107 protein-coding genes (2 of these 107 cut by a window edge) are annotated in these 115,343 nt (G+C 60.6%); 51 read left to right on the top strand and 56 right to left on the bottom strand.

What is annotated here, in order from left to right; all coding sequences use genetic code 11:
- Both MD273_RS14095 and MD273_RS14090 read left to right on the top strand, forming a co-directional pair.
- A protein-coding gene (locus MD273_RS14095; RefSeq protein WP_239038412.1) for a molybdopterin-dependent oxidoreductase crosses the window boundary here: on the top strand, positions 1-1,761 show its 3' portion. Its footprint begins 534 nt before the window's first position; 1,761 of the gene's 2,295 nt are visible here — the last part of the coding sequence; the start codon falls outside the window, past its left edge; it ends in the stop codon at positions 1,759-1,761.
- A gap of 17 nt (positions 1,762-1,778) precedes the next feature.
- Positions 1,779-2,237, top strand: coding sequence for a DUF2489 domain-containing protein (locus MD273_RS14090; RefSeq protein ID WP_239038411.1), 459 nt, complete (start codon positions 1,779-1,781; stop codon positions 2,235-2,237).
- Positions 2,238-2,541: 304 nt separating this feature from the next.
- Here MD273_RS14090 and MD273_RS14085 read toward each other — a convergent pair whose 3' ends face one another.
- The 3 genes from MD273_RS14085 to MD273_RS14075 are packed head-to-tail and all read right to left on the bottom strand — an operon-like array spanning position 2,542 to position 6,979.
- Positions 2,542-3,921, bottom strand: coding sequence for an aminoacyl-tRNA deacylase and HDOD domain-containing protein (locus tag MD273_RS14085; RefSeq protein ID WP_239038410.1), 1,380 nt, complete (start codon positions 3,919-3,921; stop codon positions 2,542-2,544).
- 15 nt (positions 3,922-3,936) lie between these two features.
- The gene (gene recG / locus MD273_RS14080) at positions 3,937-6,012 is read right to left on the bottom strand and encodes an ATP-dependent DNA helicase RecG (protein WP_239038409.1); all 2,076 of its coding nucleotides are present in this window, start codon (positions 6,010-6,012) and stop codon (positions 3,937-3,939) included.
- Between the two features lie 7 nt (positions 6,013-6,019).
- Positions 6,020-6,979 carry a hydrogen peroxide-inducible genes activator gene (locus tag MD273_RS14075; RefSeq protein WP_239038408.1) on the bottom strand — a complete coding sequence of 320 codons (960 nt, stop codon included), beginning with the start codon at positions 6,977-6,979 and terminating at the stop codon, positions 6,020-6,022.
- 76 nt (positions 6,980-7,055) lie between these two features.
- Here MD273_RS14075 and MD273_RS14070 point away from each other — a divergent pair, with 76 nt between their 5' ends.
- Positions 7,056-7,925 carry an NAD-dependent epimerase/dehydratase family protein gene (locus MD273_RS14070; RefSeq protein WP_239038407.1) on the top strand — a complete coding sequence of 290 codons (870 nt, stop codon included), beginning with the start codon at positions 7,056-7,058 and terminating at the stop codon, positions 7,923-7,925.
- Here the strand turns inward: MD273_RS14070 and ridA are convergent.
- The 6 genes from ridA to MD273_RS14040 all read right to left on the bottom strand — a co-directional run bounded on the left by ridA (position 7,918) and on the right by MD273_RS14040 (position 15,452).
- Positions 7,918-8,304 (bottom strand): deaminase RidA, encoded by a 387-nt coding sequence (gene ridA, locus MD273_RS14065; protein ID WP_239038406.1) that lies wholly within the window; start codon positions 8,302-8,304, stop codon positions 7,918-7,920. The two genes, MD273_RS14070 and ridA, sit on opposite strands and share 8 nt — an antisense overlap.
- 78 nt (positions 8,305-8,382) lie before the next feature.
- The gene (locus MD273_RS14060) at positions 8,383-10,521 is read right to left on the bottom strand and encodes a RelA/SpoT family protein (RefSeq protein ID WP_239038405.1); all 2,139 of its coding nucleotides are present in this window, start codon (positions 10,519-10,521) and stop codon (positions 8,383-8,385) included.
- Positions 10,522-10,685: 164 nt separating this feature from the next.
- Positions 10,686-10,898: a DNA-directed RNA polymerase subunit omega gene (gene rpoZ, locus MD273_RS14055; RefSeq protein WP_239038404.1), complete on the bottom strand. Its 213-nt coding sequence runs from the start codon at positions 10,896-10,898 to the stop codon at positions 10,686-10,688.
- Between the two features lie 87 nt (positions 10,899-10,985).
- Entirely contained in the window at positions 10,986-11,618 is a 633-nt protein-coding gene (gene gmk, locus MD273_RS14050) for a guanylate kinase (RefSeq protein WP_239038403.1), read from the bottom strand.
- A gap of 193 nt (positions 11,619-11,811) precedes the next feature.
- The gene (locus MD273_RS14045) at positions 11,812-14,556 is read right to left on the bottom strand and encodes a cation-translocating P-type ATPase (RefSeq protein ID WP_239038402.1); all 2,745 of its coding nucleotides are present in this window, start codon (positions 14,554-14,556) and stop codon (positions 11,812-11,814) included.
- 29 nt (positions 14,557-14,585) lie between these two features.
- Positions 14,586-15,452: a YicC/YloC family endoribonuclease gene (locus tag MD273_RS14040; RefSeq protein ID WP_239038401.1), complete on the bottom strand. Its 867-nt coding sequence runs from the start codon at positions 15,450-15,452 to the stop codon at positions 14,586-14,588.
- A gap of 189 nt (positions 15,453-15,641) precedes the next feature.
- Between MD273_RS14040 and rph the strand changes: the two genes are divergently transcribed.
- The gene (gene rph, locus MD273_RS14035) at positions 15,642-16,358 is read left to right on the top strand and encodes a ribonuclease PH (protein ID WP_239038400.1); all 717 of its coding nucleotides are present in this window, start codon (positions 15,642-15,644) and stop codon (positions 16,356-16,358) included.
- 47 nt (positions 16,359-16,405) lie between these two features.
- Here rph and MD273_RS14030 read toward each other — a convergent pair whose 3' ends face one another.
- Positions 16,406-17,212: an exodeoxyribonuclease III gene (locus tag MD273_RS14030; protein WP_239038399.1), complete on the bottom strand. Its 807-nt coding sequence runs from the start codon at positions 17,210-17,212 to the stop codon at positions 16,406-16,408.
- Between the two features lie 81 nt (positions 17,213-17,293).
- Here MD273_RS14030 and pyrE point away from each other — a divergent pair, with 81 nt between their 5' ends.
- Both pyrE and MD273_RS14020 read left to right on the top strand, forming a co-directional pair.
- Positions 17,294-17,932 (top strand): orotate phosphoribosyltransferase, encoded by a 639-nt coding sequence (gene pyrE, locus MD273_RS14025; protein WP_239038398.1) that lies wholly within the window; start codon positions 17,294-17,296, stop codon positions 17,930-17,932.
- A 3-nt stretch (positions 17,933-17,935) separates the two neighbouring features.
- Positions 17,936-18,583: a DUF4124 domain-containing protein gene (locus tag MD273_RS14020; protein ID WP_239038397.1), complete on the top strand. Its 648-nt coding sequence runs from the start codon at positions 17,936-17,938 to the stop codon at positions 18,581-18,583.
- Between the two features lie 68 nt (positions 18,584-18,651).
- On the opposite strand, the gene MD273_RS14015 is transcribed toward MD273_RS14020, so the two are convergent.
- Together MD273_RS14015 and MD273_RS14010 are read right to left on the bottom strand one after the other, a co-directional pair.
- A complete protein-coding gene (locus tag MD273_RS14015; RefSeq protein ID WP_239038396.1) occupies positions 18,652-19,077 on the bottom strand; it encodes a hypothetical protein in 426 nt (141 codons plus the stop codon).
- Positions 19,078-19,200: 123 nt separating this feature from the next.
- Positions 19,201-19,539 (bottom strand): DUF2782 domain-containing protein, encoded by a 339-nt coding sequence (locus tag MD273_RS14010; protein WP_239038395.1) that lies wholly within the window; start codon positions 19,537-19,539, stop codon positions 19,201-19,203.
- Between the two features lie 87 nt (positions 19,540-19,626).
- Between MD273_RS14010 and polA the strand changes: the two genes are divergently transcribed.
- Both polA and MD273_RS14000 read left to right on the top strand, forming a co-directional pair.
- Entirely contained in the window at positions 19,627-22,347 is a 2,721-nt protein-coding gene (gene polA, locus MD273_RS14005) for a DNA polymerase I (RefSeq protein WP_239038394.1), read from the top strand.
- A 276-nt stretch (positions 22,348-22,623) separates the two neighbouring features.
- Complete coding sequence (locus tag MD273_RS14000) at positions 22,624-23,007, top strand: hypothetical protein (protein ID WP_239038393.1); 384 nt, start codon at positions 22,624-22,626, stop codon at positions 23,005-23,007.
- A 46-nt stretch (positions 23,008-23,053) separates the two neighbouring features.
- Here MD273_RS14000 and MD273_RS13995 read toward each other — a convergent pair whose 3' ends face one another.
- The 3 genes from MD273_RS13995 to MD273_RS13985 form a co-directional block, all read right to left on the bottom strand.
- Positions 23,054-24,451, bottom strand: a complete 1,398-nt coding sequence (locus MD273_RS13995) for an OmpP1/FadL family transporter (RefSeq protein WP_239038392.1) — start codon at positions 24,449-24,451, stop codon at positions 23,054-23,056.
- 123 nt (positions 24,452-24,574) lie between these two features.
- Complete coding sequence (locus tag MD273_RS13990) at positions 24,575-25,696, bottom strand: PilT/PilU family type 4a pilus ATPase (protein ID WP_239038391.1); 1,122 nt, start codon at positions 25,694-25,696, stop codon at positions 24,575-24,577.
- Positions 25,697-25,713: 17 nt separating this feature from the next.
- Positions 25,714-26,748: a type IV pilus twitching motility protein PilT gene (locus tag MD273_RS13985; RefSeq protein WP_239038390.1), complete on the bottom strand. Its 1,035-nt coding sequence runs from the start codon at positions 26,746-26,748 to the stop codon at positions 25,714-25,716.
- A 52-nt stretch (positions 26,749-26,800) separates the two neighbouring features.
- Here MD273_RS13985 and MD273_RS13980 point away from each other — a divergent pair, with 52 nt between their 5' ends.
- The 10 genes from MD273_RS13980 to MD273_RS13935 all read left to right on the top strand — a co-directional run bounded on the left by MD273_RS13980 (position 26,801) and on the right by MD273_RS13935 (position 35,853).
- Positions 26,801-27,514 (top strand): YggS family pyridoxal phosphate-dependent enzyme, encoded by a 714-nt coding sequence (locus MD273_RS13980; protein ID WP_239038389.1) that lies wholly within the window; start codon positions 26,801-26,803, stop codon positions 27,512-27,514.
- A 62-nt stretch (positions 27,515-27,576) separates the two neighbouring features.
- Positions 27,577-28,410 carry a pyrroline-5-carboxylate reductase gene (gene proC, locus MD273_RS13975; RefSeq protein WP_239038388.1) on the top strand — a complete coding sequence of 278 codons (834 nt, stop codon included), beginning with the start codon at positions 27,577-27,579 and terminating at the stop codon, positions 28,408-28,410.
- Between the two features lie 22 nt (positions 28,411-28,432).
- The gene (locus MD273_RS13970) at positions 28,433-29,017 is read left to right on the top strand and encodes a YggT family protein (protein ID WP_239038387.1); all 585 of its coding nucleotides are present in this window, start codon (positions 28,433-28,435) and stop codon (positions 29,015-29,017) included.
- 252 nt (positions 29,018-29,269) lie between these two features.
- Positions 29,270-31,234, top strand: a complete 1,965-nt coding sequence (locus MD273_RS13965) for a dynamin family protein (RefSeq protein WP_239038386.1) — start codon at positions 29,270-29,272, stop codon at positions 31,232-31,234.
- A 127-nt stretch (positions 31,235-31,361) separates the two neighbouring features.
- Positions 31,362-32,510 carry a homoserine O-succinyltransferase MetX gene (gene metX, locus MD273_RS13960; RefSeq protein WP_239038385.1) on the top strand — a complete coding sequence of 383 codons (1,149 nt, stop codon included), beginning with the start codon at positions 31,362-31,364 and terminating at the stop codon, positions 32,508-32,510.
- A complete protein-coding gene (gene metW / locus MD273_RS13955; protein WP_239038384.1) occupies positions 32,507-33,112 on the top strand; it encodes a methionine biosynthesis protein MetW in 606 nt (201 codons plus the stop codon). Before metX ends, metW begins: the two co-directional genes overlap by 4 nt.
- Positions 33,112-33,564: a DUF4426 domain-containing protein gene (locus tag MD273_RS13950; protein ID WP_239038501.1), complete on the top strand. Its 453-nt coding sequence runs from the start codon at positions 33,112-33,114 to the stop codon at positions 33,562-33,564. Before metW ends, MD273_RS13950 begins: the two co-directional genes overlap by 1 nt.
- A gap of 3 nt (positions 33,565-33,567) precedes the next feature.
- Positions 33,568-34,167: an RdgB/HAM1 family non-canonical purine NTP pyrophosphatase gene (gene rdgB / locus MD273_RS13945; RefSeq protein WP_239038383.1), complete on the top strand. Its 600-nt coding sequence runs from the start codon at positions 33,568-33,570 to the stop codon at positions 34,165-34,167.
- Positions 34,168-34,171: 4 nt separating this feature from the next.
- Complete coding sequence (hemW, locus tag MD273_RS13940; protein WP_239038382.1) at positions 34,172-35,320, top strand: radical SAM family heme chaperone HemW; 1,149 nt, start codon at positions 34,172-34,174, stop codon at positions 35,318-35,320.
- Positions 35,320-35,853 carry a hypothetical protein gene (locus tag MD273_RS13935; protein ID WP_239038381.1) on the top strand — a complete coding sequence of 178 codons (534 nt, stop codon included), beginning with the start codon at positions 35,320-35,322 and terminating at the stop codon, positions 35,851-35,853. Before hemW ends, MD273_RS13935 begins: the two co-directional genes overlap by 1 nt.
- A gap of 15 nt (positions 35,854-35,868) precedes the next feature.
- Here the strand turns inward: MD273_RS13935 and trmB are convergent, their stop codons facing one another.
- The 3 genes from trmB to MD273_RS13920 all read right to left on the bottom strand — a co-directional run bounded on the left by trmB (position 35,869) and on the right by MD273_RS13920 (position 38,510).
- Positions 35,869-36,600, bottom strand: coding sequence for a tRNA (guanosine(46)-N7)-methyltransferase TrmB (gene trmB, locus MD273_RS13930; protein WP_239038380.1), 732 nt, complete (start codon positions 36,598-36,600; stop codon positions 35,869-35,871).
- Between the two features lie 71 nt (positions 36,601-36,671).
- Positions 36,672-38,204, bottom strand: coding sequence for a YifB family Mg chelatase-like AAA ATPase (locus MD273_RS13925; protein ID WP_239038379.1), 1,533 nt, complete (start codon positions 38,202-38,204; stop codon positions 36,672-36,674).
- A 51-nt stretch (positions 38,205-38,255) separates the two neighbouring features.
- A complete protein-coding gene (locus MD273_RS13920; protein ID WP_091997387.1) occupies positions 38,256-38,510 on the bottom strand; it encodes an accessory factor UbiK family protein in 255 nt (84 codons plus the stop codon).
- Between the two features lie 381 nt (positions 38,511-38,891).
- Between MD273_RS13920 and glnK the strand changes: the two genes are divergently transcribed.
- Together glnK and MD273_RS13910 are read left to right on the top strand one after the other, a co-directional pair.
- Entirely contained in the window at positions 38,892-39,230 is a 339-nt protein-coding gene (gene glnK, locus MD273_RS13915) for a P-II family nitrogen regulator (protein WP_091997389.1), read from the top strand.
- A gap of 67 nt (positions 39,231-39,297) precedes the next feature.
- Positions 39,298-40,569 (top strand): ammonium transporter AmtB, encoded by a 1,272-nt coding sequence (locus MD273_RS13910; protein ID WP_239038378.1) that lies wholly within the window; start codon positions 39,298-39,300, stop codon positions 40,567-40,569.
- 111 nt (positions 40,570-40,680) lie between these two features.
- Here MD273_RS13910 and MD273_RS13905 read toward each other — a convergent pair whose 3' ends face one another.
- Together MD273_RS13905 and speE are read right to left on the bottom strand one after the other, a co-directional pair.
- The gene (locus MD273_RS13905; protein ID WP_239038377.1) at positions 40,681-40,872 is read right to left on the bottom strand and encodes a DUF6316 family protein; all 192 of its coding nucleotides are present in this window, start codon (positions 40,870-40,872) and stop codon (positions 40,681-40,683) included.
- A gap of 104 nt (positions 40,873-40,976) precedes the next feature.
- A complete protein-coding gene (speE, locus tag MD273_RS13900; RefSeq protein WP_239038376.1) occupies positions 40,977-41,858 on the bottom strand; it encodes a polyamine aminopropyltransferase in 882 nt (293 codons plus the stop codon).
- Positions 41,859-42,059: 201 nt separating this feature from the next.
- Here speE and speA point away from each other — a divergent pair, with 201 nt between their 5' ends.
- The 3 genes from speA to MD273_RS13885 all read left to right on the top strand — a co-directional run bounded on the left by speA (position 42,060) and on the right by MD273_RS13885 (position 45,378).
- The gene (speA, locus tag MD273_RS13895) at positions 42,060-43,970 is read left to right on the top strand and encodes a biosynthetic arginine decarboxylase (protein ID WP_239038375.1); all 1,911 of its coding nucleotides are present in this window, start codon (positions 42,060-42,062) and stop codon (positions 43,968-43,970) included.
- A 173-nt stretch (positions 43,971-44,143) separates the two neighbouring features.
- Positions 44,144-44,743, top strand: coding sequence for a sigma-70 family RNA polymerase sigma factor (locus tag MD273_RS13890; protein ID WP_239038374.1), 600 nt, complete (start codon positions 44,144-44,146; stop codon positions 44,741-44,743).
- On the top strand, positions 44,740-45,378 hold the full coding sequence (locus tag MD273_RS13885) for a ChrR family anti-sigma-E factor (protein ID WP_239038373.1): 639 nt from the start codon (positions 44,740-44,742) through the stop codon (positions 45,376-45,378). The genes MD273_RS13890 and MD273_RS13885 overlap by 4 nt, the downstream gene beginning before the upstream one ends.
- Positions 45,379-45,434: 56 nt before the next feature.
- On the opposite strand, the gene MD273_RS13880 is transcribed toward MD273_RS13885, so the two are convergent.
- Positions 45,435-46,172, bottom strand: a complete 738-nt coding sequence (locus tag MD273_RS13880; protein WP_239038372.1) for an SDR family oxidoreductase — start codon at positions 46,170-46,172, stop codon at positions 45,435-45,437.
- A 234-nt stretch (positions 46,173-46,406) separates the two neighbouring features.
- Between MD273_RS13880 and MD273_RS13875 the strand changes: the two genes are divergently transcribed.
- The 3 genes from MD273_RS13875 to MD273_RS13865 all read left to right on the top strand — a co-directional run bounded on the left by MD273_RS13875 (position 46,407) and on the right by MD273_RS13865 (position 51,001).
- Positions 46,407-48,182 carry an acyl-CoA dehydrogenase C-terminal domain-containing protein gene (locus tag MD273_RS13875; RefSeq protein ID WP_239038371.1) on the top strand — a complete coding sequence of 592 codons (1,776 nt, stop codon included), beginning with the start codon at positions 46,407-46,409 and terminating at the stop codon, positions 48,180-48,182.
- Between the two features lie 132 nt (positions 48,183-48,314).
- Positions 48,315-49,106, top strand: coding sequence for a tRNA cyclic N6-threonylcarbamoyladenosine(37) synthase TcdA (gene tcdA, locus MD273_RS13870; RefSeq protein WP_239038370.1), 792 nt, complete (start codon positions 48,315-48,317; stop codon positions 49,104-49,106).
- A 20-nt stretch (positions 49,107-49,126) separates the two neighbouring features.
- Positions 49,127-51,001 carry a cation:proton antiporter gene (locus tag MD273_RS13865; RefSeq protein WP_239038369.1) on the top strand — a complete coding sequence of 625 codons (1,875 nt, stop codon included), beginning with the start codon at positions 49,127-49,129 and terminating at the stop codon, positions 50,999-51,001.
- Between the two features lie 11 nt (positions 51,002-51,012).
- On the opposite strand, the gene MD273_RS13860 is transcribed toward MD273_RS13865, so the two are convergent.
- The 4 genes from MD273_RS13860 to MD273_RS13845 form a co-directional block, all read right to left on the bottom strand.
- A complete protein-coding gene (locus MD273_RS13860) occupies positions 51,013-51,996 on the bottom strand; it encodes an NADP-dependent oxidoreductase (RefSeq protein ID WP_239038368.1) in 984 nt (327 codons plus the stop codon).
- A gap of 98 nt (positions 51,997-52,094) precedes the next feature.
- A complete protein-coding gene (locus MD273_RS13855) occupies positions 52,095-52,568 on the bottom strand; it encodes an acyl-CoA thioesterase (RefSeq protein WP_239038367.1) in 474 nt (157 codons plus the stop codon).
- Positions 52,565-53,653, bottom strand: a complete 1,089-nt coding sequence (locus MD273_RS13850; protein ID WP_239038366.1) for an SMP-30/gluconolactonase/LRE family protein — start codon at positions 53,651-53,653, stop codon at positions 52,565-52,567. Before MD273_RS13850 ends, MD273_RS13855 begins: the two co-directional genes overlap by 4 nt.
- A 110-nt stretch (positions 53,654-53,763) precedes the next feature.
- Complete coding sequence (locus MD273_RS13845; RefSeq protein ID WP_239038365.1) at positions 53,764-54,561, bottom strand: alpha/beta fold hydrolase; 798 nt, start codon at positions 54,559-54,561, stop codon at positions 53,764-53,766.
- A 390-nt stretch (positions 54,562-54,951) separates the two neighbouring features.
- On the opposite strand from MD273_RS13845, the gene MD273_RS13840 reads away from it, so the two are divergent.
- The 3 genes from MD273_RS13840 to MD273_RS13830 all read left to right on the top strand — a co-directional run bounded on the left by MD273_RS13840 (position 54,952) and on the right by MD273_RS13830 (position 58,210).
- The gene (locus MD273_RS13840) at positions 54,952-56,028 is read left to right on the top strand and encodes an AraC family transcriptional regulator (protein WP_239038364.1); all 1,077 of its coding nucleotides are present in this window, start codon (positions 54,952-54,954) and stop codon (positions 56,026-56,028) included.
- A complete protein-coding gene (gene cls / locus MD273_RS13835) occupies positions 56,028-57,458 on the top strand; it encodes a cardiolipin synthase (RefSeq protein WP_239038500.1) in 1,431 nt (476 codons plus the stop codon). Before MD273_RS13840 ends, cls begins: the two co-directional genes overlap by 1 nt.
- A gap of 83 nt (positions 57,459-57,541) precedes the next feature.
- Positions 57,542-58,210 carry a GntR family transcriptional regulator gene (locus MD273_RS13830; RefSeq protein WP_239038363.1) on the top strand — a complete coding sequence of 223 codons (669 nt, stop codon included), beginning with the start codon at positions 57,542-57,544 and terminating at the stop codon, positions 58,208-58,210.
- Positions 58,211-58,225: 15 nt separating this feature from the next.
- Here MD273_RS13830 and MD273_RS13825 read toward each other — a convergent pair whose 3' ends face one another.
- Entirely contained in the window at positions 58,226-60,307 is a 2,082-nt protein-coding gene (locus tag MD273_RS13825; protein ID WP_502846063.1) for a patatin-like phospholipase family protein, read from the bottom strand.
- A 147-nt stretch (positions 60,308-60,454) separates the two neighbouring features.
- Positions 60,455-61,051, bottom strand: a complete 597-nt coding sequence (locus MD273_RS13820) for a hypothetical protein (RefSeq protein WP_239038361.1) — start codon at positions 61,049-61,051, stop codon at positions 60,455-60,457.
- Positions 61,052-61,254: 203 nt separating this feature from the next.
- Between MD273_RS13820 and MD273_RS13815 the strand changes: the two genes are divergently transcribed.
- Complete coding sequence (locus MD273_RS13815) at positions 61,255-61,620, top strand: hypothetical protein (protein ID WP_239038360.1); 366 nt, start codon at positions 61,255-61,257, stop codon at positions 61,618-61,620.
- Between the two features lie 12 nt (positions 61,621-61,632).
- Here the strand turns inward: MD273_RS13815 and MD273_RS13810 are convergent, their stop codons facing one another.
- Positions 61,633-64,422 (bottom strand): ATP-binding protein, encoded by a 2,790-nt coding sequence (locus MD273_RS13810; protein WP_239038359.1) that lies wholly within the window; start codon positions 64,420-64,422, stop codon positions 61,633-61,635.
- Between the two features lie 95 nt (positions 64,423-64,517).
- On the opposite strand from MD273_RS13810, the gene MD273_RS13805 reads away from it, so the two are divergent.
- Entirely contained in the window at positions 64,518-64,751 is a 234-nt protein-coding gene (locus MD273_RS13805) for a DUF2789 domain-containing protein (protein WP_239038358.1), read from the top strand.
- Here the strand turns inward: MD273_RS13805 and xerC are convergent.
- Genes xerC through lptM form a run of 5 tightly spaced genes read right to left on the bottom strand, consistent with a single transcriptional unit; the run spans position 64,745 to position 68,849 of the window.
- Positions 64,745-65,659 (bottom strand): tyrosine recombinase XerC, encoded by a 915-nt coding sequence (gene xerC, locus MD273_RS13800; protein ID WP_502846062.1) that lies wholly within the window; start codon positions 65,657-65,659, stop codon positions 64,745-64,747. The two genes, MD273_RS13805 and xerC, sit on opposite strands and share 7 nt — an antisense overlap.
- A gap of 40 nt (positions 65,660-65,699) precedes the next feature.
- Entirely contained in the window at positions 65,700-66,446 is a 747-nt protein-coding gene (locus tag MD273_RS13795; RefSeq protein WP_239038357.1) for a DUF484 family protein, read from the bottom strand.
- Positions 66,447-66,463: 17 nt separating this feature from the next.
- On the bottom strand, positions 66,464-67,378 hold the full coding sequence (gene dapF, locus MD273_RS13790; RefSeq protein WP_239038356.1) for a diaminopimelate epimerase: 915 nt from the start codon (positions 67,376-67,378) through the stop codon (positions 66,464-66,466).
- Positions 67,379-67,392: 14 nt separating this feature from the next.
- The gene (gene lysA / locus MD273_RS13785) at positions 67,393-68,643 is read right to left on the bottom strand and encodes a diaminopimelate decarboxylase (protein WP_239038355.1); all 1,251 of its coding nucleotides are present in this window, start codon (positions 68,641-68,643) and stop codon (positions 67,393-67,395) included.
- A gap of 35 nt (positions 68,644-68,678) precedes the next feature.
- A complete protein-coding gene (gene lptM, locus MD273_RS13780) occupies positions 68,679-68,849 on the bottom strand; it encodes an LPS translocon maturation chaperone LptM (protein WP_239038354.1) in 171 nt (56 codons plus the stop codon).
- Between lptM and MD273_RS13775 the strand changes: the two genes are divergently transcribed.
- A complete protein-coding gene (locus tag MD273_RS13775; protein ID WP_353050314.1) occupies positions 68,848-71,433 on the top strand; it encodes an EAL domain-containing protein in 2,586 nt (861 codons plus the stop codon). The two genes, lptM and MD273_RS13775, sit on opposite strands and share 2 nt — an antisense overlap.
- A gap of 26 nt (positions 71,434-71,459) precedes the next feature.
- Here MD273_RS13775 and argH read toward each other — a convergent pair whose 3' ends face one another.
- Positions 71,460-72,869 (bottom strand): argininosuccinate lyase, encoded by a 1,410-nt coding sequence (gene argH / locus MD273_RS13770; protein WP_239038353.1) that lies wholly within the window; start codon positions 72,867-72,869, stop codon positions 71,460-71,462.
- A gap of 55 nt (positions 72,870-72,924) precedes the next feature.
- Between argH and MD273_RS13765 the strand changes: the two genes are divergently transcribed.
- From MD273_RS13765 to MD273_RS13740, 6 genes are all read left to right on the top strand, one after another.
- Entirely contained in the window at positions 72,925-74,013 is a 1,089-nt protein-coding gene (locus tag MD273_RS13765; RefSeq protein ID WP_251068244.1) for a sensor histidine kinase, read from the top strand.
- Positions 74,014-74,068: 55 nt separating this feature from the next.
- Positions 74,069-74,806 carry a LytR/AlgR family response regulator transcription factor gene (locus MD273_RS13760; protein ID WP_239038497.1) on the top strand — a complete coding sequence of 246 codons (738 nt, stop codon included), beginning with the start codon at positions 74,069-74,071 and terminating at the stop codon, positions 74,804-74,806.
- 78 nt (positions 74,807-74,884) lie between these two features.
- Positions 74,885-75,826, top strand: coding sequence for a hydroxymethylbilane synthase (hemC, locus tag MD273_RS13755; protein ID WP_239038351.1), 942 nt, complete (start codon positions 74,885-74,887; stop codon positions 75,824-75,826).
- Entirely contained in the window at positions 75,807-76,619 is an 813-nt protein-coding gene (locus MD273_RS13750) for a uroporphyrinogen-III synthase (RefSeq protein WP_239038350.1), read from the top strand. Before hemC ends, MD273_RS13750 begins: the two co-directional genes overlap by 20 nt.
- 8 nt (positions 76,620-76,627) lie before the next feature.
- Positions 76,628-77,755: a uroporphyrinogen-III C-methyltransferase gene (locus MD273_RS13745; RefSeq protein ID WP_239038349.1), complete on the top strand. Its 1,128-nt coding sequence runs from the start codon at positions 76,628-76,630 to the stop codon at positions 77,753-77,755.
- On the top strand, positions 77,752-78,993 hold the full coding sequence (locus MD273_RS13740; protein ID WP_239038348.1) for a heme biosynthesis HemY N-terminal domain-containing protein: 1,242 nt from the start codon (positions 77,752-77,754) through the stop codon (positions 78,991-78,993). Before MD273_RS13745 ends, MD273_RS13740 begins: the two co-directional genes overlap by 4 nt.
- A gap of 211 nt (positions 78,994-79,204) precedes the next feature.
- On the opposite strand, the gene MD273_RS13735 is transcribed toward MD273_RS13740, so the two are convergent.
- The 3 genes from MD273_RS13735 to rho all read right to left on the bottom strand — a co-directional run bounded on the left by MD273_RS13735 (position 79,205) and on the right by rho (position 83,211).
- Complete coding sequence (locus MD273_RS13735; protein WP_239038347.1) at positions 79,205-80,194, bottom strand: 2Fe-2S iron-sulfur cluster-binding protein; 990 nt, start codon at positions 80,192-80,194, stop codon at positions 79,205-79,207.
- A gap of 13 nt (positions 80,195-80,207) precedes the next feature.
- Positions 80,208-81,695, bottom strand: coding sequence for a 4-hydroxy-3-polyprenylbenzoate decarboxylase (gene ubiD, locus MD273_RS13730; protein WP_239038346.1), 1,488 nt, complete (start codon positions 81,693-81,695; stop codon positions 80,208-80,210).
- Between the two features lie 253 nt (positions 81,696-81,948).
- Entirely contained in the window at positions 81,949-83,211 is a 1,263-nt protein-coding gene (gene rho / locus MD273_RS13725; protein ID WP_239038345.1) for a transcription termination factor Rho, read from the bottom strand.
- 371 nt (positions 83,212-83,582) lie between these two features.
- Between rho and moaB the strand changes: the two genes are divergently transcribed.
- The 4 genes from moaB to MD273_RS13705 are packed head-to-tail and all read left to right on the top strand — an operon-like array spanning position 83,583 to position 86,097.
- On the top strand, positions 83,583-84,158 hold the full coding sequence (gene moaB / locus MD273_RS13720) for a molybdenum cofactor biosynthesis protein B (protein ID WP_239038344.1): 576 nt from the start codon (positions 83,583-83,585) through the stop codon (positions 84,156-84,158).
- A 13-nt stretch (positions 84,159-84,171) separates the two neighbouring features.
- Positions 84,172-85,386 carry a molybdopterin molybdotransferase MoeA gene (locus MD273_RS13715; protein ID WP_239038343.1) on the top strand — a complete coding sequence of 405 codons (1,215 nt, stop codon included), beginning with the start codon at positions 84,172-84,174 and terminating at the stop codon, positions 85,384-85,386.
- A gap of 2 nt (positions 85,387-85,388) precedes the next feature.
- A complete protein-coding gene (gene moaD, locus MD273_RS13710) occupies positions 85,389-85,649 on the top strand; it encodes a molybdopterin converting factor subunit 1 (protein WP_239038342.1) in 261 nt (86 codons plus the stop codon).
- A gap of 1 nt (position 85,650) precedes the next feature.
- Complete coding sequence (locus tag MD273_RS13705) at positions 85,651-86,097, top strand: molybdenum cofactor biosynthesis protein MoaE (RefSeq protein WP_239038341.1); 447 nt, start codon at positions 85,651-85,653, stop codon at positions 86,095-86,097.
- On the opposite strand, the gene MD273_RS13700 is transcribed toward MD273_RS13705, so the two are convergent.
- Complete coding sequence (locus MD273_RS13700) at positions 86,094-86,759, bottom strand: hypothetical protein (RefSeq protein WP_239038340.1); 666 nt, start codon at positions 86,757-86,759, stop codon at positions 86,094-86,096. The two genes, MD273_RS13705 and MD273_RS13700, sit on opposite strands and share 4 nt — an antisense overlap.
- Before the next feature lie 229 nt (positions 86,760-86,988).
- On the bottom strand, positions 86,989-87,315 hold the full coding sequence (gene trxA, locus MD273_RS13695; protein WP_014420340.1) for a thioredoxin TrxA: 327 nt from the start codon (positions 87,313-87,315) through the stop codon (positions 86,989-86,991).
- Between the two features lie 327 nt (positions 87,316-87,642).
- On the opposite strand from trxA, the gene ppx reads away from it, so the two are divergent.
- Complete coding sequence (gene ppx, locus MD273_RS13690; RefSeq protein WP_239038496.1) at positions 87,643-89,124, top strand: exopolyphosphatase; 1,482 nt, start codon at positions 87,643-87,645, stop codon at positions 89,122-89,124.
- Here ppx and MD273_RS13685 read toward each other — a convergent pair.
- Positions 89,121-91,067, bottom strand: coding sequence for an ATP-binding cassette domain-containing protein (locus MD273_RS13685; RefSeq protein ID WP_239038339.1), 1,947 nt, complete (start codon positions 91,065-91,067; stop codon positions 89,121-89,123). The two genes, ppx and MD273_RS13685, sit on opposite strands and share 4 nt — an antisense overlap.
- A gap of 42 nt (positions 91,068-91,109) precedes the next feature.
- Here MD273_RS13685 and MD273_RS13680 point away from each other — a divergent pair, with 42 nt between their 5' ends.
- From MD273_RS13680 to bamJ, 3 genes are all read left to right on the top strand, one after another.
- The gene (locus MD273_RS13680; protein ID WP_239038338.1) at positions 91,110-91,622 is read left to right on the top strand and encodes a TIGR02444 family protein; all 513 of its coding nucleotides are present in this window, start codon (positions 91,110-91,112) and stop codon (positions 91,620-91,622) included.
- Entirely contained in the window at positions 91,619-92,008 is a 390-nt protein-coding gene (locus tag MD273_RS13675) for a DUF4124 domain-containing protein (protein WP_239038337.1), read from the top strand. Before MD273_RS13680 ends, MD273_RS13675 begins: the two co-directional genes overlap by 4 nt.
- A gap of 132 nt (positions 92,009-92,140) precedes the next feature.
- Positions 92,141-92,878 (top strand): BamJ family beta-barrel-assembly machinery protein, encoded by a 738-nt coding sequence (gene bamJ / locus MD273_RS13670; protein ID WP_239038336.1) that lies wholly within the window; start codon positions 92,141-92,143, stop codon positions 92,876-92,878.
- Positions 92,879-92,954: 76 nt separating this feature from the next.
- On the opposite strand, the gene rsd is transcribed toward bamJ, so the two are convergent.
- From rsd to MD273_RS13640, 6 genes are all read right to left on the bottom strand, one after another.
- Complete coding sequence (gene rsd / locus MD273_RS13665) at positions 92,955-93,434, bottom strand: sigma D regulator (RefSeq protein ID WP_239038335.1); 480 nt, start codon at positions 93,432-93,434, stop codon at positions 92,955-92,957.
- Between the two features lie 103 nt (positions 93,435-93,537).
- Positions 93,538-94,044 carry a disulfide bond formation protein B gene (locus tag MD273_RS13660; protein WP_239038334.1) on the bottom strand — a complete coding sequence of 169 codons (507 nt, stop codon included), beginning with the start codon at positions 94,042-94,044 and terminating at the stop codon, positions 93,538-93,540.
- A gap of 193 nt (positions 94,045-94,237) precedes the next feature.
- On the bottom strand, positions 94,238-94,453 hold the full coding sequence (rmf, locus tag MD273_RS13655; RefSeq protein ID WP_239038333.1) for a ribosome modulation factor: 216 nt from the start codon (positions 94,451-94,453) through the stop codon (positions 94,238-94,240).
- 122 nt (positions 94,454-94,575) lie between these two features.
- Positions 94,576-96,123: a glutamate--cysteine ligase gene (gshA, locus tag MD273_RS13650; RefSeq protein WP_239038332.1), complete on the bottom strand. Its 1,548-nt coding sequence runs from the start codon at positions 96,121-96,123 to the stop codon at positions 94,576-94,578.
- 65 nt (positions 96,124-96,188) lie between these two features.
- Positions 96,189-98,525 carry a Tex family protein gene (locus MD273_RS13645; protein WP_239038331.1) on the bottom strand — a complete coding sequence of 779 codons (2,337 nt, stop codon included), beginning with the start codon at positions 98,523-98,525 and terminating at the stop codon, positions 96,189-96,191.
- Positions 98,526-98,578: 53 nt separating this feature from the next.
- Positions 98,579-100,315, bottom strand: coding sequence for a putative bifunctional diguanylate cyclase/phosphodiesterase (locus MD273_RS13640; protein WP_239038330.1), 1,737 nt, complete (start codon positions 100,313-100,315; stop codon positions 98,579-98,581).
- Positions 100,316-100,455: 140 nt separating this feature from the next.
- Between MD273_RS13640 and rep the strand changes: the two genes are divergently transcribed.
- From rep to MD273_RS13625, 3 genes are all read left to right on the top strand, one after another.
- Positions 100,456-102,474: a DNA helicase Rep gene (gene rep, locus MD273_RS13635; protein ID WP_239038329.1), complete on the top strand. Its 2,019-nt coding sequence runs from the start codon at positions 100,456-100,458 to the stop codon at positions 102,472-102,474.
- 100 nt (positions 102,475-102,574) lie between these two features.
- Positions 102,575-104,866, top strand: a complete 2,292-nt coding sequence (locus MD273_RS13630; protein WP_239038328.1) for a galactose oxidase early set domain-containing protein — start codon at positions 102,575-102,577, stop codon at positions 104,864-104,866.
- A 23-nt stretch (positions 104,867-104,889) separates the two neighbouring features.
- Positions 104,890-105,444, top strand: a complete 555-nt coding sequence (locus tag MD273_RS13625) for a hypothetical protein (RefSeq protein ID WP_239038327.1) — start codon at positions 104,890-104,892, stop codon at positions 105,442-105,444.
- Positions 105,445-105,526: 82 nt separating this feature from the next.
- Here the strand turns inward: MD273_RS13625 and MD273_RS13620 are convergent, their stop codons facing one another.
- Positions 105,527-105,940: a c-type cytochrome gene (locus tag MD273_RS13620; protein ID WP_239038326.1), complete on the bottom strand. Its 414-nt coding sequence runs from the start codon at positions 105,938-105,940 to the stop codon at positions 105,527-105,529.
- A 204-nt stretch (positions 105,941-106,144) separates the two neighbouring features.
- On the opposite strand from MD273_RS13620, the gene MD273_RS13615 reads away from it, so the two are divergent.
- Together MD273_RS13615 and MD273_RS13610 are read left to right on the top strand one after the other, a co-directional pair.
- Positions 106,145-106,483 (top strand): hypothetical protein, encoded by a 339-nt coding sequence (locus tag MD273_RS13615; protein ID WP_239038325.1) that lies wholly within the window; start codon positions 106,145-106,147, stop codon positions 106,481-106,483.
- 10 nt (positions 106,484-106,493) lie between these two features.
- Positions 106,494-107,612: a phospholipase A gene (locus MD273_RS13610; protein ID WP_502846059.1), complete on the top strand. Its 1,119-nt coding sequence runs from the start codon at positions 106,494-106,496 to the stop codon at positions 107,610-107,612.
- Positions 107,613-107,795: 183 nt separating this feature from the next.
- Here the strand turns inward: MD273_RS13610 and MD273_RS13605 are convergent, their stop codons facing one another.
- The 9 genes from MD273_RS13605 to MD273_RS13565 all read right to left on the bottom strand — a co-directional run.
- Positions 107,796-109,154: a phosphohexomutase domain-containing protein gene (locus MD273_RS13605; RefSeq protein WP_239038324.1), complete on the bottom strand. Its 1,359-nt coding sequence runs from the start codon at positions 109,152-109,154 to the stop codon at positions 107,796-107,798.
- 9 nt (positions 109,155-109,163) lie between these two features.
- Positions 109,164-109,640, bottom strand: a complete 477-nt coding sequence (gene bfr, locus MD273_RS13600) for a bacterioferritin (RefSeq protein ID WP_091997532.1) — start codon at positions 109,638-109,640, stop codon at positions 109,164-109,166.
- Between the two features lie 90 nt (positions 109,641-109,730).
- Positions 109,731-109,937, bottom strand: a complete 207-nt coding sequence (locus MD273_RS13595; RefSeq protein WP_239038323.1) for a bacterioferritin-associated ferredoxin — start codon at positions 109,935-109,937, stop codon at positions 109,731-109,733.
- A 105-nt stretch (positions 109,938-110,042) separates the two neighbouring features.
- On the bottom strand, positions 110,043-111,329 hold the full coding sequence (gene pepQ, locus MD273_RS13590; protein WP_239038322.1) for a Xaa-Pro dipeptidase: 1,287 nt from the start codon (positions 111,327-111,329) through the stop codon (positions 110,043-110,045).
- A gap of 1 nt (position 111,330) precedes the next feature.
- Positions 111,331-112,236, bottom strand: coding sequence for a LysR family transcriptional regulator (locus MD273_RS13585; RefSeq protein WP_239038321.1), 906 nt, complete (start codon positions 112,234-112,236; stop codon positions 111,331-111,333).
- Positions 112,237-112,311: 75 nt separating this feature from the next.
- Positions 112,312-113,322: an ABC transporter ATP-binding protein gene (locus MD273_RS13580; protein ID WP_239038320.1), complete on the bottom strand. Its 1,011-nt coding sequence runs from the start codon at positions 113,320-113,322 to the stop codon at positions 112,312-112,314.
- A complete protein-coding gene (locus tag MD273_RS13575) occupies positions 113,319-114,317 on the bottom strand; it encodes an ABC transporter ATP-binding protein (RefSeq protein ID WP_239038319.1) in 999 nt (332 codons plus the stop codon). The genes MD273_RS13580 and MD273_RS13575 overlap by 4 nt, the downstream gene beginning before the upstream one ends.
- 4 nt (positions 114,318-114,321) lie before the next feature.
- On the bottom strand, positions 114,322-115,254 hold the full coding sequence (locus MD273_RS13570) for an ABC transporter permease (RefSeq protein ID WP_239038318.1): 933 nt from the start codon (positions 115,252-115,254) through the stop codon (positions 114,322-114,324).
- Positions 115,251-115,343: the final stretch of an ABC transporter permease gene (locus MD273_RS13565; RefSeq protein ID WP_239038317.1), read on the bottom strand. Its footprint extends 957 nt past the window's final position; 93 of the gene's 1,050 nt are visible here — the last part of the coding sequence; the start codon falls outside the window, past its right edge — the gene reads right to left on this strand; its stop codon occupies positions 115,251-115,253. The genes MD273_RS13570 and MD273_RS13565 overlap by 4 nt, the downstream gene beginning before the upstream one ends.

The following is a 115,343-nucleotide window of genomic DNA, read 5'->3' as shown; positions in this document are numbered from 1 at the left end:
AGTCTGATGACCGTACCGGATGTACGGGGCCGTCTGAAGAGCCTCAAACAAAAGGGCGGCAAACTGGTGGTGATCGACCCCCGGCGCACCGAAACCGCCAAACTGGCCGATGAGTTTCACTTTATCCGACCGGGTAACGACGCGCTGTTGCTGATGGCCATGGTGAACACCCTGTTCGAGGAAAACCTGGTCGATCCCGGGCCGGCAGAGCGCCTGGTCAAGGACCTTGAACTGCTGCAACTGGCAGCAGTTCCTTACACACCGGAAGCGGTAAGCGCCCACACCGGTATGGAGCCCGAGGTAATCCGGGACCTGGCCCGGCAGCTGGCCGGCACCCGCAAGGCTGCGCTGTATTCCAGGATGGGCACCAGCACCCAGGCGTTTGGCGGCATTGCCACCTGGCTGACCTATTGTCTGAACATCCTGACCGGCAAACTCGACTCGGTGGGCGGGGTACTGTTTACGCAGCCGGCCATTGACCTGGTGGCACTGGGCGCCATGAGCGGTCAGAACGGCCATTTCGACAAGCGTCGAAGTCGGGTCCGGAACCTACCCGAGTTTGCCGGTGAATATCCCGCCAGCACCATGGCTGACGAAATTCTTACTCCGGGCGACGGCCAGATCCGCGCCTTTGTGACCGTTGCCGGTAACCCGGCCCTGTCCAGCCCCAACGGCCGCCGCCTGGAGGAGGCGTTCGAGAGTCTTGATTTCATGGTGTCGGTGGACTACTACCTGAACGAGACCACCCGCCATGCGGATGTCATCCTGCCACCCACTGCTGCCCTGGAGCGAAGCCATTACGACCTGATTTTCAGCATGTTCGCGGTACGCAACTACGCCAAATACAGTGAAGCCCTTTTTGAGCCGCAGGATGATACCCGCCACGACTGGCAGATCCTTCTCGAGCTCGCCCACCGTCTGGAACAGCAACGCAAGGGGGGCCGGCTACCGCTGCGATCCGAGCTGGGCTGGCGCGCTTTCAAGCAGATCGGCCCCGATCCAATCCTGGATCTGTTACTGCGCTCAGGCCCCTATGGCGCTGACACCGGGCCGGCCAGGAAGTTTCTCCAGCCCGCGGTCGATCTGGTTCTGGATATCCTGCCCGAGCGCCATCCGCTTCGGGGTCTGGCGCAGCTGAGCCCGGTAAACCGGCAGTGGAACGCCCTGCCCAAGGGATTATCCCTGTCGGCACTCAGGGACAATCCCCATGGGGTGGACCTGGGCCCACTGCAACCATCGCTGCCGGACCGGCTGTTTACCCGGGACGGGCTGATTCACCTTGCGCCCCGGCGCTATCTGCAGGATCTCGGCCGCCTTCACAAACATCTGGCCTCAACGCCGGACAGCCAGTTGTCGCTGATCGGCCGCCGACACGTACGCAGCAATAACTCCTGGATGCACAACAGTCGCCGGCTGGTCAAAGGCAAGGAGCGCTGCACATTGATGCTCCACCCCGACGATGCCAAACGTCTCGGCCTTCAAGCCGGAGAATCTGCCGAAGTCCGGGGAGCCGGACAGACCATTGTACTGCCGGTGGAGGTGACCCCGGACATCATGCCGGGTGTCGTCTCGATCCCCCACGGCTGGGGGCACAACCGTCAAGGCACCGGCCTCTCGGTCGCAAGTGCGCATGCCGGCGCGTCGATCAATGACGTGCTGGAGGATCATCAGATAGACCAGTTGTCGGGAACTTCCGTATTGAATGGTCAGACAGTTACTGTCAAAGTCTGGCGATCCGGAAAGCAACGCCGATCCGCCTGATCACCTAAGGAGACATCATGCCCCTGTGGCTACAGTGGACGCTGATCATTACCGGCCTGATTGCCATAGCCTGCCTGCTCTGGTTCATACGGAAGCAGACGAAAACTCTCTCCGAGGGCCGCCGGCGCCAGCAAAAAGCCCGGGAGTTTCAGGCGAAACGACGTAAAGACATGATTAGCAGTATCCGTGTTATCGCCATGGCCGTTGAAGAGGACCAGATCGAATACTCCGAGGCCTGTCTTCGGATCAAGGGATTGCTGGATCATGTGGCTCCGGACCTGCTGGAAGAGGCTCCTTTCCGGGTCTTCCTGACGGTCCATGAGAAGCTCGAGCACATGCCGACACATCGTGCAAGACAGGCGACTGACACCCGGTTCGTCGAGAAAATGGACAGGGAACGCTTCGAAGTCGAAAAGGCCTACGCCGACGAAATCCGTCGGGCGGCGACCGCCATCCGCCATCACCAGTTCGAATGACTGGAGAATAGTCGAACTGGTCCGACCTCCTTTTTGTAACAGTTTGTAATTGTCATCTTGGGATATCCCCAGTTTTACCAAGCGAAATCAATGGGTTCGACAACCCGGTAAAACTGACGCACGACTCATACCTTTCATTTCCCGACCTATTGACTTTTCTTTTTGTCTTCCTGATCTAAATTGAAAACAGGGTGGTGCCAAAATCTGCGGCGGTAACACCCTACGTTGTTTTCTCCTGATAAGTTAGGACGACTCTGCAAAAGCGGGTGAGCTTGCCGGCCCTTGGGCCGGCTTTTTTCGATGGTCAGAGGCTGGTCGGCGGTGTATCGGCATTTCCGGTCATCGCGAGAATGCTGTCTTTGCCTTTCGCCAACTCTTCGAACTGTCTCCTGACCCGCTCCGGGTCCAGGCCCAGCGCCTCGTAGAATGCCTCGGGTACATCCTCTGCGGCTCTTCCTGTTATTCCGCAGGCTGCAAGATGCTGCTGCCCAAGCCAGAGCAACTTTGGATACACCTCGTGCGGCCCCTGGCAGAGAGGGTCATTCTGATGTCGGATTGCCTGGATGACCTCCTCCGGCATCCCCCAGCTCTCCATCAACCGGGCGGCGATATCGTCCCGGCTGATGCCCAGCAGGTAATACTCGATGACCGACGGTTCAAAGTGCGGGTTCACTTCCTGCGCCCGGGTTACCAGCCTGTGGTGGGGCGGGAAGATCTGGGCAAGGGCCAGCTCGCCAAAGTTGTGCAGCAGGCCGGCCAGATAGGCCAGGCCGAAGGTTGGTCGTGTTCCCCGCGGCATCATACTCGCCAGGATACCGGCTGACTGCGCCAGCCAGAGCGCCCGTTGCCAATATCCTGTATAGCTCTCGGGGCCCTCGTTGGATTGCTTCAGCCCCCGCCCCATGGACAGGCCCATGGCCAGGTTCATGACCAGATCAAAGCCCAGAACCCGGGAAACGGCATCGTGTACCGACCGTACATGGCCAGCCGCGCCATAAAAGGAAGAAGAAGCCCAACTTACCACCTGGGCTGCGAGACTGGGATCACTCTCGACAACATCCACCAGGTCCCCCATAACAGCGTTGGGATCCACTCTCAGATGAACAATTCGCTGCGCCGTTTCCGGCATCGGGGGTAACTCGAGAGTATCCTCCAGACGTTGCCGGATTCTCAGGGCGGTGAATTTCTTGATGCTGGAATGAAATTGCTCGGTGCCGCCGGACGTCCTTTTGCCGAACGCCGGAATCGTAGCGGGATCCACTGCGAAGGAACAGTGCCAGGCCGCCTCGGTCAGAGACCGGAAATCACTGGCTGTCATCAACACCGCGAGTTTGTCATCGCCCAGTTCCAGCACAACCGTATCCAGATCCCGGACCCGGAAATCCACTACCGTGGGCAGATCCGTCAGCGAAGGTAGCGGCGGCAGATCGGACAGCCCGGTCCGTGCGACAATGCGCCGCTGCTCAGATAGTTCCATCAGCCGGAAATCACGACCCAGCTGCTGATTGAGCTGCTCGAGGTCGATCAGGTCATGTTTGCGACAGATGACCTGCAGGCTTCCCTGTTCATCACTGAGCAACGACATCCGCAATGCCGACAGCGAATCGGCCTGACTGAGCGTCGTCAGTGACACGCGTTGGGCAGAATCTCCAAGAGCCTGCCGCACCGCGAGGGGTAGTTCCATAAAGATCTCCCTGGTTCAGACGTCGCCATAGCGTATGCGCTCGCCCAGCCAGCGGCGAATCAGTCCATTGACAACGTCAGGCTGCTTCATCAGCGAAGGCGCCATTTCCCTGACCGGTTCAATCCAGCCCTTGTCCCTTTCAAAATCCGCAAGCCGGAATTGCATCATGCCCGTTTGGCGGGTGCCCAGGACTTCACCGGGGCCACGGATTTCCAGATCTTTTTCGGCAATCACAAAACCATCCTGGCTGTCCCGGAGTGCCTGGAGCCGCGCCTTGCCGTTGGATGAGAGCGGCGGATGGTAAAGCAACACACAAAAACTGGCCTGCTCACCCCGCCCGACCCGGCCCCGCAATTGATGGAGCTGTGCCAGACCCAACCGTTCCGGGTTCTCGATGATAATGAGTGAAGCATTGGGCACATCCACCCCCACTTCAATGACCGTCGTCGCTACCAGCAAGTCCAATTCACCGGCCTTGAAACGCTCCATGACATCCGCTTTCTCCTGAGCTTTCAGTCGACCGTGAACAAGCCCGATCTGCAACCCCGGGAGCCGCTCGGCGAGCTCCCGGGCGGTCACTTCCGCAGCCTGACATTGCAGCGCTTCGGATTCCTCGATCAGCGTGCAGACCCAGTACGCCTGGCGACCATCCCGGCACGCACTACGCACCCGCTCAATCACATCATCGCGCCGACTGTCGGAAATCACAATAGTTTCAATAGGTTTGCGTCCGGGCGGCAGCTCGTCGATCACCGACGTATCAAGGTCAGCATAGGCACTCATTGCCAGGGTGCGGGGAATCGGGGTTGCAGTCATGATCAGTTGATGCGGGGCAAGCGAACCTCCTACCCCCTTCTCGCGCAGGGCCAGCCTTTGATGAACGCCAAACCGGTGCTGCTCATCGACGATCACCAGCGCCAACCGGTCAAACCGGACATCCTCCTGAAACAATGCATGGGTACCAATCACTACGGCAGCATCACCGGAGCTCACCGCGTCGAGAGCTTCCTGTCTCGCCTTGCCCTTGACCTTGCCGGACAACCACGCCAGCCGGATACCCAGGGGCTCCAGCCAGTTCCGGAAATTCTGGTAATGCTGTTCTGCCAGGATCTCCGTCGGTGCCATCATCGCAACCTGGGCGCCAGCGGCGATCGCTTGCAGCGCCGCCAGGGCCGCCACGATCGTTTTGCCGGAGCCTACATCCCCCTGAACCAGTCGCAACATCGGTATCGGCTGACTCAGGTCCTGACGGATATCGCTCATGACATGTTTCTGGGCGCCGGTCAGAACAAACGGAAGGCTGTCGAGAAAACGGTTGGCGAGCTCGCCGGTCGGCAGTAGCGGCAGTGCTTCCCGGGTCTGGATCTGTTCGCGTACCTGCAGAAGACTGAGCTGATGCGCCAGTAACTCTTCCATTACCAGGCGCTGCTGTGCCGGATGTTTGCCCTCCATCAGCAGATGGACAGGGGCGTTTGCCGGTGGTGCATGGACCAGCCTCACAGCCTCGGTAATACCCGGCAACTGGTAGTCCGCCAGCAAGGCGGGCGGCAGCCAGTCCCGGATCGGAAACCGGTCAAGGTACATCAACGCCTGCTGGCAAAGGTTCCGGACCCTGGGCTGCTGGATGCCCTCCGTAAGCGGATAAACCGGCGTCAGGGTTGCCTGCCCCTCCGGCGGCATCGGCGGTGGATTCACCTGATATTCCGGATGATAGAACTCATAACCGGCCCGACCGGGCCTGACCTCCCCGAAGCAGCGCACCCGCGCTCCCTCCGAAAGCTGGTTCTTCTGGGCCGCGTTGAAGTGGAAAAAACGCATGACCAGGAAACCACTGCTGTCCCTGAGCGTTACCTGCAGGCTTCGGCGCCGCCCCATGACCAGGTCCGCTTTCACCACTTCACCTTCCACCACCGCCACATCGCCGATGCGCAAATTTCCCATGGGGATGACCCGGGTCCGATCCTCATACCGGTGGGGCAGGTGAAACAGCAGGTCCTGCAGGGACTCGATACCAAGCTTGGCGAGCTTCCCCGCCAAGGCGCTTCCAACGCCCTTGAGCTGAGTAACAGGAATGTCGTCCAGTGACGTCATATAGGGCTCAGGCAGATTCGGCGACGGCCGGGTTATCCGTTCTTGCTTTCTCCACGACTCGGCACTGGCTGGCCGCAAGGGACAGCACATCAATTGCCTTGGGCCGCGGGAAGGTGACCCTCCAGGCCAGCGCCACCGTCCTGAAGGGGACCGGAGGCGCAAACGGGCGGACCGCGAGAATGTCCTCGTGATACTGCATGGCCGTGGCGGCGGAGAGCGGCAAAACGGTAACGCCGAGTCCAGAGGCGACCATGTGGCGGATGGTTTCCAGGGAACTGCCTTCCGTCACCAACGAGGGCGATCCGTTATCCACCCGCTTGGTAATTGCCTCGACCATGGGCGGACAGGACTCCAGCACCTGATCGCGAAAACAGTGTCCCGGCCCGAGCAGCAAGAGCTGTTCCTTTGCCAACTCCTCCGCGGTGAGCTGCTCCTTTCTGGCCAGCGGATGACCCGCCGGGAGCAGCACCACAAAGGGCTCGTCATAGAGCGGCAGCGTCAAAACCTCCGGCTCTTCGAAAGGCAGAGCGATGATGATCGCGTCAAGTTCGGACTGGCGCAGCTTCTGACGCAGATTGGAGGTGTAGTTCTCCTCGATGTACAACGGCATGTCCGGCGCCGCACGGCGCAACTCCGGCAACAGGTGCGGAAACAGGTAGGGGCCAATGGTATAGATGGCACCGACTTTCAGGGGTGAGTTAAGTTGATTCTTGCCGTCCTGGGCCATGTCCTTGATCACATTTACCTGATCCAGAACCCGCTGGGCCTGCTCGATGATACGCTGACCGGTCTCTGTCACCCGGATACTGCTTTTGCTCCGCTCGAACAGAGGAATCCCCAGTTCATCCTCCAGCTTTTTTACTGCGACACTCAGTGTCGGCTGGCTGACATGACATCGCTCGGCTGCCCGGCCAAAATGCCTTTCGCGGGCAAGGGTAACGACGTATCGTAACTCGGTTAGAGTCATGGTGAGCTCCGGTCAGATAGGTACGGGTCGAAGTTTCACTTATTTATTAGGTAAAGCATAAGGATTGAAATTGTCTATGGCAATCACTGAAAACGGGCATCGGCCACGGATCCTCGTCGCCGGCTGTGGGAAACTCGGGGGCAGTATTGCCAGTGGCCTACTGGAACATGCCGAGGTGTTCGGCCTGCGCCGGAACGCAAGCAGAGTGCCGGAGGGGGTAACAGGCATCAGCGCGGACCTGACCCGCCCGGAAACGCTGCGGGGCGCACTTCCGACCCACCTGGACTTTGTCATCTACTGCCTCACGCCCTCCCGTTATGACAATGACGGCTACCGCGATGCCTATGTGACCGGACTGACGAACCTGCTCGATACCATCGGAGATCGCCCTCTGAAACGTCTGATCTTCATCAGTAGCACCAGTGTCTACGCCCAGGACGATGACGGCTGGGTGGACGAAAGCAGCGAGACGGCTCCGGCGCGCTTCAGCGGGCAGCAGATCATCGCCGGCGAACAGGCTGCGCTCGGCAGTATCCATCCGGCCACCATTGTTCGCTTCAGCGGGATCTACGGGCCTTCCCGTCAACGCTTCCTCGAGGAGGTTCTGGAGGGACGGATGAACCCCCAAGCACCCGCTCCGTACAGCAATCGGATCCATGAAGTAGACGCCGCCCGGGTGGTCATACATCTGATCGAACGGGCCGTGGCGGGAGAGACGCTTGAGCCTGTGTATATTGCCAGTGATTGCGAGCCGGTGAGGCTGGATGAGGTCGTCGAATGGGTTCGGGAGCAGATTCCGTGCGAAGCGCCGCAGGCGGATGCGCGAAAGGGGGGCCGGGCCGGAAGCAAGCGATGCAGTAACAGAAGATTGCTGGAGAGCGGATTTACCTTCCGGTACCCCGACTTCCGGGCGGGATACCGGGAGATGATCGACAGCCTTAGCTGAGCACCATTACCGCTTCCATCTCGATGGGCACACCCTTCGGCAGTGCCGCGACACCAACGGCGGCACGGGCCGGGTACGGCTCCTGGAAGTAGGTTGCCATGATCTCGTTGACGGTCGCAAAGTTGGCCAGATCGGTCATGTAGATGTTGAGTTTGACGATATCCTTCAATTCACCACCGGCGGCTTCACAGACGGCCTTCAGGTTCTCGAACACCCGGCGGGTCTTGGCGGAGAAATCCCCCGGAACCACTTCCATGGTTTCCGGATCCAGCGGAATCTGACCGGAAAGGTAGACGGTATCCCCGGCCTTGACCGCCTGGGAATAGGTGCCGATCGCCTGGGGGGCATTTTCGGTCTGGATTACGGATTTGTTGGTCATGATCTCAGAATTCCTCTCTTCCAAAACGCCAATGCTCGCCGCTCACAGCGGCAACTGTCAACCGGCCTTTGGTCGACGTCAGTGGCGAACCCGGTTGATGTGGGTAACAGCCCGGATGTTGCGGATCCGGCGCATCACACGAGCGAGGTGTTTCCGGCCATTAACGTGCACGACCAGACTGACAATACCGAACTTGGCATTCTGGTCCTCGACACTGATGCGCTCGATGTTGCCATCGGCCATCGCCACCGCATTGGCCAGCTCCGCGATAACACCCCGCTGACGTTCCAGCTCCACCCGGAGTTCAACCGAGAATTCGTCGTTGATGTCCTTGGCCCACTTGAGATGGGTCAGGCGGGCCCTGCCCTCGTCGTCCTCGGGAAGGCGGGAGCAGGTGTCAGAGTGGATCACCATGCCATTGCCGGAGTCCATCACGCCGACCACCGGGTCACCCGGAATCGGCTTGCAGCAACTGGCGAACTTCACCAGCAGCCCCTCGGTACCCCGTATGGTAACCGGGCTACGCTCGGTCGGTCGCTCGGCCTGAACGACCGGGGGCTCCTCACCCGGGGCACCGGTGACCAGCTGCCGCGCCACCAGGTAGGCCATACGGTTACCCAGGCCGATATCACTGATCAGGTCGTCAAAGCTGTTCACCTGATTGTGGTTGACGACGATCTGCTTCTGGCCATCGCTGATCTCGGAGAGCCGGGTGCCGAAGCCCTTGAGCGATTTCTTCAACAGGGTACGGCCAAGCTCCAGGGACTCCGCCCGTTTCTGGGTCTTCAGGACATGGCGAATGCTGCTCCGCGCCTTGCCGGTAACGACAAAGCTGAGCCAGGCCGGGTTTGGTCGTGCCCCGGGGGCGGTGATGATCTCTACCGTCTGCCCGCTTTGCAGGGGCTGGCTCAGGGAGGCGAGATTGCGGTTGATCCGGCACGCCACCGCCGCGTTGCCGATGTCGGTGTGGATGGCGTAGGCAAAATCCACCGGCGTGGCGCCACTGGGCAATTCCATGATCCGGCCTTTGGGCGTGAACACATAGATTTCGTCGGGGAACAGGTCCACCTTCACGTGCTCGATGAATTCGAGGGAATCATCCGCGCGCTCACGCATTTCCATCAGCCCCTTCACCCAGCGGTCCACCCGGGCCTGATTCACGCTGGTGACGTTGGAGGGCTCGTTCTTGTACATCCAGTGGGCGGCAATGCCGTTGTTCGCAATGTGTTCCATCTCCTCGGTGCGGATCTGGATCTCGATGTTCACATGCATGCCGAACAGGGTGGTATGCAAAGACTGGTAGCCATTGGCCTTGGGCATGGCGATGTAGTCCTTGAACCGGCCGGGGAGCGGCTTGTAGAGACTGTGCACGGCGCCGAGAATGCGGTAACAGTCGTCCTCGGTGTCGGTGATGATGCGGAAGGCGTACACATCCATGATTTCATGGAAGGATTTCTGTTTGAACTTCATCTTGTTGTAGATGCTGTTCAAGTGCTTCTCGCGCCCGAGGATGCGGCCCGGCAGCCCGCGCTCCTCCAGCTTTTCCTGGAGTTTGCCTCGAATTTCCTCAATGATTTCCCGGTGACTGCCGCGCAGCTTGTTGACCGCCTTGGAGATATATTTGGCCCGCATGGGATACAGGGACGAGAAGCCCAGATCCTCAAGCTCGGTACAGAGGGAATGCATCCCCAGGCGATTGGCAATCGGGGCATAGATGTCGAGGGTTTCGGTGGCAATGCGCTGGCGTTTCTCGTAGGGCATGGGCCCGAGGGTGCGCATGTTGTGAAGCCGGTCCGCCAGCTTAACCAGAATCACACGAATGTCTCTGGCCATGGCCAGGGTCATTTTCTGGAAGTTCTCTGCCTGGGCTTCCGCCCTGGAACGGAATTCGATCTGGGTCAGTTTGGAGACGCCATCCACCAGCTCCGCAACATCCTCGCCGAACTGCTCGGCCAGGGCATCCTTGGGGATACCGGTGTCCTCGATAACGTCGTGGAGCATTGCTGCCATCAGACTCTGATGGTCGAGCTTCAACTCGGCAAGAATGCGCGCCACCGCCAGGGGGTGGGTGATGTAGCGGTCCCCGCTTTTGCGCATTTGCCCTTCGTGAGCCTGTTCGGCGTAATAGTAGGCCCGTCGCACCTGATTGATGCGATTGGTATCCAGATAGGTACTGAGCTCCTGGGCCAGACCTTCAACCGTAGGCTCTGCCGACACCGCGCCTCCACACTCTTTCCAAACTTCAGGGACAAAAAAACCCGAATGCACGCATCCGGGTCCTTCCTGATCCTTCCAGCAACGTTCTATAGCTACACTATAAAACCGCGGGGACAGATTTCAATGGTTCTCACTTGCGTATAGGTAAATATCCTGCGCAGTGATCAATCCTCGTCTTCTTCTTTCAGAAGATCCCGGGTCACCTTGCCCTCGGCAATTTCCCGCAGTGCAAGTACCGTCGGCTTATCGTTTTCTTCAGGAACCATCGGCTCAAAGCCCTTGGTCGCAATCTGGCGGGCACGCTTGGTAGCCAGCATCACCAGCTGGAAGCGGTTATCAACGTTTTCCAGACAATCTTCAACGGTAACTCGTGCCATAACTTCCCCGAAAAATAAAAATGACTGTTTCAGCAGACCGCGTAGTTTACTGCGACCGGCTCAATTTGTATACAGGAAAACCCCGTATCAGCCCCGGCCGGACAGCCCCGCCAGCAGCCCACCATGCCTGACCTGCTGGACCTGCATACGCAGGCGCTGGGCCCGGACGATTGCAAGCAGGTCCGCCAGCGCCACCTGGAAGTCGTCATTCACCACCAGGTAATCAAACTCCAGGGCGTGGGAGCATTCTTCGGTGGCTTCCTTGAGCCGGCGTTCGACGACTTCCGGGGCGTCGGTACCGCGCCCGGTCAGGCGGTCCCGCAACGCCTCCGCTGAGGGAGGGACAATGAAAATACTGACGCATTCCGGAATCAGCCGACGCACCTGCTCTGCGCCCTGCCAGTCGATTTCAAGAATAACGTCCTCGCCCCGGGCCAGAGTCTCCCGGACCCAGACCTGGGAGGTGCCATAATAATTGCCGAAAACATCGGCATGCTCGAGAAAATCCCCCCGGGCAATCATGGCCTCGAACTCGTCACGACTGACGAAATGGTAGTTCACCCCGTCCCGCTCACCCTCTCGCATGGGCCGGGTGGTGTGGGAAATAGACACACCGAGATTCTCATCATTCCTGAGCATTTCCGCCACAAGGCTGGTCTTGCCCGCACCCGAGGGGGCGGAAATCACAAACAGGGTACCCTGCTCCCCGGCCTGACTCATGATTGAAAACTCCCGAACGTCGATGTGTTGCTCGCCCCTGGGGCTGGAAGGCGGGTGATTATACGTGAAAGCCGCAGGGTCGGCGAATGCAGGAGAATATTCAAGACGGGGTCAGATGAAAGCGTTCATCAGACCCCGATTCAGCCCTCCGCCGCGGAGCCAGACCCAAGCCCCGGGGGTCAGATGAACACCTTCATCTGACCCCATTTTCAACCTGCTCCCCGCTGTCATTCTGACGCCAAAGCCATTTCTCCAGCAGGATAACCACAAATCCCGCAAATGCCACACCCGCTGACATCAACCAGTCAGCGGCCTCCAGCGGCCGGGTATGAAAAAGGTGATTGAGGGGCTCAAAATAGACAAAAGCCAGCTGCAACATCAGGGTCACTCCAATACCGAGATACACCCAGAGGTTACTGAACAGGCCAACCCGCCAGAACGTCTGGGTGAGTGAGCGGCAGTTCAGCAAGTACAGCATCTGGAACAGGATAATGGTCGTGACCGCCATGGTCTGCGCCTTGCCCCGGGCCACTTCGACTGCAGCCCCTTCGGATAGATCGGCGGTGTACTCCAGCAGGAAAAGTCCGGCCGCCCCACCGGTCATCAGGGCACCGACCAGGAAGGTGCGAACCACCAGGAACCGGCTCAGCAGCGGTTCCTTTGGCGGCCTCGGCGGTCGCTTCATCAAACCCGGTTCCCGGGCCTCCAGGGCCAGCGGCAGCGCCAGTGCAATAGCGACGACCAGGTTCACCCAAAGAATCTGTACCGGTTCGATCGGCATCAGAAGATGGCCATCAGTAACGGGGAAGAGAAGTACCGCAATCAGGATAATCATTGCCTGCCCGAGACTGGTGGGCAGCACGAAAGCGAGGGACTTGGAGAGGTTGTCGTAGACCCGTCGCCCTTCCTCTACGGCGGCGCTGATGGAGGCAAAATTATCGTCCGCCAGCACAATGTCGCTGGCCTCCCTGGCAACGGCCGTGCCGTTGATTCCCATCGCCACCCCGATCTCCGCCCGCTTCAGTGCCGGCGCATCGTTGACACCATCACCGGTCATGGCAACAACCTGCCCCCCGGCCTGAAGCGCCTTGACCAGTCGCAGTTTGTGCTCGGGTGCCACTCGGGCAAAAACGTTGGTGGCGCGCATCAGGTCCAGCAGCTCGGCATCGGTTGCCGCCTCAATCTGGGCTCCCGTCACCACCTGCGCGCCCCCGCCGCCTGCCTCCAGCAAACCGATACTCTGGCCGATTGCCCGGGCGGTTTCCGCGTGATCGCCAGTGACCATCTTGACCACAACACCGGCCTGCTGACAGACCCTGACGGCATGAATGGCTTCATCGCGAGGCGGATCCGACATGCCCACCAGCCCCAGGAAACAAAGCTCCTGCTGCCAGCCGGAGGACGCCAGATCCACAGTGCCGGCCGACGGTTTGGCCATGGCAACCGCCAGCACACGCATGCCCCGCTCAGCCAGCGCTTCCACGGCTTCATGCACAAGCTCCACGGCCATGGGCCGGCCTCCGGCGAATACCGCACACATCCCGGCGATCACCTCCGGTGCGCCCTTCACACACACCATCCCGCCCCCGTCACCGGATTCGTGCAGGGTCGCCATGAACTGACTCTCCGAACTGAACGGGATCTCGTCCTTGCGGGGGAACGCTGCCCGCATCGAGTCTTCATCCAGCGCCGCCTTACCGGCGGCGACGACCAGAGCCCCCTCGGTGGGGTCGCCGACGATTCGCCAGCGACCATGTTTGCACTCGAGCTCCGCGTCGTTGCAAAGCAAACCCGCCAGCAGCAAGTCGTGAACCCGCTCCGGCAGCGGGGACAATGACTGGCCTCCGGTCAGCAGCTCGCCCTCGGGCGCGTACCCGATACCGGTCACCTCGACCTCCAGATCCGGCGTCCACAACGCCTCGACGGTCATCTCATTGCGCGTGAGGGTCCCGGTCTTGTCAGTGCAGATGACGGTGGTACTGCCGAGGGTCTCTACAGCGGGGAGGTGGCGGACAATGGCGCGGCGACGCGCCATGCGCTGCACACCGATAGCCGACGCGATGGTGATAACGGCGGGCAACCCCTCGGGAATCGAGGCAACGGCGAGCGTGATTGCGGCCAGCGCACTGTCGAGCAGCGAATTATCCCGCCACATCCCGACAAGAAAGATAAGCACAGCGACCACGAGGATCGTCAGGGAAATGGCTCTGACCAGGCTTGCGAGCCGACGGGTCAGCGGGGTTTGCAGCTCCGCGGTTTCACTCAGTAACCTGGAAATCCGGCCAAGCTCGCTGTTGGCGCCGGTGGCAACCACCACGCCGTCCGCAGTACCGGCTGTGACCAGGGTCCCACCGAAAGCCATGGAATGGCGATCGCCAATGACTGCCTCACTTGGCACCGGCTCTTCCTGCTTGAGCACCGGAAGCGACTCGCCGGTCAGTGCTGCCTCATCGACCTGCAGCCCATTGACCTCAAGCAGGCGGACATCCGCTGCCACCTGGTCTCCAGCCTGCAACAACAGCACATCCCCCGGCACCACCGTGTGGGCGGGAACCGACCTGGCGTCACCGTCACGCAGCACCGTGGCATTCTGCGGCACCATCCGGCTCAACGCCTCGATGGCCTGGGTGGCGCGCATTTCCTGGACGAAGCCGATGGTGGTGTTGAGCACAACAACGGCGAGAACCACAAAACTGTCTGCCACCTTGCCAATCAGGATGGCAAGCACCGCCGCTGCGAGCAGAACATAGACAATGGGGTCTGCCAGCTGATGCAGAAGGATGCTGTACCAGGCCCGACGACCGTTTCGCTCGATACGATTGGACCCGCTCTGCTTCAGCCGGTGCCTGGCCTCCGATGACGAAAGCCCCTGGAGTCTGGTACCCAGCCGATCGAGGACTTCCTTGAGAGTGCGGGCATGCCAGTGAAAATCGTCCATGGGGCCGGGTTTCCGCCTCAACTCATCTGTTATTCGATGTTCTGCACCTGTTCCCGCATCTGTTCGATCAGCACCTTGAGGTCGACAGCTGCCCGGGTGACATCGGCATCGATGCTCTTGCTGCTCAGGGTGTTCGCCTCCCGATTCAGCTCCTGCATCAGGAAATCCAGGCGCCGGCCAATGGCGTCGTCCCGTTTCAGGGTATCGGAGACCTCCCCGATATGGGCATCGAGGCGATCCAGCTCTTCGGCCACATCGCTCTTCTGGGCCAGCATCACCATTTCCTGGGCTACCCGGTCCGGATCGAGCTCGACACTGGCCTTCTCGAACCGTTCCCGTAAATTACGCTCCTGGGCCTCAAGCAATTCCGGCATCCGGGCGCGAACATCGGCCACCAGCTTGCCCATGGCTTCCAGGCGGTCTTCGAACAAGGGCCGCAGCCGCTCCCCTTCCCGCTCACGAACGGTGACCAGCTCGCCCACTGCGTCCGCAAACAGCTCCGCCGCCGCGTCCTTCGCCGCACTGTAGTCCTGCTCCGGCACCGACAGCACACCGGGCCAGCGGAGAATGTCGAGCGCGCTGATGTGGGCCGGGTTATCCAGCATCCGGTTGATATGGTTGGCAGCGTTGTTCACCGCTTTTGCCATCTCGTCACTGATCTCGAAGCTTTGTGCGGTGTTCTCGGCGGACTGAAGCCGCATGGAGATATCCACCTTCCCCCGCTTCAACCCCTTGCGCAACTCTTCCCGAAACCGGTTCTCCAGCTCCCGAAACGCCTCCGGCAACCGGAACGACGGCTCCAGGTAACGATGGTTCACGGTGCGAATCTCACAGGTCAGGGTACCCCAGTCACCGCGGGTATCCTTCCGGGCAAAAGCAGTCATACTCCGGATCATATCGGCTCCAATCATCATGTTTGGCAGATCACCGGAGTTTAACAGGCTCTTAACAGTTGCGGCGAACCCGACCAAAGAGGCAGGGTCGGTCCACCTGTGTTATCCGGTGAGCGTGTTATACTCGCTGTCCTTTCATGACCCTCGCCCGGATCCACGTCCGGACATTCAGATTCAGATACAGGACACACTATGCGACCAAGCGGCAGAACGCCCGAGCAACCCAGAGACGTCCGAATCACCCGGAACTACACCCGCCACGCCGAGGGCTCGGTATTGGTGGAATTCGGGGACACCAAAGTGATCTGCACCGCCTCCGTCGAAAACAAGGTTCCGCCTTTCCTTCGCGGTGAAGGCAAAGGCTGGATCACCGCCGAATATGGCATGCTGCCCCGCTCCACCGGCAGCCGCATGGGCCGGGAAGCCGCCCGTGGCAAGCAGGGAGGACGCACCGTCGAAATCCAGCGCCTGATTGGCCGCTCCCTGCGCGCCGCCGTGGACCTGGAAGCCCTGGGCGAACACACCATCACCGTCGACTGCGACGTCATCCAGGCCGACGGCGGCACCCGCACCGCAGCGATCACCGGCGGCTGCGTGGCCCTGGTGGACGCCCTGAACCACCTGGTGGCGGAAAAGCGCGTGAAAACCTCCCCACTCAAGCAGATGGTGGCGGCACTTTCCGTGGGTGTTTACAAGGGAATGCCGGTCGTCGACCTGGACTACCCGGAAGACTCCGAAGCCGAAACCGACATGAACGTCATCATGACCGACAAGGGTGGCTTCATCGAGATCCAGGGAACGGCAGAAGGCGCGCCGTTTGAACAGTCAGAACTGGACAGCATGCTGACGCTGGCAAAGCAGGGAATTGAGCAGTTGTTTGAAATCCAGAAAACAGCGCTGGAAGGCTAACTCACAAGTCGGGGGAAGCATCGCCACACAGGCGCCTTCCCCCAGACTCAAAAACCGATCTCGATGTCGTAATCCATGATCACCGGCGCGTGATCGGAGAACCGGGTCGACGTATCAATCCAGCCATCCTGGATGGTCTTGCGAATTCCCGGCGTCAGCAACTGATAGTCCACCCGGATACCCGCATTCCGACGGGCACCCTCGGCCTGCTCAGGCCACCATGTGAACTGACTACTCTGCTTGTTGACTTCGCGGAAGGCATCAATACAGCCCATTTCATCAAACAGGCGATCCAGCCAAGCCCGCTCGTGGGGCAGAAAACCTGAAAAATCGAACTTGTGATAGAGCGGAGACGCATCCGTCACATGGTGGGCGGTTTGCAGGTTCGCACAGAAGATGAACTGGCGACGCTTACGCAGGGTCTTCTGCATATGCAGCCCGAAGGCATCCATGAACTCGTCCTTGTGGTCCAGAACGGTCAGGTCATCCTCACCGATCAGCTCTTCCTCTCGCCCCAGCGCACAGGGCGCCAGAACACAGGCGACAGAAACCTTGTCAAAATCCGCCTGCAGGAAGCGCCCCTCACGGTCCGCCTGCTCATTGGCGAAACCGTACATGATGGCCTTCGGGAAATGACGGGTGTAGATGCCGACACCGCCATGCTCGTTCTTCTCGCCGTCAATGAAGTAGGCTTCATAGCCCTCAGGAATGAGATTGTAGTCTTCAATCTCGTAGGCGCGCATGCGGTGATCCTGAACGCAAACCACGTCAGCGTCCTGGTCGGCCAGCCAGTCAAAAAAGCCCTTATCAACAGCCTGGGCGAGACCATTGACGCTGATTGATACTACCCGCATACGTGTTCCCTGATTCGGTTTGTGTGTATGATACCGTTTTTACGCACTAATTAAAGATCCACTCCCGCCAGAAGCCTTGTCATGCACGACTATCAGCAAGATTTCATCGAGTTCGCCATCCAGCGGAACGTGTTGCGTTTTGGAGAGTTCACACTCAAATCCGGCCGCACCAGCCCGTACTTCTTCAACGCCGGACTGTTCAATACCGGTAATGACCTGCTGCAGCTAAGCAAGGCCTATGCCGCCGCTATCAGCCGCAGCGGGCTGGATTATGACATCATTTTCGGCCCTGCCTATAAGGGCATTCCCTTGGCTACCGTCACCGCCATGGCCCTGGCTACAGAAGGTAACAGCAAACCATTTGCCTTTAACCGCAAAGAAAAGAAAGATCATGGTGAGGGCGGCAACATCGTCGGCGCCCCACTGGAGGGCAAAGTGCTGATCGTGGATGACGTCATCACCGCCGGCACTGCTATTCGCGAGTCTATTGATCTCATCCGGGCGGCAGGCGCCGAGCCGGCTGGCGTACTCATTGCCCTCGATCGACAGGAAAAAGGTAACGGCGAACTCTCTGCCATCCAGGAAGTGGAAAAGAAATTTGCCATTCCTGTGGTCAGCATAATTCGCCTCGAACAGGTACTCGACTACCTCAAGGCCAACCCGGAGTTTGCCGGTCACGCGGACAAGGTAGCCGAATACCGTGATCAATACGGAGTCTGACTGATGGGCAATCGTCTGTCTGTGTATTCCTCGGCATTGCTGCTGGTGGCGACCATGGGCGCTTCACTGCCGGCTAATGCCCAGATGTATCGTTACACCGACGCACAGGGCCAGGTAGTAATCAGTAATACCATCCCCCAGGAAGCCACCAAACGGGGTTACGACATCCTCGGCAACAATGGTCGGGTGGTCGAAACCGTGCCGCCCGCGCCGACCAAAGAAGAGATTGCCGCTCGCGAGGCCGAAAAGAAGCGGCAACAGGAACTCGAGCGCCAGCGCGAACAGGACGAACTGCTGCTCAAACGCTACAGCCACCCCGACCAGGCGGTTGAAGCCATGCACCGCAAGGTTCGGGAAATGAATGGGCTGATCCAGCTCAAGCGCGGCAATATCCAGGTGATTTCATCCCAGCTTAACAACGAGCAGAGCCGCGCCGCCGACATGGAGCGCGCCGGGCGGGAAATCCCGCAACCCACCCTGGACAAGATCCGTCGACTTGAATCCCAGATTGAGGAAATCGAGCAGGATATCGCCAGTCAGCGCCAGGACATTGTGGAGCTGAAAAAGACGTATCGGGAAGATATCGAACGCCTGGAAGTAATCACTGACAAGGAGCGGACGCTGCCTTTGGAAGCACCCGCGGAGAATTAAAGCGGGCCATAAAAATGGGGTCAGAAGAACGCTTTCTTCTGACCCCGTCTTATTCACATCAATTCAGATCAAGCAGAGGCTGTGCTCTTCTTGGCTGAGGAACCGCTGCTCTTGCGCGCAGTGGTCTTGCGAGCCGCCGGCTTCTTCGGCTCAACGGACTTCTTGGCTTCCTGGGCCACTTCGGCAACTTCCTCAGCGGCCTCAGAAACCGTGTCTGCACCTTCAGCAGCTTCCTTCTCCAGCTTGGCAACCAGCTCGGCAGCAAAGTTTCCGAAACGGGAGTTCAGGCTGCGCAGCTGCTCGAACAGGCTCTCACTGTAGCCATCGTAACGCTTACGCAGGGTCTTGACGCTGTACTCGCGGGCTTCGGATTCGAGCTTCTCGGCGTATTCGAACGGTTTGGCAGCGATTTTCTTCTGCTGCTCTTCCGCGGCATTGATGCCCTTTTCTACGATTTCCTGAAGCTGTTCCTGGTAGGATTTGAGTTTACCCATGATGGACTCTCCTTGGTTTTGTGAACATTCGTCAGGCCCGCTGACTACTTAAAACGCAGGCCTTTTGCAGATCTCACTAACCAAGATACGGGCAAAAATTAGAATGTTCATACTAAAAACCGGTTACCACCGGAACAGGACCCAGCTCGGCACCAACAGATCGGATTCAGTCTCCCGGATCCAGCCGCCGCCGTCCGCCGGCACGAGGTAATACTCCGGTCCCGCCTCGGGCACCACCTTGATCTCCATCAGCTGGCCATTCACACGGTACTCGTAAAACACCTCGTTCTCGCCGGGACGAATAACAATCTGCGGTCCTTCTGCCTCAGGCTGGTAATCGGTCACCACTACCGGCTCTTTCGGTGTCTCCACCGGGGTCTGGTCCAGCGCCCCCTCCTCCTGGGCCACCGCCGCCAACGGCAGGCAAGCAAGCAGTATGGCGGGGCAAGCGATTCGTTTCATTTTCGTGATACCCTTTCGTCAATCCATTTCGGTACAGAGTTGCACAAGCCAACCAACGCTTCAATCAGAATCCGGACCCCTGTTTCTATGAATGAAAAAAAGACCCCGCCCGTGGTGCTCGTCGACGGCTCATCCTACCTTTTCCGCGCTTATCACGCGCTGCCGCCTCTGACCAACAGCAAGAATCACCCGACCGGGGCCATCAAGGGCGTGATCAGCATGATCCGCCGTCTGGAGCAGGATTTCCCGGGCTCGAAAATGGTGGTGGTCTTCGATGCCAAGGGCAAAACCTTCCGTCATGAGATGTACGAGGAGTACAAGGCCAACCGGCCTCCCATGCCGGAAGACCTGGGCATGCAGATCGAACCCATTCACGAAATCGTCCGGGCCATGGGCCTGCCCCTTCTGATCGTCCCGAAAGTGGAAGCCGACGACGTCATCGGCACTCTGGCGAACGAAGCCACCAGCAAGGGCATCGACGTGGTGGTCTCCACCGGCGACAAGGACATGGCGCAACTGGTCAGTGACCATGTCACCCTGATCAACACCATGACCGAGACCCGCATGGACCGCGAGGGCGTGGTGGAGAAGTTCGGCGTGACGCCCGAGCAGATCATCGACTACCTTGCCCTGGTGGGCGACAAGGTGGACAACATCCCCGGCGTGAACAAGTGCGGCCCGAAGACCGCCGTCAAATGGCTGCAGACCTACAAGGATCTGGACAATCTCATTGAGCACGCTGACGAGATCAAGGGCAAGATCGGCGAATACCTGCGCGAAGCCATCGACACCCTGCCCCTGAGCCGCGAGCTTGCGACCATCCGGACCGACGTCGATCTCGAATTCGGGCTGGAGGATCTGAAACTGCGTGAGCAGAACGACGACCAGCTGCTGGAACTGTTCAAGGAATATGAGTTCCGAAGCTGGGTGAACGAACTGGAAAGCGAAAGTGACGCAGAAGCAAAGGCAGACGCCAACGCTCCCTCCACCCCGGAACAAAAGCGGTACGACGTCATCACCGAGCAGAAAGAGCTGGACGACTGGATCGAGCGCCTGAAGGCGTCGGATCTATTCGCCTTTGACACGGAGACCACCAGCCTTCGGTACATCGATGCCGAGATCGTGGGGGTGTCCTTCGCCGTCGAGCCGGGCGAGGCGGCCTATGTCCCGCTGGCCCACGACTACATGGGCGCACCGGAACAACTCGACCGCGACAAGGTCCTGGACCAGCTCAAGCCGCTTCTGGAAAACCCGAAGCAGAAGAAGGTGGGGCAGAACCTCAAGTACGACAAGAACGTCCTCGCCAACCATGGCATTGATCTGGAAGGCATTGCCGAGGACACCATGCTGGAGTCCTATGTTCTCAATTCCGTGGCCACCCGTCACGACATGGACAGCCTGGCCCGCGAATACCTTGGCGAGCAAACCATCACCTACGAATCCATTGCCGGCAAGGGTGCAAAACAGCTGACGTTCAACCAGATTGACCTGGAAAAGGCGGGCCCCTATGCCGCCGAGGATGCCGATATCACCCTGCGCCTGCATCAGACCCTGAGCCCCCGACTCCGGGAAACCGGCAAACTGGATTCCGTCTACCGGGAGATCGACCTCCCGCTGGTGCCGGTACTGTCGCGCATGGAACAACGCGGAACCCTGATCAGCGCCAGCGTGCTGAGGAAACACAGCCAGGAGCTGGCCGAACGCATGGCCGAACTGGAAGAGGAGGCCCACGAGGTCGCCGGGGAAACCTTCAACCTGGGCTCCACCAAACAGCTGCAGGCCATTTTCTACGACAAGCTGGGGCTGCCGGTCATCAAGAAGACACCAAAGGGCGCACCATCGACCGCCGAGCCGGTCTTGCAGGAACTGGCTCACGAGCACGAACTGCCCCGGCTGATCCTCGAGCACCGGAGCCTGAGCAAGCTGAAGTCGACCTATACCGACACCCTGCCGGAGCTGATCCACCATCGTACCGGTCGGGTGCACACCTCCTATCACCAGGCGGTTACTGCCACAGGGCGGCTGTCCTCCTCGGAACCCAACCTGCAGAACATCCCGATCCGTACCGAACAGGGCCGGCGCATCCGCCAGGCCTTCATCGCTCCGGAAGGGTACAAGCTGGTCGCAGCGGACTACTCCCAGATTGAACTTCGGATCATGGCCCACCTGTCCGGGGACAAAGGACTGATCAGCGCCTTCGAACACGGCGAGGACATCCACAAAGCCACGGCGGCCGAGGTCTTCGGTGTCGACCTCAAGGAGGTCAGTTCCGATCAGCGCCGAAGCGCCAAGGCCATCAACTTCGGCCTTATTTACGGCATGTCCGCCTTCGGACTCTCACGCCAGCTGGGCGTGGAGCGGAAACTGGCACAGGAATACATCGATCGCTACTTCGAGCGCTACCCCGGGGTCCTGAAGTATATGGACAACATCCGGAAACAGGCCCACGACGACGGTTTCGTGGAAACCCTGTTCGGCCGTCGCCTGTATCTGCCCGAGATCAACGCCCGCAACAAGCAAATGCAGCAGGCGGCCGAGCGCACGGCGATCAACGCCCCCATGCAGGGAACTGCAGCCGATATCATCAAGCGGGCAATGATTGAAGTGGATAACTGGCTGCGCAAGGAACACCCCGAGGACGCCCGCATGACCATGCAGGTCCACGACGAACTTATTATTGAAGTGAAGGAATCAGCGCTGGACAAGGTCAGGGACGGGCTGGTCGAGAGGATGTCCGGCGCTGCCGAACTGGCCATCCCCCTCGTGGTGGATGCAGGCGTCGGTGATAACTGGGACGAAGCCCACTGATTACTGACCTGCAAGCCGGCCCGGGCCCAGGCCCGGCCGGCTTCCGTGCCCAAAACGGGGCACCACTCCTTCCTTTTGCACCGTCGCGTGACACGACACCCACCTGCCCTTTCGTTTCCCGGGACCTGCAAGCACGCGAATGCCGCTTCGTTGGTGGCCTTCAGAGCTTGCTGTGAAGAACGGCACAAAATTCGCATTGTGGATAAGCGTCGGTTGCCAGGTTCGGGCCGTACCGAACCGCAACCAGGTCGTGACACACATTCCGAGGCCGTAACCATGAATACCCTGGCATCTGAACGAGGCTGGCTGCTGGATCCCAATCTGCTGAAACTGGTGCACCAGTGCCGCCGCCTGATCCAATCCGAGTTCGGCGTCAAACTGCATCTCACCGAACAGCATCTCGAAGAGCAACTGGCCAACTACGCGAGTAAAAGCCGGTCGAGCCATCTTGCAAAGACCTGGGAAACATTGACAGAGAAAGTCCCCCAACTGAAAGCCAGGACAGAAGAGCAGGTGGACGAGGATGCGCCAAGGCGTATGTATCGCGGCCAGGCAATTGCCGATGATCGGCCTGCGAATTCAGGGAAGGAAGAACCGCAGAGCAGCGGCGGGCCGACGAAGAAGAAACAGGTAATCTACCGCGGTCAGGTAATCGGCTGACGGGCTCGCCGCCAGCCGATTACCCAGTAACGCCCGGAACAGGAAATCAGAAGGCTTTGCTGACCTGAACCGAGGCGCTCCAGGCGCTCAGGTCATATTCACCCTGATAGCTTGCCGCTGTAACAGGATCACCAGTGGGGTCCTCGTGACTGTATTCCCGATCATCCACTTTCGCATCATCGGCGAAGATCAGCGTGCCAACAGCAGCATCGATCGTCCAGCCACTCGGGGCATCCTTCCACTGCGCACCCAGGGTCAGCCAGTGCCGGTCCTCTGACGGAATCCGGGCAGTGACGTAGTTATCGACCGGCGACTCGTCCCAGGCATAGCCTGCCTTGAGAGCCCACTTCGGCGTGGCTTGCCAGATGCCACCCAGATTGAACTGCCAGGTATTTTTCCACTCTTCCGTGATGTGGGAGATAACCTCCCCACTCTCCTGACTGATGATATCGAGCTCTTCAAAGCGGCTCCATCTAGCATAGGTGGCACCGGCCAGCAGAGTCACCTCGTCAGTGAGCAAATGTCGGGCACCAATCGTCACGCTCTCCGGAATTTCCAGTGGCACTTTCACATCCCGGGAAAGGTCAGTCTGGAACGCGTTAAGCCCGGTTTCGCCCGGCTGAACCACGGGGTAGTCAGTCAGTTCAGCATCGCCCTCCAGCTCCAGCTCCGTTCCAGTTTGCGCAGTGAGGCCCAACTGGGTTTGTTGCGACAGCTCGTACAGGAACCCGACGCGGAAAGTGACTCCCAGATCATCGCCCTCAATATCCGCATACCCCGGCTCGAAGGGCTCTCCGTTCAGGGGAACGCCCATGGCCGCCGCCGCTTGCTGGGCCTGGAAATAGGCCCCGGAGTAGTCCTGAAACTTCGACAGGCGACCCTCGGCGTACATGATATTCAGGCCGACTCCCATGGAGAGCCCCTGACCATTACTCACGGCAAGCGAAGGCGTGAAAGCAATCGCGGTCAACTCGGTTTCATCGGCAAAATAACGGCCAATGAAGTCATTGTCGTAATCGGCAGCCAGACCATAGGGCGCATGAACCCCGAATCCGACATCGATGGCGTCACTGAGCTCGTGTGTAAAGTAGAAATTGGGGAGGACGGCAGGACGGGCGATATCCCCGCCGGTACTGCCTGTCACTGGCATACCCAGCTGATTGGTCGCCGAGGTCGTGCCCTCTTTCGCTTTGGCATCGACATCCAGAACCGCCGCACCAAAGGAAACATTCATCCCGGAAAGCTGGCTCATGCCCGCCGGATTGAACAACACGGTTGTCGCATTCTCCGGGTTGGCCACAGCACCGGCATTGGCCACGCCCATGGCGCTGGCGCTTTGTTCGTTGAGCGAGAAACCACCCGCCATGACGCTGGCTGGCGCAGCGACAGCGGCCAGGGTTGCAAGACGAATCGCCTTTACGAGTGCGTTGGTATTCTTGTGCATGGTATCTCCTTGATTGATTCGGCGCGGAGTATACGCAGCACGGGCCAAAAGCCTCAAATGCCAAAACTACTGGTTCGAGGCCCTAACTACTTACGACTTTAGTCTGAAGTGATGAATACCAATTCACTCGTCCTGGATGGAGAGCTTGTCCACTGAAGTGGAGAGCTGGTCCGCTCCCGCCGCATCGGCACCAAGCTTGATCATCAGTCGCAGATCGTTCGCCGAATCCGCATGGGCCAGGGCGTCCTCGTAGGTAATCGAGCCTTCCGAATAGAGTCTGTACAGCGCCTGATCAAAGGTCTGCATACCGACTTCACCGGATTTCGCCATCAGCTCCTTGAGCTTATGGACTTCACCTTTACGGATAATGTCCGAAGCCAGCGGGGTATTGATCAGCACCTCGATAACCGCCTTGCGGCCCTTGCCATCGGGAGTGGGCACCAGTTGCTGGGCCACGATGGCTTTCAGGTTCAGGGACAGGTCCATCCAGATCTGGTTATGCTGCTCCGGCGGGAAAAACTGGATAATGCGGTCCAGAGCCTGGTTGGCGTTGTTGGCGTGCAGCGTCGCCAGGCACAGATGGCCGGTCTCGGCAAACTGCACGGAATATTCCATGGTCTGCTGGGTCCGGACCTCACCGATCAGGATCACGTCCGGCGCCTGACGCAGGGTATTTTTCAGGGCCACTTCGAAGCTCTCGGTATCGATACCCACCTCGCGCTGGGTGACGATACAGCCCTGGTGCTGGTGCACGAATTCGATCGGATCCTCGATGGAGATGATGTGCCCGCGACTGTTCCGGTTACGGTGCCCCAGCATGGCAGCCAGGGACGTGGACTTACCGGTACCGGTAGCACCCACGAAGATGATCAGGCCGCGCTTGGTCATGGCCAGATCCTTGATGATGTCCGGCAGCGCCAGGTCATCGATCTGCGGAATCTTGACCTCGATCCGGCGCAGCACCATGCCGCACAGGTTGCGCTGAAAGAAGGCGCTGACCCGGAAGCGGCCGATGCCGCGGGCACTGATGGCGAAATTGCACTCGTGGCTGGCGTCGAACTCGGCACGCTGCTTGTCGTTCATCGCGCCATAGACCAGCTCGCGGGTCTGTTCCGGGGTCAGGGCGTTCTTGGTGACCGGCAGAACCTTACCGTTGACCTTCATGCTCGGTGGCACACCCGCTGTGATAAACAGGTCTGAACCGCCCTTTTCCACCATCAGCCGCAACAGTTTTTCAAATTCCATGGTGTTACCTACTTACCTCAGAAGTTATCCGGCATTTTCGCCTTGGCGCGAGCCGCCTCGCGGGAAATGAGGCCTTTCTGCAGCAAACGCTCGAGACACTGGTCCAGCGTCTGCATGCCGAGCGAACCACCGGTCTGGATCGCCGAGTACATCTGGGCGATCTTGTCTTCCCGGATCAGGTTACGAATTGCCGGGGTACCGATCATGATCTCGTGCGCGGCAATCCGACCACCGCCCATCTTCTTCATCAGCGTCTGGGAGATAACCGCCTGCAGGGACTCGGAGAGCATGGAGCGCACCATGGACTTCTCTTCCGCCGGGAACACATCCACCACCCGGTCAATGGTCTTGGCGGCCGAGGTGGTGTGCAGAGTGCCGAACACCAGGTGGCCGGTTTCCGCAGCGGTCAGCGCCAGGCGAATGGTTTCGAGATCCCGGAGCTCACCAACCAGGATGATGTCCGGGTCTTCCCGCAGGGCCGAACGCAAGGCCTCGTTGAAGCCCAGGGTGTCACGGTGCACCTCGCGCTGGTTGACCAGGCACTTTTTGGATTCGTGCACGAATTCGATCGGATCCTCGATGGTGAGGATGTGCTCGTAGCGGGTGTCGTTGATGTAGTCCATCATGGCCGCCAGCGTGGTGGATTTACCGGAACCGGTCGGGCCGGTCACAAGCACAAGGCCGCGGGGAACGGACGAGATGTCCTTGAAAACCTGGCCCATGCCCAGATCTTCCATGGTGAGCACTTTCGAGGGGATGGTCCGGAACACGGCACCCGCGCCGCGGTTCTGGTTGAAAGCGTTGACACGGAAACGGGCGACACCGGGAACTTCAAAGGAAAAGTCGGTTTCCAGGAATTCTTCGTAATCCTTTCGCTGCTTGTCGTTCATGATGTCGTAGATCAGGCCGTGCACCTCTTTGTGCTCCATCGGCGGCAGGTTGATCCGGCGCACATCGCCATCGACACGAATCATGGGGGGCAAACCAGAGGAAAGGTGCAAATCGGACGCACCCTGTTTGGCCGAAAAGGCAAGCAGTTCAGTAATATCCATAGGGTTCCTCGGAGGGCTTTTTCTTTTAATCCAGAAGCGGCAAACTCACAGTATGAGCAGCATAGCAGACAACATCGGGAGCGTAACCCGACGCATACAAAAAGCAACATTGGCAGCGGGGCGGGCGCCCGACAGTGTGCGCCTGTTGGCAGTCAGCAAGACCCGCTCACCGGAAGACCTGCGTGAAGCCTTCGCTGCGGGGCAAACCGCGTTCGGCGAAAACTATCTGCAGGAGGCGCTGGAAAAGATCGAGGCTCTCAGTGAGCTGGCCGGCATCGAATGGCACTTTATCGGGCCGATCCAGTCCAACAAGACCCGACAGATCGCCTCTTCTTTCGCCTGGGTGCACAGTGTCGACCGACTGAAGATCGCCCGCCGCCTCAGTGAGCAACGGGCGCCCTCGCTACCGCCACTCAACATCTGCCTGCAGGTCAACATCGACGAAGAGGACACCAAGTCCGGCTGCACCCTGGAAGAGTTGCCCGAGCTGGCCGCTGCGATCGGCGAACTCCCCAAACTCAGTCTGCGGGGCCTGATGGCCATCCCGGACCCCGAACAGTCGGAATCGGAACTCAGGGCCAGTTTCCGAAAGCTGGCCAACACCCTCAAATCCCTGAAGCAGGAATTGCCCGAAGCCGGCCCCCTGGACACACTTTCCATGGGCATGTCCGATGATCTGGAAATGGCCATTGCCGAGGGTGCAACGTGGGTCCGGGTTGGTACTTCGGTGTTCGGAGCCCGCCCCCCGAAGGAGTCCCAGAGCTGAATCGCTCAGTTCCTGCTATCATCCGGTTCAAACTGTTAACCGATCAACCGTTGGAGTGAACCTTGAGCACATCGCCCACTATCTCATTTATCGGAGCCGGCAACATGGCCAGCGCCATCATTGGCGGCATGCTGGACAACGGCTACAAAGCCGGTGATATCTGGGTCAGCGCCCCGGACGACGGTCATCTGCAAGCCATCCGAAAACGCTTCGGCGTCAGTGTGACCACCGACAACCGCTACTGCGCCCAGCAGGCCGATATTGTCATCCTGGCGGTCAAGCCACAGGTCATGGCCGATGTCTGCCGTGACATTGCACCGGTGGTCCAGAACACTCGCCCCCTGATGGTTTCTATTGCCGCCGGACTCACCGCCGAAACGCTGGATGAATGGCTCGGTGGCGGGCTGCCCATGGTACGGGTCATGCCCAACACACCCTCCCTGGTTGGCAAGGGAGCTGCAGGTCTGTTCGCCAACAGCCAGGTCAAGGACGATCAGAAGAAAATGGTCCAGGCCGTGTTTGAGAGCATCGGCTCTGCGCTCTGGGTGGAGGATGAAAATCTGCTGCACGGCGTTACCGCCCTGTCCGGAAGTGGTCCGGCGTATTTCTTCCTGATGCTGGAGGCTCTCGAGGCGGCAGCGACCGAAGCCGGTATTGAGCCGGTCACTGCCCGCGAACTGGCGATCCAGACCATGGCCGGTGCCGCCGAAATGGCCGCCCGCAGCGAGCACGATCCGGCCCAGCTCAAGCGCAACGTCATGTCTCCCGGCGGTACCACCGAACAGGCCATCAACACCTTCGAGGAAGGCGGGCTGCGGGACCTGGTCAAGAAAGCCTACGGGGCTGCATTCAAGCGCTCTGAAGAAATGGCCGAAGAACTGGCTGGCAAACAGTAACCGATAACGGAGACACAGCTTCATGCTGGCAGACATTCTGATCACCATCCTGCTGATCGCGTCCACCTTTTACCTGACGATCGTGCTGCTGCGTTTCCTGCTGCAGCTTGCCCGCGCGGATTTCTACAACCCGATCTCCCAGTTCGTGGTCAAGGCGACCAATCCGCCGCTGCGCCCTCTGCGCCGCTTCATCCCGGGCTGGGGTGGCATTGACGGTGCCTCCCTGGTGCTGGCCGTGATTATTCAGGCCATCACGTTTTTCCTGATCCTGGTCGCACTTAACGGCGGGATCCCGGCGATCAATCCCGTCACCCTTCTGGTCTGGGCGGTGCTGAACGTGCTCAGCCTGATTGTAAAAATCTACTTCTGGTCGGTCATCGCAGTGGTAGTCGTGAGCTGGATCGCCCCCCACAGTGGCCATCCGGCCATTCAACTGGTTGCCCAGATCACCGAGCCGGTCATGCGCCCGGTTCGCAACATCATGCCCTCCATGGGAGGGCTGGATCTGTCCCCGATCATCGTGTTCCTGATCCTGAACGTGATTTCAGTCGTGATCGATCACATGAAGCTGGCGGCCGGACTCGGCTCCATTGGCCTCGGCATGTAACCTGCCTTCCGGATATACATTCAGTAACACCCGGAAACGAAAAACAATGAATCAGAGCCGCAAAATCATCTCTTTGATTTTGCGGCTTTTTATTGAAAAAAATTGTGACCCGTTCAGCGGAATGCAAAGGGAAGCTGCACATACATTCAGAAGACAGGATAGTATTACTACTTATTCATGAATTGCTGTCGCCGCGCGCTCACCAGGCAGCGAGCGCCGGCATACCGGGAAGTCGCGCAGAAGGAAATTCCAATGAACCCCCAGGGAACTCTGTCGCAGCAGGTAGAGGCTTATCACAACTGGAAGAAGGAACTGATCCGGCAGATCGGGCGTTACCGCCTCTGGCTGCAGGATAATGACCTGTTCTCCGACGACATCAGCACCCGAATCCGCAATGGTCTCGAGTTGTTGATCGAGGACGAACTGACCATTGCATTTGTGGGCGAGTACTCCAGGGGCAAGACCGAGCTCATCAATGCCCTGTTCTTCTCGGAGTATGGCCAGCGCATGCTGCCATCCCAGGCCGGCCGGACCACCATGTGTCCGACCGAACTGTTCTTCGACCGCACGGTCAACCAGAACTACCTGCTGCTGCTTCCCATCGAAACCCGCACCGGAGAGCTGTCATTGCAGCAACTCCGTAAACAGCCGGAACGTTGGGTCAAGCACGAGCTCGATGAGCGCGATCCGGAGGTCATGCGGGAAGTTCTGGCAGAGGTTGCCCGGGTCAAGAGCGTGCCACCGCAAGAAGCCCGGGACCTGGGCTTCGACGAGGCCATGCTCGAACATGACCGCAACAACCCCGGTAATGTCCTGGTACCGGCCTGGCGCAACGCCCAGATCAGCATCCGCCACCCCCTGTTCGAGCGCGGCCTGCGCATTCTCGACACCCCCGGCCTGAACGCCCTGGGATCCGAGCCGGAGCTCACCATCAGCATGTTGCCCCGGGCTCACGCAGTGATTTTCGTGCTCAGCGCGGACACCGGCGTCACTGCCAGTGACATGACAATCTGGAAAGAGCACATCGACACCGAGCACGCCGATCATCGCGCGGGCCGGTTTGCAGCCCTGAACAAAATCGATGTCCTCTGGGACGACCTGCAGGGTGAAAAGCACACCCAGGAGGCAATCGAACGGGTACGCAGCTACACCGCAGACCATCTGGGAATCCGCCAGCACGATGTCATCCCCCTATCCGCCAAGCAGGGGCTGCTGGCCCGCGTCCGCCAGAACGCCGACCTGTTCGAACGGGCCAACATCGGCCAGCTGGAACAACTGATCATCAAACGCATCCTGATGCACAAGGAGCAGTTGATCACCCAAAGCCTGATCAATGATTTGCTGGGCATGCTCCAGAACAGCCAGGCCGCCATGCAGACCCGTCTGGAAGGACTGGATGAAGAACTTCAGGCCTGCTCAGGCGCCACCATGGACAAGGACGCCCTCAGCCGACTGGCCGAGCGGGCCCAGAAGGATTATGACTTCTACTACAAGAAGCTCATCTCCCTGCGCTCCAGCCGCCGGCTGGTGGCTTCCCAGGGCAAGACGCTGAAGGCCCTGGTGAGCGAGCAGCGTTTTGAGGAACACGCCGATAAAATCCGGGCGTCCATGTCCCGGAGCTGGACCACTGCCGGCATGAACCGGGCCATGGACCATTTCTTCGAATTGCTGGAGGCCGACCTCACCAACCTGATGAGCGAGGGGCACCTGGCGGAGAAAATGGTCGGCGCCATCTACCGGCGCTATAACGAAGACACCCGGGCCCGGCACCTGGAGCCCATTCCCTTGCGCGCCGGGCGGCACGTGATCGCCATCCGGGAACTGCGCAAGAAAGCGAGGCGCTTCCGCATCAGTCCCAAAAACCTGTTGACGGAGCAGTCCTTACTGGTTCGACGCTTTTTCAATGTCATGGTCGGAGAGGCCCGGACACTGCACAACCGGGTACGCAAGGACGTTGAACGCTGGCCCCATGAGGCCCTGCTCCCCATCATGCAGTATTCCATGGAGCAGAAGCAGCTGCTGGAGCACCAGATCCGCCGTCTGCGCGACATGGTCAGAAGCGACCGGGACGGTCGGGCCGAGCGGGAAAAGCTCGAGACCACCATCGCCGACCTGCGCCGGCAGCTCGAACTCGCCGATGCCATGCAACGCCAGATCCGCAAGCCGGCTCCAACGCTGATCCAGCAAAAAGTCGTCAACATTTCCGGGGTCGTCTAGGCCCTGCCTTCCGGGCGACACTCCCGGTTGCAGCCATCTCCACCCGGCTATAAACTGCTGGGCTGGCGATGGCTTTGCCGTCGCCGATCCAGTTACTTACGGACCGAACCAGGAACCTGTCGCGCCGATGCCCGATTCCCTGCCCGCGGACTCTGTCGGGATAGTCACCCCACAGTCTTATCACTTTGACACTCCCATTGAACTGGCGTGCGGCCAGAAACTGGGAAACTATGACCTGGTGGTGGAAACCTACGGCGAACTGAACGCCGACGCCAGCAATGCGGTGCTGATCTGCCACGCGCTCAGTGGTCATCATCACGCTGCCGGCTATCACAGCATGGAAGACCGGAAACCCGGCTGGTGGGATAGCTGTATCGGCCCGGGCAAACCGATCGACACCAACCGGTTCTTTGTGGTGTCCCTGAACAATCTTGGTGGCTGCCATGGCAGCACCGGCCCGAATTCGGAGAACCCGGCCACCGGCAAGCCCTATGGCCCTGAGTTCCCGGTGATCACGGTCAGTGACTGGGTGCAAAGTCAGGCCGTGCTCGCCGACCGGCTGGGCATCCAGTGCTGGGCAGCAGTGGTTGGCGGCTCTCTCGGGGGTATGCAGGCCCTGCAGTGGAGCCTGGACTACCCGGATCGGCTCCGGCACTCGGTGGTGATTGCTTCCACGCCCAGGCTCACGGCCCAGAACATCGCGTTCAACGAAGTCGCCCGGCAGGCCATTACCTCCGACCGGGAATTTCATGGTGGCCGCTATTACGACTTCGATACCGTGCCTCGCCGCGGCCTGATGCTGGCCCGGATGGTCGGCCACATCACGTACCTGTCCGACGCCTCCATGGGTGAAAAGTTTGGCCGGGAGCTCCGGGAAGAGGCTTACAAGTTCGGTTATGACGCCGAATTCCAGGTGGAGAGCTATCTGCGTTATCAGGGTGAACGGTTCTCCGAATCCTTCGACGCCAACACCTACCTGCTCATGACCCGGGCTCTGGATTACTTCGATCCGGCCTATGAACACGACGGCGATCTGTCCAGGGCAATTGCCGCAGCCCAATGCGAATTTCTGGTGCTGTCGTTCAGTACCGACTGGCGCTTTACGCCCCAGCGCTCGGAAGAAATGGTCAATGCCATGATCTCCGCCAGGAAGAAAGTGAGCTACGCCGAGATTGACGCCCCCTGGGGACACGATGCCTTCCTGATTCCCACGCCACGGTATACCGACATCTTCACCGCGTACATGGATCGGGTAGCCCGGGAGGTGGGTGCATGAGACCAGACCTCGAAATCATCCAGCAGTGGGTAAAACCCGGCCATCATGTCCTGGATCTGGGCTGTGGTGATGGCACCCTGCTCGACTTCCTCCAGCGGGAACGCCAGGCCACCGGTTTCGGCCTGGAAATCAATCCGGACCATATCACCACCTGCATGGGCAAAGGTGTGGCGGTGATCGAGCAGAATCTGGACACCCAGGGCCTGGACAACTTTGATGACGGTATGTTCGATATCGTGCTGATGACCCAGGCCCTGCAGGCGGTGCGCCGGCCAGACAAGGTGCTGGACGAAATGCTGCGACTGGGCCGCGAAGGCATTGTCACCTTCCCCAACTTCGCCCACTGGCGGCTGCGCTGGGGCCTTGCTTTGAGTGGCCGAATGCCCGAATCCGAAGCGCTGCCGTATAAATGGTACAACACCCCCAACATTCGCCTGTGCACCTTCAAGGACTTCGAGGCTCTGTGCCGCCAGAAGGGCATCAGGATCAAGAGCCGCCGGGTGGTGGACGGCCAGCATCAGAATAGCTGGTCCGCCCGGTTATGGCCTAATCTGTTAGGGGAGATCGCCATTTACCGCATCACACGGGAGAACGAACAATGATGAAGCACATCCGGGCCTTCACAACGTTTCTGACAGCCACCCTCCTGACCCTGGCGAGCCTGCAGGCCCAGGCGGCCGGCTCCCAGGATTTTGGTGACTATCAGGTGCACTGGAGTGTACTGCCAAGCACCTTCCTGTCGCCCGAGGTGGCCAAAGCCAACGACCTCCAGCGCAGCAAGGGTATCGGTATCGTCAACATCTCCATCATGCAGGAGCAGGACAACGGCGCCCTCAAGCCCGTCAGTGGCCAGGTGGAGGGCAAAGTCAGTAATGATATCCAGCAGATCAATTTCCTGGCGTTCCGGCGCATCGAGGAGGGCGATGCGGTCTACTTCATCGCCGAGTACCAGTACCGTTCCGGTGAGCTGATGACCTTCAACATAACCGCCCGCCCGACTGGCCACCGGCAGGATTTGTCGGTGCGGTTTGCCCACACCCTGTTCAGCGACTGAGCCATGGCACAGCAACTCGTTATTGCCAGCAACAACAAGGGCAAGATTGCCGAACTGACCGAACTGCTCGCGCCGCTGGGCCTGACGCCCATCGCACAGGGCGAGTTGGGCGTGGGAGAGGCCGAAGAGCCGGCAGTTACCTTTGTTGAAAATGCGATCCTGAAAGCCCGCCATGCCGCCCGCGAAACCGGCCTGCCGGCACTTGCCGACGACAGCGGCATTGCGGTGGACGCCCTGGGTGGCCTGCCCGGCGTCCGCTCCGCCCGGTTTGCCGGCGAGAATGCTTCGGATTCGGATAACGTGGAAGCGCTTCTGGGCGCCCTCAAGGACGTCCCGGACGAGGATCGCGGCGCCCAGTTCCATTGCGTGCTGGTCTATCTGCGGCATGCCGACGACCCGACTCCCATCATCTGCCACGGTCGCTGGCCCGGCCGGATTCTGCGTGAGCCCCGAGGTACCGGCGGCTTCGGTTATGATCCGATTTTCCTGGCGCCGGAGCACAATTGCAGCGCCGCAGAGCTCAGCCGCGCCGAAAAGGGCCGCATAGGCCACCGTGGCCGTGCCCTTGTCCAGCTGCTGGAACACCTGAAGGCGGAACTCTGAAGCCATGTCCGCCACTACCCCGGTGGCGGTGAACCCGCCCCTGAGCCTCTACATCCACGTACCCTGGTGTGTGCGCAAGTGCCCCTACTGCGATTTTAATTCCCATGCCATCCGGGACGACATTCCGGAGAAGGCGTACCTGGCAGCATTGCTCGAGGATCTGGAGCAGGATCTTCCGCTGGCCCGGAACCGGGTGATCCAGACGGTCTTTATTGGCGGCGGTACACCGTCACTGATGAGTGGCGATTTCTATTTCCGACTGTTCGAGGCGTTGGGTGAAAAGCTTGCCTTTGCACCGGATGCGGAAATAACCCTCGAAGCCAATCCCGGCACCCTTGAGCAGGGCCGGTTCGAGGCGTTCCGCCAAGCCGGGATCAATCGTCTTTCCATCGGCATCCAGAGCTTCAACCCCGAGCACCTGCGTGTTCTCGGGCGCATCCACGATCGCCATTCGGCTCATCGCGCAGTGGACGCCGCCCGAACGGCCGGGTTCGACAACTTCAACCTCGACCTGATGCATGGCCTGCCGGGCCAGACAGCAGACCAGGCCCTGTCGGACTTGCGCGAAGCACTCCAGCACGGGCCACTCCACCTGTCCTGGTACCAGCTCACCCTCGAACCGAACACGGAATTCTACAGTCGCCCACCGGACCTTCCCGATGACGACCGGCTGTGGGACATCTACCGGGCCGGCGCCGGCCTGCTGCGGGAGCATGGCTTCGACGATTACGAGGTTTCGGCCTGGTGCCAGCCAGGACGGGCCTCCCGACACAACCTGAATTACTGGACTTTCGGCGACTACCTGGCGCTAGGCGCCGGAGCCCACGGCAAGGTCAGCCTCGCGGACGGCAGCATCCGGCGCTACTGGAAAACCCGCCAGCCTGAGGCCTACCTCAACCGCATTGGCAGTCGCACTGCCGGCAACGAATCCATTGAGCCCGATGAGCGGTCTCTGGAATTCCTGATGAACGCATTGCGGCTAAAGGCGGGTGTGGCCGAATCGCTGTTTACAGAACGAACGGGTTTACCCCTGGGGTCAGTTAGGGTACAACTTGATCAAGTACGTAAGGAAGGATTGCTGGAGAGTGGCCGGCTACAGGCAACGGAACTCGGCCAGCGATATCTCAACAGCCTGTTGGAGCGTTTTCTCTGATGGACCCGGCACACGGATGGGCTCCCCTGCCAAAATCCCTGAAGACCAGCCTGGTGATCGCCGCCATTCTGCTGGGAGGCCTGCTGATGGTCAATCAGCCATTGCAGACCGGGTCAGCACCGCAGGGTATTGTCAGCTTCCAGTTTGCTGCCACCGCCGATCAGGCCCATGCCATCCTGCGGAGCTGGCGCTCCGACGGCCAGTTCTGGGCCCGGGTTTCACTGTGGCTCGATTTTGTGTTTATAGCGGCTTATCTGCTGGCCCTGCTGCACCTGACCCGTCACCTGACGCGAGACCGGCCCGGCATCCGGGAACGGGTCGTCGGGCGCTGGGTAAGGGCGCTGTTTGTTGCGGCGGGCGTGGCGGATGTTTCCGAGAACATCCTGCTGCTGAATAACTTCAACCCACCCACCGACGTGGTCAGCCTCTCCGCCACGCTCTGCGCCCTGGTCAAGCTCACCGGCCTCACCCTGGGCGTGGCCGGTCTGGTCATCATCCGGGCCGCCCGACGGCACCCCCTCGCCCACGGCTGAACAAGGGCCAGGGAATCAGTTGGTCCGGTGGAACAGCAGATCCCAGACGCCGTGCCCCAGCCGCTCACCGCGCTTCTCGAACTTGGTTATCGGCCGGTCATCCGGACGTGGTGAGAATTCACCCGGTTCCCGGGCATTGGCAAAGCCCTCCGACTCGCTCATCACTTCCATCATGTGCTCGGCGTAATTCTCCCAGTCGGTTGCCAGGTGCAACACCCCGCCAACCCGAAGCTTATGCCGGAGACGCTGAACAAACTCCGGCTGTATCAGCCGACGCTTGTGGTGCTTTTTCTTCGGCCAGGGATCCGGGAAAAACACCATGACCCGGTCAAGGCAGGCGTCTGGCAGACACAGGTCGATCACATCATTGGCATCGATGTTGTAGATGCGGACATTCTCCAGGCCCCGGTCCTCGATTTCCTTGAGCAGCGCACCGACCCCAGGAAGGTGAACCTCCACCCCGATAAAATCCTGCTCCGGCGCGGCCTCGGCCATCTCGGCCAGGGATTTGCCCATGCCAAACCCGATTTCCAGGTTGAGCATGGCGTCACGGCCGAACACCTCACGGGGATCAATCATGCCGTCTTCACGGCTCAGGCCATACTTGGCCCAACCCCGGTCAAAGGCCTTTTTCTGGCCCTCGGTCATCCGCCCCTGGCGGAGGACGAAGCTGCGGACACCCCGGCGGGTGGTCACCGGCGAATCCGCGGTATCCTTCTCGTTTTGCGGTTCATTCTGATCGGTCATCTGGAATCCTTAACCGCAGGCTGCGGGTTCTGGTTAACAATCTGGAGCACAGTTTACCAGAGTCCGGCAGCTCAGGCGGACACCGCCGAATGCCGGCCCTGCTGTCGATCCAGCTGGCGATAGCCAAGCGCTTCCACGAGATGAGCGTAGGAGACCGTCTCCGCCGCCTCCAGATCCGCCAGCGTACGGGCCAGCCTCAGAATCCGGTGCAGTGCCCGGGCAGACAGCCCCAACCTTTCCATTGCCCCGGCGAGCATGCGTTCACTTTCGGCGTCAAGGCGACAGGCATCGTGGAGGGCGCGGCCAGACAGCAGGGCATTGAGCGCCCCGCGTGCCCTCTGGCGCCTCCGCGCCTGCTCCACGCGAGTGCGTACACTGGCGCTGCTTTCCTCCGCGGCGCCGGGCTGCATCAGTACTTCACCCCGCTGCACCGGCACCTCAACATGCAGGTCGAATCGGTCCAGCAATGGCCCCGAAATCTTCGCGCGATAGCGCATTACCTGGGACGGTGTGCACTGGCAGTCGATGGACGGATGGCCACTGTAACCACAGGGGCAGGGATTCATGGCCGCCACCACCTGGAAGCAGGCCGGAAACCGGACCTGACGCGCAGCCCGACTGATGGCGATTTCTCCGGTTTCCATCGGCTCCCTCAACACCTCGAGCACCCTCCGCTCGAACTCCGGTAACTCATCGAGAAACAATACGCCGCGATGTGCCAGGGAGATCTCGCCCGGGCGGGGACTGCTGCCGCCACCAACCAGTGCCACGGCCGAGGCAGTGTGATGGGGAGCGCGGAACGGCGGCTCCCGCCAGCGGCCCTCACGCACCGGCAAGCCTGCCACCGAGTGTACGCTCGCCACCTCCATGGCCGCATCGTCGGTCAACAACGGCAAAATACCGGGCAGACGGCTCGCCAGCATGCTTTTGCCCGTCCCGGGCGGACCGAAGAACAACAGGTTATGGCCTCCGGCAGCCGCCACTTCCAATGCCCGGCGCGGTACCTTTTGACCACGCACCTCGGAAAGATCGGCGACCGTCTGGCGGTCATCTGAGGCAGACTCCTGCGTCACCCCGGTAACGGGAACCAACCTGGCCCGGCCCGACAAATGCTCGCTCACGGCCAGAATGTGGGCCGCCGCCAGGACGTCATTCCGACTCGCCAGCGCCGCCTCGCCCGCATTGGCCTGGGGAATCAGCAGCTGACGCCCCTCACCCCGCGCTGCCAGTACGGCGGGGAGTATCCCTTTGAGGGGGCGCAGCGCGCCATCCAGGGACAGTTCGCCGACAAACTCGCAGCTTTTCAGGCTCTGATCCGGAACTTGTCCGGAGGCAGCCAGGATGCCAAGGGCAATGGGCAGGTCAAAGCGCCCACCCTCTTTGGGGAGATCGGCCGGGGCAAGGTTAATGGTGATGCGTTTTGCGGGGAACTCGAAGCCGGCGTTCAGCAGCGCACTGCGAACCCGCTCCTTGCTCTCACGGACACCCGTTTCCGGCAATCCGACGATGGACATGGCAGGCAGGCCACCGGAGAGATGGACCTCCACAGTGACCGCCGGGGCGGACACGCCAATACTGGCGCGAGAGTGAACAACAGCAAGCATAATAACCTTCCATGGTTCGTTCCGGCGGGCATCCTGCCCACCAACAGGGCATTATTTGCCCTGGAGTTTCTGTTCCAGCTCGGCGACACGGGACTCCAGTGCTTCCACCTTTTCCCGGGTCTTCATCAGCACCGCCTGCTGGGCATCAAATTCTTCACGGGTCACCAGCTCCAGGCGCGACAGGACCGACATCACGGTGGCACGGGCCTGGGTTTCAAAATCCTCCCGGGCGGCACGGGCCATATCGGGGACGAACTGGCCGAACTGGCCCTGAAGCTGGGCGAGTATGTCCTGCGGACCTTTCACGTTTTACCTCACTGGATTCCAATCTTGCGGATTCCGGCCTGAGCCGGACACCAAAACATAGCTTTGGGAGTGTATCACACACGCGGGCCTGCCATACTGTTGCCTGTCAGCTATATAATGGCTGCCGTCGCCACACGGCAAATGGCTCCAAAATGGACCGCCAGGCGACGAGCCGCCCCTTTTTGGTGCACACTTTTGCGCCAATCTGGGACAGGCTTAAGATAACACTTTGTTTTTAAATCATTTTTTTGCGTTGGCATACCCGATGCTAGAACACCCGTACGCAATCCGCACAATTGATGTGCGAGGTGGCAGCATCCCGAACTCAACAATCGGCCGACGGGCCCTCACTGTTGGGACGGCTTTACCAAGGAGAAAGCAATGAAACTTGTGACAGCGATCATCAAGCCTTTCAAATTGGATGATGTCCGTGAGGCACTATCCGAGATTGGCGTTCAAGGCGTAACAGTTACCGAAGTCAAGGGCTTCGGTCGGCAAAAAGGCCACACTGAGCTCTATCGTGGCGCAGAGTACGTGGTGGATTTTCTGCCCAAGGTCAAGGTCGAGATTGCCATCGGTGACAACCTGCTTGATCAGGTTATCGAGTCAATCACCAAGGCGGCCAACACTGGCAAGATCGGCGACGGCAAGATCTTCGTGACCGAGCTGCAGCAGGCAATCCGCATCCGAACCGGCGAAACCGGCGAAGAAGCGGTCTGAACCTGACCTGACAGTCAGCCAACGCAAAAAACTTATAACCTGAAGAGCCTTGTGCGGAGGGCTTCAAATGGAAAGCAATCTTTTTCACCTGCAATATGCTATAGATACGTTTTATTTCCTGGTGTGCGGCGCATTAGTCATGTGGATGGCCGCAGGCTTTGCCATGCTGGAATCCGGCCTGGTACGAGCCAAGAACACCACTGAAATCCTGACCAAGAACGTCGCGCTGTTCGCGATTTCCTGCATCATGTACCTGGTCTGCGGTTACGCCATCATGTATGGCGGCAACGTTTTCCTGTCAGGCATTGCCGACGTGGACGTTGCTGGCGTGCTGGGCGATTTCGCCGGCCGTGAAGACGGCTTCGAGGGTGGTTCCATCTACTCCGGCGCCTCTGACTTCTTCTTCCAGGTGGTCTTCGTTGCCACAGCTATGTCCATCGTTTCCGGTGCGGTAGCCGAGCGCATGAAGCTGTGGGCATTCCTGGTGTTCGCAGTGGTCATGACCGGTTTCATCTACCCGATGGAAGGTGCCTGGACCTGGGGCGGCGCCTCCGTGTTCGGCATGTACAGCCTGGGCGACCTCGGTTTCAGCGACTTCGCTGGCTCCGGCATCGTGCACATGGCTGGTGCGGCTGCGGCCCTGGCCGGTGTCCTCCTGCTGGGTGCCCGTAAAGGCAAGTACGGCCCGAACGGCGAAATCCGTGCCTTCCCGGGTGCCAACCTGCCGCTGGCGACCCTGGGTACCTTCATCCTGTGGATGGGCTGGTTCGGCTTCAACGGCGGTTCCGTCCTGAAACTGGGCGACATCGCCAGCGCCAACTCCGTGGCCATGGTGTTCCTGAACACCAATACCGCAGCTGCCGGTGGTGCGGTAGCGGCTCTGATCACCGCTCGCCTGATGTTCGGCAAGGCCGACCTGACCATGCTGCTGAACGGCGCCCTGGCCGGCCTTGTGGTCATCACCGCCGAGCCGTCCACTCCGAGCGCCCTGACGGCCACCCTCTTCGGTGCCATCGGCGGTGTCCTGGTAGTGCTGAGCATCGTGACCATGGACAAGCTGCGCATCGACGATCCGGTAGGTGCCATCTCCGTTCACGGCGTGTGCGGTCTGCTCGGCCTGCTGCTGGTACCGGTTACCAATAGTGGTGTGAGCTTCAGTGGCCAGATCATTGGCGCCATCACCATCTTCGTCTGGGTCTTCGTCGCCAGCCTGATTGTCTGGGGCATCCTGAAGGCTGTCATCGGTCTGCGGGTCAGCGAGGAAGACGAGTACGAAGGTGTGGACCTGTCCGAGTGTGGTATGGAAGCCTATCCGGAGTTTGTCAGCGGCAAGCAGTGAGACCACTGTGAAGCAGGGGTCAGATGAAAGCGTTCATCTGACCCCTGGGTACCGCAGACTTCGAGTTGAACATGGGGTCAGATGAAGATTTTCATCTGACCCCTTCTTCGTTCAGACATTCTGATACAAGGCATCGTCAGCATGGCGAAGGTATAGAAGCAACTCCATTTGCGCCTCCTTCATACTGTCGAATGGCCCTTCCATGGTTCCCTCCCGGGTCTGGAAATACCACTGACCGTTGATCACCTCAAAACGTTTACTGCGGAACCAGTTACGCTCCTGCTCTCCCTTGCGTACATCCATATCAACTTCCTCAACAGCTTCCTCTGGCCAAAACCAACGCAAATGATCGAGAGACGATCACTGCCTAAAGTCTAGATCAGACTCGGAGAGTGTCTAATCTTGCGTCATGCTTCACCTGGAATTACCGGATCCCCAAGGGCGTCCAGCATGAACTGAGGCATGGCCAGAGCGCCGTGGTGCACCCCCGGATTGTAGTAGCGGGTGACAAACGGGCGGTTCGCGGCGTCCTCTTCGCGGAAATAGCGCAGCGGGTTGGTCTTGCTGGCCATGGTGCAGCTCCACCAGCCCGTCGGGTATACCGGCTGGGGAAATGGCAGGGTCTGCACATGTTCGAAACCGGCCTTGCGCATGTCCTCGTGGATCGATTTGATGATGGTGTCCGTGTGCAGCAGCGGTGACTCACTCTGCTGGACAATAATGCCGCCTTCCCGGAGCGCCAGCATGGCGTCCCGGTAAAAGTCGAGGGCAAACAGGCCTTCCGCCGGTCCGACCGGATCGGTACTGTCAATTATGATCAGGTCAACGCTGCCGGGTTCGATATCACGCATCCACTGGATACCGTCGCCGAAAAAGAAATTGGCCCGGGGGTCGTCGTTGGCTTCGCACAGTTCCGGAAAATACTTCTCGGACATGCGGGTCACCCGCTCATCGATTTCCACCTGCCAGGCTTCCTCCACACCCGGATGCTTCAGCACTTCCTTGAGCGTGCCGCAGTCACCACCACCGACAATGACCACCTTTTTCGGATCCTTGTGGGTAAACAGGGCCGGATGGGTCATCATCTCGTGGTACAGGAAATTGTCACGGGTGGTCAGCATCACGCAGCCATCCAGCACCATCAGGTTGCCGAAAGTCTCGGTCTCGTAGATTTCGAGCTTCTGGAACGGCGTCTGTTCCTCGTGCAGCTTGTTCTTCACCTGCAGGGAAAAGGCTGTGCCCTGATCCTGAAAGACCTCGGTAAACCATCCCTCGTTCAATGCTGTCATCTGTTGCCTCCCGCTGTGCACCATGGGCTATGTTGAAAGGGGCGTATTGTAGGGCCGGGATGCCGGTAGCCAAAGTTTTTCTCGCTGGCCGGAAGCACGTATTTTCCACACCCGGTTCTTTCAGCCGACGAATGTTGGCCCTACAATGGCGCCCATATTCCCGGCACCCGTCCGGCCCGGTTTCCTGACAGGATAGCAAGCATGAGCGAAGCCAGCGGCACCGCTGCCCACAAGGTCTACAACATCGCCCACTGGAGCGACGGCTATATCGGCGTAAACCCTGAAGGTGAAGTCGTGATCAGGCCGGACCGGAGCCGGACTCCGGCTGCCATCAACCTGCCCGAGCTGACCCGCAGCCTGAGCCGCTCAGGCGTGCAGCTGCCGGTGCTCATCCGCTTTACCGACATTCTCCACGACCGGGTCAACAGCCTCTGCAATGCTTTTAACCGGGTGGCAGCGGATCAGGATTACCGCGGTCGCTACACGGCGGTCTATCCGATCAAGGTCAACCAGCAACGTCGTGTCGTGGAAGAGCTGCTGGCGGCAGAGCCTGCTGCCTCCGCCGGCCAGATCGGACTGGAGGCGGGGAGCAAGCCGGAACTTATGGCGGTGCTGGCAATGTCCCGCCACGAAGGCTCGGTGATTGTCTGCAACGGTTACAAGGACCGTGAATACATCCGCCTCGCCCTCATCGGCCAGAAACTGGGGTACCGGGTCTTCATCGTGGTGGAGAAACAGTCCGAGCTGCCCCTGATCCTGGAACAGGCCCGGGAGCTCGAGGTCACGCCGCTGATCGGCGTGCGTGCCCGCCTGGCCACCATCGGCAAGGGCAACTGGCAGAACACTGGCGGCGAGAAATCCAAATTCGGCCTCTCCGCCAGCCAGGTTCTGGACGTCGTGGAAACCCTGCGCGCTGCCGGCGCCCTGGGATCACTGCAACTGCTGCATTTCCACCTGGGCTCGCAGATTGCGAACATCCGGGACATCCAGACCGGCCTGAAGGAATGTGCCCGCTTCTACGCCGAGCTGCACGGCCTCGGCGCACCGATCGGAACCGTGGATATCGGAGGCGGCCTGGGCGTGGATTACGAAGGTACCCGCTCCCGGAGCAGCTGCTCGATGAACTACAGCGTGGCGGAATACGCCTACAACGTTGTCCATGTCCTTCAGGCCGAGTGCGAGCGCCAGGGCATTCCGCACCCCGACCTCATCAGTGAGTCCGGGCGTGCCCTGACTGCACACCACTCGGTACTGGTCACCAACGTGATTGACCAGGAGCGGCCGGACAACCGTGCCCCCGTCCAGCCGGCGGAAGAGGCACCCGCGCCCCTGCACGATCTGTGGCGCGACCTTCTCAGCCTTGAAGACAGCGAATCCCCCCGCTCGCTGGCGGAAATCTACCACGACGTTCTGCACGCCATGGCCGAAGTGCACAGTCAGTTTGCCCACGGTCTGCTGTCACTGACCGAGCGGGCCCAGGCGGAAACCCTCTATACCCGTTGCTGCCGGCTGCTCAGGAGCCGGCTCGACGGTGCCAACAGGGCCCACCGGGAGATCATTGATGAGCTCAACGAGAAGCTGGCTGACAAACTGTTCGTGAACTTTTCACTGTTCCAATCCCTGCCGGATGTCTGGGGTATTGACCAGATTTTCCCGGTGATGCCGGTGAATGGCCTGACCCGTCCTCTGACCCGGCGGGCGGTCATCCAGGACATCACCTGCGATTCTGACGGCCGCATCGACCAGTACGTGGATGGCCAGGGCATCGAGACCACGCTGCCCCTGCCGGAAGAAAACAGCAAAGAGCCGTTGTTGATGGGCTTCTTCATGACAGGCGCCTACCAGGAAATCCTGGGCGACATGCACAACCTGTTCGGCGATACCCATTCGGTGGACGTGCGCCTCAACGACCGGGGCGGCTTTGACATCAGCGACCCTATCACGGGCGATACCGTGGCCAAGGTGCTGCGCTATGTAAACTTCGAGCCAGACCAGTTACTGGAAGCCTACCGCCGGAAATTCTCTGCCAGCGATCTGTCGCAAAGCCAGCAGAAAGCCTTGCTCGCTGAATTGGCCGCGGGGCTGGAGGGTTATACCTACCTTGAGGAATAGCAGCCGTCACCGGGACGGCACCCTGCCGTAACCAAAACTTTTCCGATTTTTTGTGGTCTCATTGATCCGGCGCGTTCTTGCCCTCGTAAAAGCTCAAACTGACAAACCCGCGACGAGTGCATAGAATGATGACCAGAACAAGCTCAAGCCATGCGACTGTCAAGGAGCGTCCGGTGACAACACTGGATCGGAAACCAGCAAAAGCCGAGGGCCGGAAGGACCCCTGGAGCCAGTTGCTGGACAAAGTGGGCAAACACCAGGACCGTGAGGCCTACCACGCGCTGTTCGAGCACTTTGGCCCGCAGATCAAGTACTATGCCATGGCCAACGGGCTGGCCAGTCATGCCGAAGAACTCGTACAGGAAGTGTTCGTTTCGATCTGGAGGCGCTCCTGTCTCTACGATTGGCGCAAAGCGGCGGCGTCCACCTGGATTTTTACCATCGCCCGTAACCAGCGCATCGACATGCTGCGCAAGATGCAACGTTCAAGCGCGGAAATGCTGGTTGAAACCGAAGACCTCTGGCAGATCCCCGGCGACAACGAAGACGAACCGGTCACCTCGCTGCACCGTCTGATGTCCGAGCGGCGTATCCGTGAATCACTGAGCCATCTGCCCGAGGAGCAGATCACAGTGATTGCCAAGGTGTACATGGAGAACAAGTCCCACCAGATGGTGGCGGACGAGCTGGACATTCCTCTTGGCACCGTGAAAAGCCGGGTCCGCCTGGCGTTGAACAAGTTGAAAGTGATTTTGCAGGACCAGAACGTATGACACGGCACCATCCCGACAGCCTGACTCTCATGGAGTACAGCGCAGGAAACCTGAGCGAGCCCCATGCCTTGTGCATCCGGCTCCACCTGGATAAGTGCCCGCACTGCCGGAGCCGTGTAGACACGCTGGACAGTCTGGGCGCGGTCATGATGGAAGAGCAGCCCAAAGTCAGTGTGTCAGAGAGCATATTCGACAATATCCTCTCGCGCATCGACAGCGAACCCGCCACCGAACCTGACCGGCCTGCGGCCCCCAGGATGGGTCCACTGCAGAAATTGCTGGGTGAGGACCTGAACGGACTGCCCTGGAAAAGACAATTGGGCGATGTCAGTGTTCTCGATATCAGCGAGAAGTTCCCGGGCCAGGGTGAGCAGGTTGTGTTGCAGAAACTGGCTGCCGGAGGCAAGGCGCCTGCGCACACTCACCGGGGAAACGAGACCACGATCGTTCTGCAGGGAGCGTTCGCAGACCAGAACGGCGTGTTCAATCAGTGGGACTTTGTCGTGCTCAATGAACAGGATGAGCACAAGCCGGTAGCCGTGGGATGCGAGGATTGCATCACCCTGTCGGTGCTCAGTGCGCCCGTGAAACTGACAGGTGCCTTTACCCGTCTTCTCAATCCATTCATCCGGTAACGCTCCCCTTCTTCATGGCACCACCTTCCCCTCTTGAGGTGGTGCCATTTTTCCCGTCACCACGGCAGCTCATCACCATCCCAGTTGTAGAACCGGCCGTTTGTCTGCTCGTCCATCCCGTCAATCACCGCCAGCAGGTTGCGCGCTGTCTCCCGGGGCGTGTGGACCTGCAACTGCGCCAGGGATTGCTGAAACGGCGCACTGAGAGGCGACTCCGTCGTGCCGGGATGCACAGCAACGCAGCTCACCGGGGGACAACGCCGCGGCAACTCCACTGACAGATTCCTAACCAGCATGTTCAGGGCCGCCTTGGAGCAACGGTAGGCGTACCATCCACCAAACCTGTTGTCCCCGATCGATCCGACCTTCGCGGAAACCGCCGCGATGCGCTTGAAACGGCGATGCCGTAAATAAGGTACTGCCGCCCGGACAAGGCTCCCGAAGCCGGTGCAATTGACAGCAAAAGAGCGCGCCATCACTGCTGCATCAAAGTCCTCGATGCGTTTTTCGGGGAAGACCTGATCGTCATGCAGCAGGCCAGCGGCATAGATCAGCGTATCGAGCTCGCCGTTCCGGCCCAGCACTTCGGCCAGACTGTTACTCAGCTCCCCGTGATTGCCGGATTCGGCGTTCCAGCGTACCAGCTGCAAACGCCTGTCAGGGATTCTGTCCCGAACCGGTTCCGGATTTCGGCACAGGCCTATGACAGTGGTCTCCGGCTCGCGGTCGAGTAACTGGCGGGCCAGCGCAGCACCGATCGCCCCGCTCACCCCTGCTATCAGAATCTGCCTCATGGTGAACTCCAACTGGCTGAAAAGATTACCAAAGCTCCCTTGAAATAACCCATTGATCATACGCAGAAGGTCGATACGTTTTTTTTATGACTTTGCGCCACTTTTTGGTGGATGTTTGAAGACCAAAGCGTTCAAACAGTCGTATGAATCATCAGTTTGAACCCGCGCCCGGCCAACCGGCCCGGGCCAGATTCGAGGCAACTGACTGATCTGATAACGACGAGGAGAGCGTCCATGCAATACCAGGCACCCGCGAATGACCTTCGCTTCCTGCTGTTCGACGTTTTGGGAGCTGACAAGCTGCACGAGCTGGAACAATACGCCGATGCCACACCGGACCTGATGGCCGCGGTCATCGATGAAGCCGGGAAGCTGGCAGCGGAGGTGATTCAGCCCACCAACCAGACCGGCGACCGCCAGGGCTGCCAGTACGATCCGGAAACCAGAAGCGTACAAACCCCCGACGGCTTCAAGGAGGCGTACCGCAAGTTTGTGGAGGGCGGCTGGACCGCGCTCGACGCACCGCTGGAGTTTGGCGGGCAGGGCCTGCCCCACACACTCAAGTTCGTGGTGGACGAAATGGTCTGTTCCACGAACCTGTCCCTGGGCATGTATCCGGGCCTCACCCATGGCGCCATCAGTGCGCTCTATGCCCACGGGTCCGAGGAACTCAAGCAGACCTACCTGGAGAAGCTCATCTCCGGTGAATGGACCGGCACCATGTGTCTGACTGAACCCCAGTGCGGTACCGATCTTGGCCTGATCCGCACCCGGGCCACCCCCAACGAGGACGGCAGCTACAGCATCGAGGGCACCAAGATCTGGATCACCGGCGGTGAGCACGATCTGGTCGATAACATCGTGCACCTGGTGCTGGCCAAACTGCCCGGTGCACCGGATACCACCAAAGGCATCTCCCTGTTCGTGGTGCCCAAATTCCTGCCCGATTCCGGTGAACGCAACCCGGCTTTCTGCGGCGGCCTTGAGCACAAGATGGGCATCAAGGGCTCCGCCACCTGCGTGATGAACTTTGAAGGCGCCAAAGGCTGGCTGGTTGGTGAGCCCAATGACGGCATGCGGGCCATGTTCACCATGATGAACGAAGCCCGCCTGATGGTCGGCATGCAGGGCCTCGGGTTGGCCGAAATGGCCTACCAGGAGAGTCTTGGCTTCGCCCGGGAGCGGCTGCAGAGCCGGTCGCTGACTGGCCCCAGGAACCCGGACGGGCCGGCCGACCCGATCATTGTGCACCCTGATGTCCGGCGCATGCTGATGCGCCAGAAGGTGCTGAATGAGGGTATGCGCGCCCTCGCCCTGTTCACCGGGCACCAGCTTGACCTGTCGGTCGCCCATCCGGACGAAGGCGTCCGGGAGTCCGCCGACGATCTGGTGCAACTGCTGACTCCGGTGGTCAAGGCATTCCTGACCGATGAGGGTTTCAACAACGCGAACACCGGCTTGCAGGTCCTTGGAGGCTCAGGTTTCACCACCGACTGGCCACTGGAGCAGCTGGTCCGTGACGGACGTATTGCCCGGATCTACGAAGGCACCAATGGCATCCAGGCCATGGACCTGGTCGGCCGCAAACTGTCGCTCAAAGGGGGACAGCTGGTTCGCACCCTGTTCGGTGTCCTGACCGGCTATCTGAAGGACACCCCGGAAGCGCCCCACCGCGAAGAACTCAAAGGTGCGGTCAAGGCTCTGGAGCAGGCAACCATGTGGCTGGCGACCAATGCCCCGAAAGATCCGGAGCAGGCCGGAGCGGCTGCCACCCCTTACCTGCGACTGACGGCCCTGACCGTGATTGGCTATCTGTGGTCACGTATGGCCGGTGTCGCCGCCGCGAAGCTGAAGGCCGGGGAAGGCAACCAACCCTTGCTGGAAGGCAAGCAGGTATCCGCCCGCTTTTACTTCGAGAAGCTGCTGCCGGAAGTCGATTGGCTGCTTAGTGATATCCAGAGCGGCAAGGACAGCCTGATGGCACTCTCGGATGACCACTGGGCTGCCTGAGGTCCCGGGCGGACCGGAAAGGCCACGCTACGCGTGGCCTTTCTGCACCTTCTTTCGTCTCTCTCCGGTGCCTGGGTTACAATTGGCTCCTTTGATTCGCGCCGGCACGGGCCGGCTATTGATGGAGGCTGAATGTCCGCGGACGACTTCGCTTTTCGTTTTGGGGGAATCGAGCGGCTCTACGGTCGCCATGCCCTGGAAGCATTCCGGAATGCCCACATAGCCATCGTCGGACTCGGCGGTGTCGGTTCCTGGGCCGCCGAGGCCCTGGCCCGCAGCGGCATCGGCACCCTGACGCTGATCGACATGGACGATATCTGCGTGTCCAACACCAACCGCCAGCTCCATGCGCTGGAAGGACAGTACGGTCGTACCAAGACCGATGCCATGGCCGAGCGCCTGAAAACCATCAATCCCCATGCTGACATCCGGGTTCATTTTGGCTTCCTCACCACAAAGAACGCCGCTGATCTGATTACTCCCGATATGACCGGAGTCGTGGACGCCATTGACAGCGTCAAGGCCAAGGCCGCGCTCATCGCTCATTGCCAGCGGCGGAAGATTCCGCTGGTCTGCGCCGGCGGTGCAGGGGGCCAGATGGACCCCACCCAGATCCAGGTGGCCGATCTTGCCCGGACCACCCAGGACCCACTGCTCGCCAAGGTTCGCAACCTGTTACGACGGGAATACGGTTTTTCCCGCAACCCCAAGCGGCGTTTTGGCATAGAGGCCGTATACTCACTGGAGCAGCTCACGTATCCTGCCGGTGACGGCGAAGTATGCCACCAGAAGCCGGTCAGCAACGGTCCCGTCAGGCTGGACTGTGCCTCCGGATTCGGCGCTGCCAGCCCGGTCACTGCCAGTTTCGGTTTTATTGCCGCCTCACGCCTGCTCAATCGCATTGCCCGGCGCGCCGGCCAGTAATTCAAAGGACCTGAAAGCCTATGCCCCTCAGCACTGTCATGCTTCTCGCCAGCATTGGTGTCCTGTCCCTGTTTTGTCAGTGGCTGGCCTGGCGGGTACGAATGCCCGCCATCCTCTTCCTGCTGGCCGGTGGCATTGCCGCAGGCCCGCTCTTCGGCTTTCTGGTACCGGAGGTGGTGTTCGGTGACCTGCTGTTTCCGGTGATATCACTGGCGGTGGCCATCATTCTGTTCGAAGGCAGCCTGACCCTGCGCTACGAGGAAATTCGCGGTCACGGCAAGATGGTGCGCAACCTGGTGCCGGTAGGCTCCATTGTCACCTGCATCATCGGCACCCTGGCAGCACGCTGGGCCCTGGGAGTGTCATGGGAGGTAGCCCTGCTGTTCGGAGCCATTTCCATCGTTACCGGCCCGACCGTGATTGCACCGCTGCTGCGGTCGGTTCGCCCGGACTCCAAACTTGCCAATATCCTGCGCTGGGAAGGCATCATCATTGATCCGGTGGGGGCCTTGCTCGCGGTACTGGTCTTCGAGGGCATCGTGTCCTGGGGCCAGGGCAATGTCTTCAGCCATTCGCTCTACATCTTCGGCAAGACTCTGCTGGTGGGCTTGCTGATCGGTGCGGCGGCCGGCTATCTCAACGGCCTGGTGCTGCGCAAGCACTGGATTCCCCAGTACCTGCATAACGCCGGCACCCTGACCTTCATGCTCGGCGTCTATGCCATTTCAAACGAACTGGCCCACGAGTCCGGCCTGCTCACGGTCACCATCATGGGCATCTGGATGGCCAACATGAAGCGGGTGCCGATCGACAGCATCCTCGAGTTCAAGGAGTCGCTCAGTGTCCTGCTGATATCGGCCCTGTTTATCATTCTCGCCGCCAGGGTGGAGTTTTCAGCCATTGCCGAGCTGGGCTGGTCGCTGGTCGCCGTGCTGGCCGCCCTGATGCTGGTTGCCCGCCCCCTGAGCATTTTTCTCTCGGCTATCGGCACCGAACTCAACCTCCGTGAAAAGCTGTTCCTGAGCTGGATCGCCCCCCGGGGCATCGTGGCCGCGGCCGTGTCCGCACTGTTTGCATTCCAGCTGCAGAAGCTCGGCTATGAAAGCGCCGGCGCCCTGGTGCCGCTGGTGTTCATGCTGATCATTGCCACGGTCACCCTGCAGAGCCTCACCGCGCGACCTGTTGCCAGGCTGCTCAAGGTTGCGGAACCGGCCGAGTACGGTTTCCTGATCCTCGGTGCCAACAATGTCGCCCGGATGATCGCCCAGGCCCTGAAAAAACACGAGGTCCCGGTTACCCTTGCCGATACCAACTGGGAGAACGTGAGGCAGGCCCGTATGGACAATCTGCAGGTCTACTTCGGCAACCCGGTCTCCGAGCACGCCTCGACCCATCTGGATCTGACCGGCATCGGCAAACTGCTGGTCATTTCCCCGTACAAGCACATGAATTCACTGGCGACGTACCATTTCCTCGACTGGTTCGGGAAAAACTGCGTGTTCAGTCTGGCCGAGGGCGAGCAGGACCAGAAGGCCCGGCACCAGACGGCAGAGAAAATCCAGATGACCCGGGGACTGTTTGACGGTGTCAGCTATGCCAAGCTAGCCAGCCTGGCCAGTCAGGGCTATACGGTGCGGACCACCCAGCTGAGCGAGGAGTTCAGTTACGAGGATTTCCTGGAAAAATACCAGCGTCAGGCCCTCGTGCTGTTTGTTTTTGACAGCAAGGGCTATGTCTCACCCGTCTGCAGAATGGAGGATCTGAAGCCGGAGGAAGACTGGGTTCTGATCAGCCTTGTTCCACCCCAGCCCCAGAAGGAACGGAAGGAGAAAAACAACGGCGGACAACCGGAAAAGGCCGGCACCAGGGCCGGAAGCGACGAGGGCAATGACTGAGGGCATGGCCCTCAGCGGCAATCCAACACCAGCTTGCCGCGAACATGCCCCCCCTCAAGGGCTTCATGGGCATCCCGGACCTGGCCCAGTGTAAACCGGCCATCAATATGCACCCGGACATCGCCGTCCTCGATCAGCTCGGCGATCTCCTCCAGGTGGAAAACATCCGGGCGCACGGTCATGCCATGGGCCCGAAGGCCCATCTCTTCAGCGGCACTGATGATTTCATCTGCAGTCACCGTGGGAATGGTGACCAGGACGCCGCCCTCGCCGAGGGTGTGCAGTGAACGCTTGCCGACGTCCCCGCCCATCAGGTCCAGTACCATGTCCAGTCCGTAGCATTCGTCGGCGAAGTCGGTGGTGTGGTAATCGATCACCTCGTGAACTCCAAGCTCCGCCAGAAAATCCCGGTTACGGGCCGAGGCCGTAGCAATCACATGGGCGCCCCGCTCCAGAGCAAACTGCACAGCAAAATGGCCAACACCGCCGGCACCGGCATGAATCAGGATCTTCTGTCCGGATTCCAGCTTGCCCATTTCAAACAGTCCCTGCCATGCGGTAAGGGCCGCCAGGGGCACACCGCCGGCAGCAACAAGGTCCAGTTCCTCGGGCACTATCGCCAGTTCATCGGCAGCAGCCAGGGCATATTCGGCGTAGCCTCCACCAGCGGCCGGAAATCCTACCATCCCCATGACACGGTCCCCCGGCGCCAGGGTCGTGACCCCGCCGCCAACCGCAGTCACTTCGCCGGCCACATCGTAGCCCGGAGTCCACGGCAGGGTGTTCTCGATCTGGCGTGCAGCGAACCCCAGCCCCTTGCGGGTTTTCCAGTCAATGGGGTTCAGGCCGGCGCCATGCACCCGCACCAGCACCTGCCCTTCTGCGGGCTCGGGTACCGGACTTTCCACCACCTGCAGAACGTCCCGTTCACCAAAACGGTCATAGACCACGTGGCGCATGGAAGTATCGGAGTTGTTGTCGTTGGTGAATTCCATGGGTCGCTCCAGACATCGGTGGTAACTATCGTTGGTAACCATGACGGGTTACCGGGGTTGACGCTCTCAGACTAGCAGAAATCCGGTCCCGGGGAAGCTCATACCTGAGCCAGGCCCGTGCCGCCGCTGACCGAAGCGGCTGACAGGATCTCGGCAAATTCCTTTGGCGCCCGGGAAGGACGCTGGGTTTTCATATCAACACAGGCATGGGTCGATACCGCCCTCACCAGGGTTTTACCGTCCGCGGGCCGCACCAGCTGGAATTGGCGGGCGGAACGGAAGCGTCCATCGAACCCGGTAAGCCAGGTAGCCAGTAGCAGCCGGTCGCCGGCATTGGCCGAAGCGAGGTAATCGATCTCGGTACGGGTGATTGCCATGGCCTTGCCGGTGGTCTGGTGCATTTCCCAGGTCATGCCCAGGCTTTCGATGTGGGCCCAGCTGACATCTTCGAGCCAACGAACGTAAACCACGTTGTTGGCATGCCCCAGGCGATCGGTATCTTCCTCACGCACGGTAATTTCGAGGGTAAAAGGATCCGGCAGATCCCAGTCAATTTCCTGTTCGACGGTCATTCGGCAGTATCTCCCAGCCCCGGAATGGCGTGTAACGGTAGCCGCCCGATACGGTCATTGTGAAGTGAACCAAAGTATAGAACGCCGTCGTGAGGATTGACCGAGGTAATCTCCTGCAAGTGGGTGCCCCGGGTGTCATGCAGGCTGGTGATCGGATTGCCGTCCCGGTCGAAGGCCACTACCAGCCCGTACTCCTGGGGAGTGGGTTTCAGGCTGTCTGGCAGTTTCGCAACCAGGTCCTTGAGCCACGGTGTCCGGTGCAGGGCATCGACCTGGGGATTACGCAGGGTCGGGAACGCTACCCAGTAACGGCCTTCTCCATCCACTGCCAGGTTATCCGGGAATCCGGGCAGGTTGTCGGCAAAGACCTCGGCCCGACCGGCCCGGGGGCCTTGCAGCCAGTACCGGAGAATGCGGTATTTCCAGGTTTCGTTAACCAGCACAAAGTCGCCATCCGGGGAGACCGCGACCCCGTTGGCAAAATGCAGGTTGCCCAGCAGGACCTCGGCCTTTCGGGTCCTCGGTGAGTACTGCAGGAGGCGCCCGTGAGGGCGCATCTCCAGCAAATCAAGGCGGTAGTCCGGCTGATGGAAGCGTGAGCTGGCGTCGGTAAAATAGATTGTGCCATCCGGCCCGATGTCGACATCGTCGGTAAACCTGAAAGGCGTGCCCCCGGCTTCCCGGGCCAATACCGTGATGGTTTTGTCCGGGGCGATGGACAACAGCCCCTTCCAGGCATCCGCAACAATCAGGTTGCCCTCGCCATCAAACACCATTCCGAGGGGCCGGCCGCCGGTTTCAAGCCACTTCTCCATGCGACCGTCCGGAAAGACGCGGACGATGAAGCCGTCCTGGGTGCCACCGTAAAGAACGCCATCGGGCCCGACGGTCGTATCCTCGGGACCATAGACCTGCCCGCGAGCCAACAGATCTGCCAGTCTGAGTCGCTCATTGGGCGCCAGAATTCCGGTCAGGGGTGGTGGCGAGGGCGGTTCCCAGGCCTTGCTGTCAATGGGCGACGGCGTCAGCAGAAAACTGCCGAGCAACAGAAACACCACCAGCAACCCGATCAACAACCACTTCATAGAGTGCGCCCGCCCGTTGTTATTTTCCGATTTCCCCGCCAGGACAATGGCCTAACCATAGCAGACCCGGGCCAGACCATAAAAACGACCCTCGTCAGACAGCGATGGCTTCAGTCCTTGTCATCAAGGAAGCGACGGCACAGTGCGGCGAAAGTATCGGCTTTCTCGGCATGCAGCCAGTGGCCGGTATCCTGGATGATGCGCAGCTCGGCTGAAGGAAACAGGCGCATGATCTGGTCCCGGTGTTTTTCCTGAATGTAGGCGGATTCAGCACCCTTGAGGAACAGGACCGGGCCATTGAAGGGGCCATCCCCCTCCGGGGCTTTGGCGAGATTTGCATAGCAGGCATCGATCACCGGCAGGTTCAGCCGCCACCGGAACATGGGGCCATCAGCGGATTGTTCATCACCGGGCACCCGCTCCAGGTTCTTCAGCAGGAACTGCCGGACACCGGGTGTCTCGACAAACTCCGCCAACAGTCGGTCGGCGTCCTGCCGGGTGCGCACGCTGGTCAGATCAAGGCTTCTCAGCCCCTCGAGAATGACATCGTGGTGGGGTTTGTAGCTGACGGGCGAGATGTCCGCCACAATCACTTTCTCGACCCGCTCCGGCGCCATCAGGGCCACTTGCATGGCCACCTTGCCTCCCATGGAATGTCCCAGAATCGAGGCCTTGTCCAGTCCCTGGGCATCCATGTAGGCAAGCACATCTTCGGCCATGGACGGATAGTCCATGGTATCGGTGTGCGGGGAGCTGCCGTGGTTGCGCTCGTCCAGGGCGTGAATCTGCCATTCATCCTGCAGCCGGCGCGCGATCCCTCCGAGGTTTTCCAGTGACCCGAACAGGCCATGCAGCAGGATCAGGGGTTTGCCTTCACCGGTTATTCGATGATTCAGCTCGACACTCATGGACAGACAGCCTCCGCTTTGGAAAGGATCATTCTTGAAGCGGATACATTACCACTGCCAGCCCATCGAGCAAGGCAGGTAATTCCAGGGACGAAAAAAAGCCGGGGGTTACCCGGCTTAAGGTCATAGGCTGAACGCCTGTCTGATCAACAGTAGAAGATGCTGTTCAGATATTCCGCCAGAGCAATCACGTTCTTGCGTTCCTGCTCGCTATGGGGCACAAAGATTTCCTGTTCCATACAACACCTCCATCAAGTGCGCTTTGATTATTCCAACCTGATACCTTGATGCTATCGTTGTAGGGCAAACATGCCGTTGACAAGTTGTCCCATACGTTTGACATTTTGTACCAGCGTCCATGACAGCCTGTTAACCTTCAGAAGGAATGTTGTGAGTTCCTCGCATCCGGATACCCCGACAGCCAGCCCTCCCGGCGTTGCCGCCTCCAGCACGCTGGCGCTGGTGCATTACCTGGAACGCCAGGGCGTACTGGACCGGGACCGGATCACCCGCATCACCGGCCTGGATTCCGGTGAACTCGAAGATCCGGACCGCCGAGTGGCCGCCGATGCCCACTACCGGCTGTGGGAATATGCCGAACAGGTGACCGGCGACCCTGGCGTCGGCCTACATGCCGGCAAGCTGGTCGATCCGGAGCGCATGGGACTGGTGGGGCATGTGTTCTTCAACTGTGACACCCTGGGCGAAGCAGTCACCCAATATGTCCGCCTGCACCGGCTGATCAACGAGTCGGTGATCCTTTCCTTCGAGCAGAGTGGCGATACTGCCATCCTGACCTGGCAACCGGACACCCCGGAACATTACTGCCGCCAGGATATGGACCGGACCCTGGCCGCCGCCCTGAGTCGGACCCGGCACTTCATCCATCCCGGCATCCGGGCCGAGTGGGCCGAGATCGCCCATGAAAAGCCCTCCTACGCCCATGAATACGAGGTCCTGCTGGGCGGGCCGGTAACCTTCGGGCATGGCGTCACCCGCGTCGCGTTCGACACCCGCCACCTGAGTCACCCGATACCTCACCGCAATCCCTACGTCTATTCGGCGGTTCTTCGCCAGGTCAATTTCCTGCTGGCGCGGCTGCAGACCCGTCGCTCCTTCAGCCGGAAGATCCGCCGGCTCATTTCCCGGCAGATGGCAACCGATCGGATTGATGCCGATACCCTCGCCCGCCAGTGCCACATGAGTCGCCAGACCCTCTACCGCAAGCTCAAGAAAGAAGGACTGAGTTTCCACGAACTGGTGGAGGAGGTGCGCAAGGACAAGGCGCTGCGTTATGTTGCCGCCGACCAGTATGCCCTGGGCGAAATCGCCTTCCTGCTGGGTTTTTCCGAACTCAGCGCCTTCAGTCGTGCCTTCAAGCGCTGGACCGGCCGGGCACCGGCCCAGTATCGGGCCGAACACCTGAACGCCGGAGCCACCCCGCCCGACTCAGGGAGATCGTCGTGATGGAGAGCTTCCCGCTGATTGCCGTTGCTGTCGGCCTGCTCTACGTCGGAGCGTTGGCGTGCATCTATCGTATCCTGCTGACTTACCGTACCCCCCAGGGTGCGATTGCCTGGATCATTGGCCTGCTCGGCATTCCCTATGTGACCGTACCGCTGTTCCTGTTGATCGGCCGGAACCGTTTCGGCGGCTACGTCAAGGCCAGGCGCATGGGGGACGAGTCCCTGACGGCGCTGCTGAACCGGTTTGAGCAACAGACCACCTCCATTCCCGCACCCGGTAACGACCGTTTCCAGGATGAACTGCAGGTATTGTGCAAACTGGGCCGACAGCCGTTCACCGACGGCAACCAGTGCACCCTGCTGCGCGACGGTGAAGCCACCTTCGAGGCGCTGTTCGAAGCGATGGAAGATGCCTGCAGCTACATCCTGCTGGAGTTCTACATTGTCCGCTCCGACCGGGTCGGGCAGCGCATCAAATCGATCCTGGAGCGGAAACTGGCCCAGGGCGTCGAAGTCTGGTTCCTGTACGACGACATTGGCAGCGCCTTCCTGCCCCGCCGGTATCTGCGGGAGCTGGCCCGGGCCGGAGCCCGGGTCGCCTCGTTCGGCGATGGTAACATCCGCCGACGCCGGTTCCAGATCAACTTCCGCAACCACCGCAAGTTGCTGGTGTGCGACGGCCGGGTTGGCTTTGTGGGTGGCATCAACCTGGGGGATGAATACCTGGGCACCGCCATGGACCAGGATCCCCTGCGGGACACCCACTGCCGGATCGAAGGCCCGGCGGTGAGTGGCCTCCAAATGGCGTGGCTGGAAGACTGGAACTGGGCCAGTGACAAGCTGCCTACCCTCGACTGGAGCGCCGGCGAGCACACGCCGGGCAACGAGGAGGTACTGATCCTTCCGACCGGGCCGGCCGATACCTGGGAAACCTGCACCCTGTTTTTCCTGAACTGCATCAACAATGCCCGTTCCCGGATCTGGATCGCCTCGCCTTACTTCGTCCCGGACTTCCAGATCATGAATGCCCTGCAACTCGCCGCCCTTCGGGGCATCGATGTCCGCATCCTGATCCCGGAAACCCCGGACAACCGTCTGATCAAGCTGGCCGCCTACTCCTACCTGGTGCAGGCCAGTCAGGCGGGCATTGGCATCTATCGCTATCAGCCCGGTTTCATGCACCAGAAGGTGGTTCTGGTCGATGACCGTTATGCCGCAGTGGGTACCGCCAATCTCGACAACCGCTCCATGCGCCTGAACTTCGAGATCACCGCCATCAACACCGATCCGCAGTTTGTAGCCGAAGTGGAGCAGATGCTGGAAGAGGACCTGAGCAGCTGCCGCCGAATGACCGAAAGCGACTACCGGGACCGTTCGATCCTGTTCCGGCTTGCCTGCCGTGCCATCCGACTGAGTGCGCCCCTGCTGTAACCCCGACCGCGGACTGGCTCAGGCCCACCGGAATGTGCGACTATGCGACCATCTCCAACCGTCTGCAGTAGCCATAAACCGACATGAACGCTTTCAAACCCCGTGAGACCCTGACCGAACAGGTCGCCCGCCACCTTGAAAACCTGATCGTGTTTGGCCAGCTTCGCTCCGGAGAGCGCATCTACGAGGGGTCCATGGCAAAGGAAATGGACGTCAGCCACGGGTCGATCCGGGAGGGGTTACTCCTGCTGGAAAAGCGACACCTGGTGCGCAATGTTCCGCGCAAGGGAGCGTTCGTCACAACCCTCGACGATTACTTTGTGCGCAGCCTGTACGAGACCCTGGAGCTCTACCTTACCCATACCGGCCGAAAACTGGTGCGCCAGTGGCAGCCCTCCGACATGGAACGGCTCGAATCACTTCACAGCCAGATGAAGGCCTGCTACCAGAAAAACGACCTGATGACCTTTCTGGAAGTGGGCATCGAGTACACCAAGGCCTCTCTGGCCTACGCAGACAACTACTTCATCGTCACCGCCATTGATGACCTCTGGCCCTCCGCCCGGCGCTGCGCTTTCGTTGCGTTCCAGCACGGCGGCAACCAGGTGCTCGAGGACAATCTCGCCAACATGGAAGAGTCGATCAGCGCGATCCGGGATCGTGACGAGGAGCGCCTCGCCGGCATCCTCCACCGCTTCGCCCTGCAGCAATGCCAGCAAGTGCTGGACGCCATTGCCCAGAAAGACCGATGAAGCAGACTGGCCGACTCAATAGAACAGCTGGGTGAAGGAAAATCCCAGGTTGAGGTAGGCACTCCAGTTGTCCTCGTTGTTGTAGGCGCCCGCCAGCTGGACCGGTCCGAGGAAAGTATCCACCCCGGCAAACAGACTCCAGGAACGCACCGAGCTATCCCAACTGGCATCACTCAGGGAATCCCAGGCGTTACCCGCCTCGAAACCCGCCCCGGCGAACCAGGGCAGGAGGGGGCCGCCAAAACTCTGGCTGGCGTAGAATGCCGTCATTGCCGCACTCTCGCCGGTGATTTGACCGGGTGCGAACGCCGACAGGCGCCGGAAGCCCCCCAATCGGACGTGGTTCTCGACCCCCGCCTCACCACGGACGACATCCTCCGCGAACACCAGCCCTGTGAGGGTCAGGTCCTGCCAGCTTCCGGTGCCCAGGAGCAGAGTGGTCACCGAGTCAAAATGCCGGTCAGACCCGAGGTCCTCCCTCTCGAACCGGGCCTTTGCTCCGGCAAACGCCCCACCGGTCGGGAAGAACGAATCGTTGAGGGAATCATGGACCAGCCGCAGCGTCAGGTTGCCCCGATGGATAGCGTCGTTCGGAGCCACCGGCTCCCCTACTTCCTCGTCCACCGTCGAATAGCCCCTGGTGTAGGTCAGCCGGACCTCCGCATCACCGCCCAGCTCCATACCCAGGGCAAGGTCCGCCGAGCGAAACGTGACATCCACCTCTGCAACCTGCCTGCCGGCGTCGTCATAAACACCGAAATTGTCCCGGGAATACTCGCCGCCGAGGACAAAGAAGCGGTCGTAACCGTAATCCAGTGGCTGATACCACTGGGTCCTGACCCAGGGTTCGGTACCCAGCTGGAGCCCGGTATGCCACTCGCCACCAAGTCGGTTAAGCTCCGTCATGCGCAGTGCAGACGCGATATTGAAACGGGTTTCACCGTCGAAATTGTCTTCGTAGCCAAGCCCGAACGACAGGTAATTGGGCCCCCAGGTCTTTTCCCGGGGTTGTATGACCAGCACCGTACCCTCCGGAGAGGGCGACAGGGAGTAGGAAACCGTTTCGTAATAGCCAAGCCCGTAGATCCGTTTGAGATCTTCCTCCAATGCCGGGACGTCCAGGGGTTCACCGACGGGCTGACGAATTCTCTGGCGAAGGAAATCCCCAGCCAGCCGTCGGCTGCTCTCGATCTCGATACGGGCAATCGGACCGGCACTGAACGCGCGGGTGGACATCCGGGCCTTGTAGGCAGCCCAGTCGGCGCGTGACACCTGCAACGGTCTCAATTCACTGGCATGGTTGCGGGCCGCGGTCGCACCCAGCTCGAACAGCAATGGCGCCTGGTAGAAATCGGCCGAGGTGTGGCCCTGCAGGTCCGGCCGGATCAGTATGTCCCGTTGGTCGAGCAACGCCAGTTGGTGTTCTGTGTTTCGACGGGTCAGCAGGGTGGTAAGCTGACCGACCACGGAAAATGCCTCCCTCAGGTCGTCGGCGTCCATCAGCGGGTCGGTGATGTCGACGGCAATGATGACCTCCGCCCCCATATCCCGTGCGACGCTGACCGGCAGGTTATTGGCCACGCCGCCATCAACCAGCAGCCGCCCGTCCAGCTCCACCGGGGCGTAAACACCCGGGATACTCATGCTCGCCCGAACCGCCTCAGCCAGGCTCCCCCGGCCGATCACAACCTGTTCGCCGGTTGCAAGATCGGTGGCAACCGCCCGGAACGGAATCGCCAGCCGATCAAAGTCCTCCACCAGGGCGGCATTTCGCGTCAGTTCGTTGAGAATAAACCCCAGGTTCTGGCCCGCGACGATTCCACCGCCAACGTGCAGCCCATCGGCCCGGACCCCGAGGCCCGGCATCACAGGAAAACGCCAGTCGTCCTGTTTGCGACGGATCGGCTTGAAGCCCCGTCCCGGGTCGTCACGGAAACTGGACAGCCAGTCCATTTCGATAAACCGCTCTTCGATCCGGGCAACCGACATGCCGGAAGCGTAGAGGGCGCCAACCGCAGAGCCGGCACTGGTGCCGACCACGACGTCCACCGGGATTTTCATCTCCTCCAGTACCCGGAGCACACCCACGTGGGCCATGCCCTTGGCCCCGCCGCCGCTGAGCACCAGCCCCACCCGGGCACGCTCGCGAGCGTCCGCCAGCAAGGATGCCGGCGTCAGCAGACACAGGAGGAAGATACAAAGAGCTTTCAACGAACCTGTCCTTGTTATCGGCCGGCCTCAGCGCTAGCCCTTGTCGTCCTCGTCCACGAGGGCCAGGTGCGACACATCCGGGACCATCGGAGGCGGCAGGTCCCGCTCGACCCCGAGGTCGGAGCCGGCCGGCGCCAGCGTCCAGTCATCCAGGTGCTCGAACATGGGCGCTTCCGCCTCCTGGTGTTCCACCAGGGTCACGCCAACGGGATCCAGATTCAGGCCGCTACCGGCGAGGATATCGTCCACTTTTTCCCCGGCCACCGGTAACCGGTCACCCGGTTCCACTTCCGGCACACCGCCTCCGGCGGCGCCGGTGGGCGCACTCGCTGTTGACTTGGGAGCCGGCTCACCGGCTTCCGGTCCGGGGGCGGCGGAGCGCGACGGCTCCGGCGCCGGTCGGGCGCCGGGCATGGGCTGGACATAGGCCAACATGCCATGTTTTTTCAGTACCGCCCGATACTTTTCGGCCTGGGCCTCCTCAAGCTTGTTGCGGATGACCACTGTCTGGCCACTGAACATCCGCTCGACCTGATCGACGGAAGCCTTGAACAGCGCCCGGGCGTTATTTCTTGCCGTCTGCTCATCGGTTCCCGGAACACACTCGCCTTTGAATACCAGCTGGAACATGGCTCTCTCCCTACCGTTTGTTCTTTTGAAAGAATAGTTGATCGGCCCGCCCGGAGCAGCCCGGAGATATGGTATCCAGACTGCAAACAATTGAAAAACTTTCCCCGACACCGGCGCAATCGACGCCACACTCTGGAATAATGGCCTGTAACGAGATGTTACACTTTGTTACACTGCCCGCACGGTAACCAGGGAGTGGACGCATGAGCCTTCAGATTCTAGCCCGCACAGTCATCGCCGGTGTCATCCTGGCTTCGCCAATGGCGCATGCCGAAAATATCGATGTGCTGATGAGCGAGCTCTTTCCCCAGCAGCAGGCGACCTACATAGGGTATGAAAGCGTTGTCCGCGAGGACATACCGGTTTCAGCCTCGGTGGACCGCAAATACCTGATCGTGGATTTCCGCTTCGCAGCGGGCGAACCACCGACCGAACAGCTGCAGGCCAGCGTCCACAAGGTATGCATGGCGCTGCTGAAAGACCGCGACCTGATCCGCGACCTGTCCGAATCCGGCTACGACATGGTGTCCGTCGCCTTCGACAGACGCTCCCAGTTCGACTGCCTGTAATCAGCGCCAGCCTCAGCCCTGCCGGCCCAACAGCTTCGGAAACGATTCCAGGGCACCGTTCACCGCATCCAGATTGAACGCTTCCACGTCTGCCAGCAGTTTTTCCCCGTAGCGGGTTACCGACGGCGACCGATGCCGCTGGCCCCAGGCTACGACACGCCGGGCAAAATCCTTCATCTGCTCCGGGTCGCCGCTCTCGCGAACCGCTTCCCACTCGTCACCAAAGTCCCGGGACAGCTGCTGGCGCAACCAGCCACGCTCCTGCATGCTCAGGGTCTGGGCCAGCAAGCGTTCCTCTTCCTTCGGCTCGCCATCCTCCCCGGCCTGTTCGACCGTGGCCTCTACTTGCGGCAGCGTGACGGTAAACACCGATCCCGCGCCGGGGTCGCTCTCTACCGCAAGATCCCCCCCCATCATACGGGCAAGCTTGCGACTGATTGCCAGCCCCAGGCCGGTGCCGCCATAACGCCGGGTATTCTGCCCTTCCTGTTGCTCGAAGGCATCGAAGATCCGGTCCAGCTGGTCCGGCGGTATACCGATGCCGGTGTCACTGACCGTGACCACCAGCTGATAGTACTGGCGATCCGTTGCCTTACCATGCTCATCCGGGGCGTCTTGGAGCGGTGTCGCTGTAGCACGGACAGTCACGCCACCTTCGTGGGTGAATTTGATCGCGTTGCCCACCAGGTTGAACAGCACCTGGCGTAGCCGGGTCTCGTCCAGCATCATCGCAGCGGGCATCCTCGAGTCCACACTCACTTCCAGGGTGATACCCTGTTCACGGGCGCGAAGGTCGAAAATATGCCGGACATCCCCGAGCAGGCGCCGAACGGATACCGCCGAATAATCCAGTCGCATCTTGCCGGCCTCGATCCGGGAGAGGTCCAGGATGTCGTTGATCAGCATCAGCAGGCTGCGGCTTCCGGCACGAATGGCGTCCAGATAGCTGCGCTGCTGGGGGTCGGTCACGCTGTTGCTGAGCAGGTCGCTGTACCCGATCACCGCATTCATGGGTGTCCGGATTTCATGAGACATGTTGGCCAGGAACTCACTCTTGGCCCGGCTTGCAGCCTCGGCCTCCCTGGCCAGGCGCTCGGCCTCCAGCTTCGCAGCCCGTAACTCATCCTCACTGCGGCGCAGGGCATTCTCGGAACGTATCCGCTCGTCCACTTCCCGGGACAGTTTCCGGTTCCAGTACAGGAAGATCAGGACCACCACGATGGCGATCAACACCACCCGACGCACGACCGTGTAATCGGTCTCCTGCTCGATATCCAGGTGAATCCAGCGGTTATAGATGGTCTCGGTCTCCGAAGCCTCCAGGCTTGAAAGCCCCTTGTTCAGGATCCGGTGCAGTTCCGGATTGTCCTTGCGCACCGCCAGCCTGAGGTCGTACTGGTAGGGGGTGATACTGGTTATGCGCAGGTTCGACAACCCCAGACGGGCCACAATGTAGCTGACCGCCGGTATGTGGGTCACCATGACATCCAGGTCTCCGTTGGACAGGGCCAGCAGACCTTCCTCCACATCCCTCACCGGATAGAGGTTCAGGTTCGGATGGTTGATCAGCAGGTAATCATGAGCTGCGTGACGATTGACGACACCGACACGCTCGCCCCTCAGCTCCCGAAGATCCCCGATAAAGCGACCGTCATCACGGATCACCAGTGCGATGGGCACATTGAGGTAGGCTCGGGTAAACAGGTAGCCGCTTTCGGTGCGGGGTGTACGCGGCAGAGCCGGAAGAATGTCCACCTCGCCATCCGCGAGCTTTTGCTCTGCCTCGGACCGATCCTTCACGAGAGTCCGGCTGAAACGGATACCCAACTCGGATTCCAGCCGGGTCACCAGGTCCGCCACCAGACCCGTGGGCTTCTCGTCCTGTTCATATTCGAACGGCGGCCAGTCCGAACGGAAGGCCACCCGGAGATTGGGATTGCGCTTGAGCCAGTCCACGTCCGTCGCCGATAGCTCAACACCGCTGCGTTCCATCGACGGTACATCGGCCTGCAGCCAGGACTGACGGATCACCCGGTGCTCGTTGTGGCTGATGGCGGCAATTGCACTGTCGAGTACCCGGAACAGGCGTTCGTTCGTCGCCGGCACCTGGAGCGTCACATCCACCGGCTTGTCGTCCAGCAACTTCGCCAGCCCGATACCGTTGATCATGGCTGATTGCAGATAGTCGGAAACCACCGGAACCGGCCCGACAAACGCCTGCGCCTTTCCGGACAACACGGCACTGACGGCCTCTCCGATCCCGTTGACCGGTACCGGCTGGAACTCCTCTACCGGTTCAAGCATCGCATACTGGTTGGTATCACCCTCAACGATGGCAACCTGCCCTCCCTCAAGATCCGCGAGGGTCTGGATCGCCGCGTCACCGGCGCTGACAAAGAGCCCGTAGGTCAGGGTCATCAGGGGCTTGGTCATTCGCTGGCCCCCGGAGATCCGGGTGCCGGGTGCATGGGTGGTCAGAATCGCGTCGGGCCGGGGCTGTCCGGCACCATCCTGATCCGTATCCTCCAGGACGACCGGGTCCACCGGCACCCTCAGCTTGTCAGAGAGACGGGCCAGGTAATCGATGTAGGTGCCTGCCAACACCCCGTCGCCGGTATCGAATACCAGCGGTACCTGACCGGCCTCGACGCCCACCACGAATCGTTCCTGATGTTGCAGCCACTCCAGGTCAGACTGGCCCAGCACCGGGGCGGGCGAGGGTTGGGGAGGGTCCGCCAGAACGGGGGATTGAAACAGGCCGAGCAGGCTGCATAGTATCAGGGAGCGAAGGGCGACCTTCACTGGATATCCTCCCGGGATTCGCTAAAGTTCAGTGAACAATACCTGCAAATGTTGGCGATTTCATTCAGACACTCTCAACAAGGAGACTCCACTCCATGGACACCAGCAAACATTCCCTGAGCACCCTGTTCGAACAGCTCGGCCTCGCCTCCGACGACAGGAGCATCGAGGACTTCGTCGCCAGGCATTCCCCGCTCCCCCGGGAAATTGCCCTGCAGGACGCTCCATTCTGGTCCGAGAGCCAGTCCCACTTTCTGGAGGAAGGCCTCGAAGAGGACAGCGACTGGGCTGAAATCATCGACGAACTGGACGCAATGATGCGTCACTGATCGTCCGGTCCGGTTCCCGACCTGGTGCGGCGGGCCCGGGGGTGACTCTGGTCATAGACCCGGGCCAGATGCTGGAAATCAAGGTGGGTATACACCTGCGTGGTGGCAATGTCAGCATGGCCCAGAAGTTCCTGTACCGCCCTCAGATCGCCACTGGATTCCAGCATGTGACTGGCGAAGGAATGCCGTAACAGGTGCGGATGCAGCTTTTGATCGGCGCCACGGGTGATGCCCCAGCGCTCCAGCCTGGACTGGATACTGCGCCGACTGAGCCGATCGCCCCGGCGGCTGACGAAAACCGCCTTCTCGCCCTCCGGCGCCAGCCCCGGACGCACGGCCAGCCAGGCCTGAATAGCGCCCAAGGCCTTTCGACCCACCGGCAGAACCCGTTCCTTATTGCCCTTACCGACCACGCGCACGTCTCCGGCACCCAGATCGAGCGATTCAAGGTTCAGCTGTGCCAGCTCAGAGAGTCGTAAACCGGAGGAATACATCAGCTCGAACATGCAAAGATCCCTCACCTCGAGCGGGTCGTCAGGCGTGGCGTCGAGTAATTGACCGAGCTGATCCACGTCCGCGACTCGGGGCAAGCGGCGACCACTCTTGGGGGCACGGACATCCACCGCCGGGTTATCCGTCACCAGCCGCTCCCGCAACAGGAAGTTGTAGAACCTGCGGATGGCCGACAGGTGGCGGGCAATACTGCGGCCACTCAACCCCTCGCGGCTGAGGACCGCCACGTAGCGGCGGAGATCATGGCTGAGCAGCAACCGCCATTGGTCACGCCCGGAGTCGGCCAGCCAGAACGCGAGGCGATTCAGATCCCGCTGATAGCTGTCACAGGTGCGCGGGGAATGGCGTTTTTCAGACGACAGATGGCGAACGAACCGGACAAGCGGCTCCTGCAGGGAGTCAGGCAATCGTGTGGCGCCGGACCCTGCAGACACCCTATCGGGACTCCGCGGTAATGTCGGCCACCGGTGCACCGCCGGTGTGGCGCTGGATCATGGGAGGCAGCAGCCTGCTCAGGGTATCACTGATATAGCTCAGAAACAGGGACCCCATGCTCTGGTCAAAATATCCGGGCTGGCAGCTTCCCACGGCAAACACACCTACCAGCTCTTCATGCCGCAGCGGCACCAGGGCAACCGACGCAATTGGCTCTTCCCGGTCGGGAAACAGGAACTCCCGCTCACTCTCGCGGAACTGCCCGCATACCGCGCGCTCGCCATCCAGAAGCATCCCGAGCCTGTCCCGGGCCAGGTCGGGGCCAACCACATGCAGGGCGCCCTGGGAGGCCTCCGGCAGGGCCTGATCGGTAAACAGCAGGACCGAGGCGGCATCCAGGCCGAAATCTCCCCGAATGCTGTCATCGATTGCCGCCGCCATGTCGTTGAGGGTGCGGGCTTCGATCACCTGCATCAGCAGACGTTTGCTTTTCTCGAACAGACGATCGTTATGACGGGCAATGGCGACCAGCTCAACCAGCTCCTTGCGGAGGGTATCGCGCTGCTCGCGGAACAGATGCACCTGCCGCTCCACCAGGGAGATGGCACGCCCGCTGTCATGGGGCAGTGTCAGGCTGCGCAACAGCTCATCCTGATCAACAAAGAAGTCAGGATTGGCCCTCAGGTAATCGGCCACCTGTTCCGGCGTGAGGTCTTCGGCCTTCTTCCGGACCGTCTGTTCTGTCATCGCGTTCTCCCGGGCTGTCAGGACCGTTGTCTGTTGGAACGACCGCTCTTTCGGCGGCGGTTAGAATTGTCACCAGGCAGTCGCAACTGCCCTTCAAACACTGTCGTCGCGGGGCCTTCCATCATAACAGGCGCCCCCTCGCCCTGCCATTCGATGACCAGATTGCCACCCCGAAGCTCCACTTCCACCCGCTTGTCGAGTAATCCCCTGAGATTGCCGGCAACCACCGCGGCGCAGGCACCGCTGCCGCAAGCCAGGGTCTCGCCGGAGCCCCGTTCGAACACCCGCAAGCGGGCATGGCCACGATCGAGGATCTGCAGGAATCCGATATTCGCCCGCGCCGGAAATCTCGGGTGGCGCTCCAGCAGCGGCCCCAGGGTTTCCACAGGGGCGCTATCAACGTCCTCCACCACCAGCACTCCGTGGGGGTTGCCCATCGATACTGCGCTGAGCTCGACCGTCTGGCCGTCCACGTCAACCGTGTAGACATCCTTGCGACGGTCGGCGGCAAAAGGAATGGCCGGCGGATTGAATTCCGGTACGCCCATGTTGACCATGACCAGACCGTCCTTTCCGACCCGCAGTTCTATGACCCCCTTTGCGGTCTGGACCCGGATGACTTTCTTGTTGGTCAGGCGCTGGTCCCGCACAAACCGGGCGAAGCAACGGGCACCGTTACCACACTGTTCCACTTCCGAGCCATCGGCATTGAAGATCCGGTAACGGAAATCCACATCCGGCAAGCCGGGCGGCTCCACCACAAGCAACTGATCGAAACCGATGCCAAAATTCCGGTCCGCCAGTTCCCGGATCATCTCAGGTCTCAGCCGGAACGGCTGGCTGATGGCGTCCACCACCATGAAATCGTTGCCCAGGCCATGCATCTTGGTAAACCGGAGGGTCGGGCCCTGCCCGCGACGCTGCTGACTCATCCCCTGCTCCCCGGTCATTCCGGCAGACAACTTTCAGGGGCGAGCTGGTCCTCCAGGGTTTCGCGCCGGCGAACCACATGGACCTGATCACCATCGACCATCAGCTCGGGCGGGCGATTACGGGTGTTGTAATTGGAACTCATAACGAAACCATAGGCGCCGGCGGAGCGAACCGCCAGCAAGTCGCCCGCCTGCAAGCGCAGGTGCCGGTCCTTACCCAGGAAATCCCCGGTCTCGCAGACCGGGCCCACCAGATCCCAGGCTTTCTCCTCGCCCTCCTGATGGGGCCGGACCGGAATGATGGACTGCCAGGCGCTATACAGAGCCGGGCGAATCAGGTCATTCATGGCGGCATCGAGGATGGCGAAATTACGGTGTTCGGTGCACTTCAGGAACTCGACCCGGGTCACCAGGATCCCGGCATTGGCGGCAATGGAGCGCCCCGGCTCAAGAATCAGTTCCAGGCTGCGATCCCCCATGCGTTCCGCCAGCGCCTTCACATAGTCCGACGGCTGTGGCGGTTGCTCCTGGTCATAGGTCACCCCCAGGCCACCCCCCATGTCCAGGTGGCGGATCCGGATGTTCTGTTCCGCCAGGGTGTCGATCAATGCCAGCACCCGGTCCAGGGCATCAAGAAACGGTGACACCGAGGTCAGCTGGGACCCGATGTGGCAATCCACACCATGAATCTCGAGATTCGGCAGCGCCGCCGCCCGGGCGTAGACCTGCGGAGCCTCGGCGATATCGATCCCGAACTTGTTTTCCTTCAGGCCAGTGGAGATGTAGGGATGAGTCCCGGCATCAACGTCGGGATTGACCCGCAAAGAGATCGGGGCCTTCACCCCCAACTCACCGGCCACCTCGTTCAGGCGGTCCAGCTCGGTGTCGGACTCGACGTTGAAACAACGCACCCCCACTTCCAGGGCACGCTTCATTTCCCACTCCTGCTTGCCCACGCCGGAAAACACCACTTTGCCGGGATCACCGCCGGCCCGGAGGACCCGCTCAAGCTCGCCCGCGGACACGATGTCGAAACCGGCTCCCAGCCGGGCCAGCACGTTCAGTACCGCCAGGTTGCTGTTGGCCTTGACGGCATAGCACACCAGATGCGGATGCCCCGCAAGGGCATCGTCGTAGGCCCGGTAATGGCGTTCGAGCGTCGCCCGGGAGTAGATGTAGGCAGGCGTCCCGAAACGCTTGGCAATTTCGGCGACAGGGACGTCTTCGGCGTAGAGCTCGCCGTTACGGTAGTTGAAGTGGTCCATGGATGTCCTGATTCGTTATGCGGGTGCGCGGTTGCTCAGTTATCACTCTGCTCACGGTCTTCGTCGGTCTGGCCACCGGTCACGGTCTGGACCGCCTGACCGGCGGTCGCTCCGCCCTGATCGCGGTACAACGGGCCTTTCTGGCCACATCCTGCCAGCAACAGGGTAAACACGAGACTGAAGATCGCAAAAAGTCGAAAAGGCATGAGCGCCCCCGGAAAGTTGCTTTGCCGCAGTATACCTGACACCCATGGCAGCGGGCGAGACACCGCACCGGACCAGGAGGTTCTTTTCCGGGTCAGTATCAGTATCATGGGGCCACTGTCTGACACCCGAGGCTATCTGCACGTGAAAGAATTCGTGATTCGCCGCTACCGGCCGGACCAGGCGCCACAGGATGGCCGCCAGACCCTGCTGAGGATCGACGACGAAGGCACAGTGGTCCAGGTCGATCATCACTCCGAGGCGGTCCTGGGGTATGAGGCCGGCGAGCTGGTGGGGCAACCGGTTCACCGCATTCTGGCGTCACGCCAGGACGATCCGTTTGCACCGGCGAACCGCCACCAGATCGAAGATGGCCAGCAGATTCTGGTGACTTTCCGGCACCGGGATGGCTTCTTCTTTACGGCCCAACTCAGCCTCAAACAGGCCATCCACGATTCCGACCAGGCGGCGCGCGCCACCATCGCATTGGCTGATGCCGCCCGCGTGGATCCCGGCCTGCTCAAGTCCGCTGAAAGCCTGGCCCGATTCGGGCTCTGGGAACTGGATATCGCCAGTAATGAAATGACCTGGAGTGAGGGCATCTACCAGCTTCTGGAATTGCGCCCCGGTCTGGACATCACGCCGGAGCAGGCATTGTTCTACTGTCAGGCCGGGCAGTCCCGTGTCCGCGCCCTCTTCCGTCGCTGTATACGGACGGGCCAGCCGTTTTCCCTGGAACTGAATGTATTGACCGCACGGCAGAAGCCATGCCGGTTGGCCCTGGACGGCCGGGCGTTACGCAGGGGCGGTCGGATTCACCGTCTTGTCGGCACCCTGGTAGATCGCACGGAGGTCATGGAGCAGGAAAAGGCGCTGGATCATTGCCGGCGCCTGATGGAAGGGACCGGGCAAGCGACGCCCGATCTGATCGTGGCGGTAGACACACGGCTGAACATCCTGCACTGCAACCAATCCTATGCCAGTCAGTTCGCCCAGACCTTCGGCAAGTCGCCGGTCCCGGGAGACAATCTCAGGGATCTCCTCCGGGACCATCCCAACGAACGCCGCCTGATCGAACGGCTCTGGCAACGCGCGTTCGAGCGGGGCAGCTTCGTGGTGGAGATGCCGCTGGCTCACCAGAATCGCGAACTGCCCATCCACGAGTTTCATTATCAGCGACTGACCAGCGCCCAGGGCGAAATCCTGGGCGCCGTTCACGTTGGCCGCAACACCCATACCCGTACCAGTCAGGGCGAAGCCGGTGAGCGTATCCGGCGCGATCCCGTCACCGGCCTGATGAACCGGCGGGAATTCCTTGCCCGGCTGCTCAGGACCCTCGAGCAGAAAACCCATCGGGACAGCATCGACAGCCTGCTGTACCTGGACCTGGATGACTTCAACCGATTCAATGAGAATGCCGGCAGTGGCATTTGCGATCGCTACCTACGGGAGCTGGCAGGCAACCTGGGAGTGCGTATCCGGCAACGGGACGCTCTCGCCCGCCTCTCCGGAGATACCTTTGTACTGTTGATCGAGAACTGCCCGGAACCGCGAGCACGAAAGATTGCCGACGACATACTGGAACTGGTGCACGGTTTCGTTTTCGAGTGGCAGGGAGCAAAGCTCCAGACGACGGCCAGCGGTGGCCTGCTGGTCATGGAGAACGAGTATCCCGGCGACCCGGAAAAACTTCTGTCCCAGGCGGCTGACCTTTGCCATACCGCCAAGACTTCCGGACGAAACCGGATTCACACCGCCAGGGCCATCGCCTCGAGCATGGACGAGAACCTGATTGCCAAACGGCTCGACCAGATCCGGGAGGCGCTCGATAACGACCGGCTGCTCCTTGAGTACCAGTCGCTGAAGCCCGTCGCCAGCGCCACCTGGGGCGACCATATCGAGATCCTGTGCCGCATCCCGGCACTCCGGGAGGGTCAGAGCCAGCTCCAGCCGGACCAGTTCCTGCCGGTCACGGAACGTTTTGACCTGGCCAAGCGCCTGGACCGGCAGGTGATTCGCCAGACTCTGGACTGGCTCTCCCAACACGAGCTTCTGGAGCCGAGGATCAAGTACTGCGGCTTCAATCTGTCCATAACCAGTGTGCTCGACGATACCTTCCCCGATTTTCTGGAGGCGGAGCTGGCCCATTCCCCCTTCGCACCGGAATACTTTTGCCTGGAGATCCGCGAGGAACACGCCACCCAATATCCCGATGACGTCGCCGTCCTGTGCGATGCCTTGCACAAGATCGGCTGCCGGGTTGCACTGGAAGGCGCCGGGGCCTCGGTGGAAAGCTACAGCCTGGCGGCCAAGTTACCCGTCGACATCATCAAGCTGGATCGCAGGATGATGGAAAAGCTCGAAGAGGACCCGGTACAACAGGTCATGGTCGAGGCCTTGCACCGGATTGCCGAGGCTGCGGGCAAAATCACGGTTGCCACCCACATCGAGAGCGACCATACGCTGCGGCAGGTCCGGACTCTCGGCATCCATTTCGGCCAGGGTTCCCAACTGGAGGATCCCCGGCCACTGGAGGACCTGACCCCTGCGGTGGCCGGCCCGGGATCAGGGCGCCTGGAAAGCTGAGTCAGGCGCCACACCTGTCGTCGGGATCAGCCCAGCAGTTTTCGGGCCCGGCCAACGGCAGCGCGCACCTGGTCCGGGGCCGTACCCCCCAGGTGATTGCGGGCCTGGACCGAGCCTTCCAGGGTGAGCACATCGAACACGTCTTCGCCGATCACGTCCGAGAACTGCTGCAATTCCTCGAGCGTCATGTCGGACAGGTCCCGCCCTTCGGCCACGCCAAAGGCCACGGACTTGCCGACGATCTCATGGGCATCCCGGAACGGTACCCCTTTCTTGACCAGATAGTCCGCCAGGTCGGTGGCGGTGGAGAAACCGCGCTTGGCCGCCACGCGCATGTTGTCAGCCTTGGCACGGATCGCGGGAATCATGTCGGCGTAGGCCTTCAGACAGCCCTTGATGGTATCAACCGTATCGAACAGTGGCTCCTTGTCCTCCTGATTATCCTTGTTGTAGGCCAGCGGCTGGCTCTTCATCAGGGTCAGCAGGCTGATCAGGTGACCGTTGACCCGGCCCGTCTTGCCGCGCACCAGCTCCGGGACGTCCGGATTCTTCTTCTGGGGCATGATGGACGAACCGGTGCAGAAGCGGTCCGGCAGATCGATGAAATCAAACTGGGCCGAGGTCCACAGCACCAGTTCCTCGCTGAACCGGGACAGGTGGGTCATCAGCAGCGCCGCAAAGCTGCAGAACTCGATCGCAAAGTCCCGGTCACTGACCGAATCCAGGCTGTTTTCAGTGGGACGGTCAAAGCCCAGCAACCGGGCGGTCATGTCCCGATCGATGGGATAGGTGGTACCTGCCAGGGCGGCAGCGCCCAGGGGCATGACGTTGACCCGCTTACGGCAGTCCTGCAGGCGCTCGGCATCACGAACCAGCATCTCGTACCAGGCCAGCAGGTGATGACCGAAGGTGACCGGCTGGGCGGTCTGCAGGTGGGTAAATCCCGGCATGATGGTCTCGGCCTCACGCTCGGCCAGGTCCAGCAGCCCGGTCTGCAGGCGATTCAGTTCCTCGGCGATGACGTCGATCTCGTCGCGCAGGTACAGGCGAATGTCGGTGGCCACCTGATCATTCCGGCTGCGCCCGGTGTGCAGTTTCTTGCCGGTAATGCCGATACGGTCGGTCAGCCGTGCCTCAACATTCATGTGCACGTCTTCCAGGCTCACGGACCATTCGAACGTGCCTGCCTCGATGTCAGCCTTGACGCCCTTCAGCCCCTCGATGATCTGGTCCCGCTCGTCAACGGTCAGCACGCCCACTTCCGCCAGCATGGTCGCGTGGGCGATGGAACCGGTGATGTCGTGATGATACAGCCGCTGGTCAAAACCCACTGACGCGGTAAACCGCTCGACGAAGGCATCGGTAGGCTCGCTGAAGCGCCCACCCCAGGGTTTTTCGGAGGATGTGGTCTGGTCAGACTTTTTCTGATCCGTCATGGTCTATCTTTCCTGCTGACGGCCCGGCATCATCTGCGGGCAACGGGTACATTTGATGTGGCGGGATTATAGCATTCTGACCGGTGCAAAGGAGACACCCCTGAACGGCGACAAAAGTGTGAGCAGCAATGATTTCTTCGTCCCGGACCTGTGCCGGGTGCGAGCCGTATTCCTGCTTCTGGTCACCAGCGAACTGTTTGTGCTGGTACTGGCCATTGTTCAGACCGAAGCCGGCTGGATCGACTGGAATTACTTCGGGCTGCTGTCCCTGTTCGTGCAATGGACCACTCTCACCAGCGCCGCACTGATCTGCCTGCTCCGAACTCGCATGGCCCGGATGACGGTCACCCGCTCGACCCTGCTCATCATCGCCATTGTGCTGGCCGATGTCCTTGCGTTCAGCCTGTTCGCCGACCGGGTCCTGCATCCGGAACCCGGTATCGCCAAGTGGCAGGGCATTGCCAAGAAGCTGCTGGTGGCCCTGCTGATTGTGCTGATGGTGCTGCGCTACTTTTACCTGCAGCACCAGTGGCAGGCCCAGCGGGAAGCCGAAATGGGAGCCCGACTGGCGGCGCTGCAGGCCCGGATCCAGCCCCATTTCCTGTTCAACAGCATGAACACCATCGCCAGCCTGATCGCCATACGCCCCGAACAGGCCGAGGAAGCGGTACTGGATCTGTCGGAACTGTTCCGGGCCAGCCTGCGCACCTCCGACCAGCTGATTCCCCTGGCCCGGGAACTGGAGCTTTGCCGGCGCTATCTCGCCATCGAAAGTCTGCGCCTGGGCGACCGGCTGCAGGTAGACTGGGTCGTCAGTCCGGGCCTCGAACATCAGGCCATTCCGCCGCTGACCCTGCAACCGCTGATCGAAAACGCCATTTATCATGGCATTCAGCCCCGACCGGAGGGAGGCGCCGTCCGGATCGAGATCTCTGCCCGGGGTGAGTTTGTCTACCTGATGGTGCAGAATCCAAAGCCGGAACGGGATCAACAGCGCCACCGGGGGAACCGCATGGCTCTGGCCAACATCCAGTCACGGTTACAGGCACTGTTCGGCGAACCGGCCGTGCTCAAGAACAGCCGTCAGCACGAAACCTACACCGTGACCCTGCGCCTGCCCCGGCGGGAGGCAACGCAACAGTAACCGACAACGCCAACGGAGCAGATCAGACGCCATGACCGCAAACGGCAACCACAACCTGAACATCCTGATTGCCGATGACGAACCCCTGGCACGGGAGCGCCTTCGGCGACTGGTCAGCTCCCTGCCCGGCTACCACGTCTGTGGCGAAGCCGCCGATGGCGACAGCACCTTGCAGAAGGTCGCCGAACTGGAGCCGGACATCCTGTTGCTGGACATCCGCATGCCGGGCATGGACGGTATGGAGGCGGCAGCCCGCCTGAGCAGCCTGGACAACCCGCCCGCCCTAGTGTTCTGCACTGCCTATGACCATTACGCCATCCAGGCTTTCGACGTCCGGGCCACCGCGTATCTGCTCAAACCGGTACGTAAGGAGGCCCTGGCCGAGGCCCTGGACCGGGTCGGCCGGGTCAATCGGGTCCAGCGCCAGCAACTGGCCGAAGGCAACAGCCACAAACGGGACCAACTGGCGGTCAGGACCCATCGTGGTACCGAGCTGATAGACCTGGGCGACATCCTCTACTGTGAGGCGGACCAGAAATACGTCACCATTCATCATCGGGGCGGTGAGACGATTTCCGATTACACCCTCAAAGAGCTGGAAGCCAGCTATCCCGATCAGTTGTTGCGAATCCACCGCAATACCCTCGTCGGGGTCCGATTCATCAAGGCACTGGAGCGCACTGGCGAAAACCAGAACCGTATCATCCTTCGGGACCGGCCCGAGCGGCTGCCGGTCAGTCGACGCCACGCTGCTGACGTGCGCCAGTGGTTGCAGGAGCACCAGCCTGGCTGACTGCGGTTTTCACCACGGGACATTTCTGCCTTCACGCGTTAACCTTGGCGGACATTTTCCCAACCGACAGTGAGTGCCATGTCCAAACGTACCCTTCGCATCGCAACCCGCAGCAGCGCCCTGGCGCTCTGGCAGGCGGAACACATCAAGTCCGAACTGGAGCGTCTGCACGACAACGTCAGCGTTGAGCTGGTCAAGATCAAGACCCAGGGCGACAAGATCCTGGATGTCCCGCTGGCCAAGATCGGGGGCAAGGGCCTGTTTGTGAAAGAGCTCGAAGAAGCCATGCTCGACGGCCGTGCCGACCTGGCCGTTCACTCCATGAAAGACGTACCCATGGAGTTCCCGGAAGGACTGGATCTGGTGGCTATCTGCGAGCGGGAGGATCCGACCGATGCCTTCGTCAGCAACAAGTACGAAACCGTAGACTCGCTCCCTGACGGTGCTGTGGTGGGTACTGCCAGCCTGCGCCGGGAAGCCCAGCTGCGGGCCTATCGCCCCGACCTGCAAATCAGGGTCCTGCGCGGGAATGTAAACACCCGGCTGGCCAAGCTGGATGCCGAGGAGTACGACGCCATCGTGCTGGCCAGCTCCGGCCTCAAGCGCCTGGGTTTCCACAACCGCATCCGCTACTGCCTGCCTGACACGGTATCGCTGCCCGCCGTCGGCCAGGGTGCCCTCGGGATCGAATGCCGGGTCAATGACACCGAACTGCTGGAACTGATCGCACCGCTGAATCACACCGACACGGCAGACCGGGTCCGCGCCGAGCGGGCACTGAATCGCCGCCTTGAAGGCGGCTGCCAGGTACCCATCGCCGCGTACGCGCTGCTGGAAGACGACGACACACTGTGGCTACGCGGCCTGGTGGGCGCAGTCAATGGCGAGCAGATCTTCCGGGTGGAAGGCCGGGCACCCCGCGCTGAGGGAGAACGCCTGGGCCGTGAACTTGCCGAAGACCTGCTGGCCATGGGCGCGGACAAGGTACTGGCGGAAATCTATGGTCACACCCCGCGCTGATCGGCCTGACCTCAGCGGCCGGCGGATCCTGATCTGCCGGCCGGAGCCAGAGGCCAGACGCCTCGCCGGGGCCTTTGAGTCGGCCGGTGCCGAGGTCCGGATCCTGCCGCTGATTGACCGCGAGCCGCTGCCGGAAACCCCGGAAAGCCGCACCACCATCCTCAATCTGGACCAGTTCACCCACGTTATTGCCGTCAGCCCCTACGCCGCCCGCCGGCTGCTGGAGGAAATCGACACCTGGTGGCCCCAGATTCCCATGGGAATACGCTGGTATGCAGTGGGGGCCGGTACCGCAGCGGTTCTGGCCGGGCAGGGTCTGTCCGTGCGGAGGCCTGCCAACGGCTGGACCAGCGAAGCCCTGCTCCAGCTTCCCTCCCTGACGCGTTCCGACGGCGAACGGGTGCTGCTGGCCCGTGGCGAGGAAGGTCGTGAACTGATCCGGCAGACTCTGGAATCGAGAGGGGCCAGGGTTACCGTGCTGCCCCTGTATCGACGCTTCTGTCCGGACCACTCCGCGGAGAAAGTGAACGCTGTCCTGGGTGAGTTCGCGCCGGAGGTCATCGTGGCACTGTCCGGGGAAACCTTGAACAATCTCATCGCACTATGTGCGAAGAGCGGCCATAATCTATACGATAGGTTACTGATCGTTCCCGCCGAACGCGTGGCCCAGACGGCCCGTGAGGCGGGGTTCGAAAAACCGTGTGTACCAGGAAGTCTTGCCGATAATGACATCGTGGCCACTGTTGCAGCACAGCTTTATGGCGGAAACGGTGGCGCCGCAAATAAAACGTAAGGACGCCCGTGACTGAAACAACCGATCAACTGCCCGCTACCATTTCCCGGGAACAGCCGAAGCGCCAGAAGCTCTGGCCCCTGTGGCTGCTTGCGACCGTTGCACTGTTGACTGCCATCGCCCTGTCCCTGTGGAGCTGGCAGCAGTGGCAAACCCACCAGGCCACCTTGCAGACCCTCGAAAACCTGCAACAGGATACCCGCCAGCTGGAAGATCTCTACGGTGATCGCGGCAGCCAACAGGCTCAGCGACTCCAGGCCCTTGAACAGAAGCTGGCCGACCAGCGCGAATTGATCGCTACCCAGCAACGCCAGATCGACCACAACGCCCGGGAGTTGCTGGAGGCGGGTAACCGCACCCGTACCGACTGGTTGCTGGCCGAGGCGGAATACCTGCTTCGTATCGCCAACCAGCGCCTTCAGATCGAAAAGGATATTGGCGGCGCCATCTCCGCCTTGCAGGCCGCCGACGAGGTACTGGCCGAATCCGACGACATCGGCGTCTACCCCGTGCGCCAGCAACTGGCCCGGGAGCTGCTGGCCCTGAAAGGCATTGAGAACGTCGACCGCACCGGACTGTATCTGACCCTGGAAGCCGGCATCGACAGCGTCAACCAGCTCACCGATCAGGCCCTGATTCATGAATCCGCCCCCGGATTCGTCGGCGGTGATGGCAGCGCCACACTGGACGCCACCGAAGGTGGCCCGAGCCTGCTCGATCAGGCCTGGAACCAGTTCACCGACACACTCGGCCGGGTCGTGGTGGTCCGCCGGCTGGATGAACCGGTCAAACCGCTGCTATCCCCGGACCAGAGTGCCTATGCCCGCCTCAACCTGCAGTTGATGCTGGAGGAAGCGGAAATGGCGGTTCTGCGCGGCAACCAGGCCCTTTACGAGCGTGCCCTAGCCAAGGCCCGGGCTGCAATCAGCGACTGGTACAACCCGGAAAACCCGCGGGTGAAAGCACTGTCGGATACCCTGGCGGAACTTGCCACACGTAACGTCGATCCGGACCTGCCGGATATCAGCAAATCCCTGGAGCTCCTGAAGCAACGCCTTGCGGGCCGCCTCAATGGTAATGGTGGCAACGGTGAAGGCGAGGAGACCGGTGCCGACGCCGGAGGCACGGAATCATGATCCGCCTCCTGCTGATTATCCTGGTTGCATTGCTGATCGGCACCGGACTGGCGCTTGGCCTGCAATATGACCTTGGCTATATCCGGGTCAGCCTTGGCCACTATCTGGTGGAAACCAATTTCTGGGTGGGCCTGGCGCTGTTTGTAGCACTGGTCGTACTGACGGTCGTGACGATTAACCTGATCCGCCGCTTTCGCCAGGGCACCGGCGTGGTGGCAGGCTGGATCGCCCGGGGGAACGAGCGCCGCGCCCGGCGCCGCACCACCCAGGGACTGCTGGCACTGGCGGAAGGAAACTGGCCCAGGGCCCGGAAGCTGCTGACCTCCGCTGCCGACAAAGCCGATACGCCGCTGATCAACTACCTGGCAGCCGCCCAGGCCGCTTTTGAGTCCGGTGACCATGAGGCCGTGGACGACCTGCTTCGCAAGGCGTTTGATAGCACGCCGGGATCGGACCTTGCCGTGGGGATCACCCAGGCCCAGCTGCAACTCGCGGGCAACCGCCTCGAACAGGCGCTGGCAACCCTGGTGCGCCTTCGCAAGCAGTCACCGCACCACCCCTTTGTGCTCAAACTCCTCAAGAACACCTATCTGAGACTCGAAGACTGGCGCGAATTGTCCAGGCTGTTACCCGAGCTCAGCAAGCGCGACGTCCTGCCGGAAGCCGAATTCCACGAACTGGAACGGGAAGTCTGGCACAACCTGCTGGAACAGGCGGCCGAGGAGTGTGAGCGGACGCGCAAGGAAGACCCGGAAGCGTCCCTCGAGCCGCTGACCCGTCTGTGGGACGAGCTGCCCGGGTTCCTGCGCCGGGATGAATACACCATCCGGGATTACGCCCGCCTGCTGGCCCGGCTCGGCGACGAGGCCCAGGCCGAGACGTTACTGCGCAAAGTGCTGCGGAATCACTGGAGTGACGAGCTGATCAACCTTTACGGGCGGATTGAGGGGCAGAAAACGGATGAGCAGCTGTTGATCGCCGAGCAGTGGCTCAAGGACCGGCCCAACAACCCCGAACTCCTGCTGGCCCTGGGCCGCCTGAGCCTGCGCAATGAGCTTTGGGGCAAGGCACGGGAGTACTTCGAGACCAGCCTGCGCCTGCGGCGCAGCCGGGAGGCCCTGGCAGAACTAAGCCGCCTGAACGCCCACATGGGTGAGGAAGAACTGAGCATCAAACTGATGATGCAGGGGCTGGCACAGGATAACGGGTTGCCGGAGCTGCCGATGCCGCGGGCCTGAGCTGGCGGCCAAAACCGGGGCAACGCCGAGAAGAAGGGGTCAGATGAAAGCGTTCATCTGACCCCGATTTCATGCCCGGCCGCTGACTCGGAGATAGCGCCAGGACGGGGTCAGATGAACGCTTTCATCTGACCCCATTTTCATCCCTGAGCGATAACTCGGGGATGGCGCCAAGTCGGGGTCAGAAGAAAGCTTTCTTCTGACCCCATCTTCACCTGGGCGCGTACTCCAATACGTCGGAGAAAAACGCCGCCTGCGGCAAGCCTGCCTCAATCAGCGCATCCATCAGTGTATAGACCATAGTGGGTGACCCACTGGCATGCACTTCCACATTCTGCCAGTCCATGCCGGAAGCCAACACGGCCCGCACCAGCTGATCATGGTGCCCGCCCCAATCATTGTCCTCATCATCACCCACCACCGGCAGGAAGGTGAACGGCGGCCAGTCCCGCTCCCATTGCTGGGCCAGGGTCCGCAGATACATGTCTTCGTGCTTGCGTACCCCCCAGTAGAGCTTGATGGGGTGATTGAAGCTGGTCTCGCGCAGGTAATCCACCAGACTCTTCATCTGGGCAAAGCCGGTGCCGGCGGCTACCAGCAACACTGGCTTCTCCGGCGCTGACGCCAGACAGGCTTTGCCGTGGGGCAGCTCAAGTGTTACATCCTGGCCGGAGGTCAGGGCATCAATCACCTTCTGCGCCGACACCCAGTCCGGAGACGCCTGGATGTGCAACTCGATGTTCTGGGCCGACGGGCTGCTGGCGATGGAGAAATAGCAGGGGTCCGCGTCGGGCAGGTTTACCGAAAGGTATTGTCCCGCGTGGAAGGACAGCTCCCGGCGGCGGGGAATTTCCAGTTCCACCCGGTAAACGTCGTGGCTGATGGACCGGACATCCACCACCTTTGCCTGCACCTTGCGGGGCTGATTGTTTCCTGCTGCCATAACGGCGGTTATCTCCAGTTCCAGGTCGGCGAGCGCGTGGGTTCGACACATCATCAGGCGCTCACCAATCGAAATTTCACGTTGATTGCGGGTGTTCAGGGCCTCTCCGGACCGCAACCGGGCCTCACAGATCTCACAGACTCCATTGCGGCACGCCGCAGGTACGGCAACACCTGCCTGCGCCGCGGCACTGAGCAGGTCGGTGCCGGGATCCGCCGAAAAACGCAGCCCGGAAGGCCACAGCACAACCCGATGCAAATGACTGTCCTTCTCAATCAGGGCGGGAGGCCGGGATTTCAATCCCCAGACTGTCCCAGATGTCATCCACGCGCTGCTTCACCTCATCGGTCATGGCAATCGGTTCACCCCATTCCCGGTCGGTTTCACCGGGCCACTTGTTGGTGGCGTCCATGCCCATCTTCGAGCCAAGCCCGGAGACCGGCGACGCAAAATCGAGGTAATCGATCGGCGTATTCTCCACCATTGTTGTATCCCGGACCGGGTCCATCCTGGTGGTGATCGCCCAGATCACATCTTCCCAGTTGCGGGCATTCACATCGTCATCAGTGACGATGACGAATTTGGTATACATGAACTGCCGCAAAAACGACCATACGCCCATCATCACCCGTTTTGCATGGCCGGGGTACTGTTTCTTCATCGTTACTACGGCAAGCCGGTAGGAACAGCCTTCTGGTGGCAGATAGAAATCCACGATCTCCGGGAACTGCTTCTGCAGAATCGGAATAAACACCTCGTTCAGCGCCACGCCCAGAATCGCGGGCTCGTCGGGCGGGCGGCCGGTGTAGGTGCTGTGATAGATCGGCTCCCTGCGGTGGGTGATCCGCTCCACGGTAAACACCGGGAACTGGTCTACCTCGTTGTAATAGCCGGTGTGGTCACCGAACGGTCCTTCGGGCGCCATATCGTCCGGGTAGATAAAGCCCTCGAGCACGATCTCGGCACTGGCTGGCACCTGCAAATCACTCAAACCGGCCTGAACCAGCTCCGTACGAGAGCCACGCAGCAGCCCGGCAAAGGCATATTCGGACAGAGTATCCGGCACCGGCGTCACCGCCCCGAGGATCGTAGCCGGATCCGCTCCCAGCGCCACGGCCACCGGGTACGGCTTGCCCGGATTCGCCTTCTGGAACTCCCGGAAATCCAGCGCACCGCCACGATGACTGAGCCACCGCATTATCAACCGGTTACGCCCGATTACCTGCTGCCGGTAGATCCCCAGATTCTGCCGCTCCTTGTGCGGCCCACGGGTAATCACCAACGGCCAGGTCACCAGCGGGCCGGCATCCCCGGGCCAGCAGTGCTGTACCGGAATCTGGTACAGATCCACCTGATCTTTCTCGATCACCACCTCCTGACAGGGCGCCGAACGGAGCACTTTCGGACTCATTCGCATCACCTGCCTGAAAAGTGGCAGCTTCTCGATGGCGTCCTTGAAACCCTTGGGGGGATCCGGCTCCTTCAGAAACGCCAACAGTTTGCCAATGTCCCGCAGCGCCGTGACATTGTCCTGCCCCATGCCCAACGCCACCCGCTTCGGGGTCCCGAACAGATTGGCCAGCACCGGCATGTCATACCCTTTCGGATTTTCGAACAGCAACGCCGGCCCACCTGCCCGCAGGGTACGGTCACAGATCTCGGTCATCTCCAGGTGTGGGTCGACCTCCACGCTGATCCGTTTCAGCTCACCCAGCTTTTCCAGCTGATGAATGAAATCACGCAGGTCGTTGTATTTCATCGTGTGCTCCGTTCTTTATCGGCCTATAGGTACGGAGTGACTCGTCGCCTGGACTGCCGGTGCAGTGCCGACACGAGGTGGGGAATCAAGAAAGTGCGCGCACAGTGTCTGAACGGCAGTGCCGGGGATGGCCTCCCCGGACTGTGTCTTGCCAGGGATGGCAAGACCAAGCCTACAGGGACGTATTCACGGCGTGTCCGGGGAGGCCATCCCCGGTACCGCCCGCCCCCGCAGGCCCAAGCGCAAAGGCTGGTTAGCGACGCTTCATGGACTGGAAGAACTCTTCGTTGGTCTTCGTGTCCTTGAGCTTGTCCAGCAGGAACTCGATGGCCGCGGTATCGTCGTCCATGGAGTGCAGCAGCTTGCGCAGGATCCACACACGCTGGATATCCGCCTCGGACATCAGCAGATCCTCCCGGCGGGTACCGGAGCTGCGGATATTGATGGCCGGGTAAACCCGCTTCTCGGCGATCCGACGATCCAGGTGCACCTCCATGTTACCGGTACCCTTGAACTCCTCGTAGATCACCTCGTCCATCTTCGAACCGGTATTGACCAGTGCCGTTGCCAGGATGGTCAGGCTTCCGCCCTCTTCCACATTCCGGGCGGCACCGAAGAAGCGCTTCGGCTTCTCCAGGGCATGGGCATCCACACCACCGGTCAGCACCTTGCCGGAGGACGGAATCACGGTGTTGTAGGCGCGGGCCAGACGGGTGATGGAATCCAGCAGGATCACCACATCCTTCTTGTGCTCGACCAGGCGCTTGGCCTTCTCGATCACCATCTCGGCCACCTGCACGTGACGGGCGGGCGGCTCATCGAAGGTCGACGCCACCACTTCACCACGCACGGTACGCTGCATCTCGGTCACTTCCTCCGGACGCTCGTCGATCAGCAGCACCATCAGGTGACATTCCGGGTTGTTCCGGGTGATCGACTGGGCGATGCCCTGCATCAGCAGCGTCTTACCGGCCTTGGGCGGGGACACGATCAGGCCACGCTGGCCCTTGCCGATGGGGGCCACCAGGTCCAGGACCCGGGAGGACAAATCCTCGGTACTGCCGTTCCCGGCTTCCAGGACCAGACGCTCCTGGGGAAACAGCGGCGTGAGGTTCTCGAACAGAATCTTGTTTCGTGCGTTGTCCGGCTTGTCAAAGTTGATCTCGTTGACTTTCAGCAGGGCAAAGTAGCGCTCGCCGTCTTTCGGCGGGCGAATCTTGCCCGCAATGGTGTCGCCGGTACGCAGGTTGAATCGACGGATCTGGCTGGGGGAGACATAGATATCATCCGGGCCCGCCAGGTAGGAGGCATCGGCGGAACGGAGGAAGCCGAAACCGTCCTGCAGAATCTCCAGTACGCCGTCGCCGTAGATATCTTCGCCGCTCTTGGCGTGCTTTTTCAGGATGGTGAAGATTACATCCTGCTTGCGCGAACGAGCCAGGTTATCGAGGCCCATTTCTTGCGCGATTTCGAGCAATTCGGGCACGGATTTCTGCTTGAGTTCAGTAAGATTCATAGTTTGTTGGATTTTCAGGAATGGAAATAAACGAGTGTTGGAATGACAGGGGTGCCCCTGAACGTATTGAACAAATAAAAAGCTGAAACAGGTGCTGGCCAGATGGAGCAAGCCGGTGTTGTGGAATCCGGAATAGTTTGCTGAAGCCAGTAGAGTGGGAACAACCGTTCGCCGGGCAAGAAGGATAATCGGCCACCTTGGCTGCGAATGTCAAGTGCACTGACCAAAATTAGACCAAATTACCATGAAACGGGGGCAACACTGGCCCGACACCTCCCCCTATGGGGTTACTCCCCTTCCATTATCCCTCGCCAATACGGATACTGAAGAAAATTCCATCACCTCCAGTTTTCAGAAGGCGGAGCCCAGTCATGAGCAGCGAAAACACCACCGAATTCAGACCCCTGAACATAGCCATCCTCACCGTCTCCGACACCCGCGGGCCGGAACAGGACACCTCAGGCCAGTTTCTGGAGGACAGTGCGGTTGAAGCGGGACACAACCTGATTGCCCGCCGCATTCTGCCCGATGATGTCTACCTGATCCGGGCCATAATGTCCCAGTGGATCGCAGATCCGGAGATCCACGTGGTCATCATTACCGGTGGCACCGGTTTCCATGAGCGTGACAGCACTCCAGAGGCTGTGGGGGCGCTGCTGGACAAATCCGTCGAGGGCTTCGGCGAAGAGTTCCGTCGCCTCTCTGCGGAGGAGATCGGCTCCTCGACCATCCAGTCCCGGGCTTTTGGCGGTCTGGCCAACCACACCGTGATCTTCTGTTTGCCGGGGTCAACCAGTGCCTGCCGCACCGGCTGGGAAGGCATCCTTAAGAGCCAGCTGGACAGCCGGCACCAGCCCTGCAACTTCACCGCCCTGACCCTGCGCAAACCCGGAAACGACGCGTTCCCGCGCTTGCAGCAGGTCATCGGCAACCGGGCAACCAAGTAACAGGAGCTGATCCATGGCAGGCCAAAACCTGACGTCCGTCGACGATGCCATCGCCCACATCCTGGACCGGGCCCCGGAGATTTCCTGGGTCGAAACTGTCCCGCTCGCCGAGAGTCTGGGACGTGTGCTCGCTGAAAACCTGCACGTACCGGCGGATGTTCCTCCGGCGGATAACAGTGCGGTGGATGGCTACGCCATTCGCAGGGCCGACCTGAAATCCGGCCAGCCGATCCCGGTTTCCGGCCGGATTGCGGCCGGCGAGGCCCCGACCCCACTGGCCGAGGGCACCGCCGCCCGGATCTTCACCGGCTCGGAAATCCCCGAAGGGGCCGATGCGGTAGTGATGCAGGAGCGGGTCGAGGTGACCGACGATGGCATCCTGGTTCAAGCCGAGGTTGCCGGGGGGCAGAACATACGCAATCGGGGTCAGGACCTGAAACAGGGCGATATCGCCCTGGTCAGGGGCACACCGATCCGCCCCCAGGAGATGGGCCTGCTCGCCTCCATGGGCTTTGCCAGGGTGTCGGTGCTCGCCCGCATGAAAGTGGCGGTGCTCACCACCGGCGATGAACTGGTGGACCCGGGAGAACCGCTCGCCGGCGGCCAGATCTACAATTCCAACCGATTCACCCTGCTCGGCCTGCTCGCACAGGCCGGCTGCGAGGTCACGATCTGCGAGACCTTGAGAGACAACCGGGAAGCAACACGGGACACCCTCAAGCGCGCCGCCTCCGAGGCGGACCTGGTGATTACCAGCGGCGGCGTCTCGGTGGGCGAGGAAGACCACGTCCGGGTGGTGCTGGAGGAACTGGGCCAGCTTTCGCTCTGGCGACTGGCGATCAAGCCGGGCAAGCCACTGGCGTTCGGCACTATCGACGGGACGCCTGTCCTGGGCCTGCCGGGCAATCCCGCCACCGTTCTGGTGACCTTCCTTGTTGTTGGCATGCCTTATATCCGGAAATGCCAGGGACGTCACAGGACCTGGCCTGTGGGCGAACGGTTGCCGGCCGGCTTTGATGTGGAGTCCCCTTCCATTCGCCGCGAGTTCGTGCGGGCCAGGAAAGACATATCGGGCGACGAGCTCCAGATTGTCTCCTACCCCAACCAGAGCTCCGGCGTTCTCAGCTCCGCCTGCTGGGCGGAGGGGCTTGCCGTGGTTCCGGAGAACACAACGGTGAAGGCCGGCGACTTGCTGACCTATTACTCGTTTGCGGAGTTGATGAGCTGACTATGAGTACTGAAACACTGACCGTGCGCTTTTTCGCGCGGTTGCGCGAAGAGCTGGACACCGAGAGCCTGGAACTGACGGCCTCGCCGGGCCTGACCACAGGGGACATCCTCGCCGAGCTGGCTGCCAAAGGCGGCCCCTGGGCCCAGCTGCAGGGCGACCAGCCGGTAATGATTGCGGTCAACCAGGCGATGGCGAAACCGTCAACGCAGGTTCAGGCCGGGGACGAGGTGGCCTTTTTCCCGCCGGTAACCGGAGGCTGAGATGATTTCCGTTCAGACTGACGATTTTGATTCCGCGGCGGAGTACCAGGCACTGCGGGACAGTGGCGCCGGAACCGGAGCCATCGTGACGTTCACCGGGCTGGTGCGGGACAGCGGCGACCTCGAAGGAGTGACCGGGCTGTTTCTGGAGCATTACCCGGGGATGACCGAGCAGGTAATCCAGGGATTGATTGACCAGGCCTCCCGGCGCTGGGATGTTCGCAAGGTACGGGTGATTCACCGCATCGGGCGCCTTGATCTGTGTGACCAGATTGTCTTTGTCGGGGTTTGCAGTGCCCACCGGGGTGATGCGTTCGCCGCCTGTGAATTCATCATGGACGCGCTGAAGACCTCGGCACCGTTCTGGAAGAAGGAAATTACCGGCGACGGAGAGCACTGGGTCGAGCAGAAGACTACCGATGTGGATCGGTCTTCGAGCTGGGATTAACCGGCTCCACCATCCTCGGGCGACTGGCCCGACTGATCGGAACTGTCCGACTCCGATCGCCCCTGCCGTTCGGGGTGGAGTTCCTGCTCGAGCCAACGGCGCACCTCCTCCCTGTCACGCCTCCGGATAAGCTGTTCACTGTGGATATTCCGGGGGAAGATCGCCGCTCCCCCCTCGTGGCGCAGCGTAAAGCGCCTGCGGACACCGACCGGGTAGCTGCTTGGTCCATGGACGACAGCAGCCCGGACTTCGATGGCGGTGATATCCTCGAACAGGTAATCGCTGTCACTCTCCTCACTTCTCCGGCCCAGGATAATGTTCCTGAACGATCCGAGCACCAGGTAGCCTCCCGGCTGCAATGGCCCCTGGCGCAGTACCTGATGGACATTGGTGTCGTCCGCCGCAACCCTGCGATACTCCGTCACCGTCATGACCTTCTGCTCTCCGGCCCGTGTGTACAGAACTGCCTGCACACACTGCACATGCACCGGTTCCTTGCCCATGTTTACCATCAGACAAAGGGCATCGGGGTTCTCATTTTGGGCATGATGAATGATGAGGTAGGGGCGGTTGTTGCGCTTGTACTGCAGAAAAAACAACTGGAAATAGATGATCCAGACAACGGCCATGACGGCGGTGCTGATGGGAGCGATATACTCCACGCTTTTCTCCTCCTGTTGCATTCACCCTTGACGGCTAGCCACTCACCCAGCTGAACCGGTACACCAACAGGATAGCCCCCACGCGACGGATGGCCATGCCCCCGCGCTCGCAGCAGCGACAAGCCGGCAAACGGGAGATCGGTAGCGAGTGGTGGATGTGAAACACTCAGGGCAATAAAAAACCGCCCGTGACGTCGAGGTCAGGGGCGGTTTTGCAGCAACAACGGGATCAGAGGTTGCTGTCGAGGAATGCCGCCAGCTGGGACTTGGACAGCGCGCCAACCTTGGTTGCGTCAACGTTGCCGTTCTTGAACAGCATCAGGGTCGGGATGCCGCGGATGTTGAACTTGGGCGGGGTCTGCTCGTTTTCATCGATGTTCAGCTTGCAGACCTTCAGCTTGCCTTCATACTCATCGGCAATCTCTTCGAGGACCGGCGCGATCATCTTGCAGGGACCGCACCACTCCGCCCAGTAGTCCACCAGTACGGGAACGTCGGACTTGAGTACATCCTGCTCGAAAGAAGCGTCGGTGACATTTACGATATTTCCGCTCATTACCTTTTCCTGATTCAGGCACCCTCTTTAACTGCGCGGTCACGCGAGCCGAAAGGTGCTGTTGACTGTACTTGAAGGCTACGGGAAGAGCAGCCGTTCAACCTGCTTAAGTTACGCAATACTTTACGCGATTGATCATCCCGATGTGAAGCAGTAGATCCCACACTAGTCATTGACCTGACCCTGACCGACGTCAATTGGCCGCGCGTTCTGTTACTGACAGGCCGGAGACAGATGGCTTATAGTACCTCGCAAGTTCACCTTACAAGGATTTCTGACGACGTGACGGCCGAAGACAACGCCGAAAACGCTGCACAGGGGCCGGAAATGCTGGCAGCCATTGATATGGGTTCCAACAGTTTCCACATGGTTGTGGCCCGACTGGTTCACGGAGAAATCCGTACCCTGGAAAAAATGGGCGAGAAGGTGCAACTGGGTGCCGGGCTGGACCAGTACAACCGCCTGACGGACGAGGCCCAGGACCGCGCCCTGGAATGTCTGAGCCGTTTTGCCCAGCGGCTGCGCGGAATGCCCCCGAAGGCGGTACAGGTGGTGGGCACCAATGCCCTGCGGGTTGCCCGCAATGCTCACCAGTTCATGAACCGTGCCGAGGATGTTCTAGGCTATCCGGTCGAGATCATCGCCGGCCGCGAGGAAGCCCGTCTGATCTATCTGGGCGTCTCCCACACCTTGTCCGATGACAGCGGCCGACGCCTGGTAATTGATATCGGCGGCGGGAGTACCGAGTTCATCATTGGTGAGCGCTTCGAGCCACAGGAGCTGGAAAGCCTGCACATGGGCTGCGTCTCTTTCCGCAATCGCTACTTCCCGGATGGCAAGATCACCCGACGCCAGATGGATCGGGCAGTGACCCACGCCGAGCAGGAACTGCTCAACATCCGCCAACATTATCGCAATGTGGGCTGGCAGAGTGCCGTTGGCTCATCCGGGACCATCAAGGCCATTGCCAGTGTCCTCTCGACCCTGAAAATCACCGACGGCACCATCACCCGTGCCGGGATGCAGGAGCTGCGCAAGCGCCTGGTGGACATGGGCAAAACCGACAAGCTTGGCGATCTGGGTGTCCGCTCTGACCGACAAAGCATATTCCCGGGTGGGTTTGCGATTCTCCTGGGCGCCTTCCAGTCCCTCGGAATCGAGAGCATGACCTTCGCCGACGGCGCCCTGCGGGAAGGACTCCTGTATGACATTGTCGGGCGGATTCGCCATGAGGATGTGCGTGAGCGCACCATTTCCGCACTGCAGGAACGCTATCACGTGGATCAGGCTCACGGTGCCGCGGTAGAGGCAACGGCAGTGGCCGCGTGGGAACAGGTTGCAGACCGGTGGGGCCTGCGCACCGCCACCGACGAGGAGGTGCTCCGATGGGCCTGTCGCCTGCATGAGATCGGCCTGACCATTTCCCACAGTCAGTACCACAAGCACGGGGCTTACCTGCTTCGCTACTCGGATCTTCCGGGCTTCAGCCAGCAGTTCCAGCGCGATCTGGCCACCCTGGTCCGCGGCCACCGCCGCAAGTTCGCGCCGGCAATCTTCGAGGGACTCGATCCCGAAGATACCTCCCGGCTTCGCCGCCTGTGCATCCTGGTGCGACTGGCCGTATTGCTGCAACACCCACGGAATATGGAGCCGCCACCGGATTTCGAGCTGGAGCCGGGCAACGACAAGCTGACGGTGACCTTTCCCGGGGGCTGGCTCGATGACCGCCCACTGACCCTGGCCGACCTCAAGAACGAACGGGATTATCTGGCCCGTCAGGATTTCACCCTGAAGATCAACCCGGACTAACCGGCCAGTTCCTCTTCCAGGGTTTCGACGGTTTCGCTAACCTCCAGCCACTGCGCCTCGACTTCCTCCAGGCGCTGGCTGGCGCTGGCCTGAGAGGCCAGCAGCTCGTTCAATCTGGCCTTGCCGGCGTCCTCATACAAACCCGGATCCGATAACTCTTTCTCCAACGCCGCCAGGGTCTGCTGCAGGGTTTCCATTTCTTTCTCGAGGCTCGCCTGCTGTTTCCGGAAAGGACTGAGTTTCTTGCGGATTTCCGCCTCCATGCGCTTACGGGCCTTCCGGTCATCGGCACTTTCACCCACGCCGCCGGCTGTTTGGGAGACCGCTGAACCGGCAACTTCCCGGCGGGGCGCCTCGCCCTCTTCGCGTTCCTTGCGACGATCAGCCAGCCAGCGCTCATAGTCTTCCAGATCGCCGTCGTACTCACAGACGCGGCCGTCGTTGACCAGCCAGAAGTTGTCGACGGTGTTGCGCAGCAGGTGCCGGTCGTGGGAGACCACCACAATAGCCCCTTCGAAATTCTGCAACGCCATCGTCAACGACTGGCGCATTTCAAGGTCGAGGTGGTTGGTCGGCTCGTCCAGCAGCAAAAGATTCGGGCGCTGCCAGGCAATCACCGCCAACGCGACCCGGGCCTTTTCTCCTCCCGAGAAGGATCGGATCGGGCTCAGAGCTTCGTCCCCGTGAAAATCAAAGCCGCCCAGGAAGTTTCGGACGCTCTGCTCCGACGCCTTGGGCGCAAGACGCTGCAGATGGAGGAAAGGGCTGGCATCGAGGTCCAGGGATTCCAGCTGGTGCTGGGCAAAGTAACCGATGGCCAGGTGCTCGCCACAGGTACGCTCGCCACCCAACAGGGTACTTTCCCCACGCAGGGCATCCATCAGCGTGGATTTGCCCGCACCATTGGGGCCGAGCAAGCCGATGCGGCTGCCCGGCAGCAACGTCAGGTTGATGTTGTCGAGCACCACGGTGTCGCTGTAGCCGGCCTGGCCGTTGCGAATCGACAGCAATGGGTTGGAGACCTTCTCCGCCATCGGAAACTCAAAGCTGAACGGCGAATCGATGTGAGCCGGAGCGATACGCTCCATCCGCTCCAGGGCCTTGACCCGGCTCTGGGCCTGGCGGGCCTTGGTCGCCTTGGCTTTGAACCGATCGATAAACCGCTGAATCTCCGCGACCCGAGCCTGCTGACGCTCATAGTTGGCCTGCTGCTGGGCCAGACGCTCACCACGCTGGCGCTCGAAGGCTGAGTAATTACCCGTATAAAGCTCCAGCTTGTGCTGATCAAAATGCACCACGTGGGAGGCAACCCGATCCATGAAATCCCGGTCATGGGAGATGAACAACAGGGTGCCCGGATAGCGCCGAAGCCAGTTCTCCAGCCACAGGCATGCATCCAGATCCAGGTGGTTGGTGGGCTCGTCCAGCAGCAACAGGTCCGAGGGCCGCATCAGCGCCTGGGCGAGATTGAGGCGGATCCGCCAGCCACCCGAGAAGGCCGAAACCGGTCGTTCAGCGTCCCCGTCGGCGAACCCGAGCCCGCGGAGCAGCGCTTCGGCCCGACGCGGCGCCGACCATGCCTCATGCACATCCAGCTCACCGTGGATCCTGGCTACGGCATTATCGTCACCGGCCGCCTCCGCCCGGGCCAACTCGGCCTCCATCCGTCTGAGGTCAAGATCGCCATCGAGCACGAAATCCCGCGCACTTCGCCCTGAAGCTTGTACTTCCTGGGCCATGTGGGCAATTCGGCAGCCCCCTGGCAGGGAAATACTGCCCTGCTCCGGCGCCAACTGGCCCAACAAGAGCTGGAAAAGACTGGATTTACCGGCACCATTAGCTCCGACAATTGCAACTCTTTGGCCCGGCTGAACCGTGAGATTCACGGATTCTAGCAACCAGACACCACCCCGTTGTAAACTGAGATCAGTAATCGTTAACATAAATCCATTTTATCAGCGTAAGATGGTCAGGGCAGGTTCGGCGTGGAATTACCGGAGAAACTGGAACCGGACAACCCGATTTGGCGTTTTGCCTTGGCATTCTGGCGAAAGCCCGGCGCTCAGCAAACCTGTCTTGCGCTCCAGGATCAGGGCTGGAGCGTTACACGAATTTTATGTGCTGGCTGGCTGGCCCTTGAAGGCAGGCCCTACAGCGGCACTGAGCACGCTACGTTAACAGAGTGGCGCCAGCATGTAACCGGTGCTTTGCGGGCAGTACGCAAATCTCTCCCCAAAGGCCACGAACACTGCCAGGACCTCCGTGACGGTGTCGCCGGCCTGGAACTGCAGGCTGAACAGCTTGAACTGGCTTTGGCCTGGCAACAATTAGCGAGCGAGACTCCGGACACGACCCTTATGACGGGAAATGCCCAGTTGATCCGTAACAATCTTGCCGCTGCCGCCTATCAGACGGATCAGGTCGTGAAGGCGGCAGACGAGCTGAATACACTGGCCTCGATATTGGCCCCCTTCTCCAATGGAGACTCCCAGCCATGATGATGAAATGGCTCATCCGGCTCTCGTTTCCGGCCCTGGGATTGCTTCTGGTTCTGATGTTCTTCGGAATTGATGATCCTCAGGAGGTATCCGAACCCGTGGCGGACAACGAGGAACCCCACCAGGAAATTCCTTCCTTTGAAGGCCTGGTTCCCTCGCCCGTGCCGACCGAAGGCCCGGAAATCATATTCAAATGGCAGGACACCGACGGCAACTGGCACTACGCCGATCAACCTCCAGCCCAGGGGCCCTGGAACACACTGGCCATCGAGCGACCGGACAAGGCTCGCGGGGGCTCTCCTGCGCGGGACCCTGAAACCGACTGGCAATCCCCATACAGCGCGCCCTTTTCCCTGGGCCCCACCGCCGGAAGCAACGGCAGCTGACGCAAAGGGTCGGGTTCCTTAACACATGTTCAGTGGCATCTCGCCCAGGAACCCGTTACCTTCTGTGTTTCAATAACGACAATCCGGGAGTGCTGCTCCCGAGCACTTACGTAAACCGTTAAGGATTCAGTAATGAAGAAAACCCTGCTTGCATTGGCCATGGCCGGTGTCGTCACCGGTTGCTCCACCCCACCTGAAGTCCCCGAAGATCCCAAGCTGGATACCACCGAGCAGAAGGTCAGCTACGGCATGGGCCTGGTTCTCGGTGAGCGGATGAGCAACGACCTGCCGGACCTGCAGATGGACCAGTTCCTGCAAGGTATCCAGCACGGCCATGCCGGCGACGAGGAAACCAAGCGCCTGACCCGCGAGGAAATCCAGCAAGCCCTGATGGCCTACCAGCAGCAGATGCAGGAAGACCAGAAGAAGCAGATGGAAGAACTGGCCCAGAAGAACAAGGAAGCCGGTGAAGCCTTCCTGGCGGAAAACGCGGAAAAGGAAGGCGTCGAGACCACTGAGTCCGGCCTTCAGTACGAAGTGATCGAGGGAGGCTCCGGCGACAAGCCTGCCGCCGAGGATACCGTCCGGGTCCACTACACCGGCGAACTGCTTTCCGGCGAAGTGTTTGACAGCTCCCGCGAGCGCGGCGAACCGGTCACTTTCGCCCTGAACCAGGTCATTCCCGGCTGGACCGAGGGCCTGCAACTGATGAGCGAGGGCGCCCGTTACAAGCTCTACATCCCGGCGGACCTGGCCTATGGCCCAGGTGGCAATCGCGGCATCGGCCCCAACGAAACGCTGGTCTTCGACGTCGAACTGCTTGACGTCAATCCCCAGGCAGACGCCGGAGACGACTCAGCGTCCGAATAACCTGCGGATACAAAAAAGCCTCAGGACCGGCAAGCTGCCGGGCTGAGGCTTTTTTTGTGGCCGACTGCTTTTCAGCTCAGGCAGAAGCAACCTTTTCGGCATGGGCGTTGTGCAGATGCTCGATCAGGAAATCCTCCATTTCGAACCGACTTTCCAGGGCCTCACCCAGCCGTGAAAGTTCGCTGAACAGCTCACGGACCTGGGCCTCCGAGAGCGACTGGCCGTCCAGGCGGTCATTGAAATTGAGGGCAATTTCCGTCGTCTGCTCGATCTGAGGGTACACTTTCGCCGCCAGTTCCAGACCGCCGTCATTAAACTCGCGGGCTTCCTGGATCAGTTGCTCGTAGATTTCGAAATGCCCGGCAGAGACATAATCAACCAGCACTTCACACAAGCGAACGAACTTTTCCTTCAGGGCTTCCGTCTGGGAGAAGTCGCTTTCTCCGGACAGGTCACAGTAATGGACCAGAAGTTCCTGACGCTCCTTCAGCCAGCGATCAATCAGTTCGCTGACACCTCCCCAGCGCTCCCTGGCATTTCGGCAATTCTCCAACATGACGCCTGTTCTCCGCTCGTTTACCCGAAGCGCTAGACCCCGGTGCAATTACTTACCGTACGGAACTCAAGTTACCCCAACGGCACGGTTGGCCGCAACCGTTTCAGCTGCGAATCCAACTGTGTTGTTGCGGACGGCGAAACAGGAAAAATAACCCCACCAAGACCAGCACTGAGAAAAACACCGCAGTCCAACCGGGGATACTCAGCCCCAGGAAGCGCCAGACCACCTCGGCACAGTCACCGGTTCCCCGCAAGGCGGTCGTAAGAACCTCCATCCACGGGAGCACTTCCAGCATGTAATCCACTGAGGGTCCGCAGGCGGGCACCTGATCGGCGGGCAGGCTCTGTAGCCAGAGCTGACGGCCAGCGACGCCCAGGCCTGCCCCGGCCGTCAGCGCCAGCAGAAAGCCATAGACACGTCCGCCCCAACCGGCGGGGCCATGCAGGAACGCCAGCAGACTCACCAACCCTGCGCCCATAAACCCGAAACGCTGAAGCCAGCACAGCGGACAGGGTTCCAGCCCCATCACGTGCTCCATATAGAAAGCCACGCCGAGCAACCCGGCACAGACCAGAAAAACAACTGCGAAGACCCATCTGCCAGCCAAAACAACCACCCTCGAAAGAAGACTTGAAGCCCAGAGACCCGTCACTTAACCCTAAACCCCGGGGAACTTCAAGCCTCAATGATCACGATCACTTTCAAGCAGATAGGCGCGAACGAACTCCCGCCAGAGTGGCGGAGCCAGCAGACAAGTGGTGAAGAAAACAGAAGAGAGAGCGTTGGTCTCCGGCCGGCCGTCAGGCGATGCGGGAAAACAGGTCGTCGCCCTGGTTTTCACGCTCCCGAACAGAGGCATCGGCGTCATCCCAGCCCGCCTCCCAGGCGGCGATCACGACATCGCCCCGGTACGGACAGCGGCTTTTGGGCATCCCCATCGAAGCGGCCATATGGCCCTGGCGGTAGGCCTTGTTCAGTGATTCCACGTCCCACCCGAGCTTGATATCCCTTGCCATAACCGCATCCTCCATAATCCCGATCACCACAAGCTAGCAGTGGCCTGACCGGGTGACAAACCCACATCCAGGTTCTGTGCAGCAGGTCCCCACCCGGGTGTGACAGAGGCCGAAATCCGCCCTCAGGACTTGAGGTAGTGCTCGAGGAACTGTCCGAACGGCTGGGTATCGTGGGCCTCCATCTGTGCCTGCTCGGCCAGGGACTCACGACTCATGGACCGGAACGCGTTCAGCACATCCGGAGCCATGGGCTCATCGCGCAACGCCTGCTGATGCCGCAGCGACATGTCCATCACCCAGTCCCGATGCCCGAGACCAGAAGCATCCATGGCATCCAGAACCCGGGCGGAGGGTACGCCGCTCGACAGGCTTTCCTGCTGGGTCGCCAGTGCACTGACGTAGGTATCACCCCCCGTCCAGTCATCGAGCAGCTCCGCCAGTGGCTGCAGACGATCCAGCAGTTCTGTGGCGGCCTGCTGCACCGGAACCCTGTTTCCTTCCCGGCACAGGGTGAGACCGGCGTCGCGGCCCCGCGTCACCACATCCTTGTAGTTGTCATCCAGGCGGTCACACTCGGCGTCGCTGATCCGGGGCGAGTCGCACAGCAGGCAATCCAGCAGGAACAGGTCAAGGAAATCAATCTGCGCCCGATTCACGCCCAGCGGCGAGAACGGGTCGAGATCCAGGCAGCGCACCTCGATATACTCCACACCCCGCGCCTCCAGGGCCTGAATCGGCTTCTCTTCCCTTTCAGTCGTCCGCTTCGGGCGGACGGCGCTGTAATACTCGTTCTCGATCTGCAGGACACTGGTATTGATCTGGATGAAGTCATCGCCACGGCGGGTGCCGATGGCCTCATAGGGCGGCCAGGAGGTATGAATCGCCCGGTCGAGGGTCCGGGTGTAGGTCCCCAGCTCGTTAAAACAGATATTCAGCGAAGCCTGGGCATTGTTGTGATAACCCAGGTCTCCCATACGCAGGGAGGTTGCCTGTTGGCCATACCAGGTACGCGCGTCAAACCGCGCCAGGTCATGCTGGACACCCTCGACAAAACTGGCATCCAGCGCCGGAGAAGCGCCGAACAGCAGCATCAGTAGCCAGCTGCGGCGACGGAAATTCCGGATCAGCCAGAAATACTGCTCCGATTTGAAGTCCCTGAGCGACTGGTTATTTCCCAGTAATTGCTGCCACTTCCTCCAGAACGCATCCGGCAACGACAGGTTGTAGTGAGCGCCGGCGATACTCTGCATGATGCGGCCATACCGCACTGCCAGGCCCTGGCGATAGACGTGTTTGAGGTAGCCGATGTTCGACGTGCCGTACTCCGCGATCGGAATGCTTTCGTCCCCGGCCAGCTCACAGGGCATGCTGGCGGCCCAGAACACCTCATCGCCAAGATTCTGCTGAACAAACTGGTGAATATCGCGCAGGGACTCCAGCAGGGCATCGGTGCTGCCGCAAACCGGTGTAATCAGCTCCAGCAGAGCCTCGGAATAATCCGTGGTGATTCGGGGATGGGTCAGCGTGGATCCCAGCGCCTCCGGGTGTGGGGTCTGGGCGATAAACCCGTTACGGTCAACCCGCAGGCCTTCCTTCTCTACGCCCTTAAGAAAGCCGTGCCACTCCGATTGTGAGAACTGGCGAAATAACGAATGGCGGGATTCAGCCATGGTTGACTCCTGCTGCGACAGCCCCGCCCACGCGGGACCGTCGGTGAACCTGATGTTGGGGAAGCTTAACGTCCGTCCTTGCGCGCCGAGGCCAGAGCCTGCGCCAATGCACCCGCCATGGCGCCCTGGGCCGGCTTCTGGCCTTTCGGTGCCCGGTTCTGACGCTGGCCGGAACGGTTATCGGCCCGGCCACGCCCGGACGAGGCGCGGGCTTCGTTTTTCTCACCGGGCTGGTCATCCATGCGCATCGACAGACCGATCCGCTTGCGGGGGATGTCCACCTCCATGACCTTGACCTTGACGATGTCCCCGGCCTTGACCACTTCCCGTGGGTCCTTGACAAAAGTGTGGGACAACGCGGAGATATGTACCAGTCCGTCCTGATGGACACCGATATCCACAAAGGCGCCAAAGTTGGTCACGTTGGTGACCGAGCCTTCCAGGATCATGCCAGGCTCCAGATCGTTCAGGGTTTCCACCCCTTCCTCGAAACTGGCGAAGCGGAATTCCGGACGCGGGTCGCGGCCGGGCTTCTCCAATTCGGCAATGATATCCTTTACCGTCGGCAACCCGAACCGTTCTGTTACGTAATCCTGGGGATTCAGACCACGCAGGAACGCGGAATCACCGATGATCTCGCCCACCTTGCGGTTGTTCCGGGCGGCAATCGCCTCCACCACGCCATAGGCTTCCGGGTGGACTGACGACCGATCCAATGGGTTCTCGCCACCGGCGATCTTCAAAAACCCGGCCGCCTGCTCGAAGGTACGATCGCCCAGACGGGTCACCTTCAGCAGCTGTTTACGGTTGGTAAACATGCCATTCTGATTGCGAAAATCCACGATATTCTGGGCAATGCTCTGGTTGAGACCGGAAACCCGGGCCAGCAGGGGCACCGAGGCGGTGTTCAGGTCCACACCCACCCCGTTTACACAATCCTCGACCACGGCATCCAGACTGCGTGAGAGCTGGACCTGGGAGACGTCGTGCTGGTACTGCCCGACCCCGATGGATTTCGGTTCGATTTTCACCAGTTCGGCCAGGGGATCCTGCAGCCGGCGGGCAATGGACACCGCACCGCGGATGGTCACATCCAGATCCGGCAACTCCCGGGAGGCAAACTCGGAGGCCGAGTAGACCGACGCACCCGACTCGCTGACCACAATCCGGGCCAGCTTCAGCTCCGGATAGCGCTTGCACAGATCGGCAACCAGCTTCTCGGTTTCCCGCGAGGCCGTGCCGTTGCCGATCGCGACCAGTTCGATTCCGTATTCCCGACACCAGACAGCAAGCTGTTCGATGGACTGATCCCACTTGTTCTGGGGCGCATGGGGGAAAATCGCGCCATGGCCAACCACCTGACCGGTGCCGTCAATGACCGCCACCTTGACGCCGGTACGCAGGCCCGGATCCAGCCCCAGGGTCGGACGCGGGCCGGCAGGGGCCAACAGCAAGAGGTCCTTGAGGTTGGCGGCGAACACGTTGATCGCCTCGGTTTCCGCGGCCTCACGTACCTGTGCCATCAGGTCCGTCTCGATCTGGGTGGACAACTTGACCCGCCAGGTCCAGCGCACCACTTCCGACAGCCATTTGTCAGCGGGACGACCGTCATCCCGGATGCGCCAATGCGCGGCAATACGCTGTTCGGCCGGGTGCGGCTGGCGGCGATCATCCTCTCCGTCACCGACCACAATGCTGTAGGTCAGGATACCCTCGTTACGGCCCCGCAAAATGGCCAGGGCCCGGTGCGACGGCACTTTTTTGAGGGGCTCGACGTGATCGAAATAGTCCCGGAACTTGGCGCCCTCGGTCTCCTTGCCCTCCACGACGGACACCTTCAGCTGGCCCTCCTGCCAGATAAAGTCACGCAGGTTCCCCAACAGTTCGGCGTCCTCCGCAAACCGCTCCATCAGGATGTAACGTGCACCGTCGAGAGCCGCCTTGATGTCCTCCACGCCGGCTTCCTTGTTGATGTAGGGCTCGGCCGTCACTTCCGGCTCAAGGGTCGGATCGTCGTACAGGGCATCGGCCAACGGCTCCAGGCCCGCCTCTCTGGCAATCTGGGCCTTGGTGCGGCGCTTGGGCTTGTAGGGCAGGTACAGATCTTCCAGACGGTTCTTGGTGTCCGCACCGTTAATGGCTGCCTTCAGCTCGTCGGTCAGCTTGCCCTGTTCCTCAATACTGTTGAGGATCGTCGCGCGGCGGTCCTCAAGTTCCCGCAGGTATCGTACCCGCTCTTCGAGGTTCCGCAGCTGGCTGTCATCCAGCGAACCGGTGACCTCTTTCCGGTAACGGGCGATAAACGGCACAGTCGCGCCCTCGTCAAGCAGGGCAATGGTGGCATTCACCTGTTGTTCACGGACACCAAGCTCTTCCGCGATACGGCTGGAAATCGTCTTCATGCAACCTCGACAAATCACATAGGAATCGAATTAACGGGAAAAGGTACAGCGGCTTACTTCTGCAAGCAAGCGGCCTGACTGCGGCTGTTCAGGAATTGCACAAGCTCGCTCCAGGGCATGGGGCGGGCGTAATAGTAGCCCTGGACCTCGTCACAATGTTGCTGGCGCAGGAACTCCAGCTGCCCCTCACTCTCCACGCCTTCGGCAACCACGCTCATCTGCAGGCTGTGGGACAGGCTGATGATCGCCCGGATGATGTGTTCTGCGTCCGCTGACTGGCCCAGCTCTTCGACAAAGGACTTGTCGATCTTGACCAGGGAGATCGGCAGGTGCTGGAGGTTGCTCAGGGAAGAGAAGCCGGTACCGAAGTCGTCCAGCGCGAAACTGATCCCCAGCTGATTCAGCTCGCGCAGGCAGCGCTGGGCATACTCCGGATCGTGCATCATGGCGCTCTCGGTGAGTTCCAGTTCGAGCAGGCTGGTATCGACGTTGGCGTTGAAGATGATCCGGAAGATGGTCTCGGTCATCTTCCGGTCGTGGAATTGGCGGAACGACAGATTCACGGCGAACACCAGCCCGGGGAACCCCAGCTCGGCAGACTCCTGCAGGCGCTGACAGGCCTGTTCGATCACCCAGTAGCCGATCGGAACGATCAGGCCACTGCGCTCAGCCACCGGAATGAACTCATCCGGCCCCACCAGGCCCCGTTGCGGGTGGTTCCAGCGCAGCAGGCACTCCACGCCGCGAACTTCCTCGGTCGCCAGATCAATACGGGGCTGGTAATACACTTCCAGTTCCCTGCCCCGTAATGCGTTGCGCAGATCCGCTTCGAGCCGTAACTGATAGCCGGCCGAGATGTGCAGTTGCCGGTCATAGAAACGGTAACTGGTACCCGGATCCCGCTTGGCCTCGAACATGGCACGATTGGCCCGGCGCATCAGGTTCTCGGCGCTGTCACCGGATTCAGGATAGGTGGCCACACCCAGGCTGGCACTGACCACCAGTTGCTGGCCGGCCACGGTCACGGGCTCATCCAGAATGGAGACCACCTTGCGGATGATGCGGGTAATATCCAGCGAATCCTCGATTTTCTCGATAATGATTGCCAGCTCGTCGCCGCCAATGCGCATCAGCGAATCCACCCGGCGCAGAGCGTGGCGCAACCTTTCCGCCAGTTTCATCATCAGCTGGTCGCCGCGGTGGTAGCCGAACGACTCGTTGATACTGCGGAAATCGTCGATATTGAGGTGCAGCAGGGCCAGCCTCTGCCCGCCTCTCTCGGCCCGCAACAGCCCCTGCTGGAGGCGGTCGAAAAACAGATCCCGGTTGATGACTCCGGAGGCCACGTCACGGCCAAGGTGGCCCTGGGCCGAGGTGCTCAGTTGTTCCCGGTACCACAGGTATTTCACTGCCCGGGGGAAGCTCCAGCGGTCGAGATGTTGCCGGCTCAGATACTCGGCAGCGCCCTCGGCAATCAGTTCGCAAGCCCTGTCAGCAGGTGCTTCGGCGCTCAGTGCCAGCACTGGCTTGTCGTCACTGGAAACAGAGAGGTATTGCAGGAAAGCGGCTTCGTTGCCGCCATGGAAGACACAGTCCCAAACGATGACGTCAAAACTGGCATTGCGGATCAGATCGTCGCAATCAATCAGGTCGGGGCACCAGGTCACGTCCGGATCGATTTCCGAATCGCCCGACAGCAGCGAGTCCAGCCAGAGAAAATCCGCGTGGTGGGGGGTCAGCACCAGTACACGCAATCGATCAGGCCTCGGAGTCTCCAGGGGCAATGTCATCAAACAGAATCCGTCTCTGCATAGGCTTTGACTGTTAACCTTATCATAGCCCAGAGATGATCGAGGTACAGTTCCGCCGGCTCGTGTAGAATAATGACACGCGAAATCTCTGGTCCCCGTTCCACCCTGGTCCGTAATCTGTGAACAAGCTCAACCCCCGACAAAGTGAAGCCGTTCGTTACGCGGATGGCCCGCTCCTGGTTCTCGCCGGTGCCGGCAGTGGCAAAACCAGCGTTATCACGCGCAAGATTGCCTACCTGATCGAGGAACTGGGCATTCCCGGGCGTCATATTGCCGCAGTGACCTTCACCAACAAGGCCGCCCGGGAAATGAAGGAGCGGGTCGGTCGGATCGTGGACCGCGGCAAGTCACGGGGCCTGATCGTCTCCACCTTCCATAACCTTGGCCTCAACATGATCCGGGAGGAGCACCCGCACCTGGGTTACCATCCCGGCTTCTCCATTTTCGATGCCGAGGATGCCAAGGCCCTGCTGCAGGACCTGATGCTGCGCGAAGCCAGTGCCGATGCCGGCGATGAGCTCAATGACGTGCAGATGACCATTTCGTCCTGGAAAAACGCCATGCGCGGTCCCGAGGAGGCGTTCAGCAAGGCGGCCGACGAGCGGGAACAACGGATCGCCCTGATCTACAAGCGCTACAACGAGTACCTGAAAGCCTACAACGCGGTGGATTTTGACGATCTGATCCTGCTGCCGGTCCAGCTGTTCCGCACTTGCCCGGATGTACTGACCAAATGGCGGCGCAAGATCCGCTACATGCTGGTGGACGAGTACCAGGACACCAACGTATGCCAGTACGAACTGGTCAAGCTGCTGGTGGCCGAGCGCGCCGCCTTTACCGTGGTCGGCGATGACGACCAGTCCATCTATGCCTGGCGCGGGGCCCGGCCGGAGAACCTGGCCCAGCTCAAGGAAGACTTTCCGAGCCTGAAGATCGTCAAGCTTGAGCAGAACTACCGCTCGACCGGACGAATCCTTCGCAGCGCCAACACGGTAATTGCCAACAACCCCCATGTGTTCGAAAAGGCGCTGTGGAGTGACCACACCATTGGCGAAGAGCTGCGCATCATCCGCTGTCGCAACGAGGATGCGGAAGCGGAACGGGTGGCAACAGAAATCATCGACAACAAGCTCAAGCAGGGTCTGGATTTCAAGGACTTCGCCGTGCTGTACAGGGGCAATCACCAGTCCCGGTTGCTGGAGATGAAACTGCAGGCCTACCAGATTCCCTACCGGATTTCCGGTGGCCAGTCCTTCTTCTCCAAAAACGAGATCAAGGACGCCATGTCCTATCTCCGGCTGCTGGTCAATCCCGACGACGACGCCGCCTTTCTCCGGGTGGTCAATGTGCCCCGCCGGGAAATCGGCCCGCGCACCCTGGAACAGCTCAGCCACTACGCCCGTTCACGCGATGTCAGTCTGTTCCAGGCCCTGGGGGACATGGGTGCGGAGGCGCACGTTACCGAAAAGGGGCTGGATCGCCTACGGCGTTTTGCCCATTGGGTCGACCGGACCTGCGAGCGTTTGCATTCAGAGGACCCGATTCCGGTGATCAAGCAGCTGTTCACCGATATCGAATACGAGGAATGGCTGCACCAGCACTCCGGCACACCGAAACAGGCGGAGCGGCGCATGGAGAACATCTGGTACCTGGTGGAGTCAATCCAGCGCATGCTCGATGACGGCAAGGGTACGGCGGATGAGATCGGCATCGAGGATGCCATCAGCAAACTGATCCTGCGGGACATGATGGAACAGAGGGAAGAGGAAGACGACAGCGACAAGGTTCAGCTGCTGACCCTTCATGCCTCCAAGGGTCTGGAGTTTCCCCACGTGTTCATCATGGGACTGGAAGAGGAAATCCTGCCCCACCGCACCAGCATCGAGGAAGGCAACATCGAGGAGGAACGCCGCCTGATGTACGTCGGTATCACCCGCGCCCGGGAAACCCTGACCCTCACCTATGCCGCCTCCCGAAAACAGTATGGCGAAAAGATCGAAACCATTCCGAGCCGGTTTCTCGATGAACTGCCCGAGGAAGACCTCAAGTGGGAGGGTCTCGGCGACCTCGACCGGGAAGCCAACCAGAAAAAAGGCAAGGCCACCCTGAGCGCCCTGCTCGGAGATCTTGGAAGCTGACTATTTTTTAATCTTCCCCCTGCATCTATTCGTGCTCCCGGTCCGTTGAACCCGATGGGGATACCCCCTCTCGACACAACAACAAGACCAGGAGAACGTAATGACACATCATGATCTTTCGTACGACTCCATCGGCTTCCGTCGCGGCAAACTGATACTGGCCATCGGTTCCGCCCTGGCTCTCTCCGCTTGCGGCGGTGGCGGTGACGGCTCCGATGCAAGCGGCGGTTCCGACACGGCAACCACCTCGAGCCAGGACACAGCGGTAGCCGGTGATCAGGTTGCCCAGGCGACTCCAACCGGCGACCCGGTGAAAGGTTTTTTCAGCGAGCCGTTCGCCGAGCCCACCATCATGGTTGACGGCGAGGCAGTCGAAACCGACGAAAAGTGCATCACCCGCGAGGACGGCACGGATGAGTGCAAGCCGGCGGCCGGCACCATGGCGCTGCTCAGGGACGGACGTCTTTTGTACCTCAACGCGCTGGAAGGTACCGAGAACGTTGAATTATCCATCGTCAAAGAATTTGGCGAAGTATCGGTCAACGATCAGTCACGGGTACTTGCACTCGACGACAACGACACCCCCTCCTGGCTGAAACCTTCGCCCCTGGACGCCGGCGCCAACCCTGACGGCAATGACAGCGAAACCCTGCTGGACGGCACAGAGCTGGATGGTCTGCTGAGTACGGCGGACGATACCAGTAAAAACGATGGCGCCCTGTTCTGCTCGGACGTGGTGGGCCTGGCCAACGGCGATGTCATGGCCGTTGGCGGGACCGACTACTATACCGAGGCGGGCCTGGTTGAGCTCGAGGGCATCAAGAATTCACGCATCTTCGACGAGGCGAACAACACCTGGAGCCAGAGTGGCGATATGACCTATGGTCGCTGGTACCCCTCTGTGATTACCATGGGCAACGGCGACCTGTTTGTGGCCAGCGGTGTCACCAAGCTGATCAAACCGGTTTACCCGGAGGACCCTCTCAACAGCGGTCGTAACGTTGTGCAAACGGAAACCTACGACCCATGCACCGGCACCTGGACACAGAACCCGTCGACGGCCGATCGCTCACTGCCGCTCTATCCGCGCATGCATCTGCTACCCAATGGCCATGTCTTCTACAACGCCGGCGGCCAGGCCTTCAATCCGTTCGGCCAGGGCTACGACCAGGCCCTGTGGAATATCGCGGCCAGCTTCAACCCGGAGACCCAGACCTGGACTGACATCGGTTACGCCGGCCTGCCTCTGCGCCTCGATGAAGCGGGGCTGGCTGAACTCAGCAGCACCCTGAACATCACGAACGCCTCTATGGAACAGGTCTCCTCGCTGCTCGGTGGGGTCATCGAATCACCTGCAGACCTGATGGAAAGTGGCGCGGATCTCGATATCACCGAGGAAGACCTGCAGATGGCTCTTGCCGGGGGTATGCGAGGTTCCACCTCGTCCACCATGCTGCCGCTGAAGCCGAATGCCGACGGCACCTATACCGACGTCGAGCTGCTGACCGCCGGTGGTGTGCCGAGCTACGCTCTGCTCACCAACCCCGGTGGCTACCTGCCTACGGACCAGAGCCGGATCGACCGGATCTCCACCAATGGCGACGAAATCGACTATGAATCACGCCTGACCGGCCCCCTGAACCAGCCCCGCTGGTATGGAACCAATGTCCTCATGCCGGATGGCAGCGTCATGGTATTCAGCGGCGGTGACCGGGACGGCGTTGCAGCTCCCGGACTGGAAGGCCCCATCCGGACAGCGGAACGCTTCGACCCGGAAACCAGTACCTGGACCGAGATGGCGATGGCCAATCGATCCCGTACCTACCACAACACCGCGGTATTGATGGAAGACGGCCGGGTGATGATCGGCGGACACTCGCCCATCAATACCGCCTACCTGACGTTCGTGGACCTCCAGGACTTTGGCCTGGCACCCTATGATGGCCGGGACCCGAGCTTCGAGATCTACACGCCGCCCTATGCCATGCGTGATGATCGCCCGGTCATCAAGAGCGCCCCGCGCAACCTGACCATTGGCGACCGCTTCAACGTCAAGGTGGATCAGGCCGAAGCCATCGACAAGGCGCTATTGATACGGCGCACGGTCATGACTCATGTGGTCGACAGTGACCAGCGCGCGATCGAACTGGTGGTTGAGCAGCATCCGGGCAACATGGTGACCCTGACCATGCCGGACAACCACAACGTGGTGCCCGCCGGCGAGTATATGCTGTTCGTCAGCAAGGACACCGGGGAGGGACGCGTTCCGTCTGAATCCGTGCCAATCACCGTCGTCAATGAAAACCTGGCCTGCATGGCGCCGGCCGACGGTTCGGACAGCACAATCACGACGGCAGACGGCATTATCGAATCCACCGTCGAGATTCTGTAGACCGGTCATCAGGGAGCAAGAGGATGAGACGAGAACGCACTGGAATGACCTTGCCGGCCCTGATGGCGTCCGCCGTGGTCCTGCTGACAGCCCCCGGGCTGACAGCGGCCCATGGCGGCCCGGCTGCCGATGAGGTACCTGAGGATTTCGTCAAGGCCAGCATTACCCGCCATCCGGATATTCAGGGTCTGAGTGCTTTGATTCTGGATGCGCCGCGACCGGGAATCATGCTTCGTTATCAAGGGGACGAACCCCTGACAGTGCTCGGCACTGAAGGGGAAAAGTTTCTGAGGTTTACCCGGGACGCGGTTGAGGTGAATGTGACCAGTTCCAGCTGGAAAAACCTGCCAAACGCGCCCAAGCTCACTGACGACGAGGCGCCTCGGGAATACCAGTCGGGGTCGGCATCGTGGAGGACCCTGTCCCGGTCCGGCATTTTTGGCTGGTTGGATCCACGCCTTAGCACGCACGAAGTCCGCGACCAGAGGCATTCAGGCACCTGGTCGATTGCCGTTGAGACCCCGGGAAGTGGCATCGATCACATCCGTGGTGAGCTGGCCTTCAAACCCATCCGATAAAACACGGAACCTGCTTCCGGCCGCAACAAAAAAGCCCCCGCGCAGCGGGGGCTTTTCTATCTTCATTGCCAGTCGAGAACTGTTACTGGCTCGACTCAACGATATGCTTGACGGCGTTCTCGATTTCCTCGTCCGGGCAGTTGGCGCAGCCACCCTTGGCAGGCATGGCATTAAAGCCATTGAGCGCGTGACTGATCAGGGTGTCGATGCCCTTTTCGATACGCGGGGCCCAGGCAGCCGTGTCGCCGATTTTCGGGGCGCCAGCGGCACCGGTGGTGTGGCAGGCCATACAGACAGCGTCGTAAACTTCGCTACCGGAGCGCGGGCCGGAGCTGGCTGCCTGGGTCGGGGCAGCGGCAGCGCCACACTCTTCACCTTCCAGACATACTTCACCCACCGGCTCGATACGTGCGCGGATCTCGTCTTCAACACTCGCCATAACGGCACCGGCGGTCAGGCCGAAACCGAGCAGTACAACAGCCAGGACTCTCTTCATGTTCACAATGCACCTCGCATTTGAGCGTTATAATCTTTGGTCGCCGCATTATAGCGACTGAGTCCCCGCAAAAAAACCAAAGGCCAGAATCAGAAATTGATTTCAACCGGTTTAATTGCAATTTCGTAAGTCCTCGGGCACCAATTTCCGATTACAGGTACCATACCGGCATTCCGACCACCACGACGCTCAGGACCACATTTCATGCCAGACGCAGACAACAACCGTCCGCACCCGTGGCGCAAGCCACTGTTGATTCTAGAATTCTCCGCCCTGGCGGTGCTACTTGGCTCCATGGCATGGTTCTCGAGCCAGACCGCCGATGGTGGCACGATCAGTGCCGGCTGGCTACTGGTCCCGGCCCTGGCCAGTCTGGGCGTGTTTGTAAGCTTCATTGGCCTGATGTACCTGCGCTGGGTTGCCGCAGCCAATGCCACCAACCGCACCCGCCACAGAATCATCTTCTCCTTGCTGGCGCTCACCCTGCTTGGAGTCTGGGTGTACGGCATCGCCAACACCTGGTTGAGCCTGAATGCAGGCTGAGGATCACCCCATGATGCATCACGCCTGGCTGCGGAACACCGGATTGAGCCTCTGTCTCACGGCCCTGACCGGCCCCGCGGCATTGGCTCAGCCGACCGGCAACGAACCGTCGGAGGCGTTATCCGCAGACCAATGTGCGCTTATCGGGAACGGGCTCCGCAGGCTGGCCTGTTTCGATCGGGTGTTCGGTACGGATGAGGAAAGGCAGTCCGCCAGCGAGGGCGAGCAGGAGCAGGCCGAGGAAGTCGTAAGCGAGGAAATGCCACTGGCAGACAGAGACAGCCTCGAGGATTCGGAGCTCCCGGAGGACGATGACAGTGTCATGAATTCCCTGCTGGAGCAGTATGTAGCCACGGAAAAGGCCATCTTCTCGTTTTCGGGCAGTTTTGTGGGCCATCGCCCGACCTACATCCTGCCGATCACCTGGGCGGATGATCCGAACGCCACGCCAGCCAGCCCGCGCCTGGGCACGACGGGATATGATTACGAGCTCCGGAACGAGGAGGCCAAATACCAGATCAGTTTCAAGGTACCGCTGCTGACCGGTCTTCTGGAGGATCGCACTACCCTGTGGTTTGGCTATACCCAGCAATCCTACTGGCAGGTCTACAACCGGGATGACTCCGCCCCCTTCCGGGAAACCAATTACGAACCGGAGATTTTCCTGCGCTACCAGACCGACTGGGATCTTGGTCCGGGCACCCTGAATGGCGTAACGATCGGTTTCAGCCACCAGTCCAACGGTCAGTCCGAACCGCGCTCCCGGAGCTGGAACCGGATTGTGGGCGGGGCGGCCTACAGTTACGGACGCTGGCTCTTCATGGTGCAACCCTGGTACCGGATTCCGGAGAACAGTAACGACGACAATGCCGATATCGAGCGGTATCTGGGTCATGCTAATTATCAGCTGGTGTATAAGCTGACCGAGGACCGGACGTTCTCATTGCGTCTGATGAATAATCTGCGGTCCGATAACCGGACGTCGCTGGAGTTCGGATACAGTTTTCCGATGGGGGAGACGTTGAAGGGGTTCTTCCAGTACTACAACGGGTATGGGGAGAGTCTGATTGACTATAACCACCGGATTGAGAGGTTCGGGATCGGGATTATGTTGAACGACTGGCTCTAAACCTGATGCAAATCCACTAAAGGCAGACTTCGGAGGAAGGCAAGGTGGCCGACACCACTGTCTGAAACACGCTCCTTGCGGCACGTCCATGTGACGCTTGAGCTCCGCCATCCATGGCTCCGCACAGTTTCAGACAGTGGTGTCGGCCACCTCGCCCCAGACTGATGGTGGTAGCCGCTCTCGTTAACCTTCTTTGTTCAGTCGATCCATTTCCGCCAGTAGTTCTTCCGTCTTTTCTTCCATCAGCGGGATATTCGCTCTCGATTCCACGTTCAGGCGCACAACCGGTTCGGTGTTGGACATCCGGAGGTTGAAGCGCCAGTCGTCGAATTCGATGCTGACACCGTCCACGTGGCTGACGCTTTTGGCGCCAACGCCGTATTTGGCTTCGATTGCAGCGATCACTTTGGGGGGATCCGCGATGGTACGGTTGATTTCGCCGCTGGCCGGGTAGGCTTCGATTCGGGCGTCGATCAACGAGGACAGGGTCTGGCCGGACTGGCACAGGCGTTCGGCGACCAGGAGCCAGGGGATCATGCCGCTGTCGCAGTAGGCGAAGTCGCGGAAGTAGTGGTGGGCGCTCATTTCGCCGCCGTAGACCGCGTCTTCGTCGCGCATGCGTTGTTTGATGAAGGCGTGGCCGGTTTTGCTTTCGATGGCTTCGCCGCCGGCAGCTTTGACCAGGTCGAGGGTGTTCCAGGTGAGGCGGGGGTCGTGGATGACTTTGCCGCCGCCGGTCTTTCTCAGGAACTGGTCCGCCAGCAGGCCGACGATGTAGTAGCCCTCGATGAAGCGGCCGTTTTCGTCGAAGAAGAAGCAGCGGTCGTAGTCGCCGTCCCAGGCGATGCCCATGGCGGCGCCCTGCTCGATGACGGCATCGGCGGTGGCGGTGCGGTTTTCCGGCAAAATCGGGTTGGGCACGCCGTTCGGGAAGTGGCCATCCGGCTGGTGGTGCACTTTGATGAATTCGAACGGCAGGTGCTGTTCCAGCTCGTCGATCACCAGGCCCGCGCCGCCATTACCGGCGTTGCACACGATGGTCATGGGCTTGAGTGAGCCGGCATCGACATAGCCGAGAAGATGGTCCACATAGGCGCTCATCACCTCCAGCGGCTCATAACGGCCCTGCTCCGCGGCATCGGCAAAGGGTTCGAGCACGCGGTCGCGGATCTCGTTCAGGCCGTTGTCGGAGCTGATCGGCCGGGATTCGGGGCCGACCATTTTCATGCCGTTGTGGTCTTTGGGGTTGTGGCTGGCGGTGACCATGATGCCACCGTCCATCTGGTAGTGGCTGGTGGCGAAGTACACCTGTTCGGTGCCGCACAGGCCGATGTCGAATACATTAGCGCCGGCGGCCATCAGGCCGGAACTGAGGGCTTCGGCGATTTCGGGACTGGAGAGGCGGATGTCATAGCCGACAATGACTTTCTTTGCGCCGGTCACTTCCACGTAGGCCCGGCCGATTTTCTCGGCGAGTACCGGATTCAGCTGATCCGGCACCCGGCCGCGCAGATCGTATGCCTTGAAACAGGACAGGTCCATTGTCGGGGTTTACTCCGCAGCAGAGGATTGAAGCTGGATGTAGTTCTGGATACCCATCTGGGCAATCATTTCCAGCTGGGTCTCGAGCCAGTCGATGTGCTCCTCCTCGCTGTCCAGGATGCTGCGGAACAGCTGGCGGCTGGTGTAGTCCTGGATCTCTTCGCAGTAGGCGATTGCCTCTTTCAGATCGGTATGGGCAATCTGCTCGAGCTTGAGATCGCAGGAAATCATTTCCTCGACGTTTTCGCCAATCAGCAACTTGTTCAGGTCTTGCAGGTTGGGCAGACCCTCGAGGAACAGGATGCGCTCGATCAGCTGATCGGCGTGCTTCATCTCGTCAATCGATTCCTCGTACTCCTTGGCGGCCAGTTTGCTGATCCCCCAGTCCTTGTACATGCGGGAATGGAGGAAATACTGGTTGATGGCGGTCAGCTCGTTGGCGAGGACCTTGTTGAGGTATTGGATGACTTTCTTGTCGCCTTTCATAGCGGGGCTCCCTGATGACTTGGTGAATCAGCCTTTTAGGATAGCCCCTTATCGGACAAGAGAAAAATACAGTGAGGCAATAACGTACCGTCAGGCAGGTTGAGCGAGCATATTGGCCAGGGCAAGGTAATCCGGCGAACGGCTCTCCCGAAGGATTTCCCGTGCTGTGCAGGCACAGCGGCCGCACTGGGTGCCAACGCCCAGTTCCTTGCCCAGCTGACGCATGGAGGAGATGCCGTTATCGGCTGCTTCGCGGATTTCCCGGTCGGTTACCCCGTGGCACAGGCAAACGTACATAGCAATAACTCACCAACGGTTATGAAAGTTAGTGATAATTATTGTTATTCACATCCGGAATTGCAACCCCGGTGGATTACTTTTGTGCAACGGAGTGTTTCGGAGCTAACCGTCTCGGGTCAGGTTCCGGTTTCCGGTCCCGGTCACCACGACGTTATCCTCGATACGGATGCCACCACAGCCCCGCAACCGCCTGATCAGATCCTGATCCAGGTGCGGCCCCAGCTCCCCTTCCAGCAACGGTTCCAGCAAGGAGGGAATGAAATAGAGTCCGGGTTCGATGGTCACCACCATGCCGGTCTCAAGTCTGCGGGTCAGGCGCAGGAAGGGCGCATCCTCCGGCGGGGCCGTCGGTTTGCCGGCAACGTCGTGAACCTGCACACCGAGGAAGTGACCGATACCGTGGGGGAAGAAAACCCGGGTGATGCCCCGCTCCACGATGCTCTGGTCGTCCAGGCCGGTCACCAGGCCGGTGGCCGAGAGCAAGGCGGCGATGCCCTGGTGGGCCTTCCGGTGAATGTCGATGTACTCCACCCCCGGCGCCACCATGTCGCACAGCCGGAGCTGGAGCCGCTCCAGACCGTGGATGAGGGCAGCAAAATGGGACTCCCCGGGCCCGGCGGTGGTGCGGGTGATGTCGGCACAATAGCCCCGGAACCGGACCCCCGCATCGATCAGCAGGCTGCGGGGATGCCCCGGCGGCCGGGTGTCGTAATACTGGTAATGCAGGGTACCGGCATGGTCGTTCAGACCGATAATGCTGTGATACGGCGCATCGGCCTCGCGTTGCCGGGTGGCATGCTGATAGGCCAGGCTGATGCCGAACTCACTCTCGCCTTCGGCAAAGGCATCCCGGGCAGCCCGGTGGCCGACCAACGCCACGGCATTGGCCTGCGCCAAGCATTCGATCTCATAGGGGGTCTTGCGAACCCGGGTTTCATCCAGGGCCCTGAGCAGGTTTTCCGGGTTCGGCTCCCCGGGCACGCAGTCAATAACGTCCGGATCCCCGATGACCGCCAGGCTGCCCGGGTCATCGAGCACCGGCGCCCTGGGCGACTGGCTGCTGCGAACCTCGATAAACGCCTGCCAAGGCTCTTCCGGCAAGGGTTGGTTCGCGTGCCAGAAATCCACCGGCTCGTGCAGCCATAGCACCGGCTTATGCCCTTCCCTTATCCACAACCAGCAGTGTTCGTGCCCCGTCAGCCCGGTCCAATGCAGGAACGGACCGTAGCCCTGAAAATGCCAGGCCTGGTCGTCGCCGTATCGGAAGGGGGCGGCGCCGGAGGCAATCAACAGACTGTCGAATCCCTGGTCCGCCAGCGCCGATTCATACCGGGCCTGGAGTTCTTTCAGGTGATCGAGCTGCAGCGACAGCAGGGCATCGTGGGGCATGTCAGTCTTCCAGTTGTTTCCAGAGGTTCAAAAGATCGTCCGAGCGGGCATCACGCTGGCGAATCAGGCGTATTTCCAGGGGCACGTCCCAGCGCTCGTCACCGGCCCGCACCAGGCTCCCGAACTGCTCGCTTTTCTCGGTCATCCGTTGTGGCAGCCAGCCCATGCCAAAGCCCTGCTTGACCAGGGCCTTGATGCTGGCGGACTGGGTGTTCTCGTTCAGCGGCAGCAGGTTGGCCGACAGTTTTTGCCGCCCGAGGTGACCTTCAATCGCGGACTGCAGAAAACCACGATTGTGGTAGGCAATCAGCGGCACCGGCTGCTCCGGGTTACCCGGCAGCGGGAATCTTGGGAGGCCCTGCTCGTCGGCAATACTGACCGGCACAAGGGCTTCACGGGCCACCACGAGCCACTCGAAATTGTCGGCAGTCAGCCGTCCGCCCCAGGGCAGGTCCGGATGCCAGTAACACAGCACCAGGTCACACTCGCCACTCTCCAGGGCCTCCAGAAACTGCTCGCCGACCCAGCTGGTGGCTTTCAGATTGAGTTGCAGGCGTTCCGCAATGCCCACCTCTCGGGCCCAACCCTGGTAGAAGTGGGAAAACAGCCCCTGGGTGGAGCCGACGCTGATTCGTGCCGAAGCCTCCGCCTCAAGAGCCGCGATGCGATCCCTGGTGTCCCTCACGTCCCGGGTGATGCGTTCGCACAACTCCCGGAACACCTCTCCTGCCGGCGTCAGCGACAGCGGCAGGCTCTGGCGGTTAACGAGGGTGGTGCCCATGGCCTCTTCCAGCAGCTTGATCCGGCGGCTGAACGTGGGCTGACTCACGTGCTGCAACTCGGCAGCTCGCGAGAAATGGCGCGTGCGGGCAAGCGCCAGAAAGTCTTCCAGCCAGCGTACTTCCATGGATCTCCCTGAGGATCAGCGGTTGAAATGGTCCGTGCATAACTGCAGGCATCATAGCCTACCTCAACGCACCCGTTACAAACGCCCCTCTTCCACGGCGTGGCAGGCCACCTGGGTACCGCCATCGGTGGCGATCAGCCGGGGTACTTCCTGCCGGCACCGATCATTCGCGTAGGGACAGCGGCCATGGAACACACAGCCGGATGGCAGGTTCACAGGGGTCGGCACCTCCCCTTTCAGGCGGATGTGGCTGGGCCGGTCATCCTCCAGTTTGGGAATGGCAGACAGCAGCGCCTGGGTGTAGGGATGCCGGGGTGCGGCAAACAGGGTGGCAGTATCCGCCAACTCACACACCCGCCCCAGGTACATCACCGCCACGCGGGTGCCGAAATGTTCCACCACCGCCAGATCGTGGGTAATGAACAGGTATGTCAGCCCCCGACTTTCCTGGGCATCCATCAGGAGGTTCAGCACCTGGGCCTGTATGGACACGTCCAGCGCGGAAATCGGCTCGTCCGCCACGATAAACTCCGGGTCCACCGCCAGTGCCCGGGCAATGGCAATCCGCTGGCGCTGGCCACCGGAGAACTCGTGGCCGAAACGGCTGCCCCAGTCCGGATCGATCCCCACCGAATGCATTACCTCGTGGATCTTGTCCCGCACCTGGATCGTCGACCAGTCCGGATGATGAAAGCGGATGGGCTCTTCCAGGGTCTGCTGGATGGTCATGCGCGGATTCAGGGAGGCATAGGGGTTCTGGAAGATCATCTGCATCTTGCGCCGATACGGCAGCGCCGCCTTGCCATCCAGATTGTCAATGCGCTGGCCGCCGTAATGGATCTCGCCGGCGCTGGGGGAAAGCAGCCCCATGACCGTGCGGGCGACCGTGGACTTGCCGCAGCCGGACTCACCCACCACGCACAGGGCTTCGCCCTTCTGCACTTCCAGGTCGACGCCATTGATGGCATGAACGGCTTCCTGTTTGCGCCGGAAGCGTCCGCCCTCAAAGGTGATCTGCTCGAGCAGACTGCCGGACAGGTCAAAACGCTTCTCCAGCCCGCGAATACTTACCAATGGGGAGGTCATGATTCGGCCTCCTGCATGCGTTTCTCCTGCTCAATCAGGTTGGCGACTTCGTAACAGGCCACATCCACGTTGCCCGAACGCACATACTCCGGCATCGACTGCTTGCACTGTTCGGTGGCGAAGTTGCACCGGGGGTGGAACGGGCAGCCCGACGGCACATTCTTCAGGGACGGCATGGAACCGGGAATCTGGAATAGCCGCTCTCCCGGTTCACCCATTTGTGGCAGCGCGTTGATCAGGCCCTGGGTGTACGGATGCTGGGCATCGTTGATGATTTCCCGGGTCGGGCCCTGTTCGATGATACGACCGGAGTACATAACCAGCATCCGCTGGGTAACCTGGGAAACCACTCCGAGATCATGGGTGATCAGCATCAGCGCCACATTCTCCTGCTCGCACAGGTTCAGCAACAGGTCCATGATCTCAGCCTGGATCGTCACGTCCAGGGCGGTGGTAGGCTCGTCGGCAATGATAATTTCCGGATCGAGCAGCAGCGCAATAGCAATGATCACCCGCTGGCGCATACCGCCAGACAACTCATGGGGATACTGGTCGAGGCGTTTCTCCGGCGACGGGATCTGTACCTTCTGCAACCGGTCGAGGGCGATCGCCCGCGCTTCTTTCTTGCTGATCTTCCGTTGCGCCAGAATGGCCTCGACCATCTGGGTACCGATGGTGAGTACCGGGTTCAGGGTCATCATCGGATCCTGAAAGATCATGGCGATGCGGTTGCCACGGATCTTGCGCAACTCACGCTCGCTCATGGCTGCCAGATCCTTGCCTTCGAACAGGATCTGCCCGCCGGCAATGTAGCCGGGCTTGGCGATCAGATTGAGAACGGAGAAAGCCGCCACCGATTTACCGGCGCCGGACTCCCCCACCAGGCCCAGGCGCTCGCCCTTGTCCAGGGTGAAGCTGATGCCCCGCAAGGCGGTCAGGTCACCGCCGCGCACGGCAAAGCGCACATCCAGATTTTTGACTTCCAACAGTGCCATGGTGTTACCCCTTGTACAGTCGTGGGTTCATGACATCCCGCAACCAGTCACCCAACAGGTTGATGACCAGCACGAGCACCACCAGCACCAGCCCGGGGATCAGGGTGATCCACCAGGAACCGCTCTGGATGTAGTCAAAACCGGACTTGATCAGCGAACCCAGCGACGGCTGGGTTTCCGGCATGCCCAGCCCGAGGAAGGACAGCGCCGCCTCGGAGATGATGGCGTTGGCAATCTGCACCGTGGCGATGACGAAGATCGGTGACAGGGTATTCGGCAGGATATGCCGGAACATGATCCGGCGGGTGCCAAAGCCCATGACCTTGGCCGCGTCCACGTATTCTTTCTTCTTCTCCGCCAGCACCGAGGCACGCACGGTGCGGGCGATCTGCGGCCATTCGGCGACGCCGATGATGAAGATCAGCATGTAGATGGCAATCTCGCCGAACATCAGGTTGCCAAAGCTCGCCTTGAACACGGCGCCGACAATGATCGCCACCATCAACGTGGAGAACGACAGCTGCACATCGGCGATGCGCATCAGGATCGCATCGACCTTGCCACCCAGGTAGCCTGCCAGCAGTCCGAACAGGATGCCGAGAAACGCCTGCAGAACCACCGCGCCGAAGCCAATCATCAGCGACACCCGGGTGCCATACAGAATGGTTGAGAGTAGGTCCCGGCCCTGGGCGTCGGTGCCCAGGGGAAAGGCTGAATCCGCGCCATCGAGGCCCACCGGCGGCAACTCGGAATTCATGATGTTGATCTGCGCGAGATCATAGGGATCGGTGGGTGCCAGCAGCGGCGCAAAAACCGCCGCCAGCACCATCAGCAACAGCACGGCAAAGCTGGCAATGGCCACCTTGTCGCGTTTGAAGCTGTACCAGAAGAAGGACTCGCGGAAGCGGTCCCAGCGGGAAACCGTTGCCGTTGTCATGCTTTCTTACCTGTCAGTTTGACGGTGGGGTTCACCAGGCCATAGACCAGATCCACCACGGTGTTGGTAATCACGAAAATCAGGCCCAC

Source organism: Marinobacter sp. C7, from assembly GCF_022343555.1.
Taxonomy (GTDB): Bacteria; Pseudomonadota; Gammaproteobacteria; order Pseudomonadales; family Oleiphilaceae; genus Marinobacter.
Note: the sequence above shows the minus strand (reverse complement) of the source record. Positions and strands in the feature narration are given on the sequence as shown.

Bases quoted from the DNA above. Each gene is read 5' to 3' on its own strand.
- MD273_RS14090 (WP_239038411.1), top strand. From the start codon at position 1,779: ATGCCCCTGTGGCTACAGTGGACGCTGATCATTACCGGCCTGATTGCC.
- MD273_RS14085 (WP_239038410.1), bottom strand. From the start codon at position 3,921: ATGGAACTACCCCTCGCGGTGCGGCAGGCTCTTGGAGATTCTGCCCAA.
- recG (WP_239038409.1), bottom strand. From the start codon at position 6,012: ATGACGTCACTGGACGACATTCCTGTTACTCAGCTCAAGGGCGTTGGA.
- MD273_RS14075 (WP_239038408.1), bottom strand. From the start codon at position 6,979: ATGACTCTAACCGAGTTACGATACGTCGTTACCCTTGCCCGCGAAAGG.
- MD273_RS14070 (WP_239038407.1), top strand. From the start codon at position 7,056: ATGGCAATCACTGAAAACGGGCATCGGCCACGGATCCTCGTCGCCGGC.
- ridA (WP_239038406.1), bottom strand. From the start codon at position 8,304: ATGACCAACAAATCCGTAATCCAGACCGAAAATGCCCCCCAGGCGATC.
- rpoZ (WP_239038404.1), bottom strand. From the start codon at position 10,898: ATGGCACGAGTTACCGTTGAAGATTGTCTGGAAAACGTTGATAACCGC.
- gmk (WP_239038403.1), bottom strand. From the start codon at position 11,618: ATGAGTCAGGCCGGGGAGCAGGGTACCCTGTTTGTGATTTCCGCCCCC.
- MD273_RS14045 (WP_239038402.1), bottom strand. From the start codon at position 14,556: ATGGACGATTTTCACTGGCATGCCCGCACTCTCAAGGAAGTCCTCGAT.
- MD273_RS14040 (WP_239038401.1), bottom strand. From the start codon at position 15,452: ATGATCCGGAGTATGACTGCTTTTGCCCGGAAGGATACCCGCGGTGAC.
- rph (WP_239038400.1), top strand. From the start codon at position 15,642: ATGCGACCAAGCGGCAGAACGCCCGAGCAACCCAGAGACGTCCGAATC.
- MD273_RS14030 (WP_239038399.1), bottom strand. From the start codon at position 17,212: ATGCGGGTAGTATCAATCAGCGTCAATGGTCTCGCCCAGGCTGTTGAT.
- pyrE (WP_239038398.1), top strand. From the start codon at position 17,294: ATGCACGACTATCAGCAAGATTTCATCGAGTTCGCCATCCAGCGGAAC.
- MD273_RS14020 (WP_239038397.1), top strand. From the start codon at position 17,936: ATGGGCAATCGTCTGTCTGTGTATTCCTCGGCATTGCTGCTGGTGGCG.
- MD273_RS14015 (WP_239038396.1), bottom strand. From the start codon at position 19,077: ATGGGTAAACTCAAATCCTACCAGGAACAGCTTCAGGAAATCGTAGAA.
- MD273_RS14010 (WP_239038395.1), bottom strand. From the start codon at position 19,539: ATGAAACGAATCGCTTGCCCCGCCATACTGCTTGCTTGCCTGCCGTTG.
- polA (WP_239038394.1), top strand. From the start codon at position 19,627: ATGAATGAAAAAAAGACCCCGCCCGTGGTGCTCGTCGACGGCTCATCC.
- MD273_RS14000 (WP_239038393.1), top strand. From the start codon at position 22,624: ATGAATACCCTGGCATCTGAACGAGGCTGGCTGCTGGATCCCAATCTG.
- MD273_RS13995 (WP_239038392.1), bottom strand. From the start codon at position 24,451: ATGCACAAGAATACCAACGCACTCGTAAAGGCGATTCGTCTTGCAACC.
- MD273_RS13990 (WP_239038391.1), bottom strand. From the start codon at position 25,696: ATGGAATTTGAAAAACTGTTGCGGCTGATGGTGGAAAAGGGCGGTTCA.
- MD273_RS13985 (WP_239038390.1), bottom strand. From the start codon at position 26,748: ATGGATATTACTGAACTGCTTGCCTTTTCGGCCAAACAGGGTGCGTCC.
- MD273_RS13980 (WP_239038389.1), top strand. From the start codon at position 26,801: ATGAGCAGCATAGCAGACAACATCGGGAGCGTAACCCGACGCATACAA.
- MD273_RS13970 (WP_239038387.1), top strand. From the start codon at position 28,433: ATGCTGGCAGACATTCTGATCACCATCCTGCTGATCGCGTCCACCTTT.
- MD273_RS13965 (WP_239038386.1), top strand. From the start codon at position 29,270: ATGAACCCCCAGGGAACTCTGTCGCAGCAGGTAGAGGCTTATCACAAC.
- metX (WP_239038385.1), top strand. From the start codon at position 31,362: ATGCCCGATTCCCTGCCCGCGGACTCTGTCGGGATAGTCACCCCACAG.
- metW (WP_239038384.1), top strand. From the start codon at position 32,507: ATGAGACCAGACCTCGAAATCATCCAGCAGTGGGTAAAACCCGGCCAT.
- MD273_RS13950 (WP_239038501.1), top strand. From the start codon at position 33,112: ATGAAGCACATCCGGGCCTTCACAACGTTTCTGACAGCCACCCTCCTG.
- rdgB (WP_239038383.1), top strand. From the start codon at position 33,568: ATGGCACAGCAACTCGTTATTGCCAGCAACAACAAGGGCAAGATTGCC.
- hemW (WP_239038382.1), top strand. From the start codon at position 34,172: ATGTCCGCCACTACCCCGGTGGCGGTGAACCCGCCCCTGAGCCTCTAC.
- MD273_RS13935 (WP_239038381.1), top strand. From the start codon at position 35,320: ATGGACCCGGCACACGGATGGGCTCCCCTGCCAAAATCCCTGAAGACC.
- trmB (WP_239038380.1), bottom strand. From the start codon at position 36,600: ATGACCGATCAGAATGAACCGCAAAACGAGAAGGATACCGCGGATTCG.
- MD273_RS13925 (WP_239038379.1), bottom strand. From the start codon at position 38,204: ATGCTTGCTGTTGTTCACTCTCGCGCCAGTATTGGCGTGTCCGCCCCG.
- glnK (WP_091997389.1), top strand. From the start codon at position 38,892: ATGAAACTTGTGACAGCGATCATCAAGCCTTTCAAATTGGATGATGTC.
- MD273_RS13910 (WP_239038378.1), top strand. From the start codon at position 39,298: ATGGAAAGCAATCTTTTTCACCTGCAATATGCTATAGATACGTTTTAT.
- MD273_RS13905 (WP_239038377.1), bottom strand. From the start codon at position 40,872: ATGGATGTACGCAAGGGAGAGCAGGAGCGTAACTGGTTCCGCAGTAAA.
- speE (WP_239038376.1), bottom strand. From the start codon at position 41,858: ATGACAGCATTGAACGAGGGATGGTTTACCGAGGTCTTTCAGGATCAG.
- speA (WP_239038375.1), top strand. From the start codon at position 42,060: ATGAGCGAAGCCAGCGGCACCGCTGCCCACAAGGTCTACAACATCGCC.
- MD273_RS13885 (WP_239038373.1), top strand. From the start codon at position 44,740: ATGACACGGCACCATCCCGACAGCCTGACTCTCATGGAGTACAGCGCA.
- MD273_RS13880 (WP_239038372.1), bottom strand. From the start codon at position 46,172: ATGAGGCAGATTCTGATAGCAGGGGTGAGCGGGGCGATCGGTGCTGCG.
- MD273_RS13875 (WP_239038371.1), top strand. From the start codon at position 46,407: ATGCAATACCAGGCACCCGCGAATGACCTTCGCTTCCTGCTGTTCGAC.
- tcdA (WP_239038370.1), top strand. From the start codon at position 48,315: ATGTCCGCGGACGACTTCGCTTTTCGTTTTGGGGGAATCGAGCGGCTC.
- MD273_RS13865 (WP_239038369.1), top strand. From the start codon at position 49,127: ATGCCCCTCAGCACTGTCATGCTTCTCGCCAGCATTGGTGTCCTGTCC.
- MD273_RS13860 (WP_239038368.1), bottom strand. From the start codon at position 51,996: ATGGAATTCACCAACGACAACAACTCCGATACTTCCATGCGCCACGTG.
- MD273_RS13855 (WP_239038367.1), bottom strand. From the start codon at position 52,568: ATGACCGTCGAACAGGAAATTGACTGGGATCTGCCGGATCCTTTTACC.
- MD273_RS13850 (WP_239038366.1), bottom strand. From the start codon at position 53,653: ATGAAGTGGTTGTTGATCGGGTTGCTGGTGGTGTTTCTGTTGCTCGGC.
- MD273_RS13845 (WP_239038365.1), bottom strand. From the start codon at position 54,561: ATGAGTGTCGAGCTGAATCATCGAATAACCGGTGAAGGCAAACCCCTG.
- cls (WP_239038500.1), top strand. From the start codon at position 56,028: ATGGAGAGCTTCCCGCTGATTGCCGTTGCTGTCGGCCTGCTCTACGTC.
- MD273_RS13830 (WP_239038363.1), top strand. From the start codon at position 57,542: ATGAACGCTTTCAAACCCCGTGAGACCCTGACCGAACAGGTCGCCCGC.
- MD273_RS13825 (WP_502846063.1), bottom strand. From the start codon at position 60,307: ATGGCCCACGTGGGTGTGCTCCGGGTACTGGAGGAGATGAAAATCCCG.
- MD273_RS13820 (WP_239038361.1), bottom strand. From the start codon at position 61,051: ATGTTCCAGCTGGTATTCAAAGGCGAGTGTGTTCCGGGAACCGATGAG.
- MD273_RS13815 (WP_239038360.1), top strand. From the start codon at position 61,255: ATGAGCCTTCAGATTCTAGCCCGCACAGTCATCGCCGGTGTCATCCTG.
- MD273_RS13805 (WP_239038358.1), top strand. From the start codon at position 64,518: ATGGACACCAGCAAACATTCCCTGAGCACCCTGTTCGAACAGCTCGGC.
- MD273_RS13795 (WP_239038357.1), bottom strand. From the start codon at position 66,446: ATGACAGAACAGACGGTCCGGAAGAAGGCCGAAGACCTCACGCCGGAA.
- dapF (WP_239038356.1), bottom strand. From the start codon at position 67,378: ATGAGTCAGCAGCGTCGCGGGCAGGGCCCGACCCTCCGGTTTACCAAG.
- lysA (WP_239038355.1), bottom strand. From the start codon at position 68,643: ATGGACCACTTCAACTACCGTAACGGCGAGCTCTACGCCGAAGACGTC.
- MD273_RS13775 (WP_353050314.1), top strand. From the start codon at position 68,848: ATGAGCGCCCCCGGAAAGTTGCTTTGCCGCAGTATACCTGACACCCAT.
- lptM (WP_239038354.1), bottom strand. From the start codon at position 68,849: ATGCCTTTTCGACTTTTTGCGATCTTCAGTCTCGTGTTTACCCTGTTG.
- argH (WP_239038353.1), bottom strand. From the start codon at position 72,869: ATGACGGATCAGAAAAAGTCTGACCAGACCACATCCTCCGAAAAACCC.
- MD273_RS13765 (WP_251068244.1), top strand. From the start codon at position 72,925: ATGTGGCGGGATTATAGCATTCTGACCGGTGCAAAGGAGACACCCCTG.
- hemC (WP_239038351.1), top strand. From the start codon at position 74,885: ATGTCCAAACGTACCCTTCGCATCGCAACCCGCAGCAGCGCCCTGGCG.
- MD273_RS13750 (WP_239038350.1), top strand. From the start codon at position 75,807: ATGGTCACACCCCGCGCTGATCGGCCTGACCTCAGCGGCCGGCGGATC.
- MD273_RS13740 (WP_239038348.1), top strand. From the start codon at position 77,752: ATGATCCGCCTCCTGCTGATTATCCTGGTTGCATTGCTGATCGGCACC.
- ubiD (WP_239038346.1), bottom strand. From the start codon at position 81,695: ATGAAATACAACGACCTGCGTGATTTCATTCATCAGCTGGAAAAGCTG.
- rho (WP_239038345.1), bottom strand. From the start codon at position 83,211: ATGAATCTTACTGAACTCAAGCAGAAATCCGTGCCCGAATTGCTCGAA.
- moaB (WP_239038344.1), top strand. From the start codon at position 83,583: ATGAGCAGCGAAAACACCACCGAATTCAGACCCCTGAACATAGCCATC.
- MD273_RS13715 (WP_239038343.1), top strand. From the start codon at position 84,172: ATGGCAGGCCAAAACCTGACGTCCGTCGACGATGCCATCGCCCACATC.
- moaD (WP_239038342.1), top strand. From the start codon at position 85,389: ATGAGTACTGAAACACTGACCGTGCGCTTTTTCGCGCGGTTGCGCGAA.
- MD273_RS13705 (WP_239038341.1), top strand. From the start codon at position 85,651: ATGATTTCCGTTCAGACTGACGATTTTGATTCCGCGGCGGAGTACCAG.
- trxA (WP_014420340.1), bottom strand. From the start codon at position 87,315: ATGAGCGGAAATATCGTAAATGTCACCGACGCTTCTTTCGAGCAGGAT.
- ppx (WP_239038496.1), top strand. From the start codon at position 87,643: ATGCTGGCAGCCATTGATATGGGTTCCAACAGTTTCCACATGGTTGTG.
- MD273_RS13685 (WP_239038339.1), bottom strand. From the start codon at position 91,067: ATGTTAACGATTACTGATCTCAGTTTACAACGGGGTGGTGTCTGGTTG.
- MD273_RS13675 (WP_239038337.1), top strand. From the start codon at position 91,619: ATGATGATGAAATGGCTCATCCGGCTCTCGTTTCCGGCCCTGGGATTG.
- bamJ (WP_239038336.1), top strand. From the start codon at position 92,141: ATGAAGAAAACCCTGCTTGCATTGGCCATGGCCGGTGTCGTCACCGGT.
- rsd (WP_239038335.1), bottom strand. From the start codon at position 93,434: ATGTTGGAGAATTGCCGAAATGCCAGGGAGCGCTGGGGAGGTGTCAGC.
- rmf (WP_239038333.1), bottom strand. From the start codon at position 94,453: ATGGCAAGGGATATCAAGCTCGGGTGGGACGTGGAATCACTGAACAAG.
- gshA (WP_239038332.1), bottom strand. From the start codon at position 96,123: ATGGCTGAATCCCGCCATTCGTTATTTCGCCAGTTCTCACAATCGGAG.
- MD273_RS13645 (WP_239038331.1), bottom strand. From the start codon at position 98,525: ATGAAGACGATTTCCAGCCGTATCGCGGAAGAGCTTGGTGTCCGTGAA.
- MD273_RS13640 (WP_239038330.1), bottom strand. From the start codon at position 100,315: ATGACATTGCCCCTGGAGACTCCGAGGCCTGATCGATTGCGTGTACTG.
- MD273_RS13630 (WP_239038328.1), top strand. From the start codon at position 102,575: ATGACACATCATGATCTTTCGTACGACTCCATCGGCTTCCGTCGCGGC.
- MD273_RS13625 (WP_239038327.1), top strand. From the start codon at position 104,890: ATGAGACGAGAACGCACTGGAATGACCTTGCCGGCCCTGATGGCGTCC.
- MD273_RS13620 (WP_239038326.1), bottom strand. From the start codon at position 105,940: ATGAAGAGAGTCCTGGCTGTTGTACTGCTCGGTTTCGGCCTGACCGCC.
- MD273_RS13615 (WP_239038325.1), top strand. From the start codon at position 106,145: ATGCCAGACGCAGACAACAACCGTCCGCACCCGTGGCGCAAGCCACTG.
- MD273_RS13610 (WP_502846059.1), top strand. From the start codon at position 106,494: ATGATGCATCACGCCTGGCTGCGGAACACCGGATTGAGCCTCTGTCTC.
- MD273_RS13605 (WP_239038324.1), bottom strand. From the start codon at position 109,154: ATGGACCTGTCCTGTTTCAAGGCATACGATCTGCGCGGCCGGGTGCCG.
- bfr (WP_091997532.1), bottom strand. From the start codon at position 109,640: ATGAAAGGCGACAAGAAAGTCATCCAATACCTCAACAAGGTCCTCGCC.
- MD273_RS13595 (WP_239038323.1), bottom strand. From the start codon at position 109,937: ATGTACGTTTGCCTGTGCCACGGGGTAACCGACCGGGAAATCCGCGAA.
- pepQ (WP_239038322.1), bottom strand. From the start codon at position 111,329: ATGCCCCACGATGCCCTGCTGTCGCTGCAGCTCGATCACCTGAAAGAA.
- MD273_RS13585 (WP_239038321.1), bottom strand. From the start codon at position 112,236: ATGGAAGTACGCTGGCTGGAAGACTTTCTGGCGCTTGCCCGCACGCGC.
- MD273_RS13580 (WP_239038320.1), bottom strand. From the start codon at position 113,322: ATGACCTCCCCATTGGTAAGTATTCGCGGGCTGGAGAAGCGTTTTGAC.
- MD273_RS13575 (WP_239038319.1), bottom strand. From the start codon at position 114,317: ATGGCACTGTTGGAAGTCAAAAATCTGGATGTGCGCTTTGCCGTGCGC.
- MD273_RS13570 (WP_239038318.1), bottom strand. From the start codon at position 115,254: ATGACAACGGCAACGGTTTCCCGCTGGGACCGCTTCCGCGAGTCCTTC.